This window comes from Streptomyces niphimycinicus (genome assembly GCF_018883605.1).
GTDB classification, from domain to species: domain Bacteria; phylum Actinomycetota; class Actinomycetes; order Streptomycetales; family Streptomycetaceae; genus Streptomyces; species Streptomyces niphimycinicus.
On record NZ_JAHLEM010000036.1, the window covers coordinates 1 to 81,811 of the forward strand.

Genomic DNA, 81,811 nt, shown 5'->3' on the forward strand with positions numbered 1-81,811 from the left:
GGCACGGTGTTGATCACGGGTGGTACGGGTGGTCTGGGCGCGCTGTTGGCCCGTCATCTGGTGGTGGAGCATGGTGTGCGTTCTGTGGTGCTGACGAGTCGTCGTGGCGTGGAGGCGCCGGGTGCGGCGGAGTTGGTGGCGGAGCTGGCCGGGCTCGGTGCGCAGGCGCGGGCTGTGGCGTGTGATGTGGCGGACCGGGCTTCGGTGGAGAGTCTGCTGGCCGGGATCGGGTCGGAGCATCCGCTGTCGGCGGTGGTGCATGCGGCGGGTGTGCTGGATGACGGTGTGGTGGAGTCGCTGACGCCGGAGCGGGTGGACAAGGTGCTGCGTCCGAAGGTGGACGCCGCACTGCATCTGCACGAGCTGACCCGCGGTCTCGACCTTTCCGCCTTCGTGGTGTTCTCCTCGGCCTCCTCCAACTTCGGTGGTGGCGGCCAGGCCAACTACGCCGCGGCGAACGCCTTCCTGGACGCCCTGGCGCATCAGCGCCGCGCGCTCGGCCTGCCCGCGGTCTCCCTGGCCTGGGGCATGTGGGAGCAGCGCAGTGAGATGACCGGGGATCTCGGCGAGGCGGACCTCCAGCGCATCGCGCGGGCCGGGCTGAACGCGCTCAGCTCGGAAGAGGGCCTCGCGCTGTTCGACGACGCGCTCGGGACCGATGAGACCGTGCTCGTGCCGACCCACGTGGACCTCGCCGCCCTGCGCGTCCAGGCCCGCACCGGTGAGGTGCCCGCTCTGCTGCGCGGCCTGGTGCGGGTCCCCCGGCGCCGGGTCACGGCGGCGGAGACCGCGCAGACCGGCGCCGGATCGCTGCGGGACCGCCTGGCCGGTCTCTCCGCGGCCGACCAGTACCGGGCCCTGCTGGACCTGGTGCGGGTGCAGGTGGCGACGGTCCTCGGCCATGGCTCGCCGGAGACGGTCGAGCCCGACATGGCCTTCAAGGACATGGGCTTCGACTCGCTGACCACGGTGGAGCTGCGCAACCGGCTCAACGCGGAGACCGGGCTGCGGCTGTCGGCCGTGCTGGTCTTCGACCACCCGACCCCCACGGCGCTGGTGGAGCACCTGCGGGAGGAGCTCCTGCCGGACGGCGGCACGGGGGAGCCCATGGTCTTCGCCGAGCTGGACAAGCTGGGGCCCCTGCTCTCCAGCGTGATGGACGACGGTGAGACCCGCACGAAGGTGGCCGAGCGGCTGAAGGAGCTCCTGGAGAAGCTGGGCGAGGCTTCCGATGACGCCGACGCCACCGCGGAGCTGGCCGAACGGATCGGATCGTCCTCCAACGACGAGCTGTTCGACTTCATCGACAACGAGCTCGGGCTGTCCTGAACCATTGTCCAGCGTCTGACCCTGACTGTAGAGAAAGTGACGGCAAACCAGTGAGCGAGACCAAGCTCCGCGACTACCTCAACAAGGTGACGACCGATCTGCACCGCACCCGTCTGCGCCTTCGGGAGGTGGAGGAGAAGAACCGGGAGCCCATCGCGATCGTCGCGATGAGCTGCCGCTTCCCTGGCGGGGTCAGCTCTCCTGAGGACCTGTGGCGCATGGTCGCCGACGGCGCCGACGGGCTCTCGCCGTTTCCGAAGGACCGCGGCTGGCACGAGGAGGTGTACAACCCGGACCCCGACAGTCAAGGCACGAGCTATGTGAACGAGGGCGGGTTCCTGCACGACGCCGCCATGTTCGACCCGGTGTTCTTCGGGATCTCCCCGCGTGAGGCGCTGGCGATGGACCCCCAGCAGCGGCTGCTGCTGGAGGCGTCCTGGGAGGTCCTGGAGCGGGCCGGCATCGACCCGCAGTCCGTCAAGGGCACCACCGGCGGCGTGTTCATGGGCGCCGCGTTCCAGGGATACGGCGCGGCCGGCCCGATCGAGGCCGAAGAGGTCGAAGGCCATCTGATGACGGGGCAGACGCCCGCCGTCACCTCCGGCCGGATCTCCTACGTCCTGGGTCTCGAAGGCCCCGCGGTGACGGTGGACACGGCGTGCTCGTCGTCCCTGGTGACGCTGCACCTGGCCGCGCAGGCGCTGCGCCAGGGCGAGTGCGACTTCGCCCTGGCCGGCGGCATCACCGTGATGGCAGGGCCCGGAACGTTCACCGAGTTCAGCCGTCAGCGGGGACTCGCGTCCGACGGCCGCTGCAAGCCCTTCGCGGCGGCCGCGGACGGCACCAACTGGTCCGAGGGCGTCGGCGTGCTGCTCGTGGAGCGGTTGTCCGACGCCCGCCGCCACGGCCACCCCGTGCTGGCCGTGGTGCGCGGCTCCGCGGTGAACCAGGACGGGGCCAGCAACGGTCTGACGGCCCCCAACGGCCCCTCGCAGCGCAGGGTGATCCGTCAGGCGCTCGACAACGCGGGACTCGCTCCGGACGATGTCGACATCGTGGAGGCGCACGGCACCGGCACCTCACTCGGCGACCCGATCGAGGCGCAGGCGCTGATCGCGTCCTACGGCCAGGACCGGCCGGCGGACCGGCCGCTGTGGCTGGGATCCATCAAGTCCAACATCGGCCACGCGCAGGCGGCGGCGGGTGTCGCGGGGATCATCAAGATGGTGATGGCCATGCGGCACGGCATCCTGCCCAAGACGCTGCACGTGGACGAGCCGACCCCGCATGTGGATTGGTCGGCGGGGGCCGTGGAGCTGCTGACCGAGGCCCGGCCCTGGCCGGAGACGGGCCGGCCCCGCCGGGCGGCGATCTCCTCCTTCGCGATCAGCGGGACCAACGCGCACACCATCATCGAGCAGGCCACCGAAGCCGAGGAGCCGGAGTCGGACGGTTCCGGGGCGAAGGCTCCCCACCCGGTAGCCTCAGCCGTCGTGCCCTGGCTGCTCTCGGGCAAGGGCGAGGCCGCGCTGCGGGCGCAGGCCGAGCGGCTGTACGCACGTCTGACAACTCAGGACTCCGCCGAGGACGACGAGCTCGCGACGGCATCGGTGGCGGACATCGGCTACTCCCTGGCGGCGACCCGGTCGGCGTTCGAGCACCGCGCGGCGGTGATCGGCGAGGACCGCGAGAGCCTGCTGCGCGGCGTGCGCGCCGTGGCTCAGGGCGAGGTGACCCCGGGCGTGGTCAGGGGACAGGCCGCGAAGGGACGAAGGACCGCCTTCGTATTCCCGGGGCAGGGCGCGCAGTGGGTGGGCATGGCGGTGGGGCTGCTGGACTCCTCGCCGGTGTTCGCGGAGGCGATCGGCGAGTGTGAGGCGGCCCTGTCGGCTCATGTGGACTGGTCGCTGACCGAGGTGCTGCGCGGGACCGAGGGCGCCCCCGGCTATGACCGGGTGGATGTCGTTCAGCCGGCGTTGTTCGCGGTGATGGTGTCGCTCGCGAAGCTGTGGCGTTCGGTGGGCGTGGAGCCGGACGCGGTGATGGGTCACAGCCAGGGTGAGATCGCGGCGGCCTGCGTGGCCGGCGCGCTCTCGCTGGAGGACGCCGCGAAGGTGGTGACCCTGCGGTCGCAGGCCATCGCGAGGGGCCTTGCGGGCCGTGGCGGCATGGTGTCGGTCGGACTGCCGGCGGATGAGGTCAAGGAGCGCATCGCTCCCTGGGACGGTGCGATCTCGGTCGCGGCGGTCAACGGTCCGGGATCCGTCGTGGTCTCGGGTGACCCGGGTGCGCTGGATGAGATGGTGGCGCAGTTGGAGGGTGAGGAGGTGCGGGTCCGCCGGGTTCCGGTGGACTACGCCTCGCACTCGGCACATGTGGAGTCGATCCGCGAGGAGCTGCTGAAGGTCCTGGCGGACATCGCGCCGCGTACCTCCCAGGTGCCGTTCTACTCGACGGTGTCCGGCGAGGTGATGAACACGGCGGGTCTGGACGCGGAGTACTGGTTCCGGAACCTGCGGCAGACGGTCGAGCTGGAGTCCACGACGCGCACCCTGCTCGATGCGGGCCACACCATGTTCATCGAGGTGAGCCCGCATCCGGTGCTGACCCTGCCGGTGCAGCAGACGGTGGAGGCCGCCGAGTCGCGGGCGGTGGTCGCGGGCACCCTGCGGCGTGATGAGGGCGGAACTGAGCGGTTCCTGACCTCCGCCGCCGAGGTTCACGTCAGTGGCGTCGGTGTCGACTGGCCCAAGGTGTTCGCGGGACATGGCGCCCGTCGGGTCGATCTGCCCACCTACTCCTTCCAGCGTCAGCGCTATTGGCTGGACGCGATGGCGGCCGGCGGCGACGTGGGTTCGGTGGGCCTCGGCGCGGTGGCGCACCCCATGCTGAGCGCCGCGATCTCGCTGGCCGGCGGCGGCGGAGTGCTGCTCAGCGGGCGGCTGTCGATCGCCACCCACCCCTGGCTCGCCGACCACGCGGTGCAAGGCGTGGCGCTGGTGCCCGGGACGGCCTTCGCGGAGATGGCCGCACAGGCGGGAGACCAGGTCGGATGCGGCCGGGTCGATGAGCTGGTGCTGGTGGCGCCGTTGGCGATGCCCGAGCGCGGAGGGGTGCAGATCCAGGTCGAGGTGGGGGAGGCCGACGCCTCCGGCCGCCGCGACGTCAGCATGTACTCACGGCTGGAGCCGACCGACGACAGCGCCGACCTCGAGCAGCCGTGGGTGCAGCACGCTCACGGTGCGCTCACCCCGCCCGCGCCGGCGGCCTCCTTCGACTTCGCGAAGTGGCCGCCCTCCGGCGCCAAGCCCGTCGACGTCTCCGGCGGCTACGAGCACGCCGAGGAGCACGGGCTGTACTACGGTCCCGCGTTCCGGGGCCTGCGGCGCGCCTGGAAGCGCGGTGACGCGGTGTTCGCCGACGTCGAGCTGCCCGAGGACCAGCACGGCGTGGCGAAGTACTTCGGTCTGCACCCGGCCCTGTTCGACGGCGCCCTCCAGGCGATCGGCGCGAACAACGCGCTGCGCGGCGGCGAGGACGCACCGAGCGCGGGCAATCTGATGCCGTTCTCGTGGCGGGGCTTCTCCCTGGAAGCCGTCGGTGCCCAGGCGCTGCGGGTCCGGGTCGTCCCGGACGGGCGGCAGGCCGTGTCGCTGGCCATGGCCGACTCCTCGGGCCGCCCGGTGGCCACCGTCGATTCCCTCCTCTTCCGGCCCATGCAGGCCGCCGCGTTGCAGAGCATGAGCCGGACGGCCGGTGAAGCGTTGTTCCGCATGGAGTGGACGGCGGACGGGGCCAAGCCCGCCGAGGGCGTGGCACCCGGCTGGTGGGCGGTGCTGGTCGACGACTGCCTCGGCGTGGGCGACGCTCTGGAGGCGGCGGGCTTCTACCCCGCCGACGTGTACCCGGACACCGAGGCGCTCAGCGACACCGTGGCGGCGGGCACGAGCATGCCCGGCATGGTGGTACTGCCGGTCGCGTCGAGCGGCTCCGATGTGGTGGACGAGGTCCACACACGGGTCGCCGAGGTGCTGGAGACGGTTCAGTCGTGGGTGGCGGACGACCGGTTCGCGGAAATCCCGCTGGTGGTGCTGACAAAGGGTGCCGTCGACACCGGCGACGGTGTGGGGGATCTGTCGGGTGCGGCCGCATGGGGTCTGGTGCGGTCGGCGCAGTCCGAGCACCCGGGACGGGTGGTGCTGGTCGACACGGATGATGTCGAGGGTGCGGTGGGACTTCTCGGCGGGGTGGTGGCCACTCGTGAGGAGCAGGTGGTGGTGCGTTCGGGCGAGGTCCGCGTGCCACGGCTGGCCCGCGCCCTGCCCGCGGGTGACGCCCCCGAGTCGGAGGTGTTCGGATCCGGCGCGGTGCTGGTGACGGAGGGCGTGAGTGTTCGGGGCGGTCTGGTGGCCCGGCATCTGGTGGCACGGCACGGTGTCAAGAAGCTGGTGCTGCTGTCGCGTCGTGATGCGGAGACGGACGGCGCGGCCGAACTGCGGGCCGAATTGGAGGCCGCGGGCGCCGCAGTGGTGGTCACGACGTGCAACCCCGCGGACCGTGACGCGCTTGCCGCGGTGCTGACGGGACTGCCCGCGGAATTCGCGCTGAGCGCCGTGGTGCATGCGGACGAGATGCTGGACGACGCGCTGTTCGCATCGCTGACACGCGAACGGGCGAGCGCGATGCTGCGGACGAAGGTGGACGCGGCCTGGAACCTGCACGAGCTGACCGCGGGCATGGACCTGTCGGCGTTCGTGCTGTTCTCCTCGACCGCGGGTCTGCTCGGAGCGACCGGACAGAGCAACTACGCCGCGGCGAACGTGTTCCTGGACGGCCTCGCGTCGTGGCGTCGCACTCGGGGACTGCCGGGTGTCTCGCTTGCGTGGGGCCGGTGGGCCCAGGACGCCGACGTGGCACAGTCCGAGCAGGAGATGATCGACAACTGGCGTTACCAGGTGTCGTGGAAGCCGGTCCCGGACCCGGCCCGGAGGTCACTGTCGGGGACCTGGCCGGTGGTGGTTCCGGCGTCCCGCGCCGGGGACGAGCTGGTCGCGGAGGTCGTCGCCGGGCTCGAGCGGCACGGCGCGCAGGTGGTCTCGGTCGTGGTGGACGAGCGGGACCTCGATGCGAGCGTGCTCGCCGAGCGGCTGCGCGAAGTGGCCGGACAGGCGCCCGAACTGGGCGGTGTGCTCTCGCTGCTGGCCCTGGACGAGGAGCCCTGCCCGGCGCACCCGGCCATGCCGAACGGCTACGCGTTGAGCCTGGTGCTGGTGCGGGCCATGGTCGAGGCGAGGATTCCGGCCCGGCTGTGGAGTGGTACGCGAGGGGCCGTCTCGGTGGACGGTTCGGAGCGGCTCACCAGCCCGGTACAGGCGATGGTGTCGGCGCTGGGCCGGGTGGCCGCGCTGGAGCTGCCGCCGCTGTGGGGTGGTGTGGTCGATCTGCCCGAGTCGCTGGACGAGCGCGGTGCGGAGCGGCTGGCCGGTGTGCTGTCCGTCGAGGGCGGCGAGGACCAGGTCGCGGTGCGCGGCTCCGGTGCCTTCGTACGCCGTCTGGTGCGCTCGGCTCCGCCCGTCGCAAAGGGAACGGCGTGGCGCCCGCGAGGCACCGTGCTGGTGACCGGTGGCACGGGAGGGCTGGGCGGTGAGGCGGCCCGGTGGCTGGTGCGCAAGGGCGCTGAGCACCTGGTGCTGACCAGCCGTCGGGGCCCTGAGGCGCCGGGCGCGGCCGAACTGCGCGAGGAGCTGGAGAAGCTGGGTGCCCGGGTGACCGTGGCGGCCTGTGATGTGGCCGACCGTGAACAACTGGCCTCGGTGCTGGCCGCGGTGCCGGAGGAGTATCCGCTGACGGGGGTGGTCCACGTGGCGGGCGCCACCGGCGGGACGCCTCTGCTGGAGACCGGCTTGGCCGATGCCGCCACCCTCGTGTCGGGCAAGGTGGCGGGTGCCGTCAACCTGGACGCGCTGCTGGGCGACCGGGAACTCGACGCGTTCGTGGTCTTCTCGTCCATCTCCGGTCTGTGGGGCAGTGGCGGCCTGTCCGCCTACAGTTCCGCCAACGCCTATCTGGACGCGCTGGTGGAGGATCGCCGCGGGCGGGGACTCGTCGGCACCTCCGTGGTCTGGGGCCCCTGGGCCGAGATCGGCATGGCGGCCGGGGACGACCAGGGCGAGCACCTGGAGCGGCGTGGGCTGCCCCGGCTGGCGCCACAGCCGGCGATGGCCGGTCTGGAGCGCGTCATAGCGGATGACGACGGTGTGGTGACGGTCGTGAACGTGGACTGGGAAAGGTTTGTTCCCGCGTTCACCGCGGGCCGGCCCAGCCCCTTGCTGAGCGATCTTTACGAGGTCCGACGGCTGGACGCGGCGTGGAACGACGCCGCGCGCACCGGTCTGGCGCCCCTCACCTCCGACGAGGGCCTGGAGCTCTTCGACGCCGGAGTCACCTCCGGCACGGCCGTGGTGATTCCGGCCCGGCTGGACGTGGCCGCGCTGCGCGCGCAGGGCGCCGCGCTGCCCGCCGTGTTCCGTCCCGTCGTCCCGGAGGCCCCCGTCCGGCGTGCCGCTCGGGCGGCGGAGTCCGAGGTGGACCAGCCCACTCAGCTACGGCAACGGCTGGCGGGGTTGTCGGAGGCCGAGAGGGACGAGGCTCTTCTCGAAATGGTGCGTACCGTCGCCGCCGCGGTGCTCGGGTTCGCATCGCACAACGACATCGACACCGGCCATGAGTTCATGGAGATGGGCTTCAACTCCCTTACGGCGGTCGAATTCCGTAATCAGCTAGCCGCCCTCACCGGCCTCAGGCTGAACACCACGGTCGTCTTCGACTACCCGAGCCCGGGCGAGATGGTGGCCCATCTGCGCCCCCGGCTCGCGGCCGAGATCGCGTCCGCTCCCGGCGTCGGCCAGGTCCAGGAGCAGACCGCTCCGGCCGCTGTGGCCGCCGCGCCCGTGGCCGAGCCCGTTTCCCCGGCACCGCAGGGGAACGCGCCCGACACCCTCGGCTCCCTCTACCGGCTGGCGGCCCAGCAGGGCAAGTCCAGTATCGGCATGGAGCTGCTGGTGAGCGCGGCAAAGCTCCGTCCGACCTTCGAGGACCCGGCCGACTTCGAGGGGAACATCAGGCCCGCGCGGCTCTCCCGGGGCCCCGGGCGTCCCCGGCTGATGTGCTTCGCCTCCCATGTCGCGCTGGGTGGCGTCCACCAGTACGCGCGGTTTGCCGCACCGTTCCGCGGCAACCGGGACGTGGCGGCCCTTCACACCGTGGGGTCGGTCGAGGGCGAGAGCCTTCCGGCCAACCTGGACGCGCTGTTCCGCCTGCAGGCGCGGGTCGTCGCCGAGTACGCCGAGGGCGCCCCGATCGTCCTGTGCGGCTCCTCGGCCGGAGGAATGCTCGCCCACTCGGTGGCCGCCGCTCTCGAGAGCCAGGGCACACCGGCCGCGGGAGTCGTCCTGATGGACACCTACCTTCCGTACACCACGAGGCTCGGCGGGGGAGTCGCGGACGCCTGGCTGGACGAAATGTACGAGCGGGAAGAGGTCGTCTCCATGGAGGGCGTCCGGATGTCCGCCATGGGCTGGTACGCGCACCTGATGGAGGGGTGGAAGCCGCCGGAGATCTCGGTTCCCAGCCTCCACCTTCGTGCGTCGGAGGTGTCGGCGGACCCGAACGCGCCGGCGGAGACATGGCAGGCCGACTGGCCCGCCGACACCGTCATCGACGTGCCCGGAAATCACTTCACCATGATGGAGAACTACGCGGACACCACCGCCCAGGCCGTCGAGGACTGGGTGGCCGACCTCTAACGGCCACGCGCCCGCCCGGCACCGACGAGTGCCGGGCGGGCGCCCACGCCGATGCCGCGCTCAGCGCGGCAGACAGCTTTGCCACAAGGTTTTTCCACAAAGCAGGAGATAGGTGAGCAGCATGTTGCGCGGGTCCAGCGACTCAGGCGAGTCCGGAATCCAGGCTGGGCCGGATTGCGGCGAGAGCCCAGGCGAACTTCCTTCACTCGCACCGGACTTCAGGGAACTGCCGGATCTCGAACAGCGCAGGGTCCTGTTCGACCTGGTACACGCACACGTCGCCGCGGCGCTGCGGTCCGAGTCACCGCGCACCCTCGACGCGGAGAGCTCCTTCCTCGACCTGGGGCTGGACTCGCTCGCGGCGGTCAATCTGCACCGCGGGCTGGTCGCCGCCACCGGGCTCACCCTCGATGTGTCGCTCGCCTACGACTATCCGACGCCCAGTGAGCTGGTGGACCACCTCCACCGGAAGATCTTCCCCGTGGCCGGGGACGACACCGCTCCCGCGCGTGCCGTCGTGGGCTCGGACGACCCCATCGCGATCGTCGGGATGAGCTGCCGCTTCCCCGGTGGCGTCAACAGCCCCGAGGACCTGTGGAAGGTCGTCTCCGAGGGCGTGGACGCCATCACCCCGTTCCCCACCGACCGTGGCTGGGACCTGGAGGCGCTCTACAGCCCGGACCCGGACCAGCCCGGCACCAGCTACGCCACCGAGGGCGGGTTCATCCACGACGCCCCCGAGTTCGACGCGGAGTTCTTCGGCATATCGCCGCGCGAGGCGCTGGCCATGGACCCGCAGCAGCGGCTGCTGCTGGAGACGAGCTGGGAGGTCTTCGAGCGGGCCGGTATCGATGTCACCAAGCTGCGGGGGAGCCGGACCGCCGTCTTCACCGGCGCGGAGCACCACGACTACGGACCCCACCTCCAGAGCACCAAGAGCGGCCTCGAGGGCTATGCGCTGACCGGCATCGCGGGCAGCGTCGCCTCCGGGCGCATCGCCTACACCTTCGGCTTCGAGGGCCCGGCGTGGACCGTGGACACCGCGTGCTCCTCGTCGCTGGTCTCCCTGCACCAGGCGGCGCACTCGCTGCGCCAGGGCGAGTGCGATCTGGCGCTCGCCACCGGTGTCGCCACAATGCCCACCCCGGGTGACTTCATCCTCTTCAGCCGCCAGCGCGGGCTCTCCTCCAACGGGCGCTGCAAGGCGTTCGGCGCCGAGGCCGACGGCACGTCGTGGGCCGAGGGCGTCGGCGTCCTGCTGGTGGAGCGGCTCTCGGACGCCCGGCGCAACGGCCACGAGGTGCTGGCCATCGTGCGTGGCACCGCCGTCAACCAGGACGGTGCCTCCAACGGTCTGACCGCCCCCAACGGGCGCTCCCAGCAGCGCGTCATCCGGCAGGCGCTGGCCAACGCCGAGCTGACCGCGGACCAGATCGACGTGATCGAGGCGCACGGCACCGGCACCTCGCTCGGTGACCCCATCGAGGCGCAGGCGCTGATGGCCACCTACGGCGAGAGCCGCCCCGAGGGGCAGCCGGTCTGGCTGGGGTCCCTCAAGTCGAACATCGGCCACACCCAGGCGGCGGCCGGTGCGGGTGCCGTCATCAAGATGGTGATGGCCATGCGGCACGGCATCATGCCCAAGACGCTGCATGTGGAGGTGCCGACCCCGCACGTGGACTGGTCGTCGGGCGGCGTCGCGCTCCTCGCCGAGCAGCGCGCGTGGCCAAAGGACGGGCAGCCGCGCCGTGCCGGTATCTCCTCGTTCGGCATGAGCGGCACCAACGCACACGCCATCATCGAGCAGGCCCCGCCGCAGGAGCCCGTCTCCGCGAGCGACGACGCCGACATCGAGGAGACGGCGTCCCAGCCCATCTCCTGGCTGGTGTCCGCCAGGAGCGAGGAGGCGCTGCGGGCGCAGGCCGCGCGGCTGCGTGAGCATGTGGTGCGCGACCGCGACGCGAACCCGGTCGACGTCGGATGGTCGTCCGCCGTGACGCGTGCCGCGCTCGAACAGCGGGCCGTGGTGGTGGCCTCCGACCGGGACGGGCTGCTGCGGGGACTCGCCGCGCTCGCCGAGGACACCGACGCGCCGGGCCTGGTGCTCGGCAGGTCCACGGCACAGCGGGTGGCGTTCCTGTTCACCGGCCAGGGCGCCCAGCGGATGGGCATGGGCCGCGAACTCTACGAGACCTACCCGCTGTTCGCCGACGTATTCGACGAGGCGTGCGACTATCTCGAGGTCCGCCTCGGCACCTCCGTGCTCGACGTGGTGTTCGGCCCCGAGGACGCCGCCGACGCCGCGAGCGCGTCCGGTGACGAGCTGAACCAGACGATGTTCACCCAGGCCGGGCTGTTCGCCTTCGAGGTGGCCCTGTTCCGCCTGCTGGAGTCCTGGGGAGTGCGCCCCGACTTCCTGATGGGCCACTCGGTGGGCGAGATCGCGGCCGCACACGTCGCCGGGGTGCTGTCCCTGGAGGACGCGTGCGCCCTGGTCGCGGCCCGTGGGCGGCTGATGCAGGAACTGCCCGAGGGCGGCGCCATGGTGGCCGTCCAGGCGTCGGAGCAGGAGGTCCTGGAGAGCCTGAAGGGCCGCGAGGAGCAGGTGTCGCTGGCGGCGCTCAACGGCCCCACCTCGGTGGTGCTCTCGGGCGACGAGGACGCGGTGCTCGAACTCGCCGGCCAGTGGGAGGCACAGGGCCGCAAGACCAAGCGGCTGCGGGTGAGCCACGCGTTCCACTCGCCCCGGATGGACGCCATGCTGGAGGAGTTCCGCCAGATTGCCGACTGCCTGTTGTACTCGGCCCCGGCCATCCCGGTCATCTCCAACGTCACCGGCGATGTCGCCGGCGCCGAACTGGCCACCGCCGAGTACTGGGTCCGCCATGTGCGCGAAGCCGTCCGCTTCGACGACGGCATGCGCTCCCTCGCGGCCCAGGGAGTGACGACCTGCGTGGAGCTCGGCCCCGACGCCGTGCTGACCGCGATGGGCCAGGACTGCCTGGACGCCATCGACGCCGACGCGGCGTTCGTGCCCCTGGCCCGGTCCGGGCGCGCCGAGGCGCAGACGCTGGCGGAGGCCGTCGCCACCCTGTACACCAACGGCGTCGGCGTGGACTGGGACGCGGTGTATGCCGGGCGCGGCGCCCGCCGGGTCGGCCTGCCGACCTACGCCTTCCAGCACAAGCGGTACTGGCTCGAGGCGGGCGGCGCCGTGACCGGCGATGCCCGCAGCGTCGGACTCGGCCGGGTGGACCACCCGTTGCTCGGCGGCCTCACCGAACTGGCCGACGGCGAGCGCACCGTGCTGACGGGGCGCCTCTCCCTCCAGACGCACCCGTGGCTCGCCGACCACGCCGTGGCCGGCGGAGTGCTCTTCCCCGGCACCGGATTCGTGGAACTGGGCCTGCTCGCGGGCACCGAGACCGGGGCGGGGCGGCTCGGCGAACTCACCCTCGAGACGCCGCTGCTCCTGCCGGAGCAGGGTGGCGTCCGGATCCAGCTCGTGGTCGGCCCCACGGACGAGTCCGGAGTGCGGCCGCTCGGCGTGTACTCGCGCTCCGACAGCGACGAGCCGGGCGAGGAGTGGGTGCGCCACGCCCAGGGTGTCCTCGAGGCGGACAGCGGCGCCGCGGTCACCGACAGCCTGCTCCAGTGGCCCGTCCCGGGCGCCGAGCAGGTGCCGATGGAGGGCTTCTACGAGGGCCTGGCCCAGGTCGGTTACGGATACGGGCCGGTCTTCCAGGGCCTGGAGTCGGTCTGGCGGCTGGACGGCGATGTCTTCGCCGAGGTGGCGCTGCCGGACTCGGCGGCCCAGGAGGCCGGACGATTCGGCCTGCACCCCGCCCTGCTCGACGCCGCCCTGCACGCCATGGAGATGGGCGACTTCGGCGGCGAGAGCGGGCGCGTGACGCTGCCGTTCTCCTTCACCGGGGTGACCCTGCACGCGGTGGGCGCCGGACGGGTGCGGGTGCGGCTGCGCCCGCAGGGCAAGGACACGGTCGCACTGCTGGTGACCGACGCCACGGGTGAGCCCGTGGCCTCGGTGGAGTCGCTGGTGGTGCGCGAGGTGGCGCCCGAGCGGTTCGCCTCTGGTCCGCGCTCCACCGGCGGCGACGGAACGCTGTTCCGGGCCAACTGGGATGTCTTCCCCGCCGCGCGGGGCGCCGGCCTGAGCGTGGACGGTGTGTCCGCGGCGGTCATCGGTGCCGATCGGGCGCGGGCGGGCGAGCTGCTCGCCGCCGCCGGCGTCGAGTACGCCGAGTACGAAGGGACGGACGCGCTCGTCGCCGCCATCGACGAGGGCGCCGCGCTGCCGGACGTGGTCTGGGCCTGGTGCGGCGCCACGCCCGCCGGGCCGGAGGCCGGGGACCTCGCCGAGGCCGCGCGGAAGTCGACCCACCGGGCGCTGGCCCTGGTGCAGTCCTGGCTGGCGGAGGACCGGTTCGAGGGCTCCCGGCTGGTGGTGGTGACCAGCGACGCGGTCGCGACCGGTGCGGGCGAGGGCCTCGCCGGACTGTCCAATGCCGCCGTGTGGGGACTGGTGCGCTCGGCGGCCACCGAGAACCCGGGCCGGCTCGTGCTGGTGGACGTCGACCGCCACGCCGAGTCGGCCACCGCTGCCGCCGGCTTGGTGACGGCCGCCATCGCGGCGGGCGAGCGCGAGGTGGCCGTTCGCGTGGGCCAGGGGCTGATTCCCCGGCTCGCCCGGAACGCCGCCGGGCGGGTGCTCGAGGCCCCCGCCGGCACCTCCGCGTGGAAGCTGGGCACCAGCGGCGGAGGCACGCTGGACAACCTCTCGCTCCAGCCCGACCCGTCGGCCGAGGCGCCGCTGGCCCCCGGGTACGTCCGGATCGCGGTGCGCGCCGCCGGTCTGAACTTCCGGGACGCGCTGATCGCCATCGGCATGTACCCCGACGACCACGCCACCATGGGTGGCGAGGGCGCCGGTGTGGTCCTGGAGGTCGGCCCGGGAGTCACCGACCTGGCACCCGGTGACCGGGTCATGGGCATGATCAACGCATCGTTCGGGCCCATCGCGATCGCCGACCGGCGGCAGATCGTCCCCATGCCGCGCGGCTGGACGTTCGCGCAGGGCGCGTCGGTGCCGGTGGTCTTCCTGACCGCCTACATCGGCCTGGTGGAACTCGGCAAGCTTCAGCCGGGCGAGTCCATCCTCGTGCACACCGCCACCGGCGGGGTGGGCATGGCGGCCACGCAACTCGCGCGCCACCTCGGCGCCGAGGTGTACGCCACGGCCAGCCCCGGCAAGTGGGACACCCTGCGGGCGATGGGATTCGACGAGAAGCACATCGCCTCGTCGCGCGACCTGGAGTTCGAGCGGCGCTTCATGGAGGCGACCGGCGGCCGGGGCATGGACATGGTCCTGGACTCGCTCGCCCGCGAGTTCGTCGACGCCTCCCTGCGGCTGATGCCCAGGGGCGGGCGCTTCCTGGAGATGGGCAAGATCGACGTGCGCGACCCCGAGGTCGTCGCCGCCGAGCACCCCGGGGTGAAGTACGAGGCGTACGACCTGGTCGTCGCCGACTACGACTGGGTCCAGCGGATGCTGGTCGAGCTGGTCGCCCTCTTCGACAGCGGTGCGCTGCTCCCCCTCCCGCTGACGGCGTGGGACGTGCGCCGGGCCCCGGACGCGATCCGGCACATCAGCCAGGCCCGCCACATCGGCAAGAACGTGTTCACCATGTCCCACGGCCTCGACCCCGAGGGTTCGGTGCTGGTGACCGGTGGCACCGGCGGCCTGGGCAGCGAAGTGGCGCGCCATCTGGTGGCCGAGCACGGGGTGCGCAACCTGGTGCTGGTCTCCCGGCGCGGGCCGGACGCGGCGGGCGCCGCCGAGCTCAAGGCCGAACTGGCCGAGGCGGGCGCGTCGGTGACGCTGGCGGCCTGCGACGTGGCCGACCGCGCCTCGCTGGAGCGGGTGCTGTCCGCGGTGCCCGCCGAGCACCCGCTGACCGCGGTCGTGCACGCGGCGGGCGTACTCGACGACGGTGTCATCGACACCCTGTCGCCGAAGCGCATCGACGCGGTCTTCGAGCCCAAGGTCGACGCGGCGTGGAATCTGCATGAGCTGACCCGCCATCTGGACCTGGCTCAGTTCGTGATGTTCTCGTCCGTCGCCGGTGTGTTCGGCAGCCCGGGACAGGGCAACTACGCCGCGGCCAACGCGTTCCTGGACGCGCTCGCCGCACACCGGCGCACCCTCGGCCTGCCCGCCGTATCGCTGGCCTGGGGTCCGTGGGAGCAGGGCGGCGGCATGACCGGCACGCTCAGCCAGGCGGACATGGTGCGCATGGCGCGCGAGGGCATGGCGGCCCTGTCCATGGCGGGCGGTCTGCGCCTGCTGGACGCCGGCCGGACGGGCGAGGACGCCCTGCTGGTGCCGATGCGGCTGGAGACCGCGGCGCTCAGCGGCCAGGCCGACATCCCCACCCTGCTGCGCGGTGTGGTCCGGGTGCGGAGCAAGGCGGCGGCCGACGGCAAGGCCGCCGCTCCCGAATCGGCCAAGGTGAAGCTGGCCGGTCTCTCCGGGGCCGAACTCGACCGTGCGCTGCTGGACCTGGTGCGCGGCAGTGCGGCGATGGTGCTGGGGCACAGCGGAGCCCAGTCCATCGAGCCCGACCGCTCGTTCCAGAACCTCGGGTTCGACTCACTGGCGGGCGTGGAGTTCCGTAACCGGCTGAACTCGGCCACCGGACTCCGCCTCCCCTCCACGCTGATCTTCGACAACCCCACGCCCGCGGCGCTCGCCGAGTACCTGCGCAGCCGGGTGGCGACGGACGGCCCGGCCGAACCGGACGTCGATCCGGAAGAGGCCAGGATCCGTGCCGTTCTGGCGTCGATTCCGCTGGAGCGGCTGCGCCGCGCCGGTCTGCTGGACACGCTCACGGAGCTGGCGAGCGGCAAGGACCAGGCGGAGAAGGACACCGAGGAGAAGGAGACGGACTCCATCGACGCGATGGACGACGACGACCTGATCGACATGATGCTCGGAGATCTCGACTCCTGATGAAGTCCGAGTCCCCCCGGAGACCTCCGGGGGGACTCGGACTCATCGGCAACGTCCGCCCTCGCCACGGGTGTTCCTCACCCCAAGAGCTTCAAGAAGAAGAAAGGCACAGTGAAACCCGATGACCGCAAAGCTCTTTACGACGGAAGCGGTGTACACGCTTCCCGAGTTCGAGCAGCGGGCCCTGGGCATCGCCGACGCGCTCCGCGAGCGTGGCGTCAGCGATGGCACCCGGGTCATGCTGAAGGCGGGCAACTCCGCCGGTTATGTGGCGGCCCTCCTCGCCCTGATGCACGTCGGCGCGTCGATCGTCATGGTCGACCACCAGGAGCGGGCGGAGGCGACACAGCGCATCTGTGACCGGGCCGGCGTCAAGATATGCGTGGTCGACGACGACACCCCGATGCCCGAGAGCGGCCCGGCCCGGGTCACCGTCTACGAACTGCTCGTGGCGGGCATGGAGCAGTCCCCCGCCGAGCGGCGGCTGTCCCTGGACACCTGGTGCGAGCTGCCCGACGGCATGATCATGTGGTCCTCCGGGTCCACCGGGGAGCCCAAGGGCGTCGTCAAGACCGGGGCGAAGTTCCTGAAGAACCTGGAGCGCAACGCCGAGCAGGTGGGCCACCGCTCCGACGACGTCCTGCTGCCGCTGCTGCCCTTCTCCCACCAGTACGGGCTGTCCATGGTGCTCATCGCCTGGCTGGTCAAGTGCTCGCTGGTCATCGCGCCCTACCGGCGTCTGGACCGGGCGATGACCATGGCGGGCACCTGCGGGGCGACGGTGGTCGACGCCACCCCGGCCAGCTACCGCAGCATGCTCAACATGATGGGCCGTAAGCCCGCCCTGGCGGATGAGCTGTCCGGTGTCCGGATGTTCTGTAGCGGGGCCGCCCCGCTGGACCCCGGCCTGGTCGGCGACTACGTCAAGAAGTTCGGGCTGCCCCTGCTGGACAGCTACGGCAGCACCGAGGCCGGAAACGTGGCCTTCGCGACCGAGGACAACGTCGTCGCCTGCGGGCGGGCCGTCCAGGGCCTGAAGCTGCGGATCGTGGACGACGAGGGCACCGCCCTCCCCTCGGGCGAGGTCGGGGAGATCCAGGTCCACTCGCCCGACCTGATGGAGGGCTACCTCGCGGTCGACGGCACGGTGGCCCCCGTCGACCCGGACAAGACCGACTGGTACCCCACCGGCGACTTCGGCTATCTCGACGGCGGGGACAACCTCTTCGTCCTCGGCCGGAAGTCCGCGGTGCACCGCAACGGTCACACGCTCTACCCCGAGATCATCGAGCACAAGCTGGCCGCGGGCGGCTGCCTGGTCAAGGTCGTGCCCGTCCCCGACGAGCAGCGCGGCTGCCAGTTGGTGTTCTTCGTGGAGGACGAGCAGCAGCGGGAGTCGCGGTTCTGGCGGGAGCCGATCGGCGACCTGCTGCCCGCCTTCGAGCACCCCAACCGCATTCATGTCCTGGAGCGATTCCCCCTGAACCGCAACGGCAAGCCCGACAAGCGACAACTCGAGCAGCTCGCTCTCGACCTGGCACCCGGAGCGAAGGCATGACAGAGCCACAGACCCCCGAGCCCCAGACCCCCGAGTCCCGGGCGGAGTCACAGCCGGGCCGCACGGCGTTCGTCTTCCCCGGGATGGGCCCCTTCCGCTTCACCGACGTGGGCGAGTTCCTGCTGACCAACCCCCATGCCCGGCGCCGGCTCGCGATCGCCGACGAGGTGGTGGGCTACTCCGTCTTCGACCGCTACCGCCAGTCGGACGGCGATGAGGAGGGGCAGTACGCCGCCCACACCCAGATCGCCTTCCTGACCGTCTGCCTCTCCCTCGCCGACTGGGCGGAGGAGACGCTGGGAGAGAAGCCCGAGCTGTGCGCGGGCCCGAGCTTCGGCCAGCGGGCCGCGGTGACCTACGCGGGGTCCCTGCCGTTCGAGGAGACCGTACGGCTCACCGCCGAGCTGGCCCGCTGCGAGGAGGAGTACTTCGCGCGGGAGCACCGTGAGGCGGTCACGCACTGCGTGATCCACACCCCCGAGGAGAGCCTGCACAAGGCGCTGGGCGAACTGGACGACGAGGGGGAGTGGCACGACGTCTCCGGCTATATCGACCGGGGCTTCTACCTCGTGTCCCTGCGCGAGCCCGTGCTCGACCGGTTCAAGAAGCGGATCGGCGACCTCGGCGGCTACAACATGTACACCATGTGGCCGCCGGTGCACGCCCCCTCGTTCGGCGATCTGCGCCGCAAGGCGGAGGAGGAGGTCTTCGGCGGCTTCGAGCTGGCCGACCCCAAGCTTCCGGTCGTCTCCGACCAGAACGGCGCGCTGCTGACCGACGCGGAGGGGGTGCGCACCATGCTGCTCGACACCTTCAACTGCCCGATCCGCTGGCCGGACATGGTGGAGACGATGCGGGGCAGCGGCATCACCAAGATCTGCATCTCGGGCCCGGACAATCTCTTCGGCCGGGTGAACAGCACCGGGGAGAACTTCCAGGTCCTGGCCATCGACGCCCGCAAGGCGATGCGCCCGCGCGTCCGTCAGAGGAGCGCTCGCCGGGCGCGGCGGTGACGGCCGCTCCGCCCCCGGCCACAGTCGGCCCCGGATCGGCGTCCGCCGTCTGATGGAGGCGCTGCCCTCGGGCAGCGCCCAGCCGGTCGGACGCCGTCCGTCGTGCCACGCTCCCTTCAAATTGACTGATCGATCTCGAAAGGCTAGTGTGCCGGTATGGCACGGAGGAAGGAATTCGACCCCGAGGTCGCGCTGGACGCCGCGATGCGGCTGTTCTGGCGCAATGGCTATGAGGGGACGTCCACCAGCGATCTGGTGGAGGGTCTGGGGATCGCGCGGGCGAGTCTGTACGGGACCTTCGGGTCCAAGCGCGGACTGTATCTGGCCGCGCTCGACCGCTTTCTCTCCGGTGCCGCCGCGCCGAGCCCGGCCGACATCCTGGCGTCGCGTGCGTCCGCCCTGGACGCTGTCCGGGATCTGCTGGAGACCAGCGCGGCGGCCCCGAAACCGGGTACGCCCCAGGGTTGCTTCGCGGTCAACGCCACGGTGGAGCACGGGGATTCCGACCCCGAGATCTCGCGGCGCCTGGAGGGCAACCGAAGCCGCCTCGAGACCGCGCTCTTCGGTGCGCTGCTGAGGGCCCGAGCGCAGGGCGAACTGGCGCCCGGCGTCGATCCGAGTTCGGCGGCGACCATGCTGGCCTCGCTCAACAGCGGCCTGAAGGTGCTGTCGTGCGCGGGCGAGGGCCAGCGCGACCGCATCACCACCACGGTCGACACCGTCATGGCGATGCTGACCTCCCCGGAGGCCGCCGTCACCGGCTGACGGCGGCGATCCGCGACCGCGCCGACGCGGGAAGACACCCACATCCCTGGGTGTCCCGCGTTTGCCTTAATTCAAGACTAATCAGTCCCGAATCATACACCGCGATGGGGGAGGACTGGGGAGCGGTGGTCGCCTATCAGCTCGCCGCCCGCCACCGTGATCACGTCGCGGCCCTGGTGTTCGCCGAGGCGCTGCTGCCCGGCTTCGGCTTCGAGGACCACACCGCCCTGACCCGCGAGAATGTCTCGGGCGGGATGTTCCTGTGGCATCTGGGCTTCTATTTCCAGCCGGACGTACCCGAGATGCTGATCAGCGGGCATGAGTGCGAACTCATCACCTACATGCTGAAGGACGAGCGCAGCTACCCCGACACCGCCACCGCCGACGCGATCGAGGAGTATGTGCGCTGCTACTCCATGCCCGGCGGCATCCGCTCGATGCTGGCGATCTACCGGGCGATGCTCGTCGACGCCGAACAGAACCGGCAGGCGGCGCGCACGATGCTGGACATTCCGGTGCTGGCGCTCGGCGGCGACGCGTTCATCGGCGACCGGAACGAGGCCCAGATGCGGCTGCTCGCCCACGATGTCACCGGTCATGTCTTCCGGGCCGGACACGACCTCGCCGAGGAGGTGCCGGACGAGGTGGCCGATGTCCTGCTGCCGTTCCTGGCCGACCGGCTCACCTGATCCGAAGGCCGCGGACGGGCCGGGGCCGGTCCTCCACCTCTGCGCTCTCTTGTGGTGACTCGGGGCCTGTAGGAGAGTGGCCCCATGGGCACCAAGCAGTACACCGGCTCGCCCGAGGACGCCGATCTGATGCGCGCGGACTCCTTGGCGCGGGAGATCTTCGCGGATGTCGCCAACAAGTGGGCATTCCTGATCATCGAGTTCCTCGGGGAACGCACCCTGCGCTTCAGTGAGTTGCGGAACGAGGTCGAGGGCATCAGCCACAAGATGCTCACCCAGAACCTGCGCATGCTGGAGCGCAACGGCCTGGTCGAACGGAAGGTCCACCCCACCGTGCCGCCCCGGGTCGAGTACACCCTCACCGAGGCGGGCCGGGCCCTGCGCGCGACGGTCGACGGCATGTGCGGCTGGACCCACACCTACCTCGGCCATATCGAGGACTCCCGCCGCCGCTTCGACGGCTGATCAGCCTGATCGGGGGCTCACTCGGACCGTGCGGTGGCCCCGCCTCTGCGGGGCCACCGCACGGCCACGTCAGTCGAGGACCGCGGTGGCCTCGATCTCGACCAGATGCTCGGGGATGTCCAGCGCCGCGACCCCCAGCAGCGTCCCCGGCGGGACCGGAGTGACCCCCAGCTTCGCGGCGGCCCGGGCCGCCCCCTCCAGGAACAGGGGCATCTTGTCGGGCGTCCAGTCGACGACGTAGACGGTCAGCTTCGCCACATCGTCGAAGGAGCCGCCGACCTCGGCCAGGGCGGTGCCGATGTTGAGGTAGCACCGCTCGACCTGAGCGGCGAGGTCACCTTCGCCGACCGTGGCCCCATTGGCATCCCAGGCGACCTGCCCGGCGATATGCACCAGCCGCGACCCGGTCGCGATCGACACCTGCCGGTACACCTCGATCTTCGGCAATCCGCTGGGGTTTACCAGGGTGATGGCCATGCTTCCCTGCCTTCTCGTCATGGGAGCCCATGGGCTCGCTTCAGCGGAGCCCACGGGGGTGCGCTCTCTCTTGGTTACCCGGAAACCGTAAGAGAGCGGCCGCTGACATGGAAGAACGCACTTTTCGGTGACCAGGGAACCTTTTGGTAACCATGTAGCCGGGGGCCTCGCGCAGCCACCGTCCCGGTCAGAGGTTCAGAGGTTCAGAGGTTCAACGGGCAGGGGGGCGGGGCAGGGGGTCAGGGGTTCAGGGGGAAGCTGACCGACCGGGACTTCTTCCACTCGTCGTGCTCCAGGTCCTTGGCCTCGGTGCCGTCCCCGTACAGGTCGGCCGAGCCGCTGTCGGTGATGACCTGGGCGCGGGCGCCGGGCGCCGTGAGGTCGGGCACGTCCACCACGACCTCCCAGCCGCCCGGGTCGGCCGTCGGCAGGTCGAGCCGCTTGACCGGCTGGTGTCCGGGGACGCCGTCCCAGGAGTAGAGCGCGTACGGGGCGCTGTTGTCCTCGGCGGCCCAGGAGCCCGCCACGATCAGGTACTGGCCCTTGTCGTTGCGGCGGATGTCGCGCACGCTCAGGCCGCCGAGGTCGAGGGTGATCGGATCGCCGAAGGTGGCGTGGGTGTCCTTGTCGCTGCCGGACCGGGCCAGTTCGTCGGCGTTGGTGACCGGGACCAGCAGCGCCTTGCCGCCGTCGGCGGGCGGCACCAGCGGCGCCCGGAAGCCGATGTACGCGGTGGAGCCGGAGCCGGGCGCGAACTCCAGGCCCTCGACGTTGAATCCGTCGATCTGCTTGGGCACCTGGCCGTCCGCGGTGCCCTTGGCGAAGCCGAGCCGGTCGCCGTTGGCCTTGTCCCAGTCCACCAGGTCCTCGCGCAGGCCCCGGTACGAGCCGTCGACCTCGAGCTCGGTGTCGGCGCCGGAACCGGAGACGGTGGTGGTGAAGAGGGTGAAGCGGTCCTCCTTCGGCTCGCCGTCCTTGTTGTTGCCCAGCGAGCCGGTCCAGTAGATGGTGTCGCCGACGCGGGCCGCGGCCTCGATGTCGATCTCCTTGTCGACACCGAGGTCGGAGCCGACGTCCCAGGTACGCACCGGCGCGCCGGACGTGTCACGGCGGTACAGGCGCAGGACGTTGGACTCGTCGTCGGCGACGACCATGTAGCCGTCGCCGACGTCCACGGCGGCGGAGGAGTCGCTGGAGCCGGTCAGGTAGCGGGTGTCGGCGGCGTTGCCCACGGAGCCGGAGGCCGCGTAGTGCAGCGTGGTGGTGGCGCTCTTGCCGCCGAGGCCGTTCACCTTGAGGGTGAGGTCGGTGTAGCCCTTGCCGCGCGCCCGTACGGCCACCTCACGGGTGGCGCCGGTGCCGGTCACCGTGACGTCCCCGGTCCTGGCGACCGAGCCGTGGGTGGTGGCGGTCGCGGACACGGTGAGCGCGTCCGCGTCGGCGCCGCTCTGGCCGACCTTCACGGCCACCGTCGGGTCGCCGGTGGCACCGACGGCGCCGGACAGATACGAGGTGGCCGGTTTGATGGTCGGCGTGCCGTAGTCCGCCTTCCCGGCCACCGCGGAGGCCGGGAGCGCGGACAGCGTCATGGCGCCGGCCACCAGCGCCAGCGCGGCGGCGTGGACGACCCGGCGGGTACGGCGCGGGGGAGCGGCATGGAACGGGACCATCGTGAGCAACCCTTCGTCAGCGGCGGGGCCGGCCGGTGGACCGGCACACCGCCCTGACGATGGATCATTTACGTGGCGGATGCATGAACGACCCCCGAACATAAGCCATTTCCGGCCAAGGAGGGGGCCGTCGCGGTCAGCAGACGCCGTCGCCCGGCTTCGGGTTCCCGAGCCCGAAGAGCGGCCGCAGCCTCAGCCCGGCCCAGGTGCCCAGGAGGGCGAAGCCGCCCCAGACCCAGCCGTGCAGGCTGCCGGAGGCGATGCCCGCGAGGTAGGCGCCGATGTTGCAGCCGCCCGCCAGCCGGGCGCCGATGCCCATCAGCACCCCGCCGAGCACCGCCGCGGTCGCCGTCCGCCACGGCACGCCGCGGTGCAGGGTCCAGGTGCCGCCGAGCGCCGCGGCGACGGCCGCGCCGATCATGATGCCGATGTCGGTGAGACTGGTCTTGTCGGCGAGCACCGGCCCGGCGAGCATCTCCTTGTTCCCGGGCTGCTGCCACCAGCTCCAGCTCTCCGGGTGGCCGCCGAGCGCGCGCACCAGCTCCGAGCCCCACAGGCTGAAGGCACTGGTGACACCCCAGGCGCCGCCCGAGACGAGCAGCACCCCCGCGCCCAGTACGGCCAGCGCCAGGGCGCCGACCGCCAGCGGCCAGGAGCCGCGCGGGACACGGGCGGCGGCACCGCGCGCGGAGGGCACCGGACCGATAGGCGGCGGATTGCGGCGGGCCTGGACGCTGCGGCTGATCAAGGCGATGGCGGCGAGCACGACGATCGTCACCGCCCAGGAGCCGAACCAGCCGATATGGTCCGCCATGACCACCGGCTCCAGCGACGGCAGGTCCTTCCACAGGTCGAACTGCCAGGCGGCCAGGGTCGCACCAACGATGAAGCCGCCGAGCGTGAGCACGATCGACGACTGCCCCGAGCCGACCGCGAAGAGGGTGCCGGAGGCGCAGGCCCCACCGAGCTGCATGCCGACGGCGAAGACGAACGAGCCGATCAGCAGCCCGAAGCCCAGCGGTCCGCCCGAGGGCGCCGGTACGGACCCGAACAGCCCGGTCTTGGTGCCGATGAGCAGGGCGAACAGCGTGGCCGTGGTGCCGAGCAGCAGAGTGTGGGCGCGCAGGCCGGTGCCGTTGCCGACGGCGACCAACTGCCGCCAGGCGGAGGTGAAGCCGAAGCGGGAGTGGAAGAGGGCGATTCCCAGGGCGAGGCCGAGCAGCAGCAGAACGCCGGGCTTGGCCCCGTGGGCGGACCACACATAAGCGGTCAGTGCCGCGCCGAGCAGCCCGGACACGGCGAGCGGCACCCGGCGCACCGGCGGCGCGGCGGGCGCCTCCGGCCGGGGCACGGAGGTGGGTGCGGGGGACAGCAGTGCGGCGGTCTTCGCTGCCTCGGCGGGCGGGGCGGTGGTCACGTGCGGACTCCGGAGACGTTCGAAAGGGGGCCATCACGCTGGGCGGGAGGCCCGGCCGGGCGGCGCGGCGCCGGGCGGCGGCGCGCGGTGGGGAAACCGGCTGGTTCCGGCTCAGTGGCGACAGAGGCCGTCGTCGACGCACCACGCCGAGTTCGCGAACAGCGCGAGACACAGCGGGCGGGCGGGTGCGGACATGGAAACGAGGATATGGTCCGGATTTCAAAAACTGGACCCCGATCTCACCATGTGATCTGTGGGGTCAGCCACAGACGGCTCCCGGACGGTCAGTGCCCGGCCGGTGCCAGATGCGCGCGCTCTCCCTGCGCGCCGAACAGGGTGAGCACCTCCGCGGGCCGGCGCTCGGCACTGCCGATCCAGTGCGGTATGCGGGTGTCGAACTCCGCCGCCTCCCCGGCTCCGAGCCGGAACTCCCGCTCGCCGAGCACAAATCTGACGTGCCCGTCGAGGACGTAGAACCACTCATATCCCTCGTGGGTCTGGAGCTTCATCGTGGGTGACCGGTCGGCGGGCGGATAGATCACCTTGTACGCCTGGATGCCGCCGGCCCGCTTGGTCAGCGGCACCAGCACCAGCCCGGATCGCCGCACCGGCCGCAAGTGGATACGCGGGTCGCCGGTGGGCGGCGCCGCGACGAGATCGTCGAGCGGGACGCCGTGCGCCCGGGCCAGCGGCAGCAACTGCTCCAGCGTGGGGCGGAGCTTGCCGTTCTCGAGCCGGGACAGGGTGCTCGCCGTGAGGCCGGTCTCCTTCGCGAGCGCCGCCAGCGTGGCACTTCGCGCCCGGCGCAGGGCGCGCAGCCGCGGCCCCACTCCGGCCAGCACATCTTCCGCGGGGTTGTCCAGGTTGTCCATGGCCCCATGATGCGGATCCGCAATTTTTCTTGCAAGAGCGAAATGGCGGCGCCGAGGCTGTCGGTACATCACCGGCGTCGAAGGCGCGTATCCGATCACGCTCGGCACGCCGGCCGACCAAGGGGCGACTCAGATGGATGCCACGCAAGGCCGACGACACACCGCCGACGCCGGGGGGCAGGGCACGGCGGACGCGGACGCCGAGCAGTTCTGGGAGCGGCACTACGGCACCCGGCGCGCCTGGGACGCACATGTCAACCCGCTGCTCGCCGAGACCGCCGCACCGCTGTGCCCCGGCGTCGCCCTGGATCTGGGCTGCGGTCCCGGCGGCGACACCATCTGGCTGGCCCAGCAGGGCTGGCATGTCACCGCCGTGGACATCTCCACCACGGCCGTCGAACGGGTGCGGGATCGCGCCCGCGATCTCGGCATCGCGGGCCGGGTCGTCACCGAACAGCACGATCTGGCAAGCAGCTTCCCGGCCGGCCAGTTCGATCTGGTCTCCGCCCAGTACTTCCACACCCCGTTCGCGTTCCCCCGCGGCCGAGTCCTGCGCACCGCCGCACATGCGCTGCGCCCCGACGGTCTGCTGCTGATCGTCGACCACGGCTCCACCGCCCCCTGGTCGTGGAACCAGGACCCCGACATCCACTACCCCACGCCCACCGAGATCGCCGCCGAGCTCGATCTCGACCCCGAGCACTGGTCCGTGCTGCGCGCCGAGATGCCCGGCCGCCAGGCCACCGGACCCGCCGGTGAGACCGCCACCGTCATCGACAACGTCCTGCTCGTCCAGCGGCGCGACCGCTCGATGGCCGCCTGAACCGACCGACTTCACGACGCAGGGGAGTGACCCGATGCAAGGAAACAGTGTCCAGCGATCCCGGACCCGGGCGAGGGAAACCGGCCCTCCGGCGACCGGCCCCGATGAGAAGGCCACCCTGCGGGGCTTCCTGGACTATCTGCGGAACTCGGTCGCGGACAAGGTCGCGGGCGCACCGGAACCGCAGGTCCGGACGCGCCAAGTGCCCTCGGGCACCAGCCTTCTCGGACTGCTCAGGCATCTGGCGTTCGTCGAGCGGTTCTACTTCCTCGGTGAGGACGCGGGCGACTGGCCCGCGACCATGCGGCCGTCCGCGCAGGACACCGTAGACGGCGTGCTCGCCGACTACCGCGAGACCGTCGAGCGGGCCAATCGGGTCATCGACGCCTGCCCCGATCTGGCACTTCCCGCTCCGCGAGCCCCGCGCCGGGGTTCGGCACCGTCGATGCGCTGGGTCCTGGTGCACATGATCGAGGAGACCGGCCGGCACGCGGGCCACGCCGATATCCTCCGTGAGCGGATCGACGGATCCACCGGCCGCTGACACCGGCTACCGAGCGGGCGGCGCCGCGGTCAGCCGTCGTCGCCCCGCTCGGCGGCATCCGCGAGGCCGACGTACATCGAGTGGTGGAGCTCCGCGACATGGTCCCGGAGCAGACCGGCCGCCACGGCGGCGTCCTGTGCGCCGAGCGCGGCCCGGATGGCCTTGTGCTGCTCGTTGCTGCTGCGGAGATAGCCCATCGGGTACGGCAGGAAGTACGCGTACAGCTCCCCGGTGACCCGCTGGTACATCCCCAGGGCGGCGGCCGGCCCGGCGCCCTCGGCGAGGGCCAGATGGAACCGCTGGTCGCTGGCGTGGAACTCGGCCCAGCTCTCGGCCGCGTCCATCTCCCGGATGCACTGATCGAGCCGGTCGAGCCCGTCCCGGTCGAGCCGCTCGGCGGCCAGATGGGCGAAACCGGCCTCCAGCACGATGCGCTCGTCGATCAGCCGGTGGACCCGTTCGCTGTCCTCCCGGTACGCGGCGACCTGCGCCACGGTGCGGCGGCGGGGCCGCTCCGCGATGAAGGTGCCGCCCGTGCGTCCCGGGCGCCGCTCGACCACGCCTTCGCGCTCCAGGGTGCCGAAGGCCCGGCGGACGGTGATCTCGCCGACCCCGAGCGCCGCCGCCGTGGCCTGGACATTGGGCAGCCGCTCACCGGGCGCCAGCAGGCCCAGGTCGACCGCCAGGGAGATCCGGGCCCGAACGGTGTCGACGGCGCTGGTGCGGCGGATCGCGGCGAGGGCGCTGCTGGTCAGGGCGCTCGGTGCGCCGGACGGTTCCTGGATCGCCATGCCCTCAGGGTAGGGGGCTCGGGGCCGCCCCAGGGCCTTCGGACGGGGGCCGCCGCTTTGCGGAACCGTGACCTCCAGGGGTTTACCTGATCAAAGTGAGCATGTTTTCATGGCTCGCATTCACCCCTGGACGCCCACTCCAAAGGCACTGATGAAGATCTCCGGACTACAGACGGCGGGGACGCCCGGCGACGTCGACGCCAATCTCCATGAACTGGACGCGGCGTGCCGCCGGGCCCGTGCCGAAGGCGCCGAACTGCTGATCACCACCGAGCTGTTCGTCACCGGTTACGACATCGGGGATGCCGTCCGGGACCTGGCCCGCACCGACCTGCTGTCACCGGCCCGGGAAATCGCCGCCTCCCATGGCATCGCGCTCGTCCTCGGAGCGCCCGAACACGACGTCGGTGCCTGCTACAACAGCGCCTTCTTCATCGACCCGGCCGGAGCGGTCCTCGGCCGGCACCGCAAGAACCATCTCTTCGGCGAACTCGACCGCAGGTACTTCACCCCGGGCGACCTGCCCGCGCCCGTCATCGACTACGCGGGCGTCCGGATCGCCATGCTCATCTGCTACGACGTGGAGTTCCCCGAGAACGTGCGGGCCGCCGCCCTCGCCGGCGCCGACCTCGTCGCGGTCCCGACCGCCCAGATGCAACCGTACGAGTTCATCGCCGAGCACCTGCTGAGGGTGCGCGCCTGGGAAAACCAGATCTACATCGCCTACGTCAACCATGACGGCGACGAGGGTTCACTGCGCTACGTCGGCCGCAGCTCCATCGTGAGCCCGTCGGCGACCGTGCTGGACAGCGTCGAACACGGCAACCGGCTGCTCTTCGCGACCGTGGACCCGCACACGGTCCGGCAAGCGCGCAAGGCCAACCCGTATCTGACCGACCTCCGGCCAGACCTCTTCACCCCGTCCGCCCGCGCCACCAAGGACCCGTCATGCTGACCGACTCCGACGCGCACGCGTCCACCCGGCAACCGGCACACGCGAATCTGTCCGGGCGGCTCGGCACCGGTGCCATCGTCTTCATGGTGATCGCCGCCGCCGCGCCCCTGACGGTGGTCGGCGGCAATGTCCCGCTCGCCATCGCGGGCGGCCCCGGCGCCGGAGCCCCCGTGGGCTTCGCCCTCGCCTCGCTGGTCCTGCTGGTGTTCGCGGTCGGCTTCGTCACCATGACGCCCCACGTTCCGCAGGCCGGCGCCTTCTACGCCTACGCCACCCGCGGCCTGGGGGACCGCGCCGGAGTGGGCACGGCCGCCGTCGCGCTCGTCGCGTACACGGCGATCCAGGTCGGCGTCTACGGCTATCTGGGCTGGGCCGTCAACGATGTCCTGCACACCTTCGGCGGACCCACCCTGCCCTGGTGGGTGTGGGCGCTCGCGGCCCTGGGCGTCGTGGCCCTCCTCGGCTACCGCCATATCGACCTCAGCTCCAAGGTGCTCGGTGTCGCACTCGTCCTGGAGATCGTGGTGGTCCTCGTCCTGGACGCGGGAATCTTCGCCCGGGGCGGCGCCCACGGTGTCAATGTCGAGTCGTTCACCCCGCATGCGGCGTTCTCCGGACCGCTGGGCGTGGCCGTGCTGTTCGCGATCACCGGATTCATCGGTTTCGAGGCCACCGCCGTCTTCCGGGACGAGGCCCGTGACCCGGAGCGGACCATCCCCCGGGCCACCTATCTCGCCGTCCTGATCATCGGCGGCTTCTACACGCTCTCCTGCTGGGCGCTGGTCCTGGCGGCGGGCACCGACGACGCCCCGGCCGTGGCCCAGAAGACCGTGGACAGCCAGGGCAACATGCTCATGGACACCGCCCAGACCTACGTCGGCACCGCGCTGCGGGACGTCATGCAGGTGCTGCTGCTCAGCAGCCTCTTCGCCTGCGTGCTGTCCTTCCACAACGTCATCGCCCGCTACACCTTCACCCTCGCCCGCCAGGACCTCCTCCCCGCACGGCTGGGCGTCGTCCACCCGCGCCACCACTCGCCGTCGGTCTCCTCGGTCCTCCAGACCGTCACCGCGCTGGTCCTGGTCGTCGCCTGCGCCGTCATCGGACTCGATCCGCTGGTGGGTGTCTTCGGCTCCATGGCGGGGCTGGCGACGGTGGGCATGATCCTGCTCATGCTCATCACCTCCGTCGCCGTGGTCGCCTTCTTCGCGCGCAACGCCCAGCTCGCCGCGGGCAGGCCCTGGCAGACCCGGATCGCCCCGCTGCTGGCCGTGGCCGGACTGCTGACCGCGCTATGGCTGGTGTTCTCCAACTTCACCCTCGTCACCGGTGGTGGCGTGGGCGTGAGCATCGTCCTCGGCGTCATCCCCTTCCTCGCGCTCATCGCCGGCCTGGCCCGAGGGGCTCACGGCGTGCGGGGGCGTGGGTGAGACCCGGACTCCGCGGCCGTCTGTGAGACGCGGCTCCGCCCGGCCGCCGTGACGGCCGGGCGGAGTGTCAGACCGTGGTCCGCTCCACGGGGATCCACAACTCCGCGTCCGCCTGCGCCGCGTCCTGCGACAGCCGGGTGCGCAGCATCTCCGGCCCCGGCCTGCTCTGGTACGGGTTGGACGGGAACCACTGGGTGAAGACGTCCCGCCACAGGTACTGGAGCGCCTGCGGGAACGGCCCGGAGTTCTCGAAGACCGCCCATGTTCCCGCCGGGAGGACAAGCTCGTCCAGGTCCTCGGGGGCGGCGGCTCCGGTCACCACCGCGTGGTAGTAGTCGAGTTCGGTGCCCTCCGCACGGCTCGGATCGAGGTTGTCGCTCACTCCCAGGATCCCGTCCGGCTCCTGATCGGACAGCGCGGCGATCCGCCCGATCGTCTCCTCGCCGATGCCCCGGATGAACTCCGCGATCCCCGGATTCACCCCCTCATGGACGAGCGGGACCCGGACCTTCTTGCCGACCACATGGAATCGCTCCTTCTCCACGACCCGGTATCGCATGCTGCTGCTCCCTTCGACAATGAGGCGGAAGGACATCCGCGGCTGGGAGCGCAGTACGGCACCTGCCCGCCGGGCCTCGCCCGGCCCCACACCGTGCATGGCCCGGAACGCGCGCGCGAACGCCTCGCCCGAGCCGTAGCCGTAGCGCACCGCGATCTCCAGGAGTGTCCGCTCCCCGGCGAGCACCTCGGCCCCCGCGATGGTGAGCCTTCTGCGCCGGATGTACTCCGACAGCGGGATCCCCGCCAGCGCGGAGAACAGCCGGCGGAAGTGGTACTCCGACGTCACCGCGATCCGCGCCAACTCGGCCGTCTCGATCCGCTGATCGAGATGCGACTCGATATGTTCCAGGGCCTCGTTCAGCCGCTCCAGCACCTCGGTCTCCTTCCCTGACGCCCCTCACGTTAGGAAGTCCGCACTCTGCCGGACCCGACATCCCGTGCCCGCTCCGGTCGGGTGTGCCGGATCGCCCTGTACGCCCGTTCGGTCACCGTTTCATCACAACGGTGACCCGGCACTCCCGCCCCGCCGCCCCGGCGCCGCATGATGCACCCCACCATCGACGCCCTTGGGAGACATATGCGCACCCGTACCCTCGAAGTCGCGGCCGTCATCGCCGTCACCCTGCTGCTGACCGGCTGTTCCGGCGGTGGTGACAGGGGGGACAAGCGCAACCCGAGCGGCACCCCGGCCGCCGCCGATAAGGCCGACATCACCCGGCGCTGTGTCGATGCCATCGCCGACCGGGCCGCCGCCCACAAGGGCGGAGCGGTCCGCTCCCATCCCGTCCCCGGACCGTGCGCCCGGCTGTCGGACGCCGACTATCTGGACGCCTATATGGCAGGGCTCGAACAGGCGCACCGTGTCGCGCGGAAGGCGTCTCAGGGCGAATCCGGCAAGGCGGCCGACGGCGCGGGGAACTGACCCGCCGCCCGGGACTCGGCCCGGCTCGGATGGTCGGCGCAGGAATTCCGGGCGCTCGACCGCGAGCCGTCCGGGCACAGGACGTTCTCCCAGGTCGTCGTCGAGATATCGGCATCCCGCAGCCGTGCGCCGCGGAGATCGGAGTCGGACACCGTGGCGCCGGCCAGATCGGCGCCGACCAGATCCGCTCCGTTGAGGCCGACATGGGTGAGGGACGCCGCCCGCAGCTCCACGGTGTCTAGCTGTGCGCCCTCCAGGCTGACGTCGGTGAGCAGACCCCTGTCGAGCCTCGCGCCGCTGAGATCGGCGCCGCGCAGGTCGACCTGCGAGAGGGTGGCGGAGCCGAGGTCCACCCGCCGGAGGTCGGCGCCCCGCAGATCGACGTTCTCCAGCGACACCCCGACCAGCCGCGCCGCGTAGAGATTGCCGCGCCGCAGATTGGCCTCGGACACCAGCCCGGTCAGGGTGGACCGTTCGAGATTGACGCACCGCAGCTTCTTCTGCCACAGATCGCCACCGGCCACGGTGCGGCTGGAGAGATCCTTGCCCGTGCGGCCGGAACAGCTCCGGCCATGGTCGTCGTCCTCCCCGCACCCGACGAGCAGGGCCGACGACAGGGCGGTCACGATGAGGCAGGAGAGCGAACGGGGCCACCGCGTGGTCATGGGCCGATCCATCACGGCTGTCAGACGCCGATCAGATCCACCAGATCGTCGGCATGCTCCTCCTCTTCCTCCAGGATCGACTCCATCAGCCGGCGGGTGGTCGGGTCGTGTTCGCCCAGCCAGCGGATGATCTCCTGATAGCCGGCGATCACGATGCGCTCGGCGAGCAGATTGTGCTCCAGCATCGCCTCGAGGTCGTTGTCGGGCGGTGTGGTGTAGTCGGTGTGGGAGCGCTGGCCCAGCGAGGCGGGGTCGAAGTCGGGGTCGGCGCCGAGCTGGGAGACGCGTTCGGCGGCGCGCAGCGCATGCTGCATCTCCTCCTTCGCATGCTCGGTGAACTCCGAGGAGACCTGGGCGCGGTCGATCCCGCTGGCGGAGATGGCGTGGCGGGTGTAGCGCAGCCAGCACACCACCTCGGTCGCGATGACGTCATTGAGGATGCCGATGACCCGGTCCTTGTCCAGACCGTAGGTGTCCGTCACCGGTCCGGCCGCCATCTTCCGGCGGGCCTCGTCGCGGATCTTGGTCACGTCCAGCACGAAGTCGTCGCTCATCGGTGCCCTCTCTGCTCTCCTCGGGTTGGGCGAGTGTTCCCCGCGGGGCCCGGAGGGCATCGGACAGAGCGTCAAGATGACTGGATCGCCGCACAGCGCCAGCCGATCGGCGGTATCCGGCCGGGAACGCGGTTCGGCGCCGGCCGGGCTGTGGGCCCGGCCGGCGCCGAACATTCGACGATGGGTCAGCCTCCGTGACCGGGCTCCGGCACGTTCGTCCCCGCCGACAGGACCCGGTCCGGGCGGATCGGCAGGTCGCGGTGGCGGACTCCGGTGGCGTGCCACACCGCGTTGGCGATGGCCGCCGCGGCTCCCACGATGCCGATCTCGCCGACGCCCTTGATACCGACCGGGTCGTCCGGGTCCGGGTCGTCCACCCAGTCCGCCTCGATCAGCGGCACATCGGCGTTCGCGGCGAAGTGATAGCCCGCGAGGTCCGGTCCGACATGGCCGCCCGAGGCCCGGTCCCGGACCGCCTCCTCGTGCAGGGCCATGGAAATGCCCCAGACCATCCCGCCGACGAGCTGGTTGCGCGCGGTCAGGGGGTTGACGATCCGGCCCGCCGCGAAGATCCCGAGCATCCGCCGCACCCGGACCTCTCCGCTGGTGACATCCACGGCCACCTCGGCGAACTGCGCCCCGAAGGAGTGCCGTTCCTTCTTCGACAGGGCGCCGACCGCCTCGGAGGTGTCGGACCGCGCGGTGATTCCCTCGGGCGGGATGTCGCCGCCCAGGGCCAGCCGCTCGCGCAGCTCGCGCACCGCGATCGACACCGCCCACGCCCAGGAGCGCATGCCCATCGAGCCACCGGCGATCATCGCCGGGCCGAGGTCGCTGTCCGCCATGACCACCCGGACCCGGTCCGGATCCACTTCCAGCGCGTCCGCGGCGACCAGGGCGATGCCGGTCCGGGCGCCGGTCCCGATGTCCGCCGCGTTGATGCGCACGGTGAAGGTGCCGTCCGCCTCGGCCGTCACACCCGCCGTGGACGGGCCCGCCCCCGAGTGGAAGCTGGCCGCCGCCATACCCGTCCCGAGCAGCCACCGTCCCTCGCGGCGCAGCCCCGGACGCGGATCCCGGTCCGCCCAGCCGAACCTGCGGGCACCCTCCTCGTAGCAGGCCACCAGATTGCGGCTGCTGAACGGCAGGCCCGAGACGGGGCCCCGGTCCGGTTCATTGCGGACGCGCAGCGCGATCGGGTCGATGCCGGACGCCTCGGCGAGTTCGTCGAGCGCGCACTCCAGCGCGAACGAGCCCGGTGCCTCGCCGGGCGCGCGCATAAAGGTCGGGGTCGGCACATCGAGCCGTACCACCCGGTCGCTGGTGTGGTGCGCGTCGGCGTCGTACATCACACGCGCCACCGTGGCGCTGCGCTCGATGAATTCGTGCACGGTCGAGGTGACGCACTCGGACCGGTGGTCGAGCGCGCGCAGCCGCCCCGACGCGTCGGCGCCGAGCCGGACCCGCTGCGCGGTGGGGCTGCGATAGCCGATGGTCGAGAACATCTGGCGGCGGGTCATCACGACGCGCACCGGACGGTCGAGGACGGTCGCGGCCATGGCGGCGGCCACTTGGTGCGAGCCGATGGTCTTGGAGCCGAAGCCGCCGCCGACGTGCTCGGACCGCACCCGCACCGACTCCGCGTCGAGGGAGAAGATCTGCGCCAGCTCACCGGCCACGTACGAGGTGCCCTGATTGGAGTCGAGGACCTCGAGCCGGCCGCCGTCCCAGCGGGCCGTCGCGGCGTGCGGCTCCATGGGGTTGTGGTGTTCCTCCGGGGTGGTGTACTCGGCGTCCACGACGAAGGTGGAGGCGGCGAGCTCGGCCTCGATGTCGCCTTTGGTCGCCTCCGCCGCACCGAACGGCGAGTCCCCGGGGGTGTACACATCGGGGTGTCCGGCGAAGAAGTCGGTGTCGTGCGACTCCTGGTCGTACCGGACCACCAGCGCTTCCGCGGCCTCCCGGGCCTGCTCGGGCCGCTCGGCGACGACCAGCGCCACCGGCCAGCCCCGGAAGGGGACACGGTCGTGCTGGAAGACCCCGATGATCGGGTCGGGCGGCCCGATCATGCCCATGTAGTCCAGGTTGACGCGCGGGGCGTTCTCATGGTGGAGGACCGCGAGGACACCGGGCATGGCGAGGACGGAGTCGGCCTCGACCGAGCGGATCCGGCCGCGGGCGATGGTGGACAACACCATCCAGCCATGGGCGAGTTCGGGCAGCGGGATGTCGCCCGAGTAGCGGGCCGCCCCGGTGACCTTCTCCCGGCCCTCGACACGGGTGCGCGCGGTGCCGAGGGCCCCCGTCGTCGTGGTGGTTCCGGTCGTCGTGGTCATCGGGCGGCCTCCTCGGCGAGTTCGGTCAGCAGGGCCACGACGAGGTTGCGCATCAGCGGCACCTTGTATCCGTTGTGGGGCAGTGCCTCGGCGGCGGCCAGCTCCGCGTCCGCGGCGGCGGCGAACGCCTCGGCGGTCGCCGGGCCTCCGGTCAGCGCCCGCTCGGCCTCCAGCGCCCGCCACGGCCGGGAGGCGACCGCTCCGAAGGCGAGGCGGACCTCGTGGACGACACCGTCCCGGACGTCGAGGACGGCGGCGATCGAACCGATCGCGAAGGCGTAGGACGCGCGCTCGCGGACCTTGCGGTAGCGGGAGTGCGCGGCGACCGGGGCCGGGGGCAGGATGACGCCGGTGATCAGTGCGCCGGAGGGCAGCGCCGTCTCCAGATGCGGGGTGTCGCCCACGGGCAGATAGAAGTCCGCGAGCGGCAACTCGCCCGGCCCGTCGGCGGTTTCGTACCGCACGACGGCGTCGAAGGCGGCGAGCGCGACCCCCATGTCCGAGGGGTGGGTGGCCACGCAGTGCCCGGAGGCGCCGAGGATCGCGTGGTTGTGGTGCTCACCCTCGATGGCCGGGCAGCCACTGCCGGGCAGGCGCTTGTTGCAGGGCCCCGCCACATCGGTGAAGTAGCCGCAGCGGGTGCGCTGGAGCAGATTCCCGCCGACGGTGGCCATATTGCGCAGTTGCCCGGAGGCACCGGCCAGGACGGCCTGCGCGAGGGCCGGGTAGCGGCGCCGTACCTCGGGATGGGCGGCGAGATCGCTGTTGGTGACGGTGGCCCCGATGAGCAGTCCGCCGTCCGGCGTCATCTCGACGCGGTCCAGGGGCAGTTCGCGTACGTCGACCAGGCGTCCGGGCCGCTCGATGCCGGTCTTCATCAGATCGACCAGATTGGTGCCGCCGCCGAGGAACCGTGCGTCGGGATCGGCACCGAGTACGGCGACCGCCTCGGAGACATCAAGGACACGCTGGTAGCCGAACTCCTTCATGCCACGACCTCCTCGGTCCCGGTCGCCTGAGCCTCGGCCGCCTGCGCGACCGCCTGCACGATCGACACATACGCGCCGCAGCGGCACAGATTGCCGCTCATCCGCTCCCGGATCTCATCGGCGGTCAGTGGTGGCGGCCCCGCTTCGGGGCGGACGTCGGCGGTGACGGCGCTCGGCCAGCCCGCCGCGTGTTCCTCGATCACGGCCAGGGCGGAACAGATCTGCCCTGGGGTGCAGTAGCCGCACTGGTAGCCGTCGAGGTCGAGAAACGCCTGCTGCACCGGATGCAGCCGGTCGCCGTCGGCCACGCCCTCGATCGTGGTGACGTCACGGCCCTCGGCCGCCACCGCGAGCTGGAGGCAGGAGACGGCCCGGCGGCCGTCGAGCAGTACCGTGCAGGCCCCGCACTGGCCCTGGTCACAGCCCTTCTTGGTCCCGGTGAGATCGAGATGCTCACGCAGGGCGTCGAGCAGGGTGGTGCGGTGGTCGACGGGCAGCGTGTACTTCTCGCCGTTGATGGTCAGCGTGATGACGCTGGACGTCGATGGGGCCATGAGTCAGCCTTCTTTCGCGGGTGTGGTGCGCGTCGAAGTCGTCCAATGAGAGGTCCCGGGGGAGGGGAATGCGTGAGAATGCCGGTCGGCGCTCGGTTCCGGCCATCCCCACGAGCCGTTTCAGCCGGTAAGGTGGACCTAAGCGGACACCTGTCCGCTATGCATGAAACCTAGCGGACAGGTGTCCGGTAGGCAAGGTCGGCGCTATGTCGGCGCTATGCGGTGTCCGGAAGGAGGATGTGTGCAGGCAGAGAAGGACGCGCGGCTGCGCTCGGACGCGCAAGCGAACCGCGAGCGCATCCTGGAAGTGGCGCTGGCGGAGCTGACCCGCTCGGCGGATGTCCCCCTGAGCACCATCGCGAAGAAGGCGGGCGTCGGACAGGGCACGCTGTACCGAAACTTCCCCAGCCGCGAGGCCCTCGTGCTGGAGATCTACCGCCACGAGATGCTTCAGGTCGCGGACATCGCGGCCGAGCTGCTCCGCAGCCGGGCGCCCGATGAGGCGCTCCGGGAGTGGATGGGGCATCTGGCCCGGTTCGCCATGGCCAAGGCCGGTCTGGCCGACGCGCTGCACAAGGCCCTCAGCGCCGACTGCGGACAGAAGAAACCGGGACATGGCCGGATGGCCGAGGCCGTGGCGCTTTTGCTGAAGGCGAACGAGGAGGTCGGCACGATCCGTCCGGACGTGACCACCGACGACTTCCTGCTCGCCATCTCCGGTCTGTGGCAGATCAGTCCCGATGACCAGGGGCCGGTGCGTGCCAGACGGCTGCTGGACCTGGTCATGGACGGACTGCGCGTGGGCGCGCCCGCGGCGGGACGGCCGGGGCCGACGGCCGATACGGCGGGCTGAGCCGGCGGCCGGGGACAGGCCGGCGGGGGCACGTCGGCGACGACCGTGCCCCCGCGGGTGCGGGATCAGCCCGAGGCGGGAAGCGCGGTGCGGGGCCGGGGCGGGAACCCGGCGGTGCGGTAGCACGCGTCGATCAGGGACATGGTGGTCAGCGCGTCCTCCGCGTCCAGCGGAAGCGGCGCGCCATGCCGCAGATGAGCGGCGTACGCCTCCAGTTGGTAGGTGTACGAGGAGCGCTTGCCCAGCTCCTCGGTCCGCTCACCCGCGGGCGTGCGCACCAGGACGCGGTCGTCCAGATGGGGCTGGACGAAGTTCACGGCCGTCGCCTCGCCCCGCGAGCCGACGATCCGCAGGCTCATCCGAAAGTCCCCGTACGCCATATGGCAGCGGGCCGATCCGGTGGCGCCGCCCGGGAAGGCCAGTTCCGCGTCCAGCCACTCGTCGACCCCCGGTGCGCCCTGCCGTGCGCCGCCGCGGGCGGTGACCAGACGCGGGGGACCACCGGCCCAGGGCGCGAGCGTGGCTTGCGCGTGCAGGCTGTAGCAGCCCAGGTCCATGAGGGCGCCCCCGGCCAGGGGGAGGGACCAGCGGGGGTCGGACCCGGGCGGAGCGGGCATGGCGACCATCGTCTCGACATGCCGCAGCTCCCCGAGTTCCCCGGAGCCCAGCAGTTCGTGGAGGCGGCGGGTGACGGGATGGAAGAGGTAGTGGAAGCCCTCCATGAAGACGGTGCCCGCCTTGGCGGCGGCGTCGCGCACCTCGGTGGCCTCCTCGGTGTTGCTCGCCGACGGCTTCTCGCTCAGGACGTGCTTGCCCGCGGCGAGGGCGGCGAGGTTCCACGGGCCGTGCAGGCCGTTGGCCAGCGGGTTGTAGACCACCTCCACCTCGGGGTCGCCGATCACCTCTGCGTAGGAGCCGAGAACGCGCTCGATGCCGTGCTCGGCGGCGAAGGCATCGGCCCGGCCACGGGTGCGGGCGGCCACCGCGACGAGGCGGTGGCCGCCCGCACGGGCGGGGCCGACCAGGGAGAGCGCGGAGATCCGGGCGGCGCCCAGGATCCCGATGCGCAGCGGCTCGGCTGTCGTCATGCCTTCCGTACCTCTTCCATGCTCACGGGGCGGTGCTCGTGCAGGGACAGGGTGCACGCCTCGGCGATCCAGCCGGCCTCGACGGCGTCCGCGACGGTACAGGGGGAGGGCCGCAGCCCCGCCGCCACCTCGGTGAAGGCGGTGAGCTCGGCCCGGTAGGCGGTGGCGAAGCGGTCCATGAAGAAGTGGTGCGGTGTGCCGCCCGGGAAGGTGGCGCCCGGTTCGACGGAGCGCAGTGGCAGATTGTCCTCCAGGCCCGCGGCGATGCTGTCCGTCATGCCGTGAAGCTCCAGGCGGGCGTCGTAACCGCGCGGATTGTGGCGGGTGTTGGAGACCACGGCGAGGGTGCCGTCGTCCAGGGTGAGGAGGGCGGCGGCGGTGTCGACATCCCCGGCGGCCGCGATGTAGTCGGCGCCGCGGTTGGCGCCGGTCGCGTAGACCTCGGTGACCTCGCGGCCGGTGACCCAGCGGACGGTGTCGAAGTCGTGCACGGCGCAGTCGCGGAAGATGCCGCCGGAGACGGCCACATAGGCGGCCGGAGGCGGCTCGGGGTCCAAGGTGGTGGAGCGCACGGTGGTCAGCGGCCCCAGCTCACCGCTGACCACCGCCTTCCGCGCCGCCACATACCCGGGGTCGAAGCGCCGGTTGTAGCCGATATGGACCTCCACGCCGCTGTCCTTCACCGCGCGGAGGACATCGAGGCTCTCCTCGATCGTGCGCGCCACCGGCTTCTCGCAGAAGACCGGTACGCCCGCCCGTACGGCGGCGAGGATCAGTTCGGGGTGGGCGTCGGTCGCCGCGGCGATCACGACGCCGTCCACACCGGCGGCGAGCAGGGCCTCCGGCGAGGCCACCGCCCGGGCGCCGAACCGCTCGGCGGCGGTGGTGGCCGCCGCGGCGACCGGGTCGGTGACCACGAGGGAGTCCACCGCGTCGAGCGTGGACAGGGTCTCGGCGTGGAAGGCGCCGATCCGGCCCAGGCCCATGATGCCGATACGCATGGGGAGTTGTGCCCTTTCTGACGGTGAGGCTGGTGCGGGTGGGGGTTTTGGCGGTGCGGTTTCCGGCCGTACTGCTTGTGAACGGTGCGGCGGGTCAGCCGAGTCCGCCGACGACGATCTGGTCCCAGTCGATGACCGAGCCGGTGACGACACCGCTGCGGTCGGAGAGCAGGAGGACGACGAACTCGGCGATCTCGTCCACCTGGCCGAGCTTGCCCATCGGCTGGGCGCGGGCCGCCTCCTCGCGCCAGTCGTCCCCCGCGCCGTGGAAGGCGCGCTGGACGGCGTCCTCGCCCTCGGTCTCGGTCCAGCCGAGGTTGAGGCCGTTGATACGGACGCGGTCCCAGCGGTGTGCGTGGGCGGCGTTGCGGGTCAGGCCCGCGAGCCCGGCCTTCGCGGCGGAGTACGGCGCCAGGAACGGATATCCGCCGTGTGCGCAGTTGGAGATGATGTTGACGATGGTGCCCGGAGCCTTTCTGGCCACCATGTCGGCGACGGCGGCCTGCATGGCGAAGAACGGGGCGCGCAGATTGATCGCGATATGCGCGTCGAAGAGCTCCGGGGTGGTGTCCAGCAGTGTCCCGCGCGAGGTGAGCCCGGCGGAGTTGACCAGGCAGTCGATCCTGCCGTGGGCCGCCACCACCTCCGCCACGCCGCCCCGTGCCTGCGCGGGATCGGCCAGATCGGCGCGCAGGAAGGTGGCGGTGGCGCCCTGGTCGGTGAGTTCCCCGGCCAGCGGCTCGCCGACGTCGGGGCGGCGTCCGGTGAAGGCGACCGTGGCCCCTTCGCGGGCGGCGGCGCGGACGATACCGGCGCCGATTCCCTGGCTGCCGCCGTTGACCAGGACGATCTTGTCCTTCAGCAGTCCCATGAGCGATCCGTCTCCTTCAGCTCTTGCGGCGCTCGGCGCCGGCCCGCAGCTCGGCGCGCAGGGTGTCCGGGGTCCAGTCCCGCTCCAGGGCGCGCCGGACGATATCGGCCTGGGAGTCCGGGGCGAGGCCGCCGACGGGCGGATCGAGGTCGAGGTTGGTGGGGAAGGGGTAGCCCTCGGCACAGGCCGCGACGACGTTGTGCAGCCAGTCCTCGGAGGCGCCGTCCGCCTTGCGCTGCCGCAGCACGGGGAAGACGGCGTCGACCACCGCCGTGCGGTCCACGGTCTCCATGGCGCGGCCGAAGCCGGAGGAGATCTGGAGCAGATTCGCCATCCGCCGGATGTCCGCGGAGCGATTGTGCCCGGCGGCGTGGAAGAGCGCGGGGTTGAAGAAGACCGCGTCGCCCGCCTCCAGCGGCAGTTGGACGTGGTGCTCGACGAAGTAGTCCATGAACTCCGGACGGCGCCAGGCCAGATAGCCGGGTTCATACGCTTGCGAGTACGGCAGGTAGAGCGTCGGGCCGGACTCGACGGGCATGGCGCAGTGGGCGACCGCGCCTTGCAGGGTCAGCACGGGGGAGAGCCGGTGGACATGGGCCGGGTAGGCCGCGGCCCGCGCCTCGGAGAGGAAGCCGAGGTGATAGTCGCGGTGCACGCTCTGCGCCGCGCCGCCCGGGTTGACCTGGTTGATCTGTGAGGTGAGCTGGTAGCCGGGGCCCAGCCAGGCGGTGGCCACCAGGGCGAGGAGGTCGTTGGCGTAGTAGTCGGCGAAGACCTCCGGCGCTCGAAGGGCCAGCTTCTCCAGCGCGTTCCAGACCCGGTCGTTGGTGCCGGGCTTGGCGAAGTGGTCACCGCGGGCGGAGCCCGCCGCCCGCTCCTCCTCGATCAGCGTCGTGAACGCCTCGGTGGCCCGGTCGAGGACCGACGGGTCGGGAAAGGCGCGCTTGAACACCACGATGCCGGGGCCCTCCAGCAGGGCGTGTACCAGTTCCGCCTGCGCCTCCCGGCGGCCGGGCGCCGTGGCGGCCCGGGCGCGCAGGCGGTCGCCGTCGTAGAGGGGGACGTGTCGTACCACGGCGTCGGCGCCGGGGTGATCGCCGGAGTCGGTGGTCCGCTCGACCAGGGCGCGGAAGGCGTCGAGAGTGCAGTCGGCCTCACTGAGCCAGACATGAGACCTCGGAGCGGCGAGGGACATGATGCTTTCCGGTCCTTCCCGTGGGCTGCGGCTTTCTGCCAGTGTTGTGATCAGCCGAGCATCGGGCAATCCTCAGCAGTCCATCAAAAACCCCTCATGGAGGCGCGCCGATGTCCCATCCGTATCCGATCCGGGAGATCGCCCGGCAGGCGGGCCTGAGCGAGGCCACCGTCGACCGGGTTCTGAACAACCGCGGCGGCGTGCGCGAGAGCACCACCCGGGAGGTCCGCCAGGCGATCAAGGACTTGGACCGGCAGCGGACCCAGGTCCGTATCGGCGGCCGCACCTTCATGATCGACATCGTGATGCAGGCGCCGGAGCGGTTCTCCCTGGCGGTCCGCGCCGCCCTGGAGGCGGAGCTGCCGGCGCTGCGCCCCGCGGTGCTGCGCTCGCGCTTCCACTTCCGCGAGACCGGTCCGGTCGAGGAGCTGATCGATACGCTGGACCGCGTCGCCGCGCGCGGCGGCTCCCAGGGCGTTGTTCTGAAGGCGCCCGACGTCCCGGAGGTCACGGCGGCCGTCGGCCGCCTGGCCGCCGTGGGCATACCGGTCGTGACCCTGGTGACCGATCTGCCCGGCAGCGCACGCCGGTCCTATGTCGGCATCGACAACCGCGCCGCCGGCGCCACCGCCGCGTACCTCCTGGGACAGTGGCTCGGTGACCGCCCCGGCCATGTGCTCACCACCGTCAGCCGCGGCTTCTTCCGCGGGGAGGAGGAACGCGAGATGGGGTTCCGCAGTGCCCTGCGCAATGCCCATCCCGGGCGCACGCTGGTCGAGGTCACCGACAGCGACGGTCTGGACGCCACCCAGCGTGACCTGGTCCTGCGGGCGCTGCGCCACGACCCGGAGATCCGGGCGGTCTACTCGATCGGCGGCGGCAACACCGCCACGGTTCAAGCCTTCGAGGAACTGGGCCGCGCCTACGAGGTGTTCATCGCCCATGACCTCGACCACGACAACACCCGGCTGCTGCGCGAGCGCCGGCTGTCCGCCGTGCTCCACCACGATCTGCGCCAGGACATGCGCCGCGCCTGCCAGACCATCATGCGGGCCCACGGAGCCCTGCCCGACGACGGCCCCGCCCTGCCCTCGCCCATCCAGGTCGTCACGCCGTACAACATGCCGCCCGACCTGGTCTGAGACCTCTGTCCGCGGCACCCTCCGGCCCGCTTGGCGATATTCCGTTGAACCATGTCGCTCGTGCCACTGGGAGCGGTTTCCGCCCTCGCCTAGCGTCGGGACAAGGCCAGACAGACTGGCCATCGCCGCATGTGAGGGACCATTTCATGCTCGCCCAGATCGTTCTGTTCGACGGCTTCGACCTGCTCGATGTGCTCGCCCCCTACGAAGTGCTGCACGCCGGTGGCATGGCCGCCGGGGGCATGCTGCGCGCCGAGCTGGTGTCCGCCGAGGGGCCGCGTGAGGTGGTGAGCGGAGTCGGCGGTGTGCCGCTGCGCGCCACGGCCGCCCTGGATCCCACGACGGCGGACCTGGTGGTGGTCCCCGGTGCGGCCGGCCGGGTCGGAGAACCCGGCGAGGTCCCCGATCTCGACGCGGACGCGGACGCGGGCGAGTGGCGGGAGCACGAATTCATCCCGGTCCTGCTGGGCCGCGCCGTGAACACCGGCCTGCCGGGACTGCTGAAGGCGGCCATGGACCGTCCGGAGGTGACCGTCGCCACGGTGTGCGGCGGCTCGCTCGTGCTGGCCATGGCCGGTCTGCTGGAGGGCCGCTGGGCCACCACCCACCACATGGGCCTGGACATGCTGGACGCCACCGGTGCCAACGTGGTCAGGGCCCGTGTCGTCGACGACGGCGACCTGGTGAGCGGCGCTGGCGTCACCTCCGGGCTCGATCTGGGCCTGTACCTGCTGGAGCGCGAACTGGGGCCGCAGATCGCCCACGCCGTCGAGGAGCTGTTCGCCTACGAGCGCCGCGGCACCCCCTGGCGCCACCACGGGCCGTCGCCCGCCGCCCTGTGACCACACCGCCCCCAGCGCAATCCGCCCCGACCCACGTTGAGGAAGCACACCACCATGTCCGTTGCAGGCACCTGGGATCTGACCATCTCCACCCCCATCGGCCGGATCAGGGCCACGGCCGAATTCCGCGACGAGGACGGCACGTTGACCGGTACGGCCCACGGCGCGGGCGAGGAGGTGCCGCTGGCCGATGTGGCGCTCGAGGGTGACCGGCTCACCTGGCGGCAGGCCATCACCAAGCCCATGCGGCTGAACCTCGCGTTCACCATGACGGTCGACGGCGAGCGGATGACCGGTACCGCCAAGGCCGGGCGGCTGCCCTCCTCCAAGGTCACCGGAGAGCGCCGGGCCGCCCCCGTGGCGGCGAAGGGCTGAGCCTCCCCGAGGCCGGGGCAGCGGCGGAGCCGCCGCTCGGCTCAGACGAACTGCTGGATGACCAGCACGGTCGCGCTCGCCACCGCGAGCACCACGGCGACACCCCTGGTGCGCCGCATGTCCAGTCTGCTCGACAGCAGGCGGGCGAACAGCACCCTGATCGCCGCGGCCGGGGCGAGCAGGACGGTGTGCCACAGGAGGTTGGTGTGCACCGCTCCGGCGCGGCCCGCGCCACGGATATCGCGGCCAACATCAACCGCCTGGCACAGGGAGACCCCCTCGGCAATGTGGTGCGCGCCGCTCGTGAGCGGGCCGCCATTCCCGGCGGCGGTGGCAGGACGGACTGACGCCCGTACGGCTTCTGGCGGACCGTGTGCCGCCACGAGCGCGGTGGGTCAGGGGGCGATGGTGAGGTGGCTGATCAGGCCCTGGTCCAGGGTGAAGCGATAGTGAAGGTCGACGGTGCCGCCGGGGAAGTCGCCCTCGAGATGCTGGGTGACGGTGCAGCGGTCCGGGCCGTCCCGCTCGGCCCCGATGAGCGTGGTGGTGTACGAGTACTCGGAGGTGGCGCGGTCCAGCCACCGCTCGATGGCCGGGATCCCCTGGTAGGTGCGGCCGTCGTCGATGACGGTCGCGTCCGGCGTCAGTGTGGCCGAGGCCGTGGGCACATCGTGCTCGTTGTGTGCCTTCAGATACCGCTTGACGACGTCGGGCAGGTCGGTGGCATCGAAGGGCGTGGTGGTGTCGTCGGTCATGGCTGCCTCGCTGATGGTTTTCTTAACGATGGTTCTCTGGCCGTCCCGGACGGGACGGTGCTCAGAGCGCGGGAACGGTGCCGCCGTCGATGACGTGTTCGGCGCCGACGATGGCGCAGGCCCGGTCGGAGACGAGGAAGGCGACGAGTTCGGCGACCTCTTCAGGCCGGTTGGGGCGCCCGAGGGGGATGCCAGCCGTCCTCGGGCCGGGAGCGGGCGGTGACCAGCACGGTCGCACCGGCCGTCCGCAGCCGGGTCGCGATCGCCGCTCCGGCGCCCTTGGTGCCACCGGTGACGAGTGCGCGACGGCCGGTGAGAGAGTCATCGAAGGAGGTGGGCAAGGCTGTCCGTTCCGGGGCGCGCGAGAGCGCATCCCTTGCGACTGCTAAAATAGAAGCAAGTAACTTTCACTTTAGCAGTAACTCGGGAGGGCGTCGCGATGGCAAGCCGGATCAGGCTGGAGGACCGTGAGTGTCCGCTGTCGACCACGGTTCAGCACGTGGGGGAGTGGTGGACGCTGCTGATCCTCCACGACGCCTTCGACGGCTATACGCGCTTCGACCAGTTCCAGCAGAGCCTGAACATCTCCACCAGCATGCTCACCACACGCCTGAAGACCCTGGTGGCGGACGGCCTCCTGGAGCGGCGCCCCTACCAGACCAACCCGGTGCGCCATGAATATGTGCTGACCGAACGCGGCCGTTCGCTGCGGCCCGTGGTCGTCGCCCTGGCCGCCTGGGGCAATCAGCACCTCGCACCGGAGGAGCGCGCCATGATCCTGGTCGACGCCCGGACCGGCGAGGAGGTGGAACCCGTCGTGGTGGACGCGCGCACCGGCCGCAGCCTCGACGACGGCGAGACCTTCGTCTTCACGGCGGGTCCGGCCGCCAGTGACGCGATGCGTGCCCGGTATGTCGAACTCGAACGGCAGCGCCCGCCGCGCGCGAGCGACTTGTCTCACAGGCAGTAGCGAACGAGCCACTCGTCGGGGTTGTACATGTCCTTCGCGGGGTCCGGCGCTATGGCCGCCCTCTCCTCCACAGTGTCCTCCAGGCGGATCCGCTCCGGCAGCTTGCTGAACCGGGTGCGGCGCGCCGTCTCCGCGGCATCCTGTACTTCCCGCTTGTCCGACATCGCATCGTTCCTTGTCGTTTCGATGGTCCGACGATGGTCGCAGCCGCACGCGTCACCGGTCAAGTGGGTGACGCGATGGGATTCGCGGGGTGCGGCGTCTGTGTTCCCGCGTCCGTCCAACGGGCGTTTCTCCCAACCGGATATCCCTCAGCGCAGCGAGCGAAGGCGGCGATCGTGTCAGAAGAGCGTCAGGAAACCATGTGGCGTCAGGAAGCCACGCGGGTCGAGCTGATGAGTCGGCCCACACCGCTGGAGGCCGCGCCGCGGCTGGCCCGTGCGATCGGGCTGGAGCCCGGAGATCTATGGGTCAAGCGTGACGATCTGATCGGGCTGGGTGGCGGGGGCAACAAGGTCCGCAAGCTGGAGTGGACGGCCGGGGCCGCCCGCACCGAGGGCGCCACCACGCTGGTGACCAGCGGGGCCGCGCAGAGCAACCACGCCCGCCTGACGGCCGCGGCCGGGGCACGGCTGGGCATGGACGTGGTCCTCGTCCTCGCCGGTGCGCCGAGCGAGGGGATGACCGGCAACATCGTGCTCGACGGTCTCTTCGGCGCCCGCGTCGTATGGGCGGGGGAGGTGAGCGAGGCCGAACTCGCGGCGGCCGTGGAGGACGTGGCCGCGGACCTGCGCGAGCAGGGCGCCCGGCCCGCGGTGATCCCCTTCGGCGGATCCAGTGTGCTGGGCGCCCGGGGCTACGCCGAGGCGGGGACGGAACTCCTGGAACAGGCCCCGGACCTGGCCACGGCGGTCGTGGCGGTCGGATCGGGCGGCACCATGGCCGGTCTCGTCCACGCCCTCGGAGCCGAGCGCGTGCTGGGCGTGCACTGCGGAGCCATCGCCGATCCCGAGCACACCGTCGGCCACCTGGTCGACGGGCTGGCCGGGCAACCCGTGGCCACGTCCCTGCGGCTGCGCCTGGATCAGGTCGGTCCCGGCTACTCGTCGCTCACCGAACCGGTCATGGACGCCATCACCACCGCGGCCCGCACCGAAGGCATCGTCCTCGACCCCATCTACACCGGCCGCGCCCTGGCCGGTCTCATCGCGGCCGTCCACGACGGTCAGGTGCGCCCCGGGCAGCGCACGGTCTTCCTGCACACCGGCGGTCTGCCCGGTCTGTTCGGGCACACCGAGGCGCTGCGGCGGGCGCGTTCCGCCGTGGCCGACACCGCCGTACGGTGGCCCCGCGGCTGACCGTCGCACCGCGGTTCGGGCCGGTGCTACTCCGCGTCGGCGCAGGAGGCGAGTCGGCGGGCCAGGGCGCGTACCTGGTCGCGCAGGGCGTCCGGGTACTCGATCACGAACGGGAGGTCCAGCCAGGCGAGGACGGAGGGCACCCACTCCAGCCGCTCGGCCCGCAGTTGGACCCGCACCCATCCGCCGCCTTCCCCCTTCTCCGCCGTACGATCCGCCTTCTCCGCCGCAGCACCGGCGGCCCCCTCCGCCGGTTCGGCCGGAAGTTCCCGCACCGTGGCGAGCCCGGGCGGGAGCCGGTGGCGGACCTGCTCGACCGTGCCCTGCACCCGCAGCGACACCTCGTGCAGGTAGGGCACCCCGGCGAGCCCGGACAGCACCCGGGCGGCCGGGTCGAACCCCGAGGGCACCTCGAACGACCCGGGCAGCACCGTCGCGGTTTCGATCCGGTCCAGCCGGAACGTGCGCACCTCGCCGCTGGCCGAGTCCGCCCCCGTCACATACCAGCGCCCGGAGTGCGCGACGATCCCGTACGGGTGCACGGTGCGTTCGCTGCGCCGCCCCTTCCACGCGGTGTAGCTGACGGCGACCGGCCGGCGGTCCCGCGCGGCCTCCGCGAGCATCAGCAGCACACTCGTCTCGGGGATGACCACGGGACGGGCGGGGGCGGTGAAGTCGGCGGTGGCCAGCAGCGCGTCCAGCCGACGGCCGAGCGCCTCCGGCAGCACCCGGCGCACCTTGGCGGCGGCGCTCTCCGCCGCCGCGACGGACGTGGTCACCAGCCCGGCCCGGCGCCCGGCGACCACGCCCAGCAGCACGGCCAGCGCCTCCTCGTCGGTGAGCATCAGCGGGGGCATCCGGTAGCCGGGGGCGAGCCGGTAGCCGCCGTAGCGGCCGCGCACCGAACGGACCGGGACGTCCAGGTCGATCAGGTGGCCGATATAGCGCCGTACGGTGCGCTCGTCCACGCCGAGCCGGTCGGCCAGGTCGGCGACGGTGCGGGTGCCACCGGCCTGAAGGATCTCCAGCAGGGCGAGCACACGGGCGGTCGGTCGGGTCATGCCCGGAAGTATGGCGCGGATACCGGGCGGCTCCTGTCCGGTATCCCTCCTAGCGTGTGGGCCATGGCAACCTACGTACTTCTTCCCGGGTTCTGGCTCGGGGCCTGGGCCTGGCGCCCCGTGGCGGCCGATCTGCGCGGCCGTGGGCACGACGTCCACGCGCTCAGCCTGACCGGGATGGGCGAGCGGGCGCATCTGGCCCGGCCCGACACCGATGTGGAGACGCACATCACCGATGTGCTCAACCTGATCCGCTACGAGGACCTGCGCGATGTGGTCCTGGTCGGGCACAGCTATGCCGGTGCGGTGGTGGTCCCGAGCGTGGCGGACCGGATGCCGGACCGGATCAAGCGGATGGTGTTCATCGACAGCGGTCCGCTGCCGGACGGGATGTCCCACGCGGAGTTCGCCCCGCCGGAGGAGCGGAGGCGCAACGCCGAGCTGGTCCGTGCGGAGGGAGACGGCCGGCAGTTGCCGCCACCGCCGTGGCGGCAACTGGCCTCCGAGGTGCCCGGGCTGCCGGACGGCACGCTCGAACGGCTGGTGCGGCTGTCGGTGCCGCAGCCGTGGGCCACCGCCACCACCCCGGTCCGGCTGACCGAGACGTGGGAGAAGCTGCCGCGGCTGCATGTGCTGTGCGGCTTCTCGGTGGAGCAGGTCCGGGCGCGGATCGCCACCGTTCCGGCCTTCCGGCACATGGCGACCGAGAGTTCGGCGTACCGCGAGCTGCCCGGCTGGCACTGGCCGATGTTCGACCGGCCCGGCGAGCTGGCGGCGATCCTGCACGACGCTGCCTGACCGGCACGACGCACGCTTGATGCGGCTCGCCGCCGGGCGCCGGTGACGACCTTGCGAAAGATCAAAATCACCTGTCAGGATGGTGATGTGAATCTGGAGCATGTCTTTCTGTGTGGGAACCCCGCTCTCGACTTCGCCGCGACGTTGCGCGCTCGCCGCTCGGTGCGGTTCGAGATGTTCGTGTCCCCGGACCGGCTGGACGCCTGGTATCTGGAGTCCGGAATCGTCGATGCCGTCTCCGCCAGTCAGCATGCCGATGTCGAGCACGCGGTGGCCCTGCGGGAGGCCATCTACGAGCTGGTCACCGCCCGCGTCGCGGGGGATCCCTACGACGGCGAGGCACTGGCCGTGGTGAACGACGCGGCCCGCAAGCCTCCCGCGGCGCCGCAACTCACCGCCGGCGGGCGGCGGACGGACGCCACGTCGCAGGAGGCGCTCTCCACGGTGGCACGGCATGCCGTCGAGCTCCTCAGTGGTCCGGATGTGCCGCTCCTCAAGGAGTGTGGCAACCCCGAATGCACCCGTGTCTACATCGACCGGTCGCGCGGCGGGCGCCGGCAGTGGTGCGGCATGGAGCCCTGCGGCAACAAGCTCAAGGCGGCCGCCTACCGCGCCCGTAAGCGGCAGGCCCAGGAGCCTGCCGCTTAGGGTCTGTCGTTTGGATCAGGCCGGGCTCGCGGGGTCTGGCCTGATCCAAACGACAGGACCCTGGGTGCTGAGCACCCCGCCCGCCCATCGCTGATCACAGCGAGCTGATCACACGGCCCGCCGCGTGGCGGACGACCGTCGACGGGATGTATGTCCTGCGACTCTAGACAGGACTGGACATGTATGGCTAACTACCGGACATGCCTAAACAGGTCCTCAAGCATCAGCGCATCGCCCGCGTTCTGGCCCGTGAGATCCACAGCGGCGCCCTGGAGCCGGGCAGCAGACTGCCCGGCGAACACGCGCTCACCCGGCGCTTCGCGGTCAGCAGGGCCACCGTTCGCCAGGCGCTGGACGAGCTCAGCAAGCAAGGGCTGATCTCCACCCACGCGGGCGTCGGCTCGTTCGTCACCTTCGACGGCGGTCTGCTGGACAACCGCCTGGGCTGGACCAGGGCACTGGCCGACCAGGGCGCCCGCGTCACCACCGAGGTCCTCCGCCTCGAAGCGGTGCGCGATGCCCGGCTGGCCGGGGAACTGGGCATCGAGGGCGTCGAGTTCATGGCGCTGGACCGGTTGCGCGTGCTGCCCGAGGGCACCCCGGTCGCGCTGGAGCGCAGCAGGGTTCCGATGGCCCCGGCCCTCGCCGACGTCCCGCTCGGCGGGCTCCTCGACGGCTCGCTGACCAAGACCCTCGCCGCGGTCGGCATCCGCGCCACCCACGGGGACGAGTGGGCCTCCGTACGGCAACTGGCCGCCGACGAGGCGACACTGCTCCGCCGCCAGGAGGGCGAGGTCTGGCTCAACACCCGCCGGGTCAGCCGCGGAGCCGATGGCCAGATCGTCGAGCAGGTGACCAGCCTGCTGGACCCCGCCCGCTTCCAACTGCACCTCGGCTTCGGCGAGCAGCCCCAATGAGGCCCCCGATGAGGCCCTCGATGCGGCGACCGTTGAGGCGCTCCCCATGAGGCCCCCGGTGATGCGCCCGCTGAGACCGCACCCGGCACCCGCCCTCCCCGACGTACCGCCTCCGCGCACCGACAGGAAGTCCCGATGAACCACCAGCACGACCGCGCGCTCGGCGCCCTCTACGGCCTGGCGATGGGCGACGCCCTCGGCATGCCCACCCAGATCATGTCCCGGGCGTCCATCGTCGCCCGGTTCGGCACCGTCACCGGTTTCGAGCCCGGCCCGGAGGACAACCCGGTGAGCGCCGGAATGCCCGCCGGTTCGGTCACGGACGACACCGATCAGGCCGTCATCGTCGGCCGGCTGCTGACCGGGTCCGGCGGGCGGATCGAACCGCTTCGGCTCGCGCACGAGCTGCTGGAGTGGGAGCGCGCCATGAAGGCCAAGGGCTCCTTCGACCTGCTCGGCCCCTCCACCAAGGCGGCCCTGGAGGCCGTGTCCCGCGGCGTACCGCCGGAGGAGGCGGGCAAGGCCGGTGCCACCAACGGCGCGGCGATGCGGATCACCCCCGTCGGCGTCGCCTTCCCCGACACCCCGCTGGAGCCCTTCCTCGACCGGGTCGCGGAGGCGTGCCAGGTCACCCATGACACCTCCATCGGCATCGCCTCCGCCGCCGCCGTGGCCGCCGCGGTGAGCCGGGGCATCGACGGCGGCGATCTGGAGGACGCCTTCGACGCGGCGGTCACGGCGGCCGCGGCCGGGGCCCAGCGCGGCCACTGGGTCGCCGGTGCCGATATCGCCGCCCGTATCGGCTGGGCCGTGGACCTGGTCCGCGGTCTGCCCGAGCGGCAGGCCCTGGACCGCGTCTGCGACCTGGTCGGCACCAGCGTCGCCAGCCAGGAGTCGGTCCCCGCCGCCTTCGCCGTGCTGGCCCTCGCCGAGGGCGAGCCCTGGCGGGCCGGTCTGCTGGCGGCCAACCTCGGCGGTGACTGCGACACCATCGGCGCGATAGCCGGGGCCATAGCCGGTGCCGTCAGCGGGGCCTCGGGCCTCCCCGACGAAGCCCTCGCCACTTTGCGCTCGGTCAACGGTCTCGACCTGGAACCGCTGGCCACGGCCCTGCTCGCGCTGCGCGCCGGCACGGCCGCGTGACCCCCACGCCCCCCACGCCCGCCCTCATATCCGCACCGGAGCGCCCCCGGACAGAAAGACAGGTACCACCATGGCGGCTTCAGAGAACGACCGCGTCGGCTCCGTGGAGACGCGAGGCATCGAGCCGGTTCCGGACGCCGAGCGCCACGGCCACGCGAGCCAGATGTTCTGGACCTGGTTCGCCGCGAACATCAGCATCCTCGGCCTGCCGCTCGGCGCGGCCCTGGTCAGCTTCCGCGGCCTGAACATCTGGCAGGCGGCCGTCGTGGCCATCCTCGGCTCCTTCGGCTCCTTCGCCCTGGTGGGCGCCCTCAGCATCGCGGGGAAGCGGGGCGGTGCGCCCGCCCTCACCCTCTCCCGCGCGGTGTTCGGGGTCCGCGGCAACGCCGGCCCCACGCTGGTCACCTGGATGAGCCGGCTCGGCTGGGAGACCATCAACACCACCACGGCCGCCTTCGCCCTGCTGGCACTGCTCGACGCGGCGTTCGGCATCCGGCGGAACACCGTCCTGACCGTGGTGTGTCTGCTGGTCTTCATCGGCTGCACGCTGCTGATCAGCGGTCTGGGCCACGCCACCATCATGTGGATCAACAGATGGGCCAGCTATATCTTCGGTCTGCTCAACCTGGTCGTGATCATTTTCCTCGCCACCACCGTGGACTGGGACAAGGTCTTCCACGCCCCGGTCGGGTCGGTGAGCGCGATGGTCGTGGGCGTCGGCATGATCGCCGCCGGTACCGGCATCGGCTGGGCCAACACGGGGGCCGACTACGCCCGTTATCTGCCCCGGCGGATTCCGGGCGGCAGGCTGGTGGCCGCTTCCGCCTTCGGCGCCGGTATCCCGCTGGTCGTGCTGATCTCGCTGGGTTCACTCCTGGCCGCGGGCGAGCCGAATCTCGCCTCCGCCTCCGACCCCGTCTCGGCCATCAACACGATGCTGCCGTCGTGGATGTCCATCCCGTATCTGATCGCCGCGTTCGGCGGACTGCTGCTCTCCAATCACCTGTCCGTCTACTCGGCCGGACTCACCATGATCACCCTGGGCATACGGGTCCGGCGCACCCTCGCCGTCGGCCTGGACGTGGTCGTCACCTTCGCGGGCGGGATCTACTTCATCCTGATCGCCAAGGACTTCTACGGCCCGTTCATCACCTTCCTCACCCTCCTCGCCGTCCCTATCAACGCCTGGGTGGGCGTCTTCGCGGTCGACCTGATACTCCGCCGGTCCTACGACGGCGCGGCGCTGATGGACGTCGGCCGCTCCAGCCGCTACTGGTTCCGGGGCGGGATCGCCTGGGCCGCGATGATCGCCTGGACGGCGGCCATCGTGGTGGGCCTGTTGTTCACCGAGGCGAGCACCAGTGCGACCGACGTGTGGTTCTCCGGGCCGCTGTCCCATAGCTGGATCGGGTCCAACGGGCTGGGGTGGGTGGTGACCCTGCTGCTCGCCGCCGCCGTCTACGCCGTGCTGCGCAGGTTCGACGGCACCGTCCGCGAGGAGGCGTCCGGGCAGCGACCCCAGCAGCAGGTGCTGCCCACCCCGGCCGCGCGGGAGCATTCATGAGTGGCCACGACGGCGCCCTCGGCGCCCCCGGCGAGGTGACGGGCGGCCGGCTGGTCCTGCTCGGCAACGCCATCGTCGATCTGGTGATGCGGGTGCCCGCACTGCCCGAACGCGGCGGCGACATCGTCTCCACGGACACCACCCTCACCACGGGCGGCGGATTCAACGTCCTCACCGCCGCCCGCCGCCTGGGCCTCTCCGCTGTGTACGCGGGCGCCCATGGCACCGGGCCGTTCGGCGACCGGGTGCGCGCCGACCTCGCCCGGGAAGGCGTCGACATGGTGCTGGCTCCGGTGGCCGAGGAGGACACCGGGTTCTGTGTCGCCTTCGTCGACGGCGGCGGCGAGCGCACCTTCGCCACCAGCCTCGGCGCGGAGGCCCGGCTGACCGAGGCCCACGCGACGTCCGTGCTCGCCGCGCTGCGCCCCGGCGACATGGTGCAGATCTCCGGCTACGGGCTCGCCTACCCGGTCAACGGCCCGGTCCTGGCCTCACTGGTCGCGCGGCTGCCGGAGCACATCCGGGTCTTCCTCGATCCGGGTCCCCTGGTCGACCAGATCCCGGACGAGGTGCTGGCACCCGTTCTGGAGCGCTGCGACTGGGTCAGTTGCAACCAGCGTGAGGGGCGGCTGCTGACCGGCCGGGACGACACCGAGGAGGCCGCGGCGGCGCTCGCCGCCCGGCTGGGCCCGCGCACCGGTGTGCTTCTGCGGGCCGACGCGGCGGGCTGCTGGCTGGTCCCGCCCGGCGGAGCGGCCCTGCACATCCCCGGCCGCCGGGTGACCGCGGTCGACAGCAACGGCGCGGGGGACGCCCATACGGGAGCGTTCCTGGCCCTCCTCGGCCACGGTCTCGACCCGAGCACCGCCGTACGAGGCGCCAACGCCGCCGCCGCCTTCGCGGTCACCCGGCACGGCCCCGCCACCGGACCGACCCTCGGCGAGCTGCTGGACCTCCTGGACGGCGAGCCCCTCGCGGCGCGGCTGTCCTCGGCGCTCGGGCGGTAGCCCGCCCGCGCGCTCGCGTCACGGAGGTCCCTCCCCGTGACGCGAGCGCGTCCTTCACCCGGCGGTCTCGGAAGTGTCCTGCCTGCCGGGTGTGTGCTCATCGTCGCCGAGGACGTGGTCGCGTACCGCCGTCAGGATGCGGTCCGACAGGTCGTCGCCCGCGCAGGCCCGTGCCAGGACCAACGCCCCGACCATGGTGGACAGTTCGACGAGGACGGACTCCTCGTCGGCCGCGGTGCCGCCGGACTTCCTGGCGCTTCGCTCCATCGCGTCGATCAGCTTGCGCAGACCCTCGCCGAACGCCCTCTTGAGCGGGTCGCCGGGCTCCGCGCGTGCGGCGTCCACCGCCAGCGCCGCGGCGGCGCACCCCAGCCCGGGGTTGTCGCGGTGCGGTGCGGACAGATAGGCGGCCAGGAAAGCGGCCCGGACGCCGCGGCCGCGGTCCTCGCCCGTGTCCTCGCCCTCGGGGGGTTCCTCCATGTCCGCGAGGCGTTCGGCGAACGCGGCCGAGCACGCCTGGGCGATCAGATCGTCCTTCGAGGCGAAGTGGCGGTAGAACCCGCCGTGGGTCAGACCCGCCGCCGCCATCGCCTGGGGAACGCTCACCTTGTCGGCGCCGTGGGTGCGCACCAGCTTCGCGGTGGCCGCGATCACCTGCTCGCGGTGGCGCTCGGCCTCGGCTCGGGATGCTCGGGGCATGGTCGGTACTTCCTTCTGCGTAGGTTGCCGGACTCGGGTACGGGATGCCGGTTACCGCACCGATGATATTTGCGACCCGTTATAGATGATGCTAATAATCTATTTAAGCGCGCCACGGGGACGGCGGCCTCACGGTCCGCCGCCCCTGCCGGTTCGAGCGCGCTCCGAGACGAGGAGGGTCCGACATGGTTGCGATCGATGGTTCGGTGGTGCTGGTGACCGGAGGTCAACGTGGCATCGGCAAGGCATTCGTGGAGGCATTGCTCGGGCGTGGCGCGGCGAAGGTCTACGCGACCGCGCGGAAGCCCAGCCCCAGCGAGGACCCGCGGGTCGAGGCCGTTTCCCTCGATGTCAACGATCCGGACGCGGTCGCCGCCCTCGCCGATCGGGCCGCGGATGTGAACATCGTCATCAACAACGCGGGGGTGCTGCTGCCCTCGCCGCTGCTGAAGGCGGACATGGCCGATGTGGTGGCGACGTTCGAAACGAATGTCTTCGGGCCTCTCCGGGTGGCACGTGAGTTCGCCCCGGCCCTGTCGGCGAACGGCGGCGGCGCGCTGGTGGACATGCACTCCGTGCTGTCCTGGGGCGCGGGCGCTGCCGCCTACGGCGCCTCGAAGGCCGCGCTGTGGTCGATCACGAACTCTCTCCGGATAGAGCTGGCCGAGCAGGGGACCCAGGTGGTCGGCGTGCACCTCGGGCTCGCCGACACTGACATGGCCGCCGGGATCCCGAGTCGGAAGATCTCCCCGGCCGAGGTCGCGGAGGCGGTTCTGGACGGCGTCGAGAACGGCGCCGACGAGGTGCTCGTCGACGATGTGACCCGGCAGATGAAGGCGGCGCTCGCCGGGCCGGTGGAGGGGCTCACCCTTCTCCTCGGACGCTGACCGCTCGTCGCCACCGTTCGACTTCACTCTTCCTCGAAGGAGAGAGAGCCATGCCCCTGTGGCACATCTACCATCCGGTCGACGCCTATTCCGCAGAGCAGAAGCGGAAATTCGCCGCGGACGTCACGGAGTACTACACCCAGGTCGGTCTGCCGAAGTTCTACGTCGTCACCCTGTTCCACGACGTCCCGGAGTCCTCGTTCCTGGTCGGCGGCGAGCCGTCGAACCGCACCGTCCGGGTCGTGATCGAGCACATCGCCCGCCACTTGTCGGACCCCGGCATGAGGAAGAGGTCCGTCGAGGGGCTCGACCGTGTGCTGGCCCCGCACACCCGGGATCGCGGGCTGCACTGCGAGTTCCATATCGACGAGACGCCCCGGGACCTCTGGATGATCGACGGGATGGCGCCGCCGCCCCCGCGCAGCGAAGCGGAACGGATCTGGGCGCGGGAGAACCGGCCGCTGCCGTACTGACCGGCCGCCCGCGACCGCACCAGGGCGGCGAGCGAGGCCACCGACGGCGCTCGGCGGCCTCGCGGGGAACCCATGGCTGAACGGGGGCGGGTCTGGTTGGATCACCGTATGGCCCATGCGGATACGCGGAAGATCGGGATCCTGCTGTTCCCGGACGTGGAAGAACTCGACGCCATCGGTCCATGGGAGGTGCTGTCGTACTGGACGCGCACCTTCGCCGAGGACGGGTGGCAGGTGTTCTGCCTCTCCGCCGACGGCAACCCCGTGACCTGCGCGAAGGGGCTCACCGTCGAGGCGCATCAGGCGATGGCCGACCTGCCCCCACTGGATGTGCTGCTGCACCCCGGCGGCCGGGGGACCCGGCCCCAGCTCGAGGACGAGCAGCACCTGGAGTGGGTCCGGTCCCAGCGGCGCTCGGTTCCCCTGATGACCAGCGTGTGCACGGGCTCGCTGGTCTACGCGGCGGCCGGACTGCTGGCCGGGCGGCCGGCGACCACGCACTGGGGATCGCTGGACCTGCTCGCCGAACTCGACCCGACGATCGACGTACGGCCCGAGGAGCGGTTCGTCGACGACGGTGACATGATCACCTCCGCGGGGGTCTCGGCCGGTATCGACATGGCTCTTCATCTGGTCGCCCGGCTGGCCTCGCCGGAGCGGGCACGTCAGGTGCGACGTGGCATCCAGTACGACCCGCAGCCGCCGGTGTGAGCACACCGCAACCGCCGGTGTGAGCACACCGCACCGGCACAGCGGCAGGGTCAGCCGGGGCTCGAACGGCCGTGCCGCCAGTACCCGAAGAACGCGATGTCCGGCTTCGGTACGCCGCGGTCCCGCACCAGATGGCGGCGCACCCCGGTGGCCATTCCGGCCTCCCCGGCGACCCAGGTGTAGAACCGGCCCGGCCGCAGCGACGACTTCCTGACCGCGTCGAGGGCCGGCCTGCCGGGCAGCGCGTCCGCGCCGTCCCGGGCCAGCCACCGCACCCGTACGCCTTCGGGAGCGGTGATGTCCGCGCGGATGTCGGCGGTCCCGGAAACCTCCAGGAAGACCTCCGCGGCCAGTGACGCCGGAGCGTGCTCGAGGATGGCGAGGATCGCCGGTACGGCGCTCTCGTCCCCGGCGAGCAGTTGCCATTCGGCATGAGCGGGCGGCAGATAGGTCACGCCCATGTCGAAGATGCCCGCCGGGTCTCCGGGCCGGGCGCGCCGGGCCCATGCGGCGGCCGGGGTGTCGCCGTGCAGGGCGAACTCGATGTCCACTTCGCCGAGTTCGGGCCGGGCGCGGCGGATGGTGAAGTTGCGTACCCAGGGCCTGCGTGATTTCGGCAGCAGGAGAATCTCCGCCATCCACGCCTCGCTGGAGAGCTTCGGCATTCTCAGGCTGTCCTGCCCCTCGCGGGGAAAGAACAGCCGCACGGTCTGGTCGAAACCGGTGGGCTTCAGATGCTCCAGTTCCGCGCCGCCGAGCGTGATGGTCGAGAAGCCGGGTGTCAGCGTGGTGTTCCCGCGTACCTCCAACGTGATCATTCGCCGTGATTCTGGTGTGCGCACCTTGGGCAACACGTCTTTCCTCGCCTTCCGCTCAAGTCCGCTCGCCGTGGGGTCACAGGTCCACGACGAGCCGCGGGGACAGGGCGCGGGACACACAGGCGTACATCCGGCCCGCGGGGGCGCCGATGGCGTCCCGGTGCTCGGGCTCGCCGTCGACGACGGCGATTTCGCAACTGCCGCAGACCCCTTCGCGGCATCCGGACGCCACCGGATATCCGGCGTGGGTCAGGGCGTCCAGCAGCGATTCGTCGGCCGGCACCTGAACCGTCTGCCCCGACCGCGCGCACACCGCCTCGAACGCCGTGTTGGGGGCGAACGACCTGGCCACCGGGCGGAACAGCTCCGCGTGCAGCCGTCCGGCCGGGAACGCGGCCTCGGCCGCCTCGAGCATCGGTCCGGGGCCGCAGGCATAGACCACGGCACCGGGGTTCAGTGCGGCTGCCAGAGCGGCGAAGTCCGGCCTGCCCTGCTCTCGGGTGGCGATGATCCGGACCCGATCGCCGTAGCGGGAGCGCAGTTCGTCGGCGAAGGGCATGGACGCGCGGGACTGTCCCATGTAGACGAGCGACGCCGGGACGCCCGATGCCGCCGCCGCGCGCAGCATCGGCAGGATCGGGGTGATGCCGATCCCGCCGGCCAGGAAGAGATACTCCGGCGCGGGGAGGAGCGGGAAATGGTTCCGCGGCAGCGACACGTCCAGGGTGCGGCCCTGGCGCAGAAACCGGTGGATGTACTCCGAACCGCCCCGGCTGAGGCGGTCGTGCCGCACCGCGACGCGGTAGGACTCCCGGTCCGCCGGGTCGCCGCACAGCGAGTACTGCCGGGTCAGCCAGTTCGGCAGGGCCAGGTCGATATGGGCCCCCGGCTCCCAGGGCGCCAGCGGACCGGTGGCGCCTTTCAGGACGAGGGATACGACGTCTTCGGCTACCCGCTCGATGGCGCCGACGATGGTCTGTTGCATCGCGATTCACCTTGTGCCGTGGTCAGTAGAGTTTGCGGTAGCTCTCTTCGAGAGCGTGGGTGAGCACCATCGGATCGATGTCCGTCCCCATTTGGGCGGCGGTGACCTCACCGACCGACGGCATCTCGTCGGCCAGGGCCTGGCTCGCGGGGTCCCACAGCCGGGAGCGGATCAGCGAGCGGCCGCAGTGGAAGTACGCCTCCGCCACCTCGACGACGATCGCCAGCACCGGTTCGCTGGCCTCGGTCTGCATCCGGGCGAGTACATCGGGCTCATCGGTGGGATAGCCACGGCCGTTGACCCGCAGGGTCTCCCGCATCCCGGGGATGAGGAAGAGCAGCCCGACCCCGTCGTTCTCGGCGAGATTGCGGAAGGAGTCGGCGATCTTGTTGCCGGGGCGGTCGGGAATCGCGAGCGTATGGCTGTCGAGGACCTTCACAAAGCCCGGGTAGTCGCCACGGGGCGAGCAGTCGGCGCGCCCCGCCGCGTCCGCCGTGGCCAGGGTCAGGAAGGGGGAGTGCGCGATGAAGAATCGGAAGTGCTCGTCGATATGGTCGACCTTCTTGTCCTTGACCATGGCTTCGGGATCCCCGAGCCGGGCGTGGACCTCGGCCGGCGACAGCCGTCGGGGGCGGGTGCTGGTCTGCGTCACGATGACTCCTTCCGGGAGGGGGGAGCGGCGGGCGCGCGAGGGCCGTGCCGGTCGCCTCCCGCTCCCTGCCGACGACGGTGGTTCACCGCTCCGCCGCAGTTCATGGCACCATTGTGAGTAATTACTCAGGTCTTGCGCCACTCGCTTTTCAGGCGCCGTCCAGGAGGTGCCATGACGACAGGCCGGCGCGGACTTCAGCCACGTAAACAGCCCCGCCAGGCCCGGGCCGAGCTCACCCGGCAGCGCATCCTCACGGCGGCTGCTCACGTTTTCGCCGAATACGGCTATGCCGCCGGGACCACCAACCGCATCGCCGAGCACGCGCGGATCTCGATCGGCTCGCTGTACCAGTACTACCCGAACAAGGATGCGATCCTGGCCGAGCTGGCGACCCGTCATCTCGATGCCGGGGCGGCCGCCATCCGTGAACGACAGGACGAGGAGGAGCCCGATTCCCTCGAGGAGATCCTCCGTGGTTTCGCGCGCACCGTGATCGAGAACCACCTCGACGACCCGCAGCTTCTGCGCGTCATGGGCGAACAGGCCCCGCGCTCACCGGAGTTGTTCGAGAAGATCGCCCGCCAGGAGCGGGAGCGGGTCGCCTACACCCAGGAGTTGCTCGAGCGCCATCCCGAGGTGCGGGTCGAGGACACCTATGTCGCCGCCCGGCTCACCGTGTCCACGATCGAGCTCGTCGTCCATGTGCTCATCGCCGCGCCCGAGTCGATCGACACCACCCGGCTGGAGAACGAACTCGTCGCGATGCTCACCCGCTACCTCACGGCCGCACCGTCCGCGGCCGTGGCACCTCCGGCGCGCGAGGGCGGCTGACGCGGGGCCACCGGGACGACGGACGGGGACCTGGCGGGCCAGGTCCCCGTACGTCCCTCTCGGTGCGGTCGAACCGCGGGTGTCAGTCGAGCGTGAGGGTGGGCTTGCGCAGGTCCATCCATGTGGCAAGGTCGAGGGCGCGTTCGATGATGGCGCGCTGCTGGGTGGTGATGTCCTCCGCCGGTGCGGCGATCGCCTCCTTCAGCGTCTCGGTGCGGCACAGTTCGAGGGCCTGGTGTCCCGAGGTGATGAGGTCGCCCGCCTGCTGCTTGATGGCGGAGAGATAGGCGGGGTCGAAGCTGCCGGGGTAGCCGCTCTTCTTGCGGTTGGCCACGGACTCGGGCAGCACATCGCGGGTGGCCTCGCGCAGGATGCTCTTCTCCCGCCCGTCGAATGTCTTCAGCGACCAGGGGGTGTTGAAGACATAGGAGACGAGGCGGTGGTCGCAGAACGGCACCCTGACCTCCAGGCCGACGGCCATGCTCATCCGGTCCTTGCGGTCGAGCAGGGTGTTGACCATGCGGGTGAGATGCAGATAGCAGACCTGCCGCATGCGCTTCTCCAGGCCGGTCTCGCCGTCCTTGAGGGGGACTTCGCCCAGGGCGCTGAGGTAGTGGTCATGGAGGTAGGTGTCCAGGTCGAGCTTCTCGGTGAGGTCCTGGGACAGCAGGCTCTTGGTGTCGCCGAGCGTCAGCCCTCCGGCGAGCCACGGGAAGGTGTCGGCCTCGCGCCGCTCGTCGTGGAACCACGGGTAGCCGCCGAAGACCTCGTCCGCCGACTCGCCCGACAGGGCCACGGTCGACTGTTCGCGAACGGCCTTGAACAGCAGATAGAGCGAGTTGTCCCGGTCACCGAGCCCGGTGGGCAGATCCCTGGCGGCGATGGCCGCCTGCCGCACGGCCGGGTCGGACAGGGCGGAGCCGTCGAGCATGATGTCCCGGTGGTCGCATTTCACATGCTCGGCCACGGCGTGCACATAGGGGGTGTCCACGCTGGGCGCCACGTCGATCGCGCGGAAGTTCTCCGCCTGCCCGGGGAAGTCCACGGCGAAGCTGCGGACGGTCTCGCCGTGCTCGCCGAGCTTGCGGGCGGCGAGCGAGGTCATCGCCGAGGAGTCGAGACCCCCGGAGAGCAGGGTGCAGCGGGGCACATCGGCGACGAGCTGCCGGGCGATGATGTCCTCCAGCAGCTCCCGCACATGGGCGACGGTCGCGTCCTGGTCGTCGGTGTGCTCGGAGACCTCCAGGCGCCAGTACGCCTGCTCGCGAAGTCCATTGCGGTCGACGACGGCGATATGGCCGGGGCGCAGCTCCCTCATTCCCTTCCAGATCGCATGCCCCGGTGTCTTGGCGAAGGAGAAGATCTCCCGCAGCCCGTCCATGCCGATCTCGGGGGCGGCGAGCGGGTTGGCGAGGATGGCCTTGGGCTCGGATCCGAAGAGGACGCCGTCGTCGGTCTCGTAGTAGTAGAACGGCTTGATGCCCATCCGGTCCCGGACCATCACCAGCTTCTCGGCGCGGGAGTCCCAGATGGCGAAGGCGTACATGCCGTTCAGCTTCTCGGTGAGGGATTCGCCCCATTCCACATAGCCGCGCAGGACGACCTCGGTGTCGGAGTCCGTGGTGAAGCCATGGCCCCTGCGGCGCAGTTCGTCGCGCAGTTCGGTGAAGTTGTACGCCTCACCGGAGTAGACCATGCTCACGGGACCGTCGGGGGTGTCGACGGTCATGGGCTGTGCCCCGCCGGGCAGGTCGATGACGGCCAGCCTGCGGTGGCCGAGCGCGGCCTTGCCGGTCACCCACGCTCCGGCCGCGTCCGGGCCTCGGCAGGCCATCGTCTCGGTCATGGCGTCGAGGACCTGGCGATGGGAGGTCAGATCGCGGCGGTAGGAGACCCATCCGGTGATGCCGCACACAGTGATCATCCCTTTCACTCAGCAGAGATGGTTGCCTGTGAAAACCATCTACCTCTCCGGAGGCGGATCGCTACCGGGCGCAGTCCCCTGGGGGAGTGGTATTTCTCACTGGTAAATTCCTGTTAATGGTAAGTTTCGCGGTGGTCGCTGGCCGAAAAGAGTCGCCCACTAAATTCCCATTTTACAGCCGATATCCACGTCGCAATTCATAAGCGAAACGCCGGCCGTATACGAAAGAGGTCCGGGCCCGGCGAGCTGAGGCTCCTTCACCCGCGACCGTTCCTCGACAGGCTCCCTCCCGGTCGCCGTCGGGGGTGCTGGGTTCCGCCATGAGCTGGGGGGTTACCATATGAGCGCCACCTAGCTCGAAAGATGGATTTGTGACTCTCAACGAGGACTCGTTCACCAACTGGAAGCACCGCGAGGAGATCGCGGAGTCGATGATCCCCGTCATCGGGAAGCTGCATCGGGAGCGGGACGTCACGGTCCTGCTGCACAGCCGCTCCTTGGTGAACAAGTCGGTCGTCAGCATCCTCAAGACCCACCGATTCGCCCGCCAGATCGCCGGTGCGGAACTCTCGGTCACCGACACCCTGCCCTTCCTGAAGGCGCTCACCGCGCTCGACCTGGGCCCCTCCCAGATCGACATCGGCATGCTCGCCGAGACATACCGAGCCGACGACCGCGGTCTGTCGGTGGCGGAGTTCACCGCCGAGGCCGTCGCCGGTGCCACGGGCGCCAACAAGATCGAGTGCCGTGAGGGGCGCGATGTCGTCCTCTACGGGTTCGGCCGCATCGGCCGCCTCGTCGCCCGCCTGCTCATCGAGAAGGCCGGGTCCGGCAACGGGCTGCGGCTGCGCGCCATCGTCGTCCGCGGGGGCGGCGGCCGGGCCGGCGAAGATCTCGTCAAGCGCGCCTCGCTGCTGCGCCGCGACTCCATTCACGGCCAGTTCCAGGGCACGATCACCGTTGACGAGGCGAACAGCGCGATCGTCGCCAATGGCAACGAGATCAAGGTGATCTACGCCGACGACCCGACGGCGGTGGACTACACGGCGTACGGCATCAAGGACGCCATCCTCATCGACAACACCGGCAAATGGCGCGATCGAGAAGGGCTCTCGAAGCATCTGCGCCCCGGTATCGACAAGGTGGTGCTGACCGCGCCGGGCAAGGGCGATGTGCCCAACATCGTCCATGGCGTCAATCACGACACGATCAAGCCGGATGAGCAGATCCTGTCCTGCGCGTCCTGCACCACCAACGCGATCGTCCCGCCGCTGAAGGCGATGGCCGACGAGTACGGCGTCCTGCGCGGCCATGTGGAAACCGTCCACTCGTTCACCAACGACCAGAACCTGCTGGACAATTACCACAAGTCCGACCGCCGCGGCCGCTCGGCGCCGCTCAACATGGTCATCACCGAGACCGGTGCCGCCTCCGCCGTCGCGAAGGCCCTGCCCGACCTCGAGGCGAAGATCACCGGCAGCTCGATCCGCGTCCCGGTGCCGGACGTCTCGATCGCCATCCTCAATCTGCAACTCGCCCGCGAGACCAGCCGCGAGGAGGTCCTGGACTATCTGCGCGATGTGTCCCTGACCTCGCCGCTCAAGCGCCAGATCGACTTCACCAGCGCCCCCGACGCGGTCTCCAACGACTTCATCGGCTCGCGCCACGCCTCGATCGTCGACGCCGGTGCCACCAAGGTCGAGGGCGACAACGCGATCCTCTACCTGTGGTACGACAACGAGTTCGGCTACTCCTGCCAGGTCATCCGCGTCGTCCAGTACGTCTCCGGAGTGGAGTACCCGACCTACCCGGCCCCGGTGGCCTGATACCCGGCCGACGACGGCCTCGGCGGGCTCGGCGGGCTTCCCGCCGGCCCGCCTAGCCCTCCGCTCCGGGCTCGTCGGTCAGCAGCCGTGCGATGCCCGCCGGCCCGAAGACGTCCCGCGTGGCGAGGGCGAACCCACCGTGGAGCCCGGAGCGGCCCTTGAGCTGTTCGCGGTGATGGTCAGCTTGCGGGTGGCCAGCGGGAGGGCGCGCTGGTACACGGCGGCTCGTACGGCGGAGACGAGGTCGTCGCGGAGTTCGCTCAGCGGACCGGCCAGGATGATGCTGCGCGGATTGAACATATGGACCAGTACGGCGACCACCTCCCCGACCTCCGTGGCCGCCTGGCGTACGGCGTGCAGTGCGGCCGGGTCGCTGTCGGCGACACGCTGGGCGAGCACCCGGGTGCCGTGCAGCGGGTCGTCGTCGGTCGACTCGGGGATGCCGAGGGGCAAGGCGTCCCAGGCCAGTTGGGGCGCGATGCTGAGCGACGCCTTCACCAACATCTACAACGCCCCCATGCCGCTGGTGTGGCCGGGCGCCGCGATGGGCCTGACCATTCTGGCCTCCAGCCTGCTGGGCAACGCGGTGCGCGACGCGCTGGACACCACCGAGCGCCCGGCGGTGAACAAGCGCCGTAGGCGCCTGGCGCGGATAAGCGCACCGGCCGCCGATTACCCCGCGGACCGCCTCCTCACCGTGGCGGGGCTGCGCGTCGGCTATCCGAAGCCCGGCGGCGAGAAGACAGTGGTCGACGGGGTGGACCTCACCGTGGCACGCGGTGAAGTCCTCGGCCTGGTGGGCGAGTCCGGATCGGGCAAGAGCCGGACGGCGTTCTGCGTCCTCGGCCTGCTGCCGGACGACGCCGAGGCGACGGCCGACCGGCTGACCTTCGACGGGCAGGATCTGCTGGGCATGGACACCGCCGCGCTGAACCGCCTTCGCGGCCACGGCATCGGATACGTCCCCCAGGAGCCCATGTCCAACCTCGACCCGTGCTTCCGGATCGGCTTCCAGCTCGTGGAGCCCATGCGCACCCACCTCGGGCTGTCCCGGGCCGCGGCGCTGGACGTCACCGTCCAGGCCGAGGTGCTGGACCTGATGCGCTCCCTCCAGCAGGAGCACGAGATGGGGATGATCCTTGTCACCCATGACTTCGGCGTGGTAGCCGACATCTGCGACCGGGTCGCGGTGATGCGCGGCTGGCGGATCGTGGAGACGGCGCCGATGCGGCAGATCTTCGCGGCGCCCGAGCATCCGTACACCCGCACTCTCCTGGACTCGACGCTGGACGGCGGGCCGGTCCGCGGCGGACTCTGCGCCCACTCCGGTGCCGATGAACCTCTCAAGGGGGCCACATCATGACCGCTCCGCTCCTCGAACTCGACGACGTCGTGGTGGAGTACCCCGGAAAGGGCCGCGGCCGCAATCCCTTCCGCGTCCTGCACGGCATCTCCCTGACCATCGCACCGGGCGAAACCCTCGGCCTGGTCGGCGAGTCCGGCTCCGGCAAGACCACACTGGACCGGGCCGTCCTCGGTCTGGCGCCCGTCACCGGCGGCGAGATCCGGTACGGCGGAAGGGCCATCTCCCGGCTCGGCAAGCGGGAGCGGCGGGCGCTCAGCGAGGACATCCAGGTGGTCTTCCAGGACCCGTTCACCTCACTGAACCCGGCCATGACGGTCCTGGACATCCTCACCGAGCCCCTGCTGGTGACCGGCGTCGCCCGGCGCGACGCCGAACAGCGCGTGCGCACCCTGCTCGACCGGGTGTATCTCCCGCACGACGCGGTCCACCGGCTGCCCCGGGAGTTCTCCGGCGGCCGGCGCCAGCGGATCGCCATCGCGCGCCCTGTGCCGGGACCCCCGGCTGATCGTCTGCGACGAACCGGTCAGCGCCCTCGACCTGACGACCCAGGCCCGGGTGCTCGACCTGTTCACCGAGATCCAGGAGGCGACGGGCGTGGCGTATCTCTTCGTCACCCACGACCTGTCGGTGGTCCGGCACATCAGCCACCGGGTGGCCGTGCTGTACCGTGGCGACATCGTGGAGACGGGCACCGCCGCCCAGGTCACCGAGCGTCCGGAACACGCCTACACACGGCTGCTGCTGCTGCTGCTGCTGGCGGCGCCGGTGCCGGACCCCGACCGGCAGGCGCGGCGCCGGGCCGAACGGCTGAAGGAGGCCGCCTCATGACCTTCCGCACCCGGGGACTCGACGGGGTTCGCCGACGGGCCCGCTGAGATGACCCTCGTCTACATCCTGGACGACGACGAGGAGCTGGGCGAATCGCTCGCCTGGCTCCTCGAGTCGGTCGGCATCCGCTCGGAGCGGTTCCGGGACGCCCACGCCTTTCTGCGCTCCTACGACCGCGACCGGCCCGCCTGCCTGGTCCTGGACGTGCGCATGCCCGAGCTGAGCGGGTTCGACGTACAGCAGTTGCTGAACGAGACGGGCGCGCCGCTGCCCGTCGTCTTCGTCTCCGCGCACGGCGACATCCGGATGTCGGTGCGCGCCCTTCAGAACGGCGCGGTCGACTTCCTGGAGAAGCCGTACGACCCCCAGCACATGCTGGACGTCGTGCAGGCCGCGCTCCGCACCGCGCGGGAGCGCTTCGAGCGGGCCGCCGGCCGGCGGGAGCTGCGGACGAGCCTGGACCGGCTGACCGCCCGCGAACGGGAGGTGCTCGCGCTGTCCGTCGACGGAGTGCCGAACAAGCGCATCGCCACCCGGCTCGGCATCAGCACCAAGACCGTCGATGTGCACCGGGCCCGGATCCGGGAGAAAACCGGCGCCGAGAGCATCGCGGCCCTTGTGCACGACATCCTCCGGCTGGGGCTGCGGCCCACGGCGGACCGATGAGGGACCCGGCCGTGGACCGTCTTGCGCCATCCGGCTTCCAGACGCTGATGCAGGCCCTGAAGTACTGCGTCCTGCTGCACGACGCCCGGACCTACGACATCCTCTGGGCCAACCGGGCCGCCTGCGAACTGCTCGGCTGGACCGTCGATGAGCTCAGGCCCCTCAAGGCACCGGACATGAGCAAGAACTCCCTCCAGTACAGCCGGGCGCTCGGGCACCGCTGGCTCGGGCAGGCGGCGGAGCACGGCATCAGCGCCACCGAGTGGTGCTACCGGTCCAAGAGCGGCGAGGAGATCCTCACCGAGGCCATCGCCATCCGCGTCGCCCTGCCCGCGCGGACGGTGGTGATGGTGCAGTTCCGGGACATCGCCGAGGAGAAGGCGGTCCGGCGCGATCTGTTCCGCACCGAGAGCAGGCTGCGGGCCTTTCTGAGCGGCCTGGCCGAGGGGATCGTCGTCCTCGACGACACCGACCGGGTGGTCTTCGCCAGCGAATCCGCGGCCAGGCTGCTCGGCGGCGACCTCCACGGGGCGGACTTCACCGGCTACTGCCGCGACGGGACCGTACCCGACCGCGAGGGCCGCTACCGGTTCGCCGCACCCGGCGATGAGCCCCGCTGGTACGCGGCCACCTGCCAGTACATCGAGATCGAGAGCGATCTGCACGGCCGGATGCTGCTCTTCTACGACATCACCGACCGGGTCCGCGCCGAGGAGGAGCACCGCCGCGACACCCAGCGCCTGGACCATCTGGCCCGCAACAACGCCATGGGCGACATGGCGATGGCCATCGCCCACGAGGTGAGCCAGCCGCTCGCGGCCGCGTACAACTTCGTCGAAGGGGCACGGGGCCGGCTCGGACGCGGCGACGAGAGCGTGGCCTGGGGGCTGGACAACGCCGTACGGCAGATCGAGCGGGCCCGGACCATCCTGGCCAGCCTGCGCAGCTATGTCGGCCGCCTGGAACAGTCCGAGCAACGAGCCGACCTCAACGCGATCGTGCGCGACTGCGCGTACTTCATCGAACTGCGCGCCCAGGAACACGCGGTGACCGTCGCATGCGACCTCACCGCCGAGCCGCTGCCGGTGCGCTGCGAGAACGTGCTCATCGGACAGGTCGTGATGAACCTCGCCTTCAACGCGGTGGACGAGATGGCCGGCCGGCCGGAGGCGGAACGCAGGGTGCGGATCACCACCCGGCGCGGCGAGGACGGGTCCGCCGTGCTCGCCGTCGAGGACTGGGGGAACGGCCCGCCCGCGGAGGACCGGCTCTTCGACGGTGTCTTCACCTCCAAGGAGAACGGCAGCGGTATCGGCCTCGCCCTCAGCCACCGCATCATCACCCGCCACGGCGGCCGGATGGACGTCCACGCGAACCAGCCGCGCGGCGCGGTTTTCCGGTTCACGCTGCCCGCCGACGGGGCGGGGCGGGTAGGGGAAATCCCCTAGCGGAAGCATCCAACTCCCCATTGAGGCCGCTGAGCGGCCGCGCCTAGCGTGATGACAAGGCGGGCGGGAGAACCGCCCGGCAACGCGAGGAGATTCGCTCATGACGCAGACGCTGGATGCCGCCGCCGCGGCGGCCGCGGGGCGGTCGCCCTCCGGATCGGCGTTCGACCGGGCGCTGGACGTGGTCGCCCGGCGGCGCGCCGAATTCGAGGAGATGGGGCATGTTCCGCGCGATGTGATCGAGGAATTCAAGGCCGCGGGAATCTACCGGGCGAGCGCCCCGAGCCGATTCGGCGGCGAGGCCCTTCCGCCCGCCGCGTTCCTCCGTCTCATCGAGCGGATCTCGGTCGTCGACGGCTCGGCCGGCTGGGTCGCCAGCTTCGGCTCGTCCCTGGTCTACCTGGCGGCGCTGCCGCTCGATACCCAGGCCGAGCTGTACGCCGACGGGCCCGATGTGGTCTTCGCCGGGGGACTGTTCCCGGTGCAGCCCACCGAGCGGGTCCCGGGCGGTCACCGGGTCGCCGGCCGCTGGAAGTTCGCCAGCGGCTGCAAGGGCGCGGACGTCTTCGGCGTGGGCATCAAGGGCGGTCAGGACCGGGGTGGCCGGCCGCTCACCGCCGTGCTGCGGCCCGAGCAGGTGGAGATCGTCGAGAACTGGGACGTCATCGGCATGCGTGGCACCGGAAGCCACGACCTGGTGGTGGACGGGGCCGTCGTCCCCGAGGACTGGACCTTCGTCCGCGGCGGCGAACCCACCGTGGACGAGCCGCTCTACCGCTACCCGACCGTCCCGTACGCCGCCCAGGTGCTGGCCGTCGTCGGCCTCGGGGTGGCGCGGGCCGCGCTCGACCATGTCATCGCCCAGGGCGGCCGCGCGAGCTATACGGGTGCCCCGAAACCCGCCGAGCGCGCCACCTATCGCATCACGGTCGGCCAGGCCGAGGCCCAACTCCGCTCCGCGCGGGCCTACTTCTACGAGACCACCGAGGAGGTGTGGGCCACCGTGGCGGCCGGGGACCCGGCGAGCCCCGGACAGACCAGCGCGCTGCGGCTCGCCTCCGCCCACCTCGCGAAGACCTCCTTCGAGGTGGTCCGCGCCGCCTACCAGCTCGGTGGCATCGCCGCCATCGCCGACGGCAGCCCCATGCAACGCTATCTGCGCGACGCCTCGGTCGTCCCCCAGCACGCCTTCCTTCAGGAGGGCATGTACGACGGCGCGGGCGCGGTCCTCATGGGCGTCCAGCCCTTCCCCGGCTACCTCTGAACTCCCGGCCACCTCTGAACTCCCGGCCACCTCTGAACCCCCGGCCACCTCTGAACCCCCCGGCCACCACCTCTGCCCCCGGCTACCTCGAAAGGCGGGACATCCATGCCCGAATCCCCCGAGACACCCCTGCGCGTGCTGTTCTGCATCGGCGTCAACCAGAACTTCTTCGATCTGCCCACGGGCCAGGGCAAGGCCGTCTGGGACGGCTTCACCTCCATGCTCTCGCGGCTCTACGCACTGCCCGGGGTGAGCGTCCTCGGCACCATCGACGACGACCAGCACATGGTCGGCCCCTCCGCCTCCTGGCCCTGGACCAGCTACGTGCTCGCCGACGTGGTCGACCAGCCGACGGTCGCCGCCGCCTGCAACCTCTTCCGCACCGTCCAGGTCGGCGAGCACGGCCTGTGGCGCTATATGAAGATCGAGGCGCGTCTCGGCCGCCCGCTGCCCGAGCCGGAGGCCGGCCGATGACCACCGAGAACGTCCGCGTCGCCCTGGTGACGGGAGCGGCGGGCGGCCTCGGCGCCCACATCGCCCGCCGGCTGTGCGCCCAGGGCTACCGTGTCGCCCTCACCGACCTGGACGAGGCGGGCGCCGTGCAGGCCGCGGCGGATCTCGATCCGGAAGGCCACGCCACCACCGGGCTCGCCCTGGACGTACGCGACAAGAACGCCTTCGCGGCCGTCCGCGATCAGCTCGTCGACCGCTGGGGCGCCGTCCATGTGCTGGTCAACAACGCCGCCCTGACCAAGGCCGAATCGCTGATGGACATCAGCTCCGAGAGCTTCGACCGGATCGTGTCCACCAACCTCAACGGCGCCTTCTTCGGCTGCCAGGTCTTCGGCGCCTACTTCGCCGAGCGGGGGTATGGGCGCATCGTCAACATCGCCTCCCTCGCCGGTCAGAACGGCGGCTCGGGGACCGGTGGGCACTACGCGGCGGCGAAGGGGGGAGTGGCCACCCTGACGAAGGTGTTCGCCCGCGAGCTCAGCTCGCACGGGGTGACGGTGAACGCCATCTCTCCTGGCCCCCTGGACCTGCCCGTGGTCCGCGACATCATTCCGCCGGACAAGATCGACGCCTTCGAACGCGCCATCCCCGTAGGGCGGTTGGGACGCCCGGAGTTCATCGCCGACATGGCCGTGCTGCTCGCCGCCGACCACGCGGACGCGGTCACCGGCGCGTGCTGGGACGCCAACGGCGGCCTGTACATGCGCTGACGCTCACCTCAGGGCACCGCGACCGCTCGAGCGAATCCGAACCGAACCAGGAGAGGAGGGGCACCGCCGTGACCCCCGACCCGTCCCAGTTCCGGGAGGCGATGGCGCATCTCCCGGCGGCCGTCAACATCCTGACCACCGACGGCCCGAACGGCCGCTGTGGCATCACCGTCAGCGCGGTCTGCTCCGTGACCGACGATCCGCCGACCGTTCTGGTCTGCGTCAACCGCGGCAGCGCCATGCACGATGTGTTCCGGGCCAATGGAAGGGTCTGCGTCAATGTGCTCGGCGGCGCCCAGCAGGAACTGGCCCTGCACTTCGCCGGGGCCACGAAGGTGCCGATGGCCGAGCGCTTCACCTGGGACGTCTGGGACCGCGCCCACGATGTGCCGGTCCTGAAGGACGCCCTGGTGAGCGCCATCGGCACGATCACACACGCCGTCCCCATGGGCTCCCACAGCGTGCTCTTCGTCGACATCGAGCGGATCCGCACCCACTCGGGCGGCCAGAGCCTCGTCTACTTCAACCGCGCGTTCCACCGTCTCGACGCCACCCCCCTGATACCGGAAGGCACCCGGTCCTGAACCCGATGACGCGGTGGGGTACCGCATGGTCCCGTCCGGCCCTCGTGGCCGGACGGGACCACGGCGTCAGACGGTGGTCTTGGCCGTCGTGGCGCGCGATCGGGCGCTCGGGACGGCGGCCGCACGGGCGCGCAGCCGTTCCAGTGGGGTGGGCGGCAGTGCCCGCGCGGACCCCCGTGCGTAGTAGCGCTCGACGTAGAACTGTCCCACGCTCAGTACGGTGGTGACCGCGATGTACCAGAGGGTGGCCACCATGAGCAGCGGGATGACCTGGTAGCTCTGGTTGTAGACCAGTTGCACCGAGTACAGCAGGTCGTGCACGGCCAGCACGCTGACGATGCTGGTGCCCTTGAGCGTGCCGATCAGCATGTTTCCCGCGGTCGGCACGATGGAACGCATCGCCTGCGGAATGACGATCCGGCGCAGTGTGCGCCGTTTGCCGAGCCCGAGTGCCTGGGCGGCCTCGGTCTGGCCGGAGTCCACGGACAGGATGCCGCCGCGTATCACCTCGGCGGCGTAGGCGGCCTCGTGCAGGGTCAGGCCGATGACGGCGGTGAGGGTGGGGCCGAGCAGGTTGACCGTCTTGACGGTGACGAACTGCGGGCCGAACGGGACGCCGAGGCCGAGTGTCGGGTACAGAGCGCCGATGTTGAACCAGAACAGCAACTGCACCAGCAGCGGAGTGGCGCGGAAGATCCACACATAGCCCCAACTCAGTATGGACAGCACGGGGTTGGTGGACAGCCGCATCACCGCCAGCGGGATGCCGAGCAGAAACCCGAGCACCATCACCGCGCCGGTCAGCCACAGGGTCAGCAGCAGTCCGTCCAGCACGGCGCGGGTGGTGAAGTACCGGCCCACCACGTCCCACTGGAAAGCGTCATTGCGCGCAACGGAGTTGACCACCATCGCGAAGACCAGGAGCGCGGCGGCGGCGGTCAGCCGGCGCCCGATGCGTCGGCGCGGCACGATCCGCGGCAGGTCACCGGGACCGGGGACGCCCGTCTCGGGGCGCTTGTCGACGGGAACGGGCACCGCGTCGGGAGCGGTGGTACGGGAAGGCGTGGCCATCGGGAAGCTCTCCGGGTGAGGGGGCACGGGCGTCGGCGACAGTCCGGCGGGACGCGCACACGAACACCCGAGAAGGCGGTACGCGGGTACGGTGCGGCCGGGCTCGGCGTCATCACGCTCACCGCGTCCCTCAACGCGGCCGGAAGGGCCTCCGCGCGCGGCGGGCCCGTCCGTCATCGATCTTATGTGCCCAGCGCATGCGTCTGTCAAGAACACATGGGAACCGGTGAACACATGGGAACCGGTCAACGCCGGTCCGGTATGCGGGCGGTGGTTGACGAGAGGCGTTGTGTACTGCCTAATTGCTCCCATGAATACCGAGCAGCGTCTGGTCACCCGTGGCCACATCGACTTCGGTCGGGTGTGGTCGGCCGCATGTTGCGCCTGACTCGGCAGCGGGCTGTCTGACCGGCCCTTCCCTCCCTCGGTGACCCCGTCGCGGGCCGAGCTCTCTCGTCGTATCACCGCCGTACGCGGGCGCTGAGCCGCGTTCGGACACGGCCCTGCGAGCGCCCGGACACACGCTGCCGCCACCCCTTCCCGACGCCCCGGCGTCGTCACGCCTGCTCCAGCCAGTGGCATTTCCCCAATGCCGTCACATACGGCCATGCGAAGGCCATTCCGGCCTGTCCGCGTGCTCCCCCTGTCCTCCCGAAAGGCCATTTCCATGCCCGTGGAATTCCTCGGCATCGCCGCGACCCATGACGGTTCCGAGACCACAGCGCGCTCCGGTGGCGCATTCGACAAGGAGTACACACTCCGGCTTGCCAGGGCCCACGAGGACCATGGCTGGGACCGGGTGCTGTTCGCCTACGGATCCGGATCGCCCGACCCCGCGCCGGCCGCCGCGTACATCGCGAGCAGGCTGGACAGGCTCCAGATCCTGCTCGCCCACCGGCCCAACGTCTCGTATCCGACCTTCGCCGCCAAGACCTTCGCCACTCTCGACCAGATCAGCGAGGGGCGGCTGACCGTGCACTTCATCACCGGCGGCAACGACCACGAGCAGGGCCGTGAGGGCGACACGCTCACCAAGGACCAGCGCTACGCCCGCACCCGCGAGTACATCCAGATCGTCAGGAAGATCTGGACCACTCACGAGTCCTTCGACCACGAGGGCGAGCACTACCGCTTCCGTGACTTCGTCAGTGACGTCTTCCCGGCCCAACAGCCCCGCCCGGACATCTCGTTCGGCGGATCGTCTCCCGCCGCGTACGCCGCGGGAGGCGCCGAAGCCGACATCTACTGCCTGTGGGGCGAGCCCCTGGAGAAGACCGCCGAGCAGATCGAGGCGGTGAAGGCCGCCGCGAAGGCCGCGGGCCGTACCGACATCCCGCGCATCCAGGTGGCGTTCCGCCCGATCATCGCCCCGACCGAGGAACTGGCCTGGGAGAAGGCCCGCCGTACGGTGGGCGCGATCGAGGCCCGCAAGGCGAGCGGCGAGCCGGTCACCAGGCGCCACACCGGGCAGGCACACCCGCAGAACTCCGGCTCACAGCGGCTGATCGCCATCGCCGAGGCGGGGGAGCGCTACGACCGCGCGCTGTGGACGCCGACCGCCGCGGCGACCGGTGGGGCGGGCAACTCCAACGCCCTGGTCGGCACCCCCGAGACGGTCGCCCGGGCACTGCTCGACTACTACGACCTCGGCGTCGACATCCTGTCCGCCCGCGGCTACGACCTGCTGGGCGACGCCATCGACTTTGGCCGGCACGTGATCCCGATCGTCCGCGAGGAGGTCGCCAAGCGTGATGCCGAGCGTGCGGCGCGTGGCTCGCAGACCCTGGCCGCCGTGCGCGGATGACCTCCGTCGCACGCCCACACGGATATCCCCATCGCCGCCATCAGGGCGCGGAACGGAAAGGCCCCCAGCCTGTGAACCACCCCGGGACCAGAACTCGGCCGCGCATCGCCGCGCTGACGCTGCTGTCACTCCTGGCGCTGACCGCCTGCGGTGGCTCCGGCGGCACGGACGGCACAACGCCGGCGGGCGCCCAGGCAGCTCCCGCGCCGACCGACGACCCGGTGGCCGCCGTACGGAAGGTGGACTCCGTCGCCGCCCTGCTGCCCGCCGACGTCGCCAGATCCGGCACCCTGAGGATGGGCAGCTCGATCGGGTTCCCGCCGGGCGCCTACTACCCGAACGGCCCGGACAAGAAGCCCGCGGGCCAGGACATCGACATCGCCGACGCGGTGGCCAAGGTGCTCGGTGTCGGGCTGGAACGCCAGGACGCCTCCTTCGAGACGATCCTGCCCGCCCTCGGCAGCGGCAAGTTCGACGTGGGCACCGGCAACTTCGGCGTGACCGCCGAGCGTCTGAAGACCATCGACTTCGTCACCTATATCAACGACGGCCAGGGCTTCGCGGTCAAGAAGGGCGGCACGGCGCTCAGCCGGAAGGTCAGCGATCTGACCGAGCTGTGCGGGCTGACCATCGGCACCGGGGCCGGCACCACCTTCGAGGCGACCCTTACCCGGCAGAAGGGGGTGTGCGCCAAGGCCGGGAAGAAGCCGTACGACGTGAAGGTCTACGCGGAAAACGGGGCCGTCCTCACGGCCCTGCAACAAGGCCGCATCGACGTCGTCATGTCCACCATCAACGGACTGCGCTACCAAGCGGCCCAGTCCGCCGCCCATACCTCCTTCCTCGGCGAGTACCACCGCCTCGACGTCGGTTTCGCCTTCAAGAAGGGCTCCCCGCTCACCCGCGCCTTCCAGGCCGCCGTCAACGAGTTGATCGAGAACGGCAGCTACGCCCGGATCCTCAAGAAGTGGGGCACCAGCGCCTCCGCGATCGACGCGTCGCGGATCAACCCGCCCGAACACACCCAAGGGTGAACAAGGACCCGACGAGGGGATCCTCACGGATTCGCCGTCGCCACGCTGCCACTGCCACCGCCTCGTCCGCCTCGTCCGGAGTCGGGCGCGCGGTGGGCTACTGGCCGCGCCTTGCCGGCGCTGCTGCGAAGCGGTCTCGTACCGGGGCGGCTCCGGAACAGGGTTTCACCGTTGACGCCCGGTGACGAAATGATCAACCAGCTCATTTGATCTGGTCGTTGACCCGGCGGGCGAGTTCGCCGAGGGGCTGCGCCCGGTTGCCGCGGGACAGCGGCCGGGCGCCGAAGCGGGCCGCGGTGTCCGGGTCGGCCACCGTGAGGACACGACAGCCAGGGGACATCAGGGTGGACACCGTGTCCAGCGCATCGCCGCCCACCAGGTCCAGCACGGCGTCGGCCCCCTGAGGAAGCGCGGTGGCCAGCCGGTCCGCGGTGTCATCGCCGTCGTACGGAACGGGCGTGGCGCCCAGGGACGCCACGAGCGCGTCACGCAGGGCGTTGGCGAGCAGGCCGAGCGTCGCCACGGTGATCACGATCGTCAGGCCGGGAGCCACCAGCAGCGAGGGCTTGGTGTACAGATTGGCGAACGCCTCGTTGAGCATCGCGCCCCAGCTCGCCTGCCCGGCCGAGCCGAGGCCGAGGAATTCGATGCCCGCCTGGATGACGACGGCCACGCCGAACATCTGCGCCGACTGGATGATGGTGGGTGCCTGTACCACCGGCAGGATGTGCCGCCGCACGATGCGGGCGTCGCCGAGTCCGCTGACGCGGGCGGCGTCGACGTACAGCTCCTCGCGCATCGAGGTGACGGAGGCCCGCACCAGGCGGAAGACACCGGGGGCGAGGATGAGGCCGAGCATCGCCATCGTCGCATTGGTGTCGGGGCCGATCGCGGCGATGGAGACCAGCAGCACCATGATGGCGGGCGCGGCCATGACGAGACTCGCCACCCAGCTCACGACGGCGTCGAGTCGGCCACGGTAGTAGCCGGCGAGCAACCCGGCCGGAACACCGATCAGCAGGGCGACCGCCACGGCGATGAACCCGCCCAGCAGGCTGACCCGGCCGCCGTACAGCAGCCGTGCGAGCACATCCCGTCCGACGCTGTCGGCGCCGAGGAGGTGACCGCCGCCGGGCGGGGCGAAGGCGTCGTCCAGGGTGGAGCGGGTGGGGCCGGCCGAGGTGAGCAGCGGCGCGAACACACTGGCCGCGACGATGAGGGCCAGCAGGACCAGGCACACCACCGCCACCCGGTTGTGCGGCAGACGGCTCAGCGGATGGCCGCGCCGGCGGGCGGTGCCCGGAGCGGGGTCGAGGGTGCCGCGGGTGTCGCGGCGTGCGGATTGCGTCATCGGACACGAACCTTCGGATTGAGCCGGCCGTAGGCGAGGTCCACCAGCAGGTTGACCGCCACGACGATGAGGACGAGGTAGACCACGACGCCCATGACCAGCGGCGTGTCGCCGTTGACGGTCGCCGTCACCGCGGCGGAGCCCACTCCGGGAAGTCCGAAGACCTTCTCGATGACGACGGCGCCGCCGACCAGGGAGATGAACTGAAGGGAGAGCACGGTCAGTGCCGGGGGCGCCGCGTTGCGCAGCACATGCCGGAAGAGCACCCGCCGCTCGCTCATGCCCCGGCTGCGCAGGGTGCGTACGAAGCCCTGGCGCAGTACGTCGATGACCGAGCCGCGCACCTGCTGGGCGGTGGCGGCGATGGCGCCGATGGCGAGCGAGACGGCGGGGAGGGTGATGGACTGGAGCCAGCCGGAGGGGGAGTCGGCCAGCGGTACGTATCCGGTCGCCGGGAGCCAGCGCAACTGGACGGCGAGGGTGGCGGAGAGCATCAGCGCCATCAGGAAACTCGGTACCGCGTAGCCGACGATCGCGGTCGCCTGCACCACCCGGTCGAGCCGGCCGCGCCGTACGGCGGCGGCGACACCGAGCACCACACTGAGGACGGCGGCCGGCAGAAGTCCGCCGACCACGATGGACAGGGACACCGGTGCCTTGAGCACCAGGCTTTCGGAGACGGAGTCACCGCCGAACCAGGAGGTCCCGAAGTCGCCCCGGACGGCATGGCTCAGCCACTGTCCGTACTGGGCGATCCACGGCCGGTCCAGGCCCAACTCGTGTTTCTTTGGCGGCGATTTGCGCGGGCGTCGCCATATTGCCGGCGATATTGCGCGCGGCGTCGGTCCCGGTGAGGCTCATCATCGCGAACGCCATCGTCGCGAGCGCATAGAGGAGCACCAGACCGGCCGCGACGCGGCGCACGAGAAAGGTCAGCATCGCGTTCGTTCCTTCTGCGTCGGCGGATGCGGGATCTGTCGCGGACGGGGCGGGGCGGTGTGCGGTCCGCTCCGCCGTCGCGTCAGCCGGCGGAGGCCATGCCGTAGATCGGTACCGCCGAGACAAAGGCCCGGGGCGTCACTTTGATCTTCTTGGAGTTGCCCTGGACGGCGTCCAGCACATCCCAGGGCGCGTTGAAGGCGTGGTTCTGGAGGTAGGCGTTGATCTCGCGGAACGCGGCGGTCTGTGCCGCTCCCGGGCCTTCTGCGCCTTGTCGACCATGGAGTTGAGCTTGAGGTCGAAGTCCTTGGCGGGGTTCCAGGCGGCGCCCTTGGCCAGTTCGGACTGGATGAAGTCCCAGGGCTGGCCGGACTGGAGCTTGAACCACGACATCGCGTACTGGCCGGACTGGAGGGCCGTGAACAGCCGGGTGAACGGGATCTTGTCGGTGTGCGCGGGTCGCGTACGGCCGCGGCACGGGTGCCGCGGAGGCGGGCCGCACCTCGTGGAGCGGTCCACCGCCATTGACTTCGGGAACGGGGATTGCTAGAGGACGGCCCTCTTCTGGCGGTTGACTGAGGCGTGTTCGCCTCGCCCAACACCTTCGTTTAGTTCGGTTACCTCGAACAAGAGGCAGTTGTTAATTTTCCTTGCAAACTAATAACGTCTTAAAGGAAGGCTGGCCGCCGGTGATCCACGACGGCTAGGTTGAGGAAATGCGTGAAGATGACGGTCGTTCCGCCGACCGGGCACTGCTGCCCGCGGTCCCCGTCGGACTGCGCAGAGTGCTGGACCTCGTGGTGGCCGGTGAGGCGACCAACCGTGCCGAGATCGCGCGGCGCAGTGGTCTGGCCCGCTCCACGGTCGGCCAGCAGGTGGACCAACTCCTCGGCCGCGACATCCTCCAGGAGCTGGAGTCCGGCGAATCGGTGCGCGGGCGGCCCCCGCGGCTGCTGACGCTGAGCCCGCGGGCGGGAACCATCGCCGTCGCCGACGTCGACAACCTGGAGACGCGGATCGCGATCGCCGACCTCGGCGGACGCATCCTCGCGCGGGACACGGTGCTCGTGCGGATCGACGCGGGACCGGAAACGGTCCTGGAGCTGGTGTGCGACCGGCTGTTCGCCCTGCTGGAGCGGTCCGGGTGCGACCCCGACCGGGTCCGCCAGGTGGTGATGGGCCTGCCCGCCCCGGTGGACCCGTGGCGCGGCTCCCCCCTCCGGCCCAACGGCATGCCCGGCTGGGACGGCTTCCCGGTCGCCGAACGGCTGCGGACCCGGTTCCGCGCCCCCGCCCAGGTCGACAACGACGCGAACCTCATGGCCCTCGGCGAGGCCGTGCACGCCCGGGCCGAAACCCCGGTGCTCTGCCTCAAGATCGCCACCGGGATCGGGGCGGGGCTCGCCACCGCGGAGGGCCGGATCTACCGCGGCGCGGACGGCGCGGCCGGCGATGTCGGCCACATCCGGTCTCTCGGCGGCGGCACCGCCCTGTGCACCTGTGGCAATGTCGGCTGTGTGCGCGCCATCGCCTCGCACCGCGCCGTACTGCGGACTCTGGGCATCCCCGAGTCCACCGAGGAGGATCCGCTGCACGGGGTCCACGAACTCGCGGAGCGCGTCGCGAACAACGACCCGCCCGCGGTCCGCGCCCTGCGGCAGGCGGCCACCGAGATCGGCGAACTCGCCGCCATGCTCGTCTACATGTTCAACCCCCGCACCCTCGTCCTCGGCGGGCCGCTCAGCGAACTGCGCGACGACCTGCTCTCCGGGGTGCGGGCGGTGGTCTACCAGCGCGCCCTGCCACTGGCCACGCGGAAGCTGACGATCACCACCACACAGCTCGGTGCCGCCTCGGCCCTGCACGGTGCGGTGGCCCTCGCCACCGGGGACGTCTTCAGCGAACGCGGGATAGCCCGGCTGCTCGTCGACTGAGGGCTACCGGCCGGGGCCACGGACCAGGGGCTCCGGACTGGGGCCACGCGCTGGGGGCTACGGCTCGGTGCGGTATGCCTCGATCACCGAAAGCCGGGTGGTGACGGCGTCCGACGCGGTCCGCAGCGCCGCGAGCGTACGGGGCACGTTCTGGCGTGCCGTGGGGGCGACGACCGACAGCGCGCCCAGGTAGGTGCCGTCCCGCGGCCCGCGCACGGGCACGGCCACGGCGGTATAGCCGAGCCGGTGCTCCTCGCAGTCGGTGGCGTAGCCCTGCTCCTGGATGCGGACGAGTTCGCCCGGGAGCCGGTCGGCGGTGAGGGTACGGGCGGTCATCCGGCGCATATGGGGGGCCAGCCGCGCCAGCGGGTACTGCTCGGGCAGCAGGGCCAGGGTGAGCTTTCCCGGGGCGGTGCTGTGCAGTTGGAGCAGCCGCCCGCCGATCGAGGCCCCGGCCCGGTTGCGGTGGCGGCCCGCGTTGTCGATGCACAGCAGCTCGCTGCCGTTCGGCACGGACAGGCTCACCGGGCTGTCGAGGGCCTGCGCGAGGTTCTCCAGGGCAGGTCGTGCGGCGTGGCGCAGGGTGCGCTGCCGGGGCGCGCGCAGGCCGATCGAGTACAACAGCAGGCCGAGCCGGTAGTCCGAGCCGTCCCGCTCCAGCATTTCGCAGGCGACGAGGTCCTGGCAGAGCCGGTGCACCGTGGCCTTGGCGACCCCGGTGCGCGCCGTCAGCTCCGTGAGACTGAGGGCGAGGTCGCCGTCGCCGAACGCGGACAGGATGAGCCCGACCTTGCCGAGGACGGACCTGGGGGACCGCCCGTCCGACCGGGCTTCCTCGCCGTTGCCACGAGGTACCGATGCAGTCGTCACGACATGCCCTCCTCGCCCGCTGGTGTGCCTCGACCAAGGACACCATTAGTTCTGAGGATGGACAATATAGAGATTTTTTTGCCTGGTAGGAATGGTGTGAGTGGTCGGAATCCGGTGGGGGCCACCGGCTGGAGCGCCGCGTCCAGTGCGCTCAGCCGCCCCCCACCAGAGCGGTGTCGGCGCCCAGTGGGCCGACCGCCCCGGCGCCACCGGGGGTGCCCAGCGGGGCGTCCCGGCCGGGCAGGACCTCCTCGAAGAACCGCCGGTTGTCCGCGCGGTGCTCGGGATCCGCCTTCCGGTCCACGGTGATCGCCTGCTCCGGGCAGGCGACCTCGCAGGCGCCGCAGTCGATGCACTCCACCGGGTTGATGTAGAGCTTGCGCTCGCCCTCGTAGATGCAGTCGACCGGGCACTCCTCCATGCAGGACCGATCCATGATGTCAACGCAGGACGCGCCGATGACGTAGGCCATGTCAGTTCTCCTTCTCGGTGGAATGCCCGGGGAACAGCGCCGCCTCCGGGTCGATGACCGTGGCGGCGTTGTTGACGGCCGTGGCGGCCTCGCCGAAGCCGACGGAGATCAGGCGCACCTTGCCCGGGTAGTCGGTGATGTCGCCGGCCGCGAAGACGCGGGGGAGGTTGGTGGCCATGTGGGTGTCCACGGCGATTCGGCGCGCCTCCAGGGTGAGGCCCCAGTCCCGCAGCGGGCCGAGGTCGGCGATGAAGCCGAGGGCCGCCACCACGGTCTGCGCGGGGAGGCGCGTGGTGTCCTTCGTCACGCGGTGGCGGATCTCGACCTCCTCCAGCAGCACGCCGCCGTACAGGCCGCTGACCTCGGAGTCGGTAAGGATCTCGATGCCCAGTGCCCGGACCTTCTCCACCGACGCGCGGTGGGCGCGGAACCGCGCGGTGCGGTGCACCAGCCGGACCGAGCGCGCCATGGGCGCCAGCAGGGCCGCCCAGTCGAAGGCGCTGTCGCCACCGCCGACGACCACCACGTCATGGCCGGCGTGGGCGGTGGGGTCGGGCACGAAGTACACCTGGCCGCGGCCGAGGAAGTCCTCCCCGGCCGGCAGCGGGCGGGGAGTGAAGGTCCCCACGCCACCGGTGATCACCACCGCCCCGGCCCGTACGGTCGTCCCCCGGTCGCTGCGGACCACGGGCAGGCCGTCGTCGTAGGACAGCTCCGTCGCGCGGTGGCCGAGGAGATAGCGGGTGCCATGTGTCTCCGCCTGGGCGACCAGGTTGTCGACCAGGTCGCGGCCGCGGACCGAGGCGAATCCGGCGATGTCGAAGATTGGTTTCTCCGGGTACATCGCGCTGATCTGGCCGCCCCGCTGGGGCAGCACATCCATCACGGCGACCCGCAGTCCGCGGAAGCCCGCGCAGTAGGCGCCGTACAGGCCCGACGGGCCGGCGCCGATGATCAGGATGTCCGTCTCGACCACCGCCGCGTCCTTTGCGGCGACCGGCTCAACGTTGAGAACGCTCATGGAAAGGGAGCGTAGGCAGGCCCGGATCACGGTCCAATGGAATCGGTCCGCCTGCCGGGACACGGCGAGCAACCGGTGGCGCCGGGACACGGCGAGCAACCGGTGGCGCCCGGACACCGTGGCCCGGACACACGGGAGCGGTGGAACCCAAGGCCCCTGTCAGCCTTGGGTTCCACCGCTCCCGCACCCGCACCCGGACGAGCCGGGCTCTCACCCGGCGAGCGTCACCTCCACCGTCCCCGTGACGCATTCGGAGCCGTCGGCCTTGAGGATCCGCGCGTCAAGACGGACCCGCCCGCCCTCGACCGAGGACACCGTCGCGGCCCAG

At 71.1% G+C, this 81,811-nt stretch carries 71 protein-coding genes and 5 pseudogenes; 42 read left to right on the top strand and 34 right to left on the bottom strand.

Annotation, left to right across the window (positions count from 1 at the left end):
• The 8 genes and pseudogenes from KN815_RS04180 to KN815_RS04215 form a co-directional block, all read left to right on the top strand.
• A partial coding sequence (locus KN815_RS04180) for a type I polyketide synthase (RefSeq protein ID WP_216340295.1) occupies nucleotides 1–1,329 on the top strand: 1,329 nt, incomplete at its 5' end.
• A 56-nt stretch (nucleotides 1,330–1,385) separates the two neighbouring features.
• Nucleotides 1,386–9,134, top strand: a pseudogene (locus KN815_RS04185) (SDR family NAD(P)-dependent oxidoreductase); the annotation flags it as partial.
• Between the two features lie 112 nt (nucleotides 9,135–9,246).
• Entirely contained in the window at nucleotides 9,247–16,164 is a 6,918-nt protein-coding gene (locus KN815_RS04190; RefSeq protein WP_372458251.1) for an SDR family NAD(P)-dependent oxidoreductase, read from the top strand.
• Nucleotides 16,165–16,285: 121 nt separating this feature from the next.
• Nucleotides 16,286–17,722, top strand: coding sequence for a class I adenylate-forming enzyme family protein (locus KN815_RS04195; protein ID WP_216340299.1), 1,437 nt, complete (start codon nucleotides 16,286–16,288; stop codon nucleotides 17,720–17,722).
• Nucleotides 17,719–18,735: an ACP S-malonyltransferase gene (locus KN815_RS04200; RefSeq protein ID WP_216340301.1), complete on the top strand. Its 1,017-nt coding sequence runs from the start codon at nucleotides 17,719–17,721 to the stop codon at nucleotides 18,733–18,735. Before KN815_RS04195 ends, KN815_RS04200 begins: the two co-directional genes overlap by 4 nt.
• 156 nt (nucleotides 18,736–18,891) lie before the next feature.
• Nucleotides 18,892–19,500, top strand: coding sequence for a TetR/AcrR family transcriptional regulator (locus KN815_RS04205; RefSeq protein ID WP_216340303.1), 609 nt, complete (start codon nucleotides 18,892–18,894; stop codon nucleotides 19,498–19,500).
• Nucleotides 19,501–19,589: 89 nt separating this feature from the next.
• Nucleotides 19,590–20,189: pseudogene (locus KN815_RS04210) on the top strand (alpha/beta fold hydrolase); the annotation flags it as partial.
• Nucleotides 20,190–20,273: 84 nt separating this feature from the next.
• Nucleotides 20,274–20,654, top strand: a complete 381-nt coding sequence (locus KN815_RS04215) for a winged helix-turn-helix transcriptional regulator (RefSeq protein WP_059145617.1) — start codon at nucleotides 20,274–20,276, stop codon at nucleotides 20,652–20,654.
• 69 nt (nucleotides 20,655–20,723) lie between these two features.
• On the opposite strand, the gene KN815_RS04220 is transcribed toward KN815_RS04215, so the two are convergent.
• The 4 genes from KN815_RS04220 to KN815_RS04235 all read right to left on the bottom strand — a co-directional run bounded on the left by KN815_RS04220 (nucleotide 20,724) and on the right by KN815_RS04235 (nucleotide 25,090).
• Complete coding sequence (locus KN815_RS04220; protein WP_216340304.1) at nucleotides 20,724–21,131, bottom strand: RidA family protein; 408 nt, start codon at nucleotides 21,129–21,131, stop codon at nucleotides 20,724–20,726.
• Nucleotides 21,132–21,370: 239 nt separating this feature from the next.
• On the bottom strand, nucleotides 21,371–22,801 hold the full coding sequence (locus tag KN815_RS04225; RefSeq protein WP_216340306.1) for a DUF3616 domain-containing protein: 1,431 nt from the start codon (nucleotides 22,799–22,801) through the stop codon (nucleotides 21,371–21,373).
• Nucleotides 22,802–22,937: 136 nt separating this feature from the next.
• Nucleotides 22,938–24,218 carry a YeeE/YedE family protein gene (locus tag KN815_RS04230; protein WP_216340308.1) on the bottom strand — a complete coding sequence of 427 codons (1,281 nt, stop codon included), beginning with the start codon at nucleotides 24,216–24,218 and terminating at the stop codon, nucleotides 22,938–22,940.
• A gap of 284 nt (nucleotides 24,219–24,502) precedes the next feature.
• On the bottom strand, nucleotides 24,503–25,090 hold the full coding sequence (locus tag KN815_RS04235; RefSeq protein ID WP_216340310.1) for a helix-turn-helix domain-containing protein: 588 nt from the start codon (nucleotides 25,088–25,090) through the stop codon (nucleotides 24,503–24,505).
• 133 nt (nucleotides 25,091–25,223) lie between these two features.
• Between KN815_RS04235 and KN815_RS04240 the strand changes: the two genes are divergently transcribed.
• Together KN815_RS04240 and KN815_RS04245 are read left to right on the top strand one after the other, a co-directional pair.
• Nucleotides 25,224–25,913 (top strand): class I SAM-dependent methyltransferase, encoded by a 690-nt coding sequence (locus tag KN815_RS04240; RefSeq protein ID WP_216340312.1) that lies wholly within the window; start codon nucleotides 25,224–25,226, stop codon nucleotides 25,911–25,913.
• Nucleotides 25,914–25,947: 34 nt separating this feature from the next.
• Nucleotides 25,948–26,457 carry a DinB family protein gene (locus KN815_RS04245; protein ID WP_216340314.1) on the top strand — a complete coding sequence of 170 codons (510 nt, stop codon included), beginning with the start codon at nucleotides 25,948–25,950 and terminating at the stop codon, nucleotides 26,455–26,457.
• Between the two features lie 29 nt (nucleotides 26,458–26,486).
• Here KN815_RS04245 and KN815_RS04250 read toward each other — a convergent pair whose 3' ends face one another.
• Complete coding sequence (locus tag KN815_RS04250; RefSeq protein ID WP_216340315.1) at nucleotides 26,487–27,248, bottom strand: FadR/GntR family transcriptional regulator; 762 nt, start codon at nucleotides 27,246–27,248, stop codon at nucleotides 26,487–26,489.
• Nucleotides 27,249–27,357: 109 nt separating this feature from the next.
• On the opposite strand from KN815_RS04250, the gene KN815_RS04255 reads away from it, so the two are divergent.
• Together KN815_RS04255 and KN815_RS04260 are read left to right on the top strand one after the other, a co-directional pair.
• Nucleotides 27,358–28,203 carry a carbon-nitrogen hydrolase family protein gene (locus KN815_RS04255; RefSeq protein ID WP_216340317.1) on the top strand — a complete coding sequence of 282 codons (846 nt, stop codon included), beginning with the start codon at nucleotides 27,358–27,360 and terminating at the stop codon, nucleotides 28,201–28,203.
• Nucleotides 28,197–29,633 (top strand): APC family permease, encoded by a 1,437-nt coding sequence (locus KN815_RS04260; RefSeq protein WP_216340320.1) that lies wholly within the window; start codon nucleotides 28,197–28,199, stop codon nucleotides 29,631–29,633. Before KN815_RS04255 ends, KN815_RS04260 begins: the two co-directional genes overlap by 7 nt.
• A gap of 67 nt (nucleotides 29,634–29,700) precedes the next feature.
• Here KN815_RS04260 and KN815_RS04265 read toward each other — a convergent pair whose 3' ends face one another.
• A complete protein-coding gene (locus KN815_RS04265) occupies nucleotides 29,701–30,567 on the bottom strand; it encodes an AraC family transcriptional regulator (protein WP_216340322.1) in 867 nt (288 codons plus the stop codon).
• 204 nt (nucleotides 30,568–30,771) lie between these two features.
• Between KN815_RS04265 and KN815_RS04270 the strand changes: the two genes are divergently transcribed.
• Nucleotides 30,772–31,116: a hypothetical protein gene (locus KN815_RS04270; protein ID WP_216340324.1), complete on the top strand. Its 345-nt coding sequence runs from the start codon at nucleotides 30,772–30,774 to the stop codon at nucleotides 31,114–31,116.
• Here KN815_RS04270 and KN815_RS04275 read toward each other — a convergent pair.
• The 5 genes from KN815_RS04275 to KN815_RS04295 all read right to left on the bottom strand — a co-directional run bounded on the left by KN815_RS04275 (nucleotide 31,074) and on the right by KN815_RS04295 (nucleotide 36,214).
• Nucleotides 31,074–31,781 carry a pentapeptide repeat-containing protein gene (locus tag KN815_RS04275; RefSeq protein WP_216340327.1) on the bottom strand — a complete coding sequence of 236 codons (708 nt, stop codon included), beginning with the start codon at nucleotides 31,779–31,781 and terminating at the stop codon, nucleotides 31,074–31,076. The genes KN815_RS04270 and KN815_RS04275 overlap by 43 nt on opposite strands.
• Nucleotides 31,782–31,801: 20 nt before the next feature.
• Nucleotides 31,802–32,335, bottom strand: coding sequence for a ferritin-like domain-containing protein (locus KN815_RS04280; protein ID WP_216340329.1), 534 nt, complete (start codon nucleotides 32,333–32,335; stop codon nucleotides 31,802–31,804).
• Nucleotides 32,336–32,520: 185 nt separating this feature from the next.
• A complete protein-coding gene (locus KN815_RS04285; RefSeq protein WP_216340331.1) occupies nucleotides 32,521–34,671 on the bottom strand; it encodes a xanthine dehydrogenase family protein molybdopterin-binding subunit in 2,151 nt (716 codons plus the stop codon).
• Nucleotides 34,668–35,660 carry an FAD binding domain-containing protein gene (locus KN815_RS04290; protein ID WP_216340333.1) on the bottom strand — a complete coding sequence of 331 codons (993 nt, stop codon included), beginning with the start codon at nucleotides 35,658–35,660 and terminating at the stop codon, nucleotides 34,668–34,670. The genes KN815_RS04285 and KN815_RS04290 overlap by 4 nt, the downstream gene beginning before the upstream one ends.
• Complete coding sequence (locus KN815_RS04295) at nucleotides 35,657–36,214, bottom strand: 2Fe-2S iron-sulfur cluster-binding protein (protein ID WP_216340335.1); 558 nt, start codon at nucleotides 36,212–36,214, stop codon at nucleotides 35,657–35,659. The genes KN815_RS04290 and KN815_RS04295 overlap by 4 nt, the downstream gene beginning before the upstream one ends.
• 241 nt (nucleotides 36,215–36,455) lie before the next feature.
• On the opposite strand from KN815_RS04295, the gene KN815_RS04300 reads away from it, so the two are divergent.
• Nucleotides 36,456–37,067 carry a TetR/AcrR family transcriptional regulator gene (locus tag KN815_RS04300; protein WP_216340337.1) on the top strand — a complete coding sequence of 204 codons (612 nt, stop codon included), beginning with the start codon at nucleotides 36,456–36,458 and terminating at the stop codon, nucleotides 37,065–37,067.
• Between the two features lie 65 nt (nucleotides 37,068–37,132).
• Here the strand turns inward: KN815_RS04300 and KN815_RS04305 are convergent, their stop codons facing one another.
• The 4 genes from KN815_RS04305 to KN815_RS04320 all read right to left on the bottom strand — a co-directional run bounded on the left by KN815_RS04305 (nucleotide 37,133) and on the right by KN815_RS04320 (nucleotide 41,222).
• Nucleotides 37,133–38,155, bottom strand: a complete 1,023-nt coding sequence (locus KN815_RS04305) for a Gfo/Idh/MocA family protein (protein WP_216340339.1) — start codon at nucleotides 38,153–38,155, stop codon at nucleotides 37,133–37,135.
• Nucleotides 38,152–39,156: a Gfo/Idh/MocA family protein gene (locus KN815_RS04310; RefSeq protein WP_216340341.1), complete on the bottom strand. Its 1,005-nt coding sequence runs from the start codon at nucleotides 39,154–39,156 to the stop codon at nucleotides 38,152–38,154. The genes KN815_RS04305 and KN815_RS04310 overlap by 4 nt, the downstream gene beginning before the upstream one ends.
• A 94-nt stretch (nucleotides 39,157–39,250) precedes the next feature.
• Complete coding sequence (locus KN815_RS04315; protein WP_216340343.1) at nucleotides 39,251–40,027, bottom strand: SDR family oxidoreductase; 777 nt, start codon at nucleotides 40,025–40,027, stop codon at nucleotides 39,251–39,253.
• A 16-nt stretch (nucleotides 40,028–40,043) separates the two neighbouring features.
• Nucleotides 40,044–41,222, bottom strand: coding sequence for a phytanoyl-CoA dioxygenase family protein (locus KN815_RS04320; protein ID WP_216340345.1), 1,179 nt, complete (start codon nucleotides 41,220–41,222; stop codon nucleotides 40,044–40,046).
• A gap of 110 nt (nucleotides 41,223–41,332) precedes the next feature.
• Here KN815_RS04320 and KN815_RS04325 point away from each other — a divergent pair, with 110 nt between their 5' ends.
• From KN815_RS04325 to KN815_RS04335, 3 genes are all read left to right on the top strand, one after another.
• Nucleotides 41,333–42,364 (top strand): LacI family DNA-binding transcriptional regulator, encoded by a 1,032-nt coding sequence (locus KN815_RS04325; RefSeq protein ID WP_216340347.1) that lies wholly within the window; start codon nucleotides 41,333–41,335, stop codon nucleotides 42,362–42,364.
• A 146-nt stretch (nucleotides 42,365–42,510) separates the two neighbouring features.
• The gene (locus KN815_RS04330) at nucleotides 42,511–43,206 is read left to right on the top strand and encodes a DJ-1/PfpI family protein (protein ID WP_216340349.1); all 696 of its coding nucleotides are present in this window, start codon (nucleotides 42,511–42,513) and stop codon (nucleotides 43,204–43,206) included.
• 54 nt (nucleotides 43,207–43,260) lie between these two features.
• Nucleotides 43,261–43,581, top strand: a complete 321-nt coding sequence (locus tag KN815_RS04335; protein ID WP_216340351.1) for a hypothetical protein — start codon at nucleotides 43,261–43,263, stop codon at nucleotides 43,579–43,581.
• 41 nt (nucleotides 43,582–43,622) lie between these two features.
• On the opposite strand, the gene KN815_RS04340 is transcribed toward KN815_RS04335, so the two are convergent.
• Nucleotides 43,623–43,793: a hypothetical protein gene (locus KN815_RS04340; protein ID WP_253208750.1), complete on the bottom strand. Its 171-nt coding sequence runs from the start codon at nucleotides 43,791–43,793 to the stop codon at nucleotides 43,623–43,625.
• Between KN815_RS04340 and KN815_RS04345 the strand changes: the two genes are divergently transcribed.
• On the top strand, nucleotides 43,788–43,928 hold the full coding sequence (locus KN815_RS04345) for a hypothetical protein (protein ID WP_216340424.1): 141 nt from the start codon (nucleotides 43,788–43,790) through the stop codon (nucleotides 43,926–43,928). The genes KN815_RS04340 and KN815_RS04345 overlap by 6 nt on opposite strands.
• 48 nt (nucleotides 43,929–43,976) lie before the next feature.
• Here KN815_RS04345 and KN815_RS04350 read toward each other — a convergent pair whose 3' ends face one another.
• From KN815_RS04350 to KN815_RS49990, 3 genes and pseudogenes are all read right to left on the bottom strand, one after another.
• Nucleotides 43,977–44,336 (bottom strand): nuclear transport factor 2 family protein, encoded by a 360-nt coding sequence (locus KN815_RS04350; RefSeq protein ID WP_216340353.1) that lies wholly within the window; start codon nucleotides 44,334–44,336, stop codon nucleotides 43,977–43,979.
• Between the two features lie 61 nt (nucleotides 44,337–44,397).
• Nucleotides 44,398–44,529 (bottom strand): annotated as a pseudogene (locus KN815_RS49985) (SDR family oxidoreductase); the annotation flags it as partial.
• The gene (locus tag KN815_RS49990; RefSeq protein ID WP_253208756.1) at nucleotides 44,498–44,677 is read right to left on the bottom strand and encodes a hypothetical protein; all 180 of its coding nucleotides are present in this window, start codon (nucleotides 44,675–44,677) and stop codon (nucleotides 44,498–44,500) included. The pseudogene KN815_RS49985 and the gene KN815_RS49990, both read right to left, overlap by 32 nt.
• Nucleotides 44,678–44,775: 98 nt before the next feature.
• Between KN815_RS49990 and KN815_RS04360 the strand changes: the two genes are divergently transcribed.
• The gene (locus tag KN815_RS04360; RefSeq protein ID WP_216340355.1) at nucleotides 44,776–45,306 is read left to right on the top strand and encodes a winged helix-turn-helix transcriptional regulator; all 531 of its coding nucleotides are present in this window, start codon (nucleotides 44,776–44,778) and stop codon (nucleotides 45,304–45,306) included.
• Here KN815_RS04360 and KN815_RS04365 read toward each other — a convergent pair.
• Nucleotides 45,294–45,470: a hypothetical protein gene (locus KN815_RS04365; RefSeq protein WP_216340357.1), complete on the bottom strand. Its 177-nt coding sequence runs from the start codon at nucleotides 45,468–45,470 to the stop codon at nucleotides 45,294–45,296. The genes KN815_RS04360 and KN815_RS04365 overlap by 13 nt on opposite strands.
• A 174-nt stretch (nucleotides 45,471–45,644) precedes the next feature.
• On the opposite strand from KN815_RS04365, the gene KN815_RS04370 reads away from it, so the two are divergent.
• Entirely contained in the window at nucleotides 45,645–46,664 is a 1,020-nt protein-coding gene (locus KN815_RS04370; protein ID WP_253208751.1) for a D-cysteine desulfhydrase family protein, read from the top strand.
• A 26-nt stretch (nucleotides 46,665–46,690) separates the two neighbouring features.
• Here KN815_RS04370 and KN815_RS04375 read toward each other — a convergent pair whose 3' ends face one another.
• Entirely contained in the window at nucleotides 46,691–47,725 is a 1,035-nt protein-coding gene (locus KN815_RS04375; protein ID WP_216340359.1) for a helix-turn-helix transcriptional regulator, read from the bottom strand.
• 63 nt (nucleotides 47,726–47,788) lie between these two features.
• Here KN815_RS04375 and KN815_RS04380 point away from each other — a divergent pair, with 63 nt between their 5' ends.
• The 6 genes from KN815_RS04380 (at nucleotide 47,789) to KN815_RS04405 (ending at nucleotide 53,802) form a co-directional block, all read left to right on the top strand.
• Nucleotides 47,789–48,523: an alpha/beta fold hydrolase gene (locus tag KN815_RS04380; RefSeq protein ID WP_216340361.1), complete on the top strand. Its 735-nt coding sequence runs from the start codon at nucleotides 47,789–47,791 to the stop codon at nucleotides 48,521–48,523.
• Nucleotides 48,524–48,610: 87 nt separating this feature from the next.
• Complete coding sequence (locus KN815_RS04385) at nucleotides 48,611–49,171, top strand: CGNR zinc finger domain-containing protein (protein WP_216340364.1); 561 nt, start codon at nucleotides 48,611–48,613, stop codon at nucleotides 49,169–49,171.
• A gap of 200 nt (nucleotides 49,172–49,371) precedes the next feature.
• The gene (locus tag KN815_RS04390; RefSeq protein WP_216340366.1) at nucleotides 49,372–50,088 is read left to right on the top strand and encodes a GntR family transcriptional regulator; all 717 of its coding nucleotides are present in this window, start codon (nucleotides 49,372–49,374) and stop codon (nucleotides 50,086–50,088) included.
• Nucleotides 50,089–50,223: 135 nt separating this feature from the next.
• The gene (locus KN815_RS04395; protein ID WP_216340368.1) at nucleotides 50,224–51,231 is read left to right on the top strand and encodes an ADP-ribosylglycohydrolase family protein; all 1,008 of its coding nucleotides are present in this window, start codon (nucleotides 50,224–50,226) and stop codon (nucleotides 51,229–51,231) included.
• 70 nt (nucleotides 51,232–51,301) lie between these two features.
• On the top strand, nucleotides 51,302–52,795 hold the full coding sequence (locus tag KN815_RS04400; protein ID WP_216340370.1) for a purine-cytosine permease family protein: 1,494 nt from the start codon (nucleotides 51,302–51,304) through the stop codon (nucleotides 52,793–52,795).
• Nucleotides 52,792–53,802, top strand: a complete 1,011-nt coding sequence (locus KN815_RS04405) for a PfkB family carbohydrate kinase (protein ID WP_216340372.1) — start codon at nucleotides 52,792–52,794, stop codon at nucleotides 53,800–53,802. Before KN815_RS04400 ends, KN815_RS04405 begins: the two co-directional genes overlap by 4 nt.
• Nucleotides 53,803–53,856: 54 nt before the next feature.
• Here KN815_RS04405 and KN815_RS04410 read toward each other — a convergent pair whose 3' ends face one another.
• Nucleotides 53,857–54,501 (bottom strand): TetR/AcrR family transcriptional regulator, encoded by a 645-nt coding sequence (locus KN815_RS04410; protein ID WP_216340374.1) that lies wholly within the window; start codon nucleotides 54,499–54,501, stop codon nucleotides 53,857–53,859.
• Nucleotides 54,502–54,686: 185 nt separating this feature from the next.
• On the opposite strand from KN815_RS04410, the gene KN815_RS04415 reads away from it, so the two are divergent.
• The 3 genes from KN815_RS04415 (at nucleotide 54,687) to KN815_RS04425 (ending at nucleotide 56,572) form a co-directional block, all read left to right on the top strand.
• Entirely contained in the window at nucleotides 54,687–55,388 is a 702-nt protein-coding gene (locus tag KN815_RS04415) for an SDR family oxidoreductase (RefSeq protein WP_216340376.1), read from the top strand.
• 50 nt (nucleotides 55,389–55,438) lie between these two features.
• Nucleotides 55,439–55,861, top strand: coding sequence for a tautomerase family protein (locus KN815_RS04420; protein ID WP_216340379.1), 423 nt, complete (start codon nucleotides 55,439–55,441; stop codon nucleotides 55,859–55,861).
• Nucleotides 55,862–55,969: 108 nt separating this feature from the next.
• The gene (locus tag KN815_RS04425) at nucleotides 55,970–56,572 is read left to right on the top strand and encodes a DJ-1/PfpI family protein (protein ID WP_253208752.1); all 603 of its coding nucleotides are present in this window, start codon (nucleotides 55,970–55,972) and stop codon (nucleotides 56,570–56,572) included.
• A gap of 50 nt (nucleotides 56,573–56,622) precedes the next feature.
• Here KN815_RS04425 and KN815_RS04430 read toward each other — a convergent pair whose 3' ends face one another.
• The 3 genes from KN815_RS04430 to KN815_RS04440 all read right to left on the bottom strand — a co-directional run bounded on the left by KN815_RS04430 (nucleotide 56,623) and on the right by KN815_RS04440 (nucleotide 59,027).
• Nucleotides 56,623–57,390, bottom strand: coding sequence for a siderophore-interacting protein (locus KN815_RS04430; RefSeq protein ID WP_216340383.1), 768 nt, complete (start codon nucleotides 57,388–57,390; stop codon nucleotides 56,623–56,625).
• A gap of 76 nt (nucleotides 57,391–57,466) precedes the next feature.
• Complete coding sequence (locus KN815_RS04435; RefSeq protein WP_216340385.1) at nucleotides 57,467–58,375, bottom strand: PDR/VanB family oxidoreductase; 909 nt, start codon at nucleotides 58,373–58,375, stop codon at nucleotides 57,467–57,469.
• A gap of 22 nt (nucleotides 58,376–58,397) precedes the next feature.
• Complete coding sequence (locus KN815_RS04440) at nucleotides 58,398–59,027, bottom strand: MSMEG_1061 family FMN-dependent PPOX-type flavoprotein (protein WP_216340387.1); 630 nt, start codon at nucleotides 59,025–59,027, stop codon at nucleotides 58,398–58,400.
• Between the two features lie 171 nt (nucleotides 59,028–59,198).
• On the opposite strand from KN815_RS04440, the gene KN815_RS04445 reads away from it, so the two are divergent.
• Nucleotides 59,199–59,858, top strand: coding sequence for a TetR/AcrR family transcriptional regulator (locus KN815_RS04445; protein WP_216340388.1), 660 nt, complete (start codon nucleotides 59,199–59,201; stop codon nucleotides 59,856–59,858).
• An 82-nt stretch (nucleotides 59,859–59,940) separates the two neighbouring features.
• Here KN815_RS04445 and asnB read toward each other — a convergent pair whose 3' ends face one another.
• Complete coding sequence (gene asnB, locus KN815_RS04450; RefSeq protein ID WP_216340422.1) at nucleotides 59,941–61,773, bottom strand: asparagine synthase (glutamine-hydrolyzing); 1,833 nt, start codon at nucleotides 61,771–61,773, stop codon at nucleotides 59,941–59,943.
• A 380-nt stretch (nucleotides 61,774–62,153) separates the two neighbouring features.
• Between asnB and KN815_RS04455 the strand changes: the two genes are divergently transcribed.
• Nucleotides 62,154–63,608, top strand: a complete 1,455-nt coding sequence (locus tag KN815_RS04455; RefSeq protein WP_216340390.1) for a glyceraldehyde-3-phosphate dehydrogenase — start codon at nucleotides 62,154–62,156, stop codon at nucleotides 63,606–63,608.
• Between the two features lie 78 nt (nucleotides 63,609–63,686).
• On the opposite strand, the gene KN815_RS04460 is transcribed toward KN815_RS04455, so the two are convergent.
• Nucleotides 63,687–64,112 (bottom strand): ROK family protein, encoded by a 426-nt coding sequence (locus KN815_RS04460; protein WP_253208753.1) that lies wholly within the window; start codon nucleotides 64,110–64,112, stop codon nucleotides 63,687–63,689.
• Between KN815_RS04460 and KN815_RS04465 the strand changes: the two genes are divergently transcribed.
• The 8 genes and pseudogenes from KN815_RS04465 (at nucleotide 64,087) to KN815_RS04500 (ending at nucleotide 70,987) form a co-directional block, all read left to right on the top strand.
• Nucleotides 64,087–64,971, top strand: coding sequence for an ATP-binding cassette domain-containing protein (locus tag KN815_RS04465; protein WP_253208754.1), 885 nt, complete (start codon nucleotides 64,087–64,089; stop codon nucleotides 64,969–64,971). The genes KN815_RS04460 and KN815_RS04465 overlap by 26 nt on opposite strands.
• A pseudogene (locus tag KN815_RS04470) lies at nucleotides 64,968–65,802 on the top strand (ATP-binding cassette domain-containing protein). Before KN815_RS04465 ends, KN815_RS04470 begins: the two are co-directional and overlap by 4 nt.
• Nucleotides 65,803–65,850: 48 nt before the next feature.
• Nucleotides 65,851–66,468 carry a response regulator transcription factor gene (locus tag KN815_RS04475; protein WP_216340392.1) on the top strand — a complete coding sequence of 206 codons (618 nt, stop codon included), beginning with the start codon at nucleotides 65,851–65,853 and terminating at the stop codon, nucleotides 66,466–66,468.
• Between the two features lie 11 nt (nucleotides 66,469–66,479).
• A complete protein-coding gene (locus KN815_RS04480; protein ID WP_216340393.1) occupies nucleotides 66,480–67,916 on the top strand; it encodes an ATP-binding protein in 1,437 nt (478 codons plus the stop codon).
• Nucleotides 67,917–68,016: 100 nt separating this feature from the next.
• Nucleotides 68,017–69,180, top strand: coding sequence for an acyl-CoA dehydrogenase family protein (locus KN815_RS04485; protein WP_216340396.1), 1,164 nt, complete (start codon nucleotides 68,017–68,019; stop codon nucleotides 69,178–69,180).
• Between the two features lie 105 nt (nucleotides 69,181–69,285).
• Nucleotides 69,286–69,654, top strand: a complete 369-nt coding sequence (locus KN815_RS04490; protein ID WP_216340398.1) for a hypothetical protein — start codon at nucleotides 69,286–69,288, stop codon at nucleotides 69,652–69,654.
• Nucleotides 69,651–70,403 carry an SDR family NAD(P)-dependent oxidoreductase gene (locus KN815_RS04495; RefSeq protein WP_216340400.1) on the top strand — a complete coding sequence of 251 codons (753 nt, stop codon included), beginning with the start codon at nucleotides 69,651–69,653 and terminating at the stop codon, nucleotides 70,401–70,403. The genes KN815_RS04490 and KN815_RS04495 overlap by 4 nt, the downstream gene beginning before the upstream one ends.
• Before the next feature lie 68 nt (nucleotides 70,404–70,471).
• Nucleotides 70,472–70,987 carry a flavin reductase gene (locus tag KN815_RS04500; RefSeq protein WP_240450871.1) on the top strand — a complete coding sequence of 172 codons (516 nt, stop codon included), beginning with the start codon at nucleotides 70,472–70,474 and terminating at the stop codon, nucleotides 70,985–70,987.
• Nucleotides 70,988–71,053: 66 nt separating this feature from the next.
• Here KN815_RS04500 and KN815_RS04505 read toward each other — a convergent pair whose 3' ends face one another.
• Complete coding sequence (locus tag KN815_RS04505; protein WP_216340404.1) at nucleotides 71,054–72,058, bottom strand: amino acid ABC transporter permease; 1,005 nt, start codon at nucleotides 72,056–72,058, stop codon at nucleotides 71,054–71,056.
• Between the two features lie 667 nt (nucleotides 72,059–72,725).
• Between KN815_RS04505 and KN815_RS04510 the strand changes: the two genes are divergently transcribed.
• Complete coding sequence (locus KN815_RS04510; RefSeq protein WP_216340406.1) at nucleotides 72,726–73,862, top strand: LLM class flavin-dependent oxidoreductase; 1,137 nt, start codon at nucleotides 72,726–72,728, stop codon at nucleotides 73,860–73,862.
• A 71-nt stretch (nucleotides 73,863–73,933) separates the two neighbouring features.
• The gene (locus tag KN815_RS04515; RefSeq protein ID WP_216340408.1) at nucleotides 73,934–74,896 is read left to right on the top strand and encodes an ABC transporter substrate-binding protein; all 963 of its coding nucleotides are present in this window, start codon (nucleotides 73,934–73,936) and stop codon (nucleotides 74,894–74,896) included.
• Nucleotides 74,897–75,098: 202 nt separating this feature from the next.
• Here the strand turns inward: KN815_RS04515 and KN815_RS04520 are convergent, their stop codons facing one another.
• From KN815_RS04520 to KN815_RS04530, 3 genes and pseudogenes are all read right to left on the bottom strand, one after another.
• The gene (locus KN815_RS04520) at nucleotides 75,099–76,247 is read right to left on the bottom strand and encodes an ABC transporter permease subunit (protein ID WP_253208755.1); all 1,149 of its coding nucleotides are present in this window, start codon (nucleotides 76,245–76,247) and stop codon (nucleotides 75,099–75,101) included.
• Nucleotides 76,244–77,186: pseudogene (locus KN815_RS04525) on the bottom strand (ABC transporter permease). Before KN815_RS04525 ends, KN815_RS04520 begins: the two are co-directional and overlap by 4 nt.
• Before the next feature lie 138 nt (nucleotides 77,187–77,324).
• On the bottom strand, nucleotides 77,325–77,705 hold the full coding sequence (locus KN815_RS04530; RefSeq protein ID WP_216340410.1) for a hypothetical protein: 381 nt from the start codon (nucleotides 77,703–77,705) through the stop codon (nucleotides 77,325–77,327).
• Nucleotides 77,706–77,902: 197 nt separating this feature from the next.
• On the opposite strand from KN815_RS04530, the gene KN815_RS04535 reads away from it, so the two are divergent.
• The gene (locus KN815_RS04535) at nucleotides 77,903–79,120 is read left to right on the top strand and encodes an ROK family protein (RefSeq protein ID WP_216340412.1); all 1,218 of its coding nucleotides are present in this window, start codon (nucleotides 77,903–77,905) and stop codon (nucleotides 79,118–79,120) included.
• 57 nt (nucleotides 79,121–79,177) lie between these two features.
• Here the strand turns inward: KN815_RS04535 and KN815_RS04540 are convergent, their stop codons facing one another.
• From KN815_RS04540 to KN815_RS04550, 3 genes are all read right to left on the bottom strand, one after another.
• Nucleotides 79,178–79,990, bottom strand: a complete 813-nt coding sequence (locus KN815_RS04540) for an IclR family transcriptional regulator (protein ID WP_216340414.1) — start codon at nucleotides 79,988–79,990, stop codon at nucleotides 79,178–79,180.
• A 151-nt stretch (nucleotides 79,991–80,141) separates the two neighbouring features.
• Entirely contained in the window at nucleotides 80,142–80,462 is a 321-nt protein-coding gene (locus KN815_RS04545; RefSeq protein WP_211121632.1) for a ferredoxin family protein, read from the bottom strand.
• 1 nt (nucleotide 80,463) lies between these two features.
• A complete protein-coding gene (locus KN815_RS04550) occupies nucleotides 80,464–81,483 on the bottom strand; it encodes an NAD(P)/FAD-dependent oxidoreductase (protein WP_216340416.1) in 1,020 nt (339 codons plus the stop codon).
• Nucleotides 81,484–81,811: the final 328 nt, after the last annotated feature.

Bases quoted from the DNA above. Each gene is read 5' to 3' on its own strand.
- KN815_RS04275 (WP_216340327.1), bottom strand. From the start codon at position 31,781: ATGACCACGCGGTGGCCCCGTTCGCTCTCCTGCCTCATCGTGACCGCC.
- KN815_RS04200 (WP_216340301.1), top strand. From the start codon at position 17,719: ATGACAGAGCCACAGACCCCCGAGCCCCAGACCCCCGAGTCCCGGGCG.
- KN815_RS04310 (WP_216340341.1), bottom strand. From the start codon at position 39,156: ATGCGTATCGGCATCATGGGCCTGGGCCGGATCGGCGCCTTCCACGCC.
- KN815_RS04445 (WP_216340388.1), top strand. From the start codon at position 59,199: ATGACGACAGGCCGGCGCGGACTTCAGCCACGTAAACAGCCCCGCCAG.
- KN815_RS04260 (WP_216340320.1), top strand. From the start codon at position 28,197: ATGCTGACCGACTCCGACGCGCACGCGTCCACCCGGCAACCGGCACAC.
- KN815_RS04495 (WP_216340400.1), top strand. From the start codon at position 69,651: ATGACCACCGAGAACGTCCGCGTCGCCCTGGTGACGGGAGCGGCGGGC.
- KN815_RS04215 (WP_059145617.1), top strand. From the start codon at position 20,274: ATGGGCACCAAGCAGTACACCGGCTCGCCCGAGGACGCCGATCTGATG.
- KN815_RS04235 (WP_216340310.1), bottom strand. From the start codon at position 25,090: ATGGACAACCTGGACAACCCCGCGGAAGATGTGCTGGCCGGAGTGGGG.
- KN815_RS04420 (WP_216340379.1), top strand. From the start codon at position 55,439: ATGCCCCTGTGGCACATCTACCATCCGGTCGACGCCTATTCCGCAGAG.
- KN815_RS04240 (WP_216340312.1), top strand. From the start codon at position 25,224: ATGGATGCCACGCAAGGCCGACGACACACCGCCGACGCCGGGGGGCAG.
- KN815_RS04395 (WP_216340368.1), top strand. From the start codon at position 50,224: ATGAACCACCAGCACGACCGCGCGCTCGGCGCCCTCTACGGCCTGGCG.
- KN815_RS04535 (WP_216340412.1), top strand. From the start codon at position 77,903: ATGCGTGAAGATGACGGTCGTTCCGCCGACCGGGCACTGCTGCCCGCG.
- KN815_RS04460 (WP_253208753.1), bottom strand. From the start codon at position 64,112: ATGTTGGTGAAGGCGTCGCTCAGCATCGCGCCCCAACTGGCCTGGGAC.
- KN815_RS04290 (WP_216340333.1), bottom strand. From the start codon at position 35,660: ATGAAGGAGTTCGGCTACCAGCGTGTCCTTGATGTCTCCGAGGCGGTC.
- KN815_RS04465 (WP_253208754.1), top strand. From the start codon at position 64,087: ATGCTGAGCGACGCCTTCACCAACATCTACAACGCCCCCATGCCGCTG.
- KN815_RS04380 (WP_216340361.1), top strand. From the start codon at position 47,789: ATGGCAACCTACGTACTTCTTCCCGGGTTCTGGCTCGGGGCCTGGGCC.
- KN815_RS04435 (WP_216340385.1), bottom strand. From the start codon at position 58,375: ATGCAACAGACCATCGTCGGCGCCATCGAGCGGGTAGCCGAAGACGTC.
- KN815_RS04520 (WP_253208755.1), bottom strand. From the start codon at position 76,247: ATGACGCAATCCGCACGCCGCGACACCCGCGGCACCCTCGACCCCGCT.
- KN815_RS04475 (WP_216340392.1), top strand. From the start codon at position 65,851: ATGACCCTCGTCTACATCCTGGACGACGACGAGGAGCTGGGCGAATCG.
- KN815_RS04550 (WP_216340416.1), bottom strand. From the start codon at position 81,483: ATGAGCGTTCTCAACGTTGAGCCGGTCGCCGCAAAGGACGCGGCGGTG.
- KN815_RS04315 (WP_216340343.1), bottom strand. From the start codon at position 40,027: ATGGGACTGCTGAAGGACAAGATCGTCCTGGTCAACGGCGGCAGCCAG.
- KN815_RS04490 (WP_216340398.1), top strand. From the start codon at position 69,286: ATGCCCGAATCCCCCGAGACACCCCTGCGCGTGCTGTTCTGCATCGGC.
- KN815_RS04425 (WP_253208752.1), top strand. From the start codon at position 55,970: ATGGCCCATGCGGATACGCGGAAGATCGGGATCCTGCTGTTCCCGGAC.
- KN815_RS04360 (WP_216340355.1), top strand. From the start codon at position 44,776: ATGGCAAGCCGGATCAGGCTGGAGGACCGTGAGTGTCCGCTGTCGACC.
- KN815_RS04325 (WP_216340347.1), top strand. From the start codon at position 41,333: ATGTCCCATCCGTATCCGATCCGGGAGATCGCCCGGCAGGCGGGCCTG.
- KN815_RS04295 (WP_216340335.1), bottom strand. From the start codon at position 36,214: ATGGCCCCATCGACGTCCAGCGTCATCACGCTGACCATCAACGGCGAG.
- KN815_RS04250 (WP_216340315.1), bottom strand. From the start codon at position 27,248: ATGGCGATCCAGGAACCGTCCGGCGCACCGAGCGCCCTGACCAGCAGC.
- KN815_RS04320 (WP_216340345.1), bottom strand. From the start codon at position 41,222: ATGTCCCTCGCCGCTCCGAGGTCTCATGTCTGGCTCAGTGAGGCCGAC.
- KN815_RS04375 (WP_216340359.1), bottom strand. From the start codon at position 47,725: ATGACCCGACCGACCGCCCGTGTGCTCGCCCTGCTGGAGATCCTTCAG.
- KN815_RS04255 (WP_216340317.1), top strand. From the start codon at position 27,358: ATGGCTCGCATTCACCCCTGGACGCCCACTCCAAAGGCACTGATGAAG.
- KN815_RS04245 (WP_216340314.1), top strand. From the start codon at position 25,948: ATGCAAGGAAACAGTGTCCAGCGATCCCGGACCCGGGCGAGGGAAACC.
- KN815_RS04335 (WP_216340351.1), top strand. From the start codon at position 43,261: ATGTCCGTTGCAGGCACCTGGGATCTGACCATCTCCACCCCCATCGGC.
- KN815_RS04400 (WP_216340370.1), top strand. From the start codon at position 51,302: ATGGCGGCTTCAGAGAACGACCGCGTCGGCTCCGTGGAGACGCGAGGC.
- KN815_RS04390 (WP_216340366.1), top strand. From the start codon at position 49,372: ATGCCTAAACAGGTCCTCAAGCATCAGCGCATCGCCCGCGTTCTGGCC.
- KN815_RS04415 (WP_216340376.1), top strand. From the start codon at position 54,687: ATGGTTGCGATCGATGGTTCGGTGGTGCTGGTGACCGGAGGTCAACGT.
- KN815_RS04365 (WP_216340357.1), bottom strand. From the start codon at position 45,470: ATGTCGGACAAGCGGGAAGTACAGGATGCCGCGGAGACGGCGCGCCGC.
- KN815_RS04220 (WP_216340304.1), bottom strand. From the start codon at position 21,131: ATGGCCATCACCCTGGTAAACCCCAGCGGATTGCCGAAGATCGAGGTG.
- KN815_RS04270 (WP_216340324.1), top strand. From the start codon at position 30,772: ATGCGCACCCGTACCCTCGAAGTCGCGGCCGTCATCGCCGTCACCCTG.
- KN815_RS04205 (WP_216340303.1), top strand. From the start codon at position 18,892: ATGGCACGGAGGAAGGAATTCGACCCCGAGGTCGCGCTGGACGCCGCG.
- KN815_RS04225 (WP_216340306.1), bottom strand. From the start codon at position 22,801: ATGGTCCCGTTCCATGCCGCTCCCCCGCGCCGTACCCGCCGGGTCGTC.
- KN815_RS04545 (WP_211121632.1), bottom strand. From the start codon at position 80,462: ATGGCCTACGTCATCGGCGCGTCCTGCGTTGACATCATGGATCGGTCC.
- KN815_RS04285 (WP_216340331.1), bottom strand. From the start codon at position 34,671: ATGACCACGACGACCGGAACCACCACGACGACGGGGGCCCTCGGCACC.
- KN815_RS04305 (WP_216340339.1), bottom strand. From the start codon at position 38,155: ATGACGACAGCCGAGCCGCTGCGCATCGGGATCCTGGGCGCCGCCCGG.
- KN815_RS04510 (WP_216340406.1), top strand. From the start codon at position 72,726: ATGCCCGTGGAATTCCTCGGCATCGCCGCGACCCATGACGGTTCCGAG.
- KN815_RS04405 (WP_216340372.1), top strand. From the start codon at position 52,792: ATGAGTGGCCACGACGGCGCCCTCGGCGCCCCCGGCGAGGTGACGGGC.
- KN815_RS04280 (WP_216340329.1), bottom strand. From the start codon at position 32,335: ATGAGCGACGACTTCGTGCTGGACGTGACCAAGATCCGCGACGAGGCC.
- KN815_RS04430 (WP_216340383.1), bottom strand. From the start codon at position 57,390: ATGATCACGTTGGAGGTACGCGGGAACACCACGCTGACACCCGGCTTC.
- KN815_RS04485 (WP_216340396.1), top strand. From the start codon at position 68,017: ATGACGCAGACGCTGGATGCCGCCGCCGCGGCGGCCGCGGGGCGGTCG.
- KN815_RS04330 (WP_216340349.1), top strand. From the start codon at position 42,511: ATGCTCGCCCAGATCGTTCTGTTCGACGGCTTCGACCTGCTCGATGTG.
- KN815_RS04410 (WP_216340374.1), bottom strand. From the start codon at position 54,501: ATGCCCCGAGCATCCCGAGCCGAGGCCGAGCGCCACCGCGAGCAGGTG.
- KN815_RS04350 (WP_216340353.1), bottom strand. From the start codon at position 44,336: ATGACCGACGACACCACCACGCCCTTCGATGCCACCGACCTGCCCGAC.
- KN815_RS04195 (WP_216340299.1), top strand. From the start codon at position 16,286: ATGACCGCAAAGCTCTTTACGACGGAAGCGGTGTACACGCTTCCCGAG.
- KN815_RS04505 (WP_216340404.1), bottom strand. From the start codon at position 72,058: ATGGCCACGCCTTCCCGTACCACCGCTCCCGACGCGGTGCCCGTTCCC.